Annotated in this window: 73 protein-coding genes, 49 pseudogenes and 1 riboswitch (1 of these 123 running past the window's edge); of the genes and pseudogenes, 49 read left to right on the top strand and 73 right to left on the bottom strand. The window is 66.3% G+C overall.

What is annotated here, in order from left to right; genetic code table 11:
* Positions 1-151: 151 nt before the first annotated feature.
* The 3 genes from FQ389_RS01685 to FQ389_RS01675 are packed head-to-tail and all read right to left on the bottom strand — an operon-like array spanning position 152 to position 3,386.
* Complete coding sequence (locus tag FQ389_RS01685; RefSeq protein WP_144205912.1) at positions 152-886, bottom strand: class I SAM-dependent methyltransferase; 735 nt, start codon at positions 884-886, stop codon at positions 152-154.
* Positions 883-2,022: a homoserine O-acetyltransferase MetX gene (metX, locus tag FQ389_RS01680; RefSeq protein ID WP_144205881.1), complete on the bottom strand. Its 1,140-nt coding sequence runs from the start codon at positions 2,020-2,022 to the stop codon at positions 883-885. The genes FQ389_RS01685 and metX overlap by 4 nt, the downstream gene beginning before the upstream one ends.
* Positions 2,023-2,039: 17 nt before the next feature.
* Positions 2,040-3,386, bottom strand: coding sequence for a bifunctional o-acetylhomoserine/o-acetylserine sulfhydrylase (locus FQ389_RS01675; protein ID WP_144205880.1), 1,347 nt, complete (start codon positions 3,384-3,386; stop codon positions 2,040-2,042).
* 38 nt (positions 3,387-3,424) lie between these two features.
* A riboswitch (SAM riboswitch) is annotated at positions 3,425-3,546 on the bottom strand.
* Between the two features lie 103 nt (positions 3,547-3,649).
* Between FQ389_RS01675 and FQ389_RS01670 the strand changes: the two genes are divergently transcribed.
* The gene (locus FQ389_RS01670; RefSeq protein WP_144205879.1) at positions 3,650-5,887 is read left to right on the top strand and encodes an NADP-dependent isocitrate dehydrogenase; all 2,238 of its coding nucleotides are present in this window, start codon (positions 3,650-3,652) and stop codon (positions 5,885-5,887) included.
* Here FQ389_RS01670 and FQ389_RS01665 read toward each other — a convergent pair.
* Complete coding sequence (locus FQ389_RS01665; RefSeq protein WP_186296231.1) at positions 5,884-6,681, bottom strand: alpha/beta fold hydrolase; 798 nt, start codon at positions 6,679-6,681, stop codon at positions 5,884-5,886. The genes FQ389_RS01670 and FQ389_RS01665 overlap by 4 nt on opposite strands.
* A gap of 129 nt (positions 6,682-6,810) precedes the next feature.
* Here FQ389_RS01665 and trpS point away from each other — a divergent pair, with 129 nt between their 5' ends.
* Both trpS and yhjD read left to right on the top strand, forming a co-directional pair.
* Positions 6,811-7,830, top strand: coding sequence for a tryptophan--tRNA ligase (gene trpS / locus FQ389_RS01660; RefSeq protein ID WP_144205877.1), 1,020 nt, complete (start codon positions 6,811-6,813; stop codon positions 7,828-7,830).
* A gap of 29 nt (positions 7,831-7,859) precedes the next feature.
* On the top strand, positions 7,860-8,921 hold the full coding sequence (gene yhjD, locus FQ389_RS01655) for an inner membrane protein YhjD (protein WP_144205876.1): 1,062 nt from the start codon (positions 7,860-7,862) through the stop codon (positions 8,919-8,921).
* On the opposite strand, the pseudogene FQ389_RS18695 reads toward yhjD, so the two are convergent.
* The 6 genes and pseudogenes from FQ389_RS18695 to FQ389_RS01630 form a co-directional block, all read right to left on the bottom strand.
* Positions 8,887-9,600, bottom strand: a pseudogene (locus FQ389_RS18695) (N-acetylglucosamine-6-phosphate deacetylase); the annotation flags it as partial. The gene yhjD and the pseudogene FQ389_RS18695 overlap by 35 nt on opposite strands.
* Positions 9,601-9,823: 223 nt before the next feature.
* On the bottom strand, positions 9,824-10,270 hold the full coding sequence (locus FQ389_RS18690) for an MFS transporter (protein WP_260860387.1): 447 nt from the start codon (positions 10,268-10,270) through the stop codon (positions 9,824-9,826).
* A complete protein-coding gene (locus FQ389_RS18685) occupies positions 10,267-10,785 on the bottom strand; it encodes a sugar porter family MFS transporter (RefSeq protein ID WP_260860385.1) in 519 nt (172 codons plus the stop codon). The genes FQ389_RS18690 and FQ389_RS18685 overlap by 4 nt, the downstream gene beginning before the upstream one ends.
* 84 nt (positions 10,786-10,869) lie before the next feature.
* Entirely contained in the window at positions 10,870-11,025 is a 156-nt protein-coding gene (locus FQ389_RS18680) for a hypothetical protein (protein WP_260860383.1), read from the bottom strand.
* A 532-nt stretch (positions 11,026-11,557) separates the two neighbouring features.
* Positions 11,558-12,517 (bottom strand): MMPL family transporter, encoded by a 960-nt coding sequence (locus tag FQ389_RS01635; protein ID WP_144205874.1) that lies wholly within the window; start codon positions 12,515-12,517, stop codon positions 11,558-11,560.
* A 356-nt stretch (positions 12,518-12,873) separates the two neighbouring features.
* On the bottom strand, positions 12,874-14,106 hold the full coding sequence (locus FQ389_RS01630) for a D-alanyl-D-alanine carboxypeptidase family protein (protein WP_144205873.1): 1,233 nt from the start codon (positions 14,104-14,106) through the stop codon (positions 12,874-12,876).
* 168 nt (positions 14,107-14,274) lie between these two features.
* Between FQ389_RS01630 and FQ389_RS01625 the strand changes: the two genes are divergently transcribed.
* The gene (locus FQ389_RS01625) at positions 14,275-14,574 is read left to right on the top strand and encodes a hypothetical protein (protein WP_144205872.1); all 300 of its coding nucleotides are present in this window, start codon (positions 14,275-14,277) and stop codon (positions 14,572-14,574) included.
* Between the two features lie 15 nt (positions 14,575-14,589).
* Here the strand turns inward: FQ389_RS01625 and FQ389_RS01620 are convergent.
* Positions 14,590-15,771 (bottom strand): annotated as a pseudogene (locus tag FQ389_RS01620) (aminotransferase class III-fold pyridoxal phosphate-dependent enzyme).
* 202 nt (positions 15,772-15,973) lie between these two features.
* On the opposite strand from FQ389_RS01620, the pseudogene FQ389_RS01615 reads away from it, so the two are divergent.
* A pseudogene (locus FQ389_RS01615) lies at positions 15,974-16,792 on the top strand (sigma factor-like helix-turn-helix DNA-binding protein).
* A gap of 33 nt (positions 16,793-16,825) precedes the next feature.
* On the opposite strand, the pseudogene FQ389_RS01610 reads toward FQ389_RS01615, so the two are convergent.
* Positions 16,826-17,424 (bottom strand): annotated as a pseudogene (locus FQ389_RS01610) (carboxymuconolactone decarboxylase family protein); the annotation flags it as partial.
* Positions 17,425-17,554: 130 nt separating this feature from the next.
* Between FQ389_RS01610 and FQ389_RS18675 the strand changes: the two are divergent.
* Positions 17,555-17,932 (top strand): hypothetical protein, encoded by a 378-nt coding sequence (locus FQ389_RS18675; protein WP_260860381.1) that lies wholly within the window; start codon positions 17,555-17,557, stop codon positions 17,930-17,932.
* Here the strand turns inward: FQ389_RS18675 and FQ389_RS18670 are convergent.
* From FQ389_RS18670 to sdhC, 6 genes and pseudogenes are all read right to left on the bottom strand, one after another.
* Positions 17,920-18,507 (bottom strand): 2Fe-2S iron-sulfur cluster-binding protein, encoded by a 588-nt coding sequence (locus tag FQ389_RS18670; protein ID WP_260860379.1) that lies wholly within the window; start codon positions 18,505-18,507, stop codon positions 17,920-17,922. The two genes, FQ389_RS18675 and FQ389_RS18670, sit on opposite strands and share 13 nt — an antisense overlap.
* 190 nt (positions 18,508-18,697) lie before the next feature.
* Positions 18,698-19,065, bottom strand: a pseudogene (locus FQ389_RS18665) (hypothetical protein).
* 77 nt (positions 19,066-19,142) lie between these two features.
* Positions 19,143-19,628, bottom strand: coding sequence for an FAD-binding protein (locus FQ389_RS18660; RefSeq protein WP_260860377.1), 486 nt, complete (start codon positions 19,626-19,628; stop codon positions 19,143-19,145).
* Between the two features lie 7 nt (positions 19,629-19,635).
* Positions 19,636-19,821, bottom strand: a complete 186-nt coding sequence (locus FQ389_RS18655; protein ID WP_260860375.1) for an FAD-binding protein — start codon at positions 19,819-19,821, stop codon at positions 19,636-19,638.
* 3 nt (positions 19,822-19,824) lie between these two features.
* Positions 19,825-20,251 (bottom strand): annotated as a pseudogene (locus FQ389_RS01590) (succinate dehydrogenase).
* A complete protein-coding gene (gene sdhC / locus FQ389_RS01585; RefSeq protein ID WP_260860373.1) occupies positions 20,248-20,586 on the bottom strand; it encodes a succinate dehydrogenase, cytochrome b556 subunit in 339 nt (112 codons plus the stop codon). The pseudogene FQ389_RS01590 and the gene sdhC overlap by 4 nt, the downstream one beginning before the upstream one ends.
* A 264-nt stretch (positions 20,587-20,850) precedes the next feature.
* On the opposite strand from sdhC, the gene FQ389_RS01580 reads away from it, so the two are divergent.
* From FQ389_RS01580 to FQ389_RS01570, 3 genes are read left to right on the top strand one after another with little or no spacing between them, the layout of a single operon-like run.
* Positions 20,851-21,252, top strand: a complete 402-nt coding sequence (locus FQ389_RS01580) for a cytidine deaminase (protein ID WP_144205871.1) — start codon at positions 20,851-20,853, stop codon at positions 21,250-21,252.
* Positions 21,249-22,547 (top strand): thymidine phosphorylase, encoded by a 1,299-nt coding sequence (locus FQ389_RS01575; protein ID WP_144205870.1) that lies wholly within the window; start codon positions 21,249-21,251, stop codon positions 22,545-22,547. Before FQ389_RS01580 ends, FQ389_RS01575 begins: the two co-directional genes overlap by 4 nt.
* Positions 22,544-23,632: an adenosine deaminase gene (locus FQ389_RS01570; protein WP_144205869.1), complete on the top strand. Its 1,089-nt coding sequence runs from the start codon at positions 22,544-22,546 to the stop codon at positions 23,630-23,632. The genes FQ389_RS01575 and FQ389_RS01570 overlap by 4 nt, the downstream gene beginning before the upstream one ends.
* A gap of 915 nt (positions 23,633-24,547) precedes the next feature.
* Here the strand turns inward: FQ389_RS01570 and FQ389_RS18650 are convergent.
* Positions 24,548-25,096: a 13E12 repeat family protein gene (locus FQ389_RS18650; RefSeq protein ID WP_260860371.1), complete on the bottom strand. Its 549-nt coding sequence runs from the start codon at positions 25,094-25,096 to the stop codon at positions 24,548-24,550.
* Positions 25,097-25,223: 127 nt separating this feature from the next.
* Positions 25,224-25,579 (bottom strand): annotated as a pseudogene (locus FQ389_RS18645) (DUF222 domain-containing protein); the annotation flags it as partial.
* 221 nt (positions 25,580-25,800) lie between these two features.
* Here FQ389_RS18645 and FQ389_RS21055 point away from each other — a divergent pair.
* Together FQ389_RS21055 and FQ389_RS01555 are read left to right on the top strand one after the other, a co-directional pair.
* Positions 25,801-26,774: pseudogene (locus FQ389_RS21055) on the top strand (cupin).
* A 47-nt stretch (positions 26,775-26,821) separates the two neighbouring features.
* Positions 26,822-27,829, top strand: coding sequence for a VWA domain-containing protein (locus tag FQ389_RS01555; RefSeq protein ID WP_144205868.1), 1,008 nt, complete (start codon positions 26,822-26,824; stop codon positions 27,827-27,829).
* A gap of 16 nt (positions 27,830-27,845) precedes the next feature.
* Here FQ389_RS01555 and FQ389_RS01550 read toward each other — a convergent pair whose 3' ends face one another.
* The 3 genes and pseudogenes from FQ389_RS01550 to FQ389_RS01540 form a co-directional block, all read right to left on the bottom strand.
* Positions 27,846-28,829 carry a VWA domain-containing protein gene (locus FQ389_RS01550; RefSeq protein WP_144205867.1) on the bottom strand — a complete coding sequence of 328 codons (984 nt, stop codon included), beginning with the start codon at positions 28,827-28,829 and terminating at the stop codon, positions 27,846-27,848.
* Between the two features lie 41 nt (positions 28,830-28,870).
* Positions 28,871-30,187 carry a protein export chaperone SatS gene (gene satS, locus FQ389_RS01545; protein WP_144205866.1) on the bottom strand — a complete coding sequence of 439 codons (1,317 nt, stop codon included), beginning with the start codon at positions 30,185-30,187 and terminating at the stop codon, positions 28,871-28,873.
* A 49-nt stretch (positions 30,188-30,236) separates the two neighbouring features.
* Positions 30,237-31,111, bottom strand: a pseudogene (locus FQ389_RS01540) (alkaline phosphatase family protein).
* Between the two features lie 92 nt (positions 31,112-31,203).
* On the opposite strand from FQ389_RS01540, the pseudogene upp reads away from it, so the two are divergent.
* Positions 31,204-31,825: pseudogene (gene upp, locus FQ389_RS01535) on the top strand (uracil phosphoribosyltransferase); the annotation flags it as partial.
* A gap of 4 nt (positions 31,826-31,829) precedes the next feature.
* On the opposite strand, the pseudogene FQ389_RS01530 reads toward upp, so the two are convergent.
* Together FQ389_RS01530 and FQ389_RS01525 are read right to left on the bottom strand one after the other, a co-directional pair.
* Positions 31,830-33,317: pseudogene (locus tag FQ389_RS01530) on the bottom strand (phospho-sugar mutase); the annotation flags it as partial.
* A gap of 18 nt (positions 33,318-33,335) precedes the next feature.
* Entirely contained in the window at positions 33,336-34,118 is a 783-nt protein-coding gene (locus FQ389_RS01525) for a purine-nucleoside phosphorylase (protein ID WP_144205865.1), read from the bottom strand.
* 67 nt (positions 34,119-34,185) lie between these two features.
* Here FQ389_RS01525 and FQ389_RS01520 point away from each other — a divergent pair, with 67 nt between their 5' ends.
* From FQ389_RS01520 to FQ389_RS01510, 3 genes and pseudogenes are all read left to right on the top strand, one after another.
* Entirely contained in the window at positions 34,186-34,848 is a 663-nt protein-coding gene (locus FQ389_RS01520) for a cutinase family protein (protein WP_260860365.1), read from the top strand.
* 48 nt (positions 34,849-34,896) lie between these two features.
* Positions 34,897-36,070 (top strand): annotated as a pseudogene (locus FQ389_RS01515) (amidohydrolase).
* Positions 36,067-37,256, top strand: a pseudogene (locus FQ389_RS01510) (amidohydrolase). Before FQ389_RS01515 ends, FQ389_RS01510 begins: the two co-directional pseudogenes overlap by 4 nt.
* On the opposite strand, the gene FQ389_RS01505 reads toward FQ389_RS01510, so the two are convergent.
* Entirely contained in the window at positions 37,253-37,732 is a 480-nt protein-coding gene (locus tag FQ389_RS01505) for a gamma-glutamylcyclotransferase (protein WP_144205863.1), read from the bottom strand. The pseudogene FQ389_RS01510 and the gene FQ389_RS01505 overlap by 4 nt on opposite strands.
* A 138-nt stretch (positions 37,733-37,870) precedes the next feature.
* Between FQ389_RS01505 and FQ389_RS18630 the strand changes: the two are divergent.
* The 3 genes and pseudogenes from FQ389_RS18630 to FQ389_RS01490 all read left to right on the top strand — a co-directional run.
* A pseudogene (locus tag FQ389_RS18630) lies at positions 37,871-38,039 on the top strand (NAD(P)H-quinone dehydrogenase); the annotation flags it as partial.
* 80 nt (positions 38,040-38,119) lie between these two features.
* The gene (locus tag FQ389_RS01495; protein WP_260860363.1) at positions 38,120-39,844 is read left to right on the top strand and encodes a glycerol-3-phosphate dehydrogenase/oxidase; all 1,725 of its coding nucleotides are present in this window, start codon (positions 38,120-38,122) and stop codon (positions 39,842-39,844) included.
* 73 nt (positions 39,845-39,917) lie between these two features.
* Positions 39,918-40,697: pseudogene (locus FQ389_RS01490) on the top strand (pseudouridine synthase).
* A 274-nt stretch (positions 40,698-40,971) separates the two neighbouring features.
* Here the strand turns inward: FQ389_RS01490 and FQ389_RS01485 are convergent.
* Positions 40,972-41,343 carry a DUF732 domain-containing protein gene (locus FQ389_RS01485; RefSeq protein WP_260860361.1) on the bottom strand — a complete coding sequence of 124 codons (372 nt, stop codon included), beginning with the start codon at positions 41,341-41,343 and terminating at the stop codon, positions 40,972-40,974.
* Between the two features lie 142 nt (positions 41,344-41,485).
* Between FQ389_RS01485 and FQ389_RS01480 the strand changes: the two genes are divergently transcribed.
* Positions 41,486-42,403 (top strand): alpha/beta hydrolase family esterase, encoded by a 918-nt coding sequence (locus FQ389_RS01480; protein WP_144205862.1) that lies wholly within the window; start codon positions 41,486-41,488, stop codon positions 42,401-42,403.
* A 5-nt stretch (positions 42,404-42,408) separates the two neighbouring features.
* Here FQ389_RS01480 and FQ389_RS01475 read toward each other — a convergent pair.
* From FQ389_RS01475 to FQ389_RS01465, 5 genes and pseudogenes are all read right to left on the bottom strand, one after another.
* A pseudogene (locus tag FQ389_RS01475) lies at positions 42,409-42,791 on the bottom strand (DNA-formamidopyrimidine glycosylase family protein).
* Between the two features lie 163 nt (positions 42,792-42,954).
* Positions 42,955-43,197: a hypothetical protein gene (locus FQ389_RS18625; RefSeq protein ID WP_260860359.1), complete on the bottom strand. Its 243-nt coding sequence runs from the start codon at positions 43,195-43,197 to the stop codon at positions 42,955-42,957.
* Positions 43,182-44,654, bottom strand: coding sequence for a helicase-related protein (locus FQ389_RS18620; RefSeq protein WP_260860357.1), 1,473 nt, complete (start codon positions 44,652-44,654; stop codon positions 43,182-43,184). Before FQ389_RS18620 ends, FQ389_RS18625 begins: the two co-directional genes overlap by 16 nt.
* A gap of 460 nt (positions 44,655-45,114) precedes the next feature.
* Positions 45,115-45,468 carry a DEAD/DEAH box helicase gene (locus FQ389_RS18615; RefSeq protein WP_260860355.1) on the bottom strand — a complete coding sequence of 118 codons (354 nt, stop codon included), beginning with the start codon at positions 45,466-45,468 and terminating at the stop codon, positions 45,115-45,117.
* Between the two features lie 223 nt (positions 45,469-45,691).
* Positions 45,692-46,363 (bottom strand): TetR/AcrR family transcriptional regulator, encoded by a 672-nt coding sequence (locus FQ389_RS01465; RefSeq protein ID WP_144205861.1) that lies wholly within the window; start codon positions 46,361-46,363, stop codon positions 45,692-45,694.
* 174 nt (positions 46,364-46,537) lie between these two features.
* Here FQ389_RS01465 and FQ389_RS01460 point away from each other — a divergent pair.
* From FQ389_RS01460 to FQ389_RS01445, 4 genes and pseudogenes are all read left to right on the top strand, one after another.
* Positions 46,538-46,922 (top strand): annotated as a pseudogene (locus FQ389_RS01460) (hypothetical protein).
* Positions 46,923-46,953: 31 nt separating this feature from the next.
* A pseudogene (usfY, locus tag FQ389_RS01455) lies at positions 46,954-47,267 on the top strand (protein UsfY).
* Positions 47,268-47,490: 223 nt separating this feature from the next.
* Complete coding sequence (locus tag FQ389_RS01450; RefSeq protein ID WP_144205860.1) at positions 47,491-47,928, top strand: ATP-binding protein; 438 nt, start codon at positions 47,491-47,493, stop codon at positions 47,926-47,928.
* Positions 47,925-48,713 (top strand): SigB/SigF/SigG family RNA polymerase sigma factor, encoded by a 789-nt coding sequence (locus FQ389_RS01445; RefSeq protein WP_144205859.1) that lies wholly within the window; start codon positions 47,925-47,927, stop codon positions 48,711-48,713. The genes FQ389_RS01450 and FQ389_RS01445 overlap by 4 nt, the downstream gene beginning before the upstream one ends.
* 382 nt (positions 48,714-49,095) lie before the next feature.
* Here FQ389_RS01445 and FQ389_RS01435 read toward each other — a convergent pair whose 3' ends face one another.
* From FQ389_RS01435 to FQ389_RS01415, 6 genes and pseudogenes are all read right to left on the bottom strand, one after another.
* Entirely contained in the window at positions 49,096-50,889 is a 1,794-nt protein-coding gene (locus tag FQ389_RS01435; protein WP_144205858.1) for an acetyl/propionyl/methylcrotonyl-CoA carboxylase subunit alpha, read from the bottom strand.
* 134 nt (positions 50,890-51,023) lie between these two features.
* Complete coding sequence (locus tag FQ389_RS01430) at positions 51,024-51,446, bottom strand: SufE family protein (protein WP_144205857.1); 423 nt, start codon at positions 51,444-51,446, stop codon at positions 51,024-51,026.
* Positions 51,446-52,336: a sulfurtransferase gene (locus tag FQ389_RS18605; protein WP_260860403.1), complete on the bottom strand. Its 891-nt coding sequence runs from the start codon at positions 52,334-52,336 to the stop codon at positions 51,446-51,448. Before FQ389_RS18605 ends, FQ389_RS01430 begins: the two co-directional genes overlap by 1 nt.
* Before the next feature lie 138 nt (positions 52,337-52,474).
* Positions 52,475-52,996 (bottom strand): annotated as a pseudogene (locus tag FQ389_RS18600) (Maf family protein); the annotation flags it as partial.
* A complete protein-coding gene (locus FQ389_RS01420) occupies positions 52,993-53,259 on the bottom strand; it encodes an acyl-CoA carboxylase subunit epsilon (protein ID WP_144205855.1) in 267 nt (88 codons plus the stop codon). The pseudogene FQ389_RS18600 and the gene FQ389_RS01420, both read right to left, overlap by 4 nt.
* Positions 53,256-54,899, bottom strand: coding sequence for an acyl-CoA carboxylase subunit beta (locus FQ389_RS01415; protein WP_144205854.1), 1,644 nt, complete (start codon positions 54,897-54,899; stop codon positions 53,256-53,258). The genes FQ389_RS01420 and FQ389_RS01415 overlap by 4 nt, the downstream gene beginning before the upstream one ends.
* Before the next feature lie 35 nt (positions 54,900-54,934).
* Here FQ389_RS01415 and FQ389_RS21885 point away from each other — a divergent pair.
* The 4 genes and pseudogenes from FQ389_RS21885 (at position 54,935) to FQ389_RS01400 (ending at position 57,786) form a co-directional block, all read left to right on the top strand.
* Positions 54,935-55,721 (top strand): annotated as a pseudogene (locus FQ389_RS21885) (FAD-binding protein).
* Positions 55,622-56,281, top strand: a pseudogene (locus FQ389_RS18585) (FAD-binding protein); the annotation flags it as partial. The pseudogenes FQ389_RS21885 and FQ389_RS18585, both read left to right, overlap by 100 nt.
* A gap of 150 nt (positions 56,282-56,431) precedes the next feature.
* Complete coding sequence (locus FQ389_RS01405) at positions 56,432-57,259, top strand: biotin--[acetyl-CoA-carboxylase] ligase (protein WP_144205908.1); 828 nt, start codon at positions 56,432-56,434, stop codon at positions 57,257-57,259.
* Between the two features lie 8 nt (positions 57,260-57,267).
* Positions 57,268-57,786: a PH domain-containing protein gene (locus FQ389_RS01400; protein ID WP_144205853.1), complete on the top strand. Its 519-nt coding sequence runs from the start codon at positions 57,268-57,270 to the stop codon at positions 57,784-57,786.
* Here FQ389_RS01400 and FQ389_RS01395 read toward each other — a convergent pair.
* Positions 57,741-58,362: pseudogene (locus FQ389_RS01395) on the bottom strand (GtrA family protein). The gene FQ389_RS01400 and the pseudogene FQ389_RS01395 sit on opposite strands and share 46 nt — an antisense overlap.
* A gap of 102 nt (positions 58,363-58,464) precedes the next feature.
* Here FQ389_RS01395 and FQ389_RS01390 point away from each other — a divergent pair.
* From FQ389_RS01390 to FQ389_RS01370, 5 genes and pseudogenes are all read left to right on the top strand, one after another.
* Positions 58,465-59,715 (top strand): 5-(carboxyamino)imidazole ribonucleotide synthase, encoded by a 1,251-nt coding sequence (locus FQ389_RS01390; RefSeq protein ID WP_144205852.1) that lies wholly within the window; start codon positions 58,465-58,467, stop codon positions 59,713-59,715.
* A 9-nt stretch (positions 59,716-59,724) separates the two neighbouring features.
* Entirely contained in the window at positions 59,725-60,240 is a 516-nt protein-coding gene (gene purE, locus FQ389_RS01385; protein WP_144205851.1) for a 5-(carboxyamino)imidazole ribonucleotide mutase, read from the top strand.
* Between the two features lie 13 nt (positions 60,241-60,253).
* A complete protein-coding gene (locus tag FQ389_RS01380) occupies positions 60,254-61,423 on the top strand; it encodes an acyl-CoA dehydrogenase (RefSeq protein WP_144205907.1) in 1,170 nt (389 codons plus the stop codon).
* Positions 61,424-61,567: 144 nt separating this feature from the next.
* Positions 61,568-62,749 (top strand): annotated as a pseudogene (locus tag FQ389_RS01375) (PP2C family protein-serine/threonine phosphatase).
* Between the two features lie 63 nt (positions 62,750-62,812).
* Positions 62,813-64,240 (top strand): annotated as a pseudogene (locus tag FQ389_RS01370) (sensor histidine kinase); the annotation flags it as partial.
* Between the two features lie 12 nt (positions 64,241-64,252).
* On the opposite strand, the gene FQ389_RS01365 reads toward FQ389_RS01370, so the two are convergent.
* Positions 64,253-66,505, bottom strand: a complete 2,253-nt coding sequence (locus FQ389_RS01365) for a SulP family inorganic anion transporter (RefSeq protein ID WP_186296229.1) — start codon at positions 66,503-66,505, stop codon at positions 64,253-64,255.
* A 286-nt stretch (positions 66,506-66,791) separates the two neighbouring features.
* Positions 66,792-66,941, bottom strand: a pseudogene (locus tag FQ389_RS18580) (CoA transferase); the annotation flags it as partial.
* Between the two features lie 146 nt (positions 66,942-67,087).
* On the opposite strand from FQ389_RS18580, the gene FQ389_RS01355 reads away from it, so the two are divergent.
* The 3 genes and pseudogenes from FQ389_RS01355 to FQ389_RS01340 all read left to right on the top strand — a co-directional run bounded on the left by FQ389_RS01355 (position 67,088) and on the right by FQ389_RS01340 (position 68,941).
* Entirely contained in the window at positions 67,088-67,381 is a 294-nt protein-coding gene (locus FQ389_RS01355) for a hypothetical protein (protein WP_144205849.1), read from the top strand.
* A gap of 21 nt (positions 67,382-67,402) precedes the next feature.
* Positions 67,403-67,933, top strand: coding sequence for a GGDEF domain-containing protein (locus FQ389_RS01350; RefSeq protein ID WP_144205848.1), 531 nt, complete (start codon positions 67,403-67,405; stop codon positions 67,931-67,933).
* 240 nt (positions 67,934-68,173) lie between these two features.
* Positions 68,174-68,941, top strand: a pseudogene (locus tag FQ389_RS01340) (SDR family oxidoreductase).
* Here FQ389_RS01340 and FQ389_RS01335 read toward each other — a convergent pair.
* On the bottom strand, positions 68,935-69,906 hold the full coding sequence (locus FQ389_RS01335; RefSeq protein ID WP_144205905.1) for an aldo/keto reductase: 972 nt from the start codon (positions 69,904-69,906) through the stop codon (positions 68,935-68,937). The pseudogene FQ389_RS01340 and the gene FQ389_RS01335 overlap by 7 nt on opposite strands.
* 171 nt (positions 69,907-70,077) lie before the next feature.
* A pseudogene (locus FQ389_RS01330) lies at positions 70,078-70,663 on the bottom strand (thiamine pyrophosphate-binding protein); the annotation flags it as partial.
* A 694-nt stretch (positions 70,664-71,357) separates the two neighbouring features.
* On the opposite strand from FQ389_RS01330, the gene mbp1 reads away from it, so the two are divergent.
* Positions 71,358-71,594, top strand: coding sequence for a microaggregate-binding protein 1 (gene mbp1, locus FQ389_RS01325; protein ID WP_144205847.1), 237 nt, complete (start codon positions 71,358-71,360; stop codon positions 71,592-71,594).
* Positions 71,595-71,974: 380 nt separating this feature from the next.
* Entirely contained in the window at positions 71,975-72,064 is a 90-nt protein-coding gene (locus tag FQ389_RS18575; protein ID WP_260860353.1) for a DUF3349 domain-containing protein, read from the top strand.
* Positions 72,065-72,587: 523 nt separating this feature from the next.
* On the opposite strand, the pseudogene FQ389_RS01315 reads toward FQ389_RS18575, so the two are convergent.
* Positions 72,588-72,871 (bottom strand): annotated as a pseudogene (locus FQ389_RS01315) (acyl-CoA dehydrogenase); the annotation flags it as partial.
* Between the two features lie 428 nt (positions 72,872-73,299).
* Between FQ389_RS01315 and FQ389_RS01310 the strand changes: the two are divergent.
* Positions 73,300-73,865: pseudogene (locus tag FQ389_RS01310) on the top strand (hypothetical protein).
* A 1-nt stretch (position 73,866) separates the two neighbouring features.
* Here the strand turns inward: FQ389_RS01310 and FQ389_RS01305 are convergent.
* Positions 73,867-74,124: pseudogene (locus tag FQ389_RS01305) on the bottom strand (DUF7218 family protein).
* 140 nt (positions 74,125-74,264) lie between these two features.
* On the opposite strand from FQ389_RS01305, the pseudogene FQ389_RS01300 reads away from it, so the two are divergent.
* The 3 pseudogenes from FQ389_RS01300 to FQ389_RS01290 all read left to right on the top strand — a co-directional run.
* A pseudogene (locus FQ389_RS01300) lies at positions 74,265-74,764 on the top strand (chemotaxis protein CheB); the annotation flags it as partial.
* Between the two features lie 10 nt (positions 74,765-74,774).
* Positions 74,775-74,885 (top strand): annotated as a pseudogene (locus FQ389_RS18570) (sulfate transporter); the annotation flags it as partial.
* Between the two features lie 105 nt (positions 74,886-74,990).
* Positions 74,991-76,705: pseudogene (locus FQ389_RS01290) on the top strand (CheR family methyltransferase).
* Here FQ389_RS01290 and FQ389_RS01285 read toward each other — a convergent pair.
* Positions 76,702-77,293 (bottom strand): annotated as a pseudogene (locus tag FQ389_RS01285) (chemotaxis protein CheB). The pseudogenes FQ389_RS01290 and FQ389_RS01285 sit on opposite strands and share 4 nt — an antisense overlap.
* A 118-nt stretch (positions 77,294-77,411) precedes the next feature.
* Here FQ389_RS01285 and FQ389_RS18565 point away from each other — a divergent pair.
* On the top strand, positions 77,412-77,534 hold the full coding sequence (locus FQ389_RS18565; protein WP_260860352.1) for a hypothetical protein: 123 nt from the start codon (positions 77,412-77,414) through the stop codon (positions 77,532-77,534).
* Between the two features lie 324 nt (positions 77,535-77,858).
* Positions 77,859-78,839 (top strand): glycosyltransferase, encoded by a 981-nt coding sequence (locus tag FQ389_RS01275; RefSeq protein WP_260860350.1) that lies wholly within the window; start codon positions 77,859-77,861, stop codon positions 78,837-78,839.
* A 385-nt stretch (positions 78,840-79,224) separates the two neighbouring features.
* Here the strand turns inward: FQ389_RS01275 and FQ389_RS01270 are convergent.
* A pseudogene (locus tag FQ389_RS01270) lies at positions 79,225-79,358 on the bottom strand (heme-binding protein); the annotation flags it as partial.
* A 329-nt stretch (positions 79,359-79,687) separates the two neighbouring features.
* On the opposite strand from FQ389_RS01270, the gene FQ389_RS01265 reads away from it, so the two are divergent.
* The gene (locus tag FQ389_RS01265; protein WP_144205845.1) at positions 79,688-80,122 is read left to right on the top strand and encodes an SRPBCC family protein; all 435 of its coding nucleotides are present in this window, start codon (positions 79,688-79,690) and stop codon (positions 80,120-80,122) included.
* Between the two features lie 50 nt (positions 80,123-80,172).
* Here the strand turns inward: FQ389_RS01265 and FQ389_RS01260 are convergent, their stop codons facing one another.
* The gene (locus FQ389_RS01260; protein ID WP_144205844.1) at positions 80,173-80,514 is read right to left on the bottom strand and encodes a hypothetical protein; all 342 of its coding nucleotides are present in this window, start codon (positions 80,512-80,514) and stop codon (positions 80,173-80,175) included.
* Positions 80,515-80,861: 347 nt separating this feature from the next.
* On the bottom strand, positions 80,862-82,208 hold the full coding sequence (locus FQ389_RS01250) for a flavin monoamine oxidase family protein (protein ID WP_144205843.1): 1,347 nt from the start codon (positions 82,206-82,208) through the stop codon (positions 80,862-80,864).
* Between the two features lie 185 nt (positions 82,209-82,393).
* On the opposite strand from FQ389_RS01250, the pseudogene FQ389_RS01245 reads away from it, so the two are divergent.
* Positions 82,394-82,743, top strand: a pseudogene (locus FQ389_RS01245) (hypothetical protein); the annotation flags it as partial.
* Positions 82,744-82,758: 15 nt separating this feature from the next.
* Positions 82,759-83,514 (top strand): annotated as a pseudogene (locus tag FQ389_RS21880) (NtaA/DmoA family FMN-dependent monooxygenase); the annotation flags it as partial.
* Between the two features lie 5 nt (positions 83,515-83,519).
* Here the strand turns inward: FQ389_RS21880 and FQ389_RS18550 are convergent.
* A pseudogene (locus FQ389_RS18550) lies at positions 83,520-83,627 on the bottom strand (hypothetical protein); the annotation flags it as partial.
* A 70-nt stretch (positions 83,628-83,697) separates the two neighbouring features.
* On the opposite strand from FQ389_RS18550, the pseudogene FQ389_RS01235 reads away from it, so the two are divergent.
* Positions 83,698-84,021: pseudogene (locus tag FQ389_RS01235) on the top strand (AAA family ATPase); the annotation flags it as partial.
* A 54-nt stretch (positions 84,022-84,075) separates the two neighbouring features.
* Positions 84,076-84,319: pseudogene (locus tag FQ389_RS18545) on the top strand (hypothetical protein); the annotation flags it as partial.
* Positions 84,320-84,329: 10 nt separating this feature from the next.
* Here FQ389_RS18545 and nuoN read toward each other — a convergent pair.
* The 22 genes and pseudogenes from nuoN to FQ389_RS01130 all read right to left on the bottom strand — a co-directional run bounded on the left by nuoN (position 84,330) and on the right by FQ389_RS01130 (position 104,952).
* On the bottom strand, positions 84,330-85,925 hold the full coding sequence (nuoN, locus tag FQ389_RS01225; RefSeq protein WP_144205842.1) for an NADH-quinone oxidoreductase subunit NuoN: 1,596 nt from the start codon (positions 85,923-85,925) through the stop codon (positions 84,330-84,332).
* The gene (locus FQ389_RS01220; RefSeq protein ID WP_144205841.1) at positions 85,925-87,505 is read right to left on the bottom strand and encodes an NADH-quinone oxidoreductase subunit M; all 1,581 of its coding nucleotides are present in this window, start codon (positions 87,503-87,505) and stop codon (positions 85,925-85,927) included. The genes nuoN and FQ389_RS01220 overlap by 1 nt, the downstream gene beginning before the upstream one ends.
* The gene (nuoL, locus tag FQ389_RS01215) at positions 87,499-89,394 is read right to left on the bottom strand and encodes an NADH-quinone oxidoreductase subunit L (RefSeq protein WP_144205840.1); all 1,896 of its coding nucleotides are present in this window, start codon (positions 89,392-89,394) and stop codon (positions 87,499-87,501) included. The genes FQ389_RS01220 and nuoL overlap by 7 nt, the downstream gene beginning before the upstream one ends.
* A 10-nt stretch (positions 89,395-89,404) precedes the next feature.
* Positions 89,405-89,704, bottom strand: a complete 300-nt coding sequence (gene nuoK, locus FQ389_RS01210; protein WP_144205839.1) for an NADH-quinone oxidoreductase subunit NuoK — start codon at positions 89,702-89,704, stop codon at positions 89,405-89,407.
* The gene (locus FQ389_RS01205) at positions 89,701-90,471 is read right to left on the bottom strand and encodes an NADH-quinone oxidoreductase subunit J (protein ID WP_260860399.1); all 771 of its coding nucleotides are present in this window, start codon (positions 90,469-90,471) and stop codon (positions 89,701-89,703) included. The genes nuoK and FQ389_RS01205 overlap by 4 nt, the downstream gene beginning before the upstream one ends.
* A 20-nt stretch (positions 90,472-90,491) precedes the next feature.
* Positions 90,492-91,100 carry an NADH-quinone oxidoreductase subunit NuoI gene (gene nuoI / locus FQ389_RS18540; protein ID WP_407662721.1) on the bottom strand — a complete coding sequence of 203 codons (609 nt, stop codon included), beginning with the start codon at positions 91,098-91,100 and terminating at the stop codon, positions 90,492-90,494.
* A pseudogene (gene nuoH, locus FQ389_RS01200) lies at positions 91,098-92,300 on the bottom strand (NADH-quinone oxidoreductase subunit NuoH); the annotation flags it as partial. The pseudogene nuoH and the gene nuoI, both read right to left, overlap by 3 nt.
* A gap of 8 nt (positions 92,301-92,308) precedes the next feature.
* Complete coding sequence (locus FQ389_RS01195; RefSeq protein ID WP_144205836.1) at positions 92,309-94,729, bottom strand: NADH-quinone oxidoreductase subunit G; 2,421 nt, start codon at positions 94,727-94,729, stop codon at positions 92,309-92,311.
* A 7-nt stretch (positions 94,730-94,736) separates the two neighbouring features.
* On the bottom strand, positions 94,737-96,080 hold the full coding sequence (gene nuoF / locus FQ389_RS01190) for an NADH-quinone oxidoreductase subunit NuoF (RefSeq protein ID WP_144205835.1): 1,344 nt from the start codon (positions 96,078-96,080) through the stop codon (positions 94,737-94,739).
* On the bottom strand, positions 96,080-96,874 hold the full coding sequence (nuoE, locus tag FQ389_RS01185; RefSeq protein WP_144205834.1) for an NADH-quinone oxidoreductase subunit NuoE: 795 nt from the start codon (positions 96,872-96,874) through the stop codon (positions 96,080-96,082). Before nuoE ends, nuoF begins: the two co-directional genes overlap by 1 nt.
* Entirely contained in the window at positions 96,871-98,196 is a 1,326-nt protein-coding gene (gene nuoD / locus FQ389_RS01180; RefSeq protein ID WP_144205833.1) for an NADH dehydrogenase (quinone) subunit D, read from the bottom strand. The genes nuoE and nuoD overlap by 4 nt, the downstream gene beginning before the upstream one ends.
* On the bottom strand, positions 98,196-98,924 hold the full coding sequence (locus tag FQ389_RS01175) for an NADH-quinone oxidoreductase subunit C (protein WP_144205832.1): 729 nt from the start codon (positions 98,922-98,924) through the stop codon (positions 98,196-98,198). The genes nuoD and FQ389_RS01175 overlap by 1 nt, the downstream gene beginning before the upstream one ends.
* The gene (locus FQ389_RS01170) at positions 98,921-99,475 is read right to left on the bottom strand and encodes a NuoB/complex I 20 kDa subunit family protein (protein WP_144205831.1); all 555 of its coding nucleotides are present in this window, start codon (positions 99,473-99,475) and stop codon (positions 98,921-98,923) included. The genes FQ389_RS01175 and FQ389_RS01170 overlap by 4 nt, the downstream gene beginning before the upstream one ends.
* 7 nt (positions 99,476-99,482) lie before the next feature.
* On the bottom strand, positions 99,483-99,860 hold the full coding sequence (locus tag FQ389_RS01165) for an NADH-quinone oxidoreductase subunit A (protein WP_144205830.1): 378 nt from the start codon (positions 99,858-99,860) through the stop codon (positions 99,483-99,485).
* A 230-nt stretch (positions 99,861-100,090) separates the two neighbouring features.
* A complete protein-coding gene (locus FQ389_RS01160; RefSeq protein WP_144205829.1) occupies positions 100,091-100,492 on the bottom strand; it encodes an Rv3143 family two-component system response regulator in 402 nt (133 codons plus the stop codon).
* A gap of 82 nt (positions 100,493-100,574) precedes the next feature.
* Positions 100,575-100,978 (bottom strand): annotated as a pseudogene (locus FQ389_RS01155) (nuclear transport factor 2 family protein).
* A gap of 9 nt (positions 100,979-100,987) precedes the next feature.
* Positions 100,988-101,203, bottom strand: a pseudogene (locus FQ389_RS18535) (DUF6285 domain-containing protein); the annotation flags it as partial.
* A gap of 43 nt (positions 101,204-101,246) precedes the next feature.
* Positions 101,247-102,198, bottom strand: a pseudogene (locus FQ389_RS01150) (phosphotransferase family protein); the annotation flags it as partial.
* 78 nt (positions 102,199-102,276) lie between these two features.
* A pseudogene (locus FQ389_RS01145) lies at positions 102,277-102,613 on the bottom strand (acyl-CoA dehydrogenase family protein); the annotation flags it as partial.
* Positions 102,614-102,676: 63 nt separating this feature from the next.
* Positions 102,677-103,306 (bottom strand): annotated as a pseudogene (locus tag FQ389_RS01140) (TetR/AcrR family transcriptional regulator).
* Positions 103,306-104,173, bottom strand: a pseudogene (locus FQ389_RS01135) (hydroxymethylglutaryl-CoA lyase). The pseudogenes FQ389_RS01140 and FQ389_RS01135 overlap by 1 nt, the downstream one beginning before the upstream one ends.
* A pseudogene (locus tag FQ389_RS01130) lies at positions 104,170-104,952 on the bottom strand (CaiB/BaiF CoA transferase family protein). The pseudogenes FQ389_RS01135 and FQ389_RS01130 overlap by 4 nt, the downstream one beginning before the upstream one ends.
* On the opposite strand from FQ389_RS01130, the pseudogene FQ389_RS01125 reads away from it, so the two are divergent.
* Positions 104,947-105,602 (top strand): annotated as a pseudogene (locus tag FQ389_RS01125) (aldo/keto reductase); the annotation flags it as partial. The pseudogenes FQ389_RS01130 and FQ389_RS01125 sit on opposite strands and share 6 nt — an antisense overlap.
* 44 nt (positions 105,603-105,646) lie before the next feature.
* On the opposite strand, the gene FQ389_RS01120 reads toward FQ389_RS01125, so the two are convergent.
* Positions 105,647-106,755 carry the 3' portion of an acyl-CoA dehydrogenase family protein gene (locus tag FQ389_RS01120; RefSeq protein WP_144205828.1) on the bottom strand. The gene runs 100 nt beyond the window's last position, so 1,109 of the gene's 1,209 nt are visible here — the last part of the coding sequence; its start codon lies off the right edge, out of view; the stop codon is at positions 105,647-105,649.

The raw sequence follows: 106,755 nt of genomic DNA, 5'->3' as shown, positions 1-106,755 counted from the left end.
CACCACCGCATGCTCAGCCCCCAAGGCTGGACCACCCAACGCCACACCAACGGCACCACCGCATAGATCCCCGACCCCACCTCGACCGAGGCCAACCCCGCACCAACACCACCCTGAACAACAACTCCACCCACGAGGACAGGAGTAGTCGTCAGGCGGCCAGCGTCGCCCGGATGCACACGGTGACGTACGGCATCGCCAACCCCGTCGAGTTCGCCAGCGCCGGATGGGTGGCCAGCAGCTGGCGCACCTGATCCAGCGTCTGGGTGCGGACCTCCGTCGGCGAGGTGATGCAGTAGCTTCGAGAGGCCACCAAGTCGATCAACGCTTGCGGGGTAAGGTAATTCGTCCACTCGACCTGATGGCGTTCCGGCTCGGCGAACGGCGTCGACAACTTCAGATCGAACCGGCGCCCATCGCCGTCGCTGCCGATTATGTGCCCGAGCTCTCGCACCCAACCGAGCCGCTCGTCGCGGGTGTTCCACACCAGACCCAGCCGACCACCGGGCCGCAACACGCGGGCGACCTCGGGAATCGCCCGCTCCGGATCCACCCAGTGCCAGGCCTGGGCGACCAGAACCGCGTCAACGCTGTTGTCCTCCAACGGAATCTCTTCCGCGGTCCCCAACAGCGCGTGGGTCTCCGTGAGCGAGGCGCTCAGCACTTCGAGCATTTCCGGGATCGGGTCCACCGCCACGACGTCGAGACCGCGCTCCACCAGCCGGGTGGTCAGCTTGCCGGTACCCGCGCCCAAGTCGAGCACCTGACGCGCCCCGCGAGGCAACAACCAGTCGATGGCTTCGGGCGGATAGGACGGACGTCCACGCTCGTAGGCTGCGGCCGCCGAACCGAACGACAGGGAGCGGTCGTGCCGAGAGCGGGTCACCTCCGACACGCGTCTTCGTTCGCGGCCAGATCCAGTGTCTCGCGGATCAATTCACCCACCGCCTCGGTCTCCACCAGAAAACCGTCGTGTCCGCAGATGGAATCGACCACGTGCAGCCCGGCGCAGCCCGGCAGTAGGTCGGCCAGCTCCTGCTGCAGGCGCAGCGGGTACAGCCGGTCGGACGTGATGCCGCCGACCACGGCCGCGACTGGGCACCCACCCAGCGCGTTTTCCAGCCCGCCGCGGTCACGCCCGACGTCGTGGCTGTTCAACGTCTCGGTCAGGGTCACGTAACTGCCGGCGTCGAAACGGGCCAGGATCTTGTCACCCTGATGTTCCAGGTAACTCTGCACGGCGTAGCGGCCGCCGTCCGACGGATCTTCGCCGCTTTGGCCGTGATTGGCGAACCGGGTGTCCAGTTCGATCTCGCCGCGGTAGGTCAGGTGAGCGAACCGGCGAGCGATCGCCAGGCCGGCATCCGGGGATCGCCCGGTGCCGTGATAGTCGCCGCCCTGCCAGTTCGGGTCGGCCTTGATCGCCGCGATCTGAGTGGTCTGGGTGCCGATCTGGTCGGCGGTGGCGCGCGCGCCGACGGCCAGCAGCAGGCCGGCCCGAACCCGGTCCGAGTGGCCGACCATCCATTCCAAAGCCCGTGCGCCGCCCATGGATCCGCCGACGACGGCCGCGACCTGGGTGATTCCCAACGCCTCCAGCGCGGCGATATCCGCCTCGACCTGATCGCGCACTGTGATCAGCGGAAACCGCGAACCCCACGGCTTCCCGTCTCGGGCAAGGGAACTCGGCCCGGTGGAGCCGCGGCAACCGCCCAGCACATTGGTCGCCACCGCACACCACCGGTCGGTGTCGATAGGCGCGCCCGGCCCCGCGATGCCATCCCACCAGCCGGGCGTGGGATGCCCCAGCCCGGCCGGACCGGTGATGTGGGAATCGCCGGTGAGAGCGTGCAATACCACCACGACGTTGTCGCGGTTCGGTGACAGCTCGCCCCAGCGCTGCACCGCGATGCAGACATCGTCGATGACCGCGCCGCTCTCGGTGGTCAGCGAACCGATGTCGACCAGACCGACCTCGCCTTCGGCGGGCAGCGTTTGGGTCGGGACGTCGGAAATCGTCATTACTGCCTCTCGGGTCCTCAGAACGCCGCCACGGCCTGCGGGTCGGAACTCTTTGGGACCGCCGCGAATCCGAGCTCCAGGTCGGCCAGGATGTCGTCGATGCCCTCGATGCCGACGGCCAGCCGTACCAGCCCCGGCGTGACGCCGGTGCTCAGCTGCTCGGCGGGGCTCAGCTGGGCGTGGGTGGTTGACGCCGGGTGAATCACCAGCGAGCGCACATCACCGATGTTGGCGACGTGACTGTGCAATTGTAGCGCGTTCACGAACGCCCGCCCGGCCTCGAGACCGCCGGCCAGCTCGAACGCCAGCACGGCGCCGGTTCCCTTGGGCGCCAGCTTCTTTGCCCGCTCATGCCACGGTGAGCTGGGCAGGCCCGCGTAGTTCACCGACAGCACACCGTCGTGGCCCTCCAGGAATTCTGCGACCCGCTGCGCGTTGGCGACGTGCCGCTCGACGCGCAGGCTCAGCGTATCCAGACCCTGAGCCACCAGGAACGCGTTGAACGGTGAAGCCGCCGACCCGAGGTCGCGCAGCAACTGGACGCGTGCCTTGAGCGCGTACGCCGGCGGTCCCAGCTCGGCGAACACCACGCCGTGATAGCTGGGGTCGGGTGTGGTGAACCCGGGGAAGCGGCTCTGGGTCCAGTCGAACCGGCCACCGTCGACGATGACACCGGCGATCGCCGAACCGTGCCCGCCCAGATATTTCGTCGCCGAGTGCACCACTATGTCGGCGCCCTGGGCCAACGGCTGGATCAGGTACGGCGTGGCGATCGTGTTGTCGACGATCAGCGGGACGCCGTTGGCGTGGGCGACCCCGGCGACTTCGGGGGTGTCCAAGATGTCGATCTGTGGGTTGGAGATCGTCTCGGCGAAGAACGCCTTGGTGTTGGGCCGCACGGCCGCCTGCCACGAATCCAGATCGTCGGGATCGTCGACGAATCTGACCTCTATGCCGAGCTTGGCCAGCGAGTAGTGGAACAAGTTGTACGTGCCGCCGTACAGCCGCGGGCTGGACACGATGTTATCCCCGGCACTGGCGAGGTTCAATACGGCGAACGTCTCAGCGGCCTGCCCGGAGCTCAAAAACAGCGCGGCGACGCCATCCTCGAGAGCGGCGATGCGTTGCTCGACGACATCGGTGGTCGGGTTACCGATCCGGGTGTAGATGTTGCCCGGCACTTCGAGCCCGAACAGGGCGGCGGCGTGGGCGGTGTCGTCGAACACGTACGACGTGGTCTGGTAGATCGGCAGGGCCCGCGCCTTGGTGACCGGATCGGGCTGCTGGCCCGCGTGTACCTGCTTGGTCTCGAACGACCAGTGCGCAGTCGGATCCGTCGAGGAATTGGTGTTGTCGGAGCTCACCCTACGTTTCCCTGTCTACTCAGGGGCCCGTCATGGCGGACCCGCGCTTGCCGGATAGCCGGTGCCGTGGCTACTCAACCTGGTCATCACCCGGGGCACCCCACCGCGGTTGGAGGGTTGCCGGCCAGCAAGCCGGGGCTTGATGCTGGCGCTCATGACCAATACGGAGACTATCTTACTGGGCCGGCACCGTGCCAACTCCTGCTTGATAACGTGGCACCGAGACCGCTGAGACCCCCAAGAACAACCTCGGGAGAGGGACCGTGAGCGCCAAGAAGCCAACCGTCATCTACACGCTGACCGACGAGGCGCCACTGCTGGCGACCTATGCTTTTTTGCCGGTCGTGCGGGCCTTCGCCGAACCGGCAGGCATCGAGATCAAGACCAGTGACATCTCGGTGGCGGCGCGAATCCTTGCGGAGTTTCCCGAGAACCTGACCGAGGAGCAGCGCGTCCCAGACAATCTCGCCGAGCTGGGGCGGCTGACCAAACTGGCCGGTACCAACATCATCAAGCTGCCGAACATCAGTGCCTCGGTACCGCAGCTTGTCGCGGCCATCAAGGAACTGCAGGACAAGGGCTACAACGTTCCGGACTTCCCGGACAGCCCGAAAACCAAGCAGGACAAGGAGATCCGCGAGAGCTACGCCAAATGTCTTGGTAGCGCGGTCAACCCGGTGCTGCGCCAGGGCAACTCGGACCGGCGCGCACCCAAGGCGGTCAAGGAGTACGCGCGCAAGCACCCGCACAGCATGGCGGAGTGGTCGCAGGCGTCGCGCACCCACGTCGCCACCATGAAGCACGGTGACTTCTACCACGGCGAGAAGTCGATGACGCTGGACCGCGGGCGCAACGTGAAGATGGAACTGCAGACCAAAGACGGCAAGGTCATCACGCTCAAGCCGGTGGTGTCGCTCCGCGAGGGCGACATCATCGACAGCATGTACATGAGCAAGAAGGCGCTGTGCGAATTCTACGAGGCGCAGATGCAGGATGCTTACGAGACCGGCGTGATGTTCTCGCTGCACGTCAAGGCCACGATGATGAAGGTGTCCCACCCCATCGTGTTCGGGCACGCGGTCAAGGTGTTCTACAAGGAAGCCTTCGCCAAGCACCAGGCGCTCTTCGACGAGCTCGGCGTCAACGTCGACAACGGCCTAGTCGACCTCTACAACAAGATCGAGTCGCTGCCGGCGTCGCTGCATGACGAGATCATCCGCGACCTGCACGCCTGCCACGAACACCGGCCCGAGTTGGCCATGGTCGATTCGGCCAAGGGAATCAGCAACTTTCACTCGCCCAGCGACGTGATCGTGGACGCGTCGATGCCGGCGATGATCCGCGCCGGCGGCAAGATGTACGGCGCCGACGGCCGGCAGAAGGACACCAAGGCCGTCAACCCCGAGTCGACCTTCTCGCGGATCTACCAAGAGATCATCAACTTCTGCAAGACGAATGGGCAGTTCGATCCCACCACGATGGGCACCGTCCCCAACGTGGGTCTGATGGCCCAGCAGGCCGAGGAATACGGCTCACACGACAAGACGTTCGAGATCCCCGAGGACGGCGTCGCCAACATCGTCGACCTCGACACCGGCGACGTGCTGCTCACCCAGAACGTGGAAACCGGTGACATCTGGCGCATGCCGATCGTGCGGGACGAAGCCATCCGTGACTGGGTCAAGCTCGCCGTGACCCGGGCCCGCAACTCCGGCATGACAGTGGTGTTCTGGCTGGACACCGAACGGCCGCACGAGGTGGAGCTGCGCAAGAAGGTCAAGGAGTACCTGAAGGAGCACGACACCGAGGGCCTGCACATCCAGATCATGCCGCAGGTGTGGGCCATGCGGTACACCATCGAGCGGGCGATACGCGGACAGGACACCATCGCCGCGACCGGAAACATCCTGCGCGACTACCTTACCGACCTGTTCCCGATCCTGGAGCTGGGCACCAGCGCCAAGATGCTGTCCATCGTGTCGTTGATGGCCGGCGGCGGTATGTACGAAACCGGGGCGGGCGGCTCGGCGCCCAAGCACGTCCACCAGCTCGTCGAGGATAACCACCTGCGCTGGGATTCGTTGGGTGAATTCCTGGCCCTGGGAGCATGTTTCGACGACGTCGGGATCAAGACCGACAACCCGCGTGCCAAGCTGCTGGGCAAGACGCTGGACGCCGCGATCGGCAAATTGTTGGACAACGACAAGAGCCCGTCCCGCAAGACCGGCGAACTCGACAACCGGGGCAGCCAGTTTTACCTGGCGCTGTACTGGGCCCAGGAACTCGCCGCCCAGGACGAGGACCAGGAACTGCGCGACCGCTTCGCCGGGCTGGCCAAGTCGCTGGGCGAGAACGAGGCCACCATCGTCGCCGAACTGGTCGCGGTGCAGGGCAAGCCGGCCGATATCGGCGGCTACTACTACCCGGACCCGGAGAAGACGACCGCCGTTATGCGGCCGAGCAAGACTTTTAACGAGGCGCTGGCGAAGGCGGGCGCCTAGCTTGCCGGAGGGTCGGCGATGTGGTCCGGCCGGACGCAGTCGTCGATGAACGTGGCGATCACCTCGGTCACCCGTTCGGGAGCTTCGAACATCGGTACGTGCCCGACGCCGTCGAGCCGGGTGATCTTTGTCTCGGGAGGCAGCGAGTCGGTGAAATGCCGGCTGAACCGGCTCGGCGGGACGACCCGATCCTTCTCGCACAGCACCAGCTGCACGGGCACCGCGGTCTCGGCCAGCTCCACCAGCCCGGGCTGCAACAGCGACTTGGCCAGCAACTGGAAGTAGGCCGGGCAGTGCGCGGCGTCGTCGACGATGCCCGACACCTGGCGCTCGCTGACGCTCTCCGGTGAGCCGCTCAGCGGCAGGGTGGCCAGCTTGCGGCTGAACGGCAACTGCAGCACGCGCTGGCCCAACAGACGGGCCAGCAACAGCAACGGCATGCCGGCGACGAATTTAGCGATGACCTCGCATTTGACGGGGCTCCAGCGTGTCCAGCCGCCCGCCGCCGCGATGCCCGTGGCGCTGCGGGCCCGGCCGCGGCGCTCGAGCTCGAATGCGACCCAGCCGCCCAGCGAATTGCCCACAATGTGAGCGGTGTCCCAGCCGAGCTCGTCGAGCTGCCGTTCGACGTGGTCGGCGAGCACCAACGAGCTCAGAAACCAGGTGCCGGACTTCGGCCCGCCGTTGTGGCCGGCCATCGTCGGGGCGAACACCTCGTAGCGGCCCGTCCTGGCCAGTTGCTGGGCTACCTCGTCCCACACGGTCTGGGACATCAGGAACGGATGCAGCAACAGAACCGGCTCTCCGGAACCCAGATGGATCGGCGGGCGAGTGCTCATGTAGCCGACATTAAAGGCGGTACCGCCGGTACCGCAAGCAAGGGCGTGCCGGGCGAAAACCCGGTGTGAAAAGATCGACACATCATGAGCACTACTGCCGGACCCAGCCGGATCTTCTCCGGCGTGCAACCCACATCCGACTCGCTTCACCTCGGCAACGCGCTGGGCGCGATCACCCAGTGGGTCGCACTGCAGCAGGATTACGACGCGTTCTTCTGCGTGGTGGACCTGCACGCCATCACCATCCCGCAGAATCCCGAAGCATTGCGCCGGCGGACGCTGGTGACCGCAGCCCAGTACCTGGCGCTGGGCATCGATCCCGTCCGCAGCACCGTCTTCGTGCAGAGCCACGTCCCGGCACACACCCAGCTGGCGTGGGTGCTGGGCTGCTTCACCGGGTTCGGCCAGGCGTCGCGGATGACGCAGTTCAAGGACAAGTCGCTGCGGCAGGGCAGCGACTCGTCCACCGTCGGCCTGTTCACCTACCCGGTGCTGCAGGCCGCCGACGTGCTGGCCTACGACACCGATCTGGTGCCGGTGGGCGAGGACCAGCGCCAGCACCTCGAATTGGCCCGCGACATCGCCGAGCGGTTCAACTCCCGCTTCCCGGACACGTTCGCCGTCCCCGACATGCTGATCCCCAAGGCCACCGCCAAGGTCTACGACCTGCAGGACCCGGGCTCCAAGATGAGCAAATCGGCGGCCACCGACGCCGGGCTGATCAACCTGCTCGACGATCCGGCCAAGTCCGCCAAGAAGATTCGCTCGGCCGTCACCGACAGCGAGCGCGAGATCCGGTTCGACACCGAGGCCAAGCCCGGGGTGTCGAACCTGCTGACTATTCAATCGGCGGTGACCGGCACCGACATCGACAAGCTCGTCGACGGCTACACCGGGCGCGGATACGGCGACCTGAAGAAGGACACCGCCGAGGCGGTGGTCGAGTTCGTCGCCCCGATCAAAGCGCGAGTCGACGAATTGACAGCCGACATCGCCAAATTGGAGGCCGTGCTGGCGGTCGGCGCCGAGCGCGCCGAGGAGGTGGCCGGAAAAACGGTCCAGCGGGTTTACGATCGGCTGGGGTTCCTGCCGCAACGGAGGTAAGGCCCGTTTCTCACCTGGGAGCCGCCGCCATGAACGCACCCGCCAAGCCGGGATTCTTCGACCGGTTGCGGGCCCGGTACGGCTGGCTCGATCACGTGATAAGCGCCTACACCCACTTCGATGCGCGCAACGGCGGGTTACTGGCGGCCGGTCTCACCTACTACACGATCTTCGCGCTATTTCCTTTGCTGATGGTCAGTTTCGCCGTCGTCGGTTTCGTGCTGGCTAGCGACCCGCCGCTGATCGAGGCGATCAAGACCCACATCCGGGATGCGGTCGACGCCGCGCTCGAGCAACAGTTGGTGGACTTGATGAACTCGGCGATCAACGCGCGGGCATCGGTCGGCATCATCGGTCTGATCACCGCGGCCTGGGCCGGTCTCGGCTGGATGTCACACATGCGCGGCGCCGTAACCTCGATGTGGTGGGACGAGCGGTACGAATCGGCGGGCTTCGTGCGCGACAAGATCTCCGATCTGATCGCGATGGTCGGAACGTTCGCGGTCATCGTCGTCACGCTGGCACTCACCGCGCTCGGGCACGCCACGCCGATGCATGCTGCACTGAAATGGCTTGGTGTACACAACTTCTCGTTGTTCGGCGAGATCTTTCGGGGCGTGTCGATACTGATGTCGCTGCTGGTGTCGTGGCTGTTGTTCACCTGGCTCATCGGCAGGCTGCCGCGGCACAGGGTCGACCTAGCCGACGCGGCGCGGGCGGGCCTGCTGGCGGCGGTTGCCTTCGAGTTGTTCAAGCAGGTGGGGTCGATCTATCTGCGCGTCGTGGTGCGCAGCCCGGCGGGGGCGACCTTCGGCCCCGTACTGGGCCTGATGGTGTTCGACTACATCACCGGCTATCTGGTGCTTTTTGCCACCGCGTGGGCGGCTACCTTCTCCGGGGATCCACGCCGCAAGCACACCCCACCACCGGAGCCGGCGATCATCGCCCCGCGGGTGCTGCTCGACGAGGGGATCACCACCCGTCAGACGCTGGCCGCGATGGCGATGGGAGCCGTTGGCGCGTTGGTCTTTTCCCGGTTGACCCGCGCCGGCCGCGTTAACGCCAGTCGCCGCGCACAATCACCGCGCTGACCCGCAGCTCGCGGTCCAGCACCACCAGATCGGCATCGTGGCCATCACGCAGCGCGCCGACCCGGTCAAGGCCGAGGGCCCCGCGCCGGTGTCGACGAGGTCATCCGGACCACGGCGGCCAGCGTGGCGTCGGGGTCCGGGCCAGTCTGGGCCACCGGGCGGAAGAGCTGATCCATCGTGGCGGTGCTGCCGGCGATCGTGGAGGTCGAACTCATCCGGCAACGCCCGATTCCATCTCGATCGGCACCGAGCTGAGCCAATACGTGCCGTCGGCACAGCCGGCTGCGGCGATGGCGTCGGTGATCAGCGCGATCCGGTCCTGCCCGGCGGTCCGGACGACGGTGCGCACCATCGCCGGATGCAGGTGCGCGCCGTCGGCGATCACCTCGACCGTGACGTCGGGGTGCTCGAGCAGCACGAGCACCGGCCCCGGGTCGCGGTGGTGCAACGAGGGCATAGCGTTGAACAGATGCGTGCCGACCGTGGCACCGAACTAGATCGCCTGCTGGGTCTGCTCGTAGTTCGCGGCGGTATGTCCCACGGCGACAACGACACCCGCGTCCACCAGCCGCCGGATGGCCTCGGCGCTGCCGCGCCGTTCCGGAGCCAGCGTGACCATCCGGATCGTGCCCGCACCGGCGGCCAGGACGTTGTCGAGCTCACCGGCGGTCGGCGATCTCTATCCAGCCGGGCCGGCAGATCCTGCCGTGCAGGGCCACGGCGTCGGCGTGGATCAGGGGCATGGGTCCTCCCAACGTCCACCGTTTTCCCAAAAGTGCCTGATGTCCTCGAGTTGACGTCCCTTGGTCTCCGGAGCGTACCGGTTACACGAAGCCGAACGCGACCGCGGCCAGCGCCGAACACCGCGAAATTTCCTGCGCCGCCTAGTGAATGCAGCATGGTCAAAAGACCGCCGCAACAATCGCGTTGGCAATCAGGTTGGCGGTCAACATGGTGCTCGACCCGATGGACCGCAGCCGGGTGGGGAAGCTCTCGCTGGCGTAAACCCAGCCCAGCGAACCGCAACCCAATGTGTAGCCGACGATGAACAGCAGGATGCCCGCGAACCCGAGCACCGCGCCGGCGGCGCCCGGGCGAACACGACCGTCAACACGACGTCCGCGACGATCATCATCGCGATGCCGCACAACAGGATTTGGCCGCCGGCCCACTCGGTCGACCAGGGTGAGCGCCGTGCCTACCGCCGCCAGTCCGGCGACTTGCAGCAGCGCCGGCAGGCCCAGCAGCGCGAAATTGCCGGTGAATCCCATGGCTTCGAAGATGCGAGGGCTATAATAGATTATCGCGTTGATGCCGGTAATCTGCAGCAGGAAGCCGAGCGTGATCACGAACAGGGTAGCCCGCAAGTACGGCGCGCCGCCGCATCTCGGAGATGGCGCCTTTGACACCGGGGGAGCCTTCGCGCAATGCGCCGCCGATCTCGGCGAGCTCCGCATTCGGCGTTCGCGGCGGGTTCCACCCGCAACAACGTGCGGCGGGCGTCCTCGACACGCCCCTTCATCAGGTACCACCGCGCGGTGTCGGGGAGCCGAATCGTCAACGGCACCAACAGTATTGTCGGCGCCGCCGCCAGCCCTAGCATCCACCTCCAGCTGTGCGTATCGGCCAGCAGGTAACCGGTGAGGTACCCGACGATCAGCCCGGTGACGATCGTCAGCTGATACGTCGTCAGCAGCGCGCCGCGCACCGCCGCCGGGGCCGATTCCGCCACGTAGACCGGGACGACGACCACCATCACGCCGGTGGTCAGATCCAGCAGCAGCCGCGCCGTCAGCAGCATCGGCAGGGCGACCGAAAACGCGCCGAGCAACGCGAAGGCCGCGTACTCGACCAGGATCAGCACCAGTGGACCGCTGCCGGCCGATCGCGTTGGCCAGCACCCCGGCGCCGAGCGCGCCGGCGATCTGCCCGATCACGACCATCGTCGTCAGCAGCTCTTGTTGGCTGGTCGTGAGCCCAAATCCTCGGTCACGAACAGCTGCACGCCGGCGATGATGGACAGGTCGTACCTATAGATGAGGCCGACGCTGGCGCCGGTGAGCGCGACGCGAGACGAACCGCTGCGCCGGCCTGCTTCAGTCATTTCGGGGAGTTTAGTGTCGCGGCACCGCCGTTTATCCCCGATCGGTGGACACGTAATTTAACCCGCGGTATCCGATCGGCGGATGTTATGAGTTGTTGACCATCCCTAGATTCGTTTGCTGTGCCTAACACACGCTACCGCGGCACGGACACGCGTGTTCGGGCGGCTGCTTTCGCAAGGCGCCTGCTACACCGCCGGGATCCAAGTGAGCAACGGCATCATCATACTGCCGTTGATCTGCGCACACCAGGGTCTGACCTGGGTGGCCGTGCTGCTCTACCCGGCCTTCAGCCTCGGCGATATTGTCGGAAAATTCGGCGTCTCCGCTGATGCTGTAGCGAGTGGGCCGGATGCGGCACCGGCTGCTGGCCGTGACCGTGGCCGGGGTGGCCGTGCTGATCTTCACCGGCGCGGTGATTCCCTGGCGCGGCGCCGCAGCATCTGGCTGGCCGGCGGGGGCGCACGCGTTGTGGCTACCAGAACCAGCGTCCGAGCAGCGCGGCGATCGACGGGGTCATGAACGAGCGCACGATTACGGACATGAATCTGCGCAGTTCGTAAGTCGTCTTGTAGGTCGGTAGGGCCAGCAGCCCGACGGACGCCACCGCGCACGTTGCGGCAAGCACCGGGCTGGCCAGCGGACGATCGCGGTTCCCACCCGGCGCCACCGCCGCGTGTTCAGCCGTCGCTTGGGGTCCAACAGTTTGAAGAAGCCGGCGACGGTCAGCACCGCCGGCCCGAGCGTGAGCGCGGCGAGGACCGCAATCAGCATGGCGATGGCACATGGGGCGCCGAGTATCTTGAAATAAGGAAGGCGGGCAAGGCTCAGGCAATACATGGCGCCGGTGATGGTCAAGCCCGAACCAAGGACACATGGGCGGTCCCGTGAAACATGGTTTAGAAGGCGGTTTCCCGGTCTTCGCCCGGCGTGGCGCGCCTCGTGGTAGCGGCCGAGCATGAAGATCGCGTAATCCGTGCTGGCGGCGATGGCCACCAGGGTCACCAGGTTTGTCGCAAAGGTGGAAAGACCGAAGGCGTCCTGGTAGGCGAGAAAGGCGACGCCGCCGCGGATCGCTCTCAGCTCGATCCCGACGAGGCCGAGGACGAGAACCGTGGTCACCACGGATCGATAGATCGCCAACAGCATCGCCGCGATCACCAAGGTGGTGATCAGGGTGACCTTGGTGACGCTCTCGTTGCCGGGCTCGGTTTGGTCGAAGATGAGCGCGTACGGGCCCGTGATGTATGCCTTGACCCCGTGCGGGGCCGGGGTGCTGTTCACGATGTGCCGGACGACGTGAACCGAGTTGTACGCCTGGGTTTCGTTGTTGCCGACGAGGAACACCACGACGTAGGCGGCCCTGTCATCCGCGCTTTGCGATCCGCCCGCCGTCAGCGGATCATTCCAGAAGTCCTGGATGTGCGCGACGTGCGCACGGTCGGCCGAAAGCCTGCGCATCATCTCGCTGTAGAATCGGTGGGCGTCCGTCACCGGGCTTGTCGGCTTCCAGCACGATCGTCACCGAGCTGTTGGACTCAAACTCATACCTGCCCCACGTGCATGATGGCCTGCACCGACGCCGCGTCTTTTGGACTCAGCGATACCGAATGTGCTTTGGCCGACCGCTTCTAGCTGCGGGATGGTGAGATTCACGACGGCGGTCAATGCGACCCACAACAGAACGATCGGCACCGCAAAGCGGATGATCATGCGCGGCAAAATGGCGGACGGCGCGGCGGGACGTCGGCTGGTTCGCTCATCCTGCGTTCACCGAAGTTTTGTTCGTTGCGATGGCGAATTGGACGGTACCGCCAATGCGCTGCAGCATCGTGGATTTCGGTGAATTGTTATGTAGTGCGACGGTTCATCGACCGCGCAACCATGATCAGCGCGAACACGATGATGGCGCCGATGATGGCGACGCCTGCCCGCACCGGCAGCGCATCGGCCGCCGGTAGCAGGCTGGCGGCTTGGGCGCCGTTGGCGCGACCGTCGGCGGCGTTGTCCTGCTTGGGAATCAGCGACGGATCGGGGTCGATCAGCACGCCCACCTGAGTGCCCTGCGGGGTGGCGAAGCCGTAGTCCAGCAGGTGCGCCGCCTGCTCCCACGGGGCGATCGGCTGGCGGGTGCCGTGCAGCAGCACCGCCACCAGCCGGCGACCGTCGTGATTGGCTGTCCCGACAAAGGTCTGGCCGGCGTCGTCGGTGTACCCGGTCTTTCCGCCGAGCGCACCGGGGTACTTGTAGAGCAGCTGGTTGTCGTTCTCCAGCTCGTAGCCCGGGTGGTCGCCGTGGCCGGGGAAGTCGAAGGTCCGGGTCGCGACAATGTCCGCGAAAGTCCGGTTCTGCCAGGCGTATCGGTAGAACAGGCCGATGTCGTAGGCCGAGGTGCTCATGCCGGGCCCGTCCAGTCCCGACGGCGTGGCCACCCGGGTGTCGCGCCCGCCGAGCTTGGCGGCCAGCACGTTGATCTTCTCCAGCGCCTGCTGCATCCCGCCCAGCTGCATGGCCAGCGCATGCGCCGCGTCGTTGCCGGAGTGCATCAGCAGTCCGTGCAGCAGCTGGTTGACCGTGTAGACACCGCCGTCGTCGACGCCGACCTTGGTGCCCTCGGCGGCGGCGTCGTCGGCCGTGCCGGTCACCGATTTGTTCAGCGGCAACGCGTTCAGCGCCGCCATCGCGACCAGCACCTTGATAATGCTGGCGGGGCGGTGCCGGCCGTGCGGGTCCTTGGCCGCGATCACGGCTCCGCTGTCCAGGTCGGCTACCAGCCACGCGTCCGCGGAGACGTCGGTGGGCAGCGGCGGGGTGTCCGGCGCTGCGACGATGCCACAGCTGGACAGCGCGTCACCGCCGACTGGCTTGGGCGGTACCGCCAACGGGGTCGGCGGGTCACCGGCCTGGGGTACCTCCGAGGAGTCCACCGCGGGCGGCGTGTTCACCCGGTACGGGCAACTGGGTGCCCCGGCGCTGGGTCCGGGGTTGGGCTCCGCGAGCGCGGCCGGCGCACCCGACGCCGCCGGGGTGATGGCCACAAAAACGGCCACTGCCAGGCATGATGCAGAACGTGAGAGGCTCATCAACTGTGCAGACTAGGCGATCGGGCGCCGGATCCGCGGGAGCCGCGCTGTGACTGCTTAGACAGATGTTACAACTGCGGCCGACCGGCGGTGGTCGCGCCGACGCACTACGCTGGTAGGATCAACAGCCGTCGACGTTGAAAAGGGTGTGCCATTTCAAACGAGCGATTGTGGTCGAAGTGGCGGCGCAACCGCAGTGGCATCGACGGGGCGGGCAACGCGCCGCGGTCGCTGGAGCAGTTGTTCAAGCAGGTGGAGAAATCGACTCAAGTGCGGCGCACCGGGCTCGACCAGGTTCTGGCCGCGCTGCAAATGCACCGCGACGCCACCCCCGATCCCGAGGTGCGTTCCGCCGTTGCCTGGCTGTGCAACTCGCTGTCGCGGTTCGTGAACAACCCCAGCGCGGCGCACGCCCGCCAGCTGGTGATGGCCACCGGCACCGCTAGAGCCGCGTGTACACCTCTCTGAGCACCCCGTGTAGGATCAATTCGATCGTGTCGAACTCGGCCCTGACCGTTGATCAGCGGCAGTTCCAGCTGGATGACGGTGTCCCCGCGATCGTCGGTGCGGCAATACAATCCGGCCTCGAAGAGCCCCTTGGACACCCGGCCCAACAACACGCGGCGTTCCTCGTCGTTGAACGTTTGCTTGGTCGCCTTGTCCTTGACCAGCTCTACGCCTGTAGAAGTAACTCTCGCCGCGAACGTCGCCGACGATCGGCAGGTCGTAGAGCTTCTCCAGGGTGGTCCGAAACGCCGGTGCGTTGGTCGTGACGTGATCGTTGAGGCCCTCGTGCTCGAAGATGTCGAGGTTGGCCAGCCCGACCGCGGCCGAAACAGGATGGCCGCCAAAGGTATACCCGTGCGGGAACATCGTCGCACCGTCGTTGAACGGCTCGAACAATCTGTCCGTGGCGATCATCGCGCCGATCGGCGAGTAGCACGACGTCATGCCCTTGGCGCAGGTGATCATGTCGGGGACGTAGCCCACGTCGTCACAGGCGAACATCGAGCCGATCCGGCCGAACGCGCAGATGACCTCGTCGGAGACCAACAGCACGTCGTACTCGTCGCAGATCTCACGAACTCGCTCGAAATAGCCTGGAGGAGCGGTGGTGCTGCCGCCGGCGTTCTGCACCGGTTCCAGGAACACCGCCGCCACGGTCGAGGGCCTCTCGAACTCGATCACCTCGGCGATGCGGTCGGCGGCCCACTTGCCGAACGCTTTGGCGTCGCTGTCGAACGGCTCCGGTGCAGGGTAGAAGTTCGTGTTGGGCACCCGGAAGCCGCTGGAGGTCACCGGCTCGAACAGCTCCTTGAAGCGCGGCAGGCCGGTGATCGCCAGCGCGCCTGGGGGTGGTGCCGTGGTAGGCGATCGCACGCGAAATCACCTCGTGTTTCCCGGTTTTCCGGTCAACTTGAAGTACTGCTTGGCGACGTTCCAGGCGGTCTCGACGGCCCCGGTGCTGCCGGTGGTGAAGAAGACCCGATTCAGGTCGCCGGGGGCGTAGTGCGCCAACCGCTCGGCAAGCTCGATCGCGGTCGGGGTGGCGTAGCCTCGCAGCGGGAAGTGCGCCAGCGTGCTCACCTGCCGCGCCGCGGCCTCGGCCAGTTCGGTGCGGCCGTGGCCGACCCGGACCGTGAACAACCCGGACAGCCCGTCCAGGTAGCTCTTGCCGCGGTCGTCGTAGATCGTGACGCCCTCGCCGCGGGTGATGATCTGCGGCGTGAATTGTGGGCCGTGCCGGGGTGAAGTGCAGCCAGAGGTTGTCAGTCATCGTGTCCCTCAGCGTAATCCCGCCGACGATTCCGTCTGCACTATCCCTGTCCCGGTCGGGATCCGCGCCGACTGCGCATAGGCTCGGGACATGACCTCGACTCAGGTCAGCGAATTCGAAGCGCTTCGCCCGCATCTGATGGCGGTCGCTACCGGCTGATGGGCACGGTGTTCGACGCCGAGGACATCGTCCAGGAAGCCTAGCTGCGCTGGGACAAGCAGCGCGGGGCGATCGCCGACCCGCGGTCCTGGCTGACCACGGTGGTCCGTGGTCACCGATCTCGACGGCGCCGATCCGCTCAACGCGGTGGTGGCCGACGAGGACGCCCGGTTCGCCGCGATGGTGGTGCTGGAGTGGCTCTCGCCGGATCAGCGGTCGCGTTCGTGTTGCACGACGGGTTCTCGCTGCCGTTCTCCGAAGTTGCCGAGGTGCTGGGTTCCACCGAGGCGGCCGCACGGCAGTTGGCCTCGCGGGCGCGCAAGGCGGTCTCGGCCGACCCGCCGCCGCAACCCGACCCGTCACACAACGAGGTCGTGGGCCGGCTGTTGGCCGCCATGTCCAAAGGCGACCTGGATACCGTGGTGTCGTTGCTGCATCCCGACGTGATGTTCACCGGCGACTCGAACGGCGAACGCCGACGGCGGTCCAGGTCATCCACGGCGCCGACAAGGTGGTCCGCTTCATGCGCGGCCTGGCGCAACGCTACGGCCCGGCGATGTACATGGCGTACGAGTTGGGGTCGTCAACGGCGAACTCGGCATCTACACTGCGGGTTGCCCCGCCAGCGAGGGATACCGGGAGATGCTGTCACGAATCACCGCGGTCACCGTGCGCGACGGAAAGGTCTGCGCGCTTTGGGATATCGCCAACCCCGACAAGTTCAGCGGCTCACCGCTGCGAAAAGCCTGATCAACCGGGGGAGCATCGCCTGACCCCGCCGGGCTAGCCGGTCGCCCACGGAACGTAGCAGCTGTCACCGGAACTGAAGCCCTGCTCCGTGATGCCGAGCGCGGAGTTCATCCGGGGCCCGCATGTTTTCCAGCCCGATCTGATACGTCAGCTCGACCACCCCCGGCGTCGCCGAACCGGGCCCGCAGATCGGCGACCTGTTCGTCGGTGACGGTGTGCGGGTCGGTGGTCATCGCGTCGGCGTAGGTGATGACGGCGCGTTCGTCGTCGGTGAACGCCGGGGAGGTGGCGTAAGTCGTCGATCTCCTTGAGCCGCTGAATGTCCAGGCCGTCCAGGCGCTGCGCATGGCGCCGAAGTCGACGCACCACGAACAGCCGATCGCCCGGGCGGTCCAGAACACCGCGAGCTCCCGCACGCTGGCGGGCAGCGTCCGCGACGCCCGCTCGACCATCGTCTCGTGCACGGCACCGGCGACCAACAGCTTGCGATGATGCGCGGTCACGGCGAACGGTTCGGTAACCTGGCCGAAGCGGTGCTTGGCATATCGGTACATGGCCCGGGTCATCAGGCCGGCGCGTTGTGGCGGTAGGGGCTCGATGCGAGTTTTCTGTGTCATATCGGTCAGGCGACACAGCCCCGCCGAATGTGACCAAGAATCTCCAAGGATCCCCGAGGCGTCCCGCTCAGGGTGTGCCCATGACGTATTGCTTCTTCGACGAGCCACCCCGACTGGAAGACATCGAACCGGGAAGCACACCGAGGTGCTCATGGCCGGATCGCGCCTGGACCAGGGGTGGATGCGTGCCGCGGTCGACGCCGTTTTCACCGCGCACCCCGATCTGGGCACGGTGTGCGAATCGCGGCTGAACGTCTGGACAACCCGCCCCGGCGGTGGTTGGTCGTGGGGAGTGGAGCCACCCGGCGGCAGCGTGGAGGACGTGTTGGCGCGCCAGCTCGCCAGCTTCGACATGCACACCGGCCGGTTGTTCGCGGGTCCCTGCTGCCCGGCGACCCTGACCGGGTGGTGCTCACCGCCAGTCGGCTGTGCATCGACAAACAGGCCTGGTTGCTGGTGGTCGGTGACGTACTCCTCGAATACAACGCCGGCACGCTCAGCGCGAGAACATCAGCGCGCTTGACCTCTTGGATCGCCTTGGTCACATGTATGCCGCGCGGGCAGGACTCCGTGCAGTTGAACGTGGTGCGGCAGCGCCAGACGCCGTCGACCTCGTTGAGGATTCGAGGCGCTGATCGGCGGCCTCGTCGCGGTTGTCGAAGATGAACCGGTGTGCGTTGACGATCGCGGCCGGGCCGAAGTAGGTGCCCTCACTCCAGAACACCGGGCAGCTGGTGGGTTGTAGCAGGCGCACACGATGCACTTGGTGGTGTAGTAGCGGGCCCGGTTGGTCGGGCTCTGGATGCGTTCCCGGGTCGGCGGGTTGCCGCTGGTGATCAGGTACGGCTTGATCGCGCGGTAGGCGTCGAAGAACGGCTCCATGTCGACCAGGTCCTTCTCCACGGGCAGCCCGCGGATCGGTTCGACCGTGATGGTGAGCGCCTTGCCCGGTTTTTGGGCAGCAGATCGCGCATCAGCACCTTGCACGCCAGCCGGTTCACGCCATTGATCCGCATCGCGAGAGCTGCACACGCCGTGGGCGCACGACCGCCGGAAGGTCAGCGTGCCGTCCAGGTAGCCCTTGATGTAGATCAGCAAGTTCAGCAGCCGGTCGCAGGGCAGGCAGGGAACCCGAAAGCTCTGCCAGCCAGCGGTTTCGGCGAACGCATCGGGATGTCCGGATTGAACCGGGCGATCTTCAAGGTCACCATCACGGCGCCTTCCGGGACCGGCGGCAGGGGTGGCTCCCCGGGCAGGGCCTCTGGTGCGTCCGGTGCTTCTACCGACATCAGTACTTCCGCTCCTTGGGTTCGTAGCGCGTCTGCACGACGGGTTTGAAGTCCAGCGCGATGTCGCTCAACAACTCACTGCCCTGCTTGTAAGCCATCATGTGACGCATGTAGTTGACGTCGTCGCGGTTTGGGTAGTCCTCGCGGGCGTGGCCACCACGGTATTACTTGCGGTTCAGCGCACCGACCACGGTCACTTCGGCCAACTCCAGCAGGAAGCCCAGCTCGATGGCCTCCAGCAGGTCGTTGTTGAAACGTTTCCCCTTGTCACGGTGATTCGGAAGTAGCGCTCCTTGATCGCGTGGATGTCGGTGAGCGCCTGCTTGAGCGTCTCCTCGGTCCGGAACACCGCGGCGTTGTTGTCCATCGTCTGCTGCAGGGCGCCGCGGATGTCGGCGACGCGTTCGTTGCCGTGCTCGCTGAGGATGTCGGACATCCAGCCGATCACCATCGCCTCCGGATCGGCGGCATGTCGACGAAGTCGTGGCCTTGGGCGTAACTGGCGGCGGAGATGCCGGCGCGACGGCCAAAGACGTTGATTTCCAGCAGCGAATTGGTGCCCAGCCGGTTGGCGCCGTGCACCGACACCCAGGCGCACTCGCCGGCGGTGTACAAGCCGGGAACAGCAGAGGTGTTGTCCCGCAACACTTGTCCGGTGACGGTGGTGGGGATGCCCCTATCACGTAGTGGCACGTCGGGTAGACCGGCACCAGCTCCTTGACCGAGTCGACGCCCAGATAGGTGCGGGCGAACTCGGGTGATGTCGGGCAGCTTGGACTCCAGCACGTCTTTGCCCAGGTGGCGCACGTCGATGTACACGTAGTCCTTGTGCGGTCCGGCGCCGCGGCCCTCCAAAACTTCCAAAACCATTGAACAGGATACGATGTCGCGAGGTGCCAGGTCGACGACCGTGGGGGCGTAACGCTCCATGAAACGCTCACCCTCGCCGTTGAGCAGCCGACCGCCCGCACATGCCGCCTTGGGCGGCGCAGGCGTGGCTGCGGGTGGGGTACAGCTTGGTCAGCACCGCGGTGCGGGCCCGCGGCCCGGCCTCGACGGCGGCGCGCATGCCGGCGCCGCCCGCCCCGACGATCACCACGTCGTATCGGTGTTGCTGGATCATGGGTTAGCCTCCGATATTCGGGTCGTAGGTCACCAGCACGTATGTGCCCAGCACCAGCGTGAAGCCCATCGACAACAGCAGCAGGCTGTTCAGTCAGAACCGGGTGCTATCTTTGTGGCTGTAGTCGTCGATGATGGTGCGCAGGCCGTTACCGCCGTGCAATTGCGCCAGCCACTTGAGCCACATAGTTGAAGTCGATCCGGTACACTCTGTTGTCCCACATCAGCATGATGAACAGGTGCCCGAGCGCCAGGAGCACCAGCGCGGTTCCGGAGAACCGCATGAACAGCCACGCGAACTTCTCGAAGTTGGGGATGCCGGCGCAGCGGCGCGGGAAGCGGGGATTGTCCAGGCTGGGCGGGCGGTCGTGGCTGCGTTGCAGCACCGGCGCCACCTCGCCGCGCCCGAGCTGAAGGTCGGGGCTGCTCATCGGAAGTGCTCCATCATGTGAATGCCGATGATCACCGCCGCCGGCACCATGACCAAGAGGTAGATGACGGCGATGATCCACAGCATGGTTTTCTGATGACGCGGTCCCTCGGACCAGAAGGCGATCAGGATGATGCGGATCCCGTTGAGTGCGTGGACAAGCACCGTGGCGACCAACCCGAACTCCATCAGGTCGACGATCGGGGTCTTGTAGGTCTGGATCACCTCGTTGTAGGCCTGCGGGCTGACCCGGACCAGGGCGGTGTCCAAGACGTGTACGAACAGGAAGAAAAAGATCGTCGCGCCGGAGATGCGATGCAGTACCCACAACCACATGCCCGGATCTCCCCGATAGAGGGTCCGAGGTGGCCGCCGTTTACGTACTGACTCCGTTGACGGTGTCGGTGTTGCGGAATCTGCGACTGTCGCCTGTGTGCTGAAACCACTCCTTAAATCGTCTGCGAAAGTAAGGCGGGAAACTGAGCTTAGCCGGGTAATGATGCGTCCGGTACCGGATGACACCGCCGCCGACCGGCCATTTCGGATCACCGATAGGGTTGGTTATCTCGACACGAGCCCATCGATGATTGGAGTTGCAGGATGCCCGATGTTGACTGGAATATGTTGCGGTACAAAGCAATACAGGCAGCGTCGGGCGCCTATGCGCCGTATTCGCAATTCCCTGTTGGGGCAGCCGCTTTGGTCGACGACGGCCGAGTGGTTACCGGCTGCAATGTGGAAAATGTCTCATATGGCCTGGGTCTCTGTGCCGAATGCGGCGTGGTGTCTGCCCTGCATACGACGGGTGGCGGCCGGTTGACCGCGTTGGTGTGTGTTGATTCACGCGGTGCGCTTTTGATGCCGTGCGGGCGGTGTCGGCAGCTGCTGTTGGAGCACGGTGGCCGCGACTTGCAGATCGCGTACCCGTCCGGACCGCGCCGCCTCGTCGATCTGCTGCCGGACCCGTTCGACGGTGACGACTTGGTCCGAGGGCGTTGTTGAGCGACATCGCTTTCGACGCGCCGACGGTCATCCGCACCAAGCGCGACGGCGGCCGGTTGTCCGATGTCGCGATCGATTGGGTCGTCGACGCCTTCACCCATGGCCGCGTCGCCGACGAGCAGATGGCGGCGCTGTTGATGGCGATCTTCTGGCGCGGCCTGGATCGGGGCGAGCTTGCGCGCTGGACGGTGGCGATGCTGGCATCGGGCGAGCGGCTGGATTTCGCGGGGTTGCGCTCGGGCGGCAAGCCCCTGACGACCGTGGACAAGCACTCCACCGGCGGCGTCGGCGACAAGACCACGCTGGTGCTGGTGCCCGTCGTCGCGGCCTGTGGCGCCGCAGTGCCCAAGGTCTCCGGCCGCGGGCTGGGCCACACCGGCGGCACCCTGGATAAGCTGGAAGCCATCGCGGGTTTCACCGCGAAAATCTCCATTAACCAAGTGCGTCAACAACTTTGCGATCTCGGGGCGGCGATATTCGCCGCCGGTGAGTTAGCACCGGCCGACAAGAAGATCTACGCGCTGCGCGACATCACCGCCACCGTCGACTCGTTGCCGCTGATCGCCAGCTCGGTGATGAGCAAGAAACTGGCCGAGGGGGTCGGCGCGCTGGTCCTCGACGTCAAGGTCGGTTCGGGTGCGTTGCTGCCGGAGCCGCAGTGCCGCGAACTCGCGCGGACCATGGTGGAGCTGGGTGCGGCTCACGGTGTGCCCACACGGGCGGTGCTGACGGACATGGAAAGCCCGCTGGGCGCCGCGGTCGGCAACGCGCTCGAGGTCGCCGAGGCGCTGGAGGTGCTGGCCGGCGGGGGCCCGCCCGACGTGGTGGAGCTGACGGTGCGGCTGGCCGCCGACATGCTCGGGCTGGCCGGGGTCGACGGCCGCGATCCCGCCGAGGTGCTGCGTGATGGCACCGCGATGGACGTGTTCCGGCGGCTGGTTGCCGCGCAGGGCGGGGATTTGTCGGTACCGTTTCCAATCGGTTCGCATTCGGAGACGGTGACCGCCGCGCGGAGCGGCACAATGGAGTCTATAGACGCTATGGCAGTGGGACTGACGGCTTGGCGACTCGGCGCGGGTAGATCCCGTCCGGGTGGGCGTGTGCAGCCCGGCGCCGGTGTGCGGATCCATCGCCGGCCGGGCGAGCTGGTGGCGGCCGGTGAGCCGCTGTTCACCCTCTACACTGACACCCCCGAGCGTTTCCCCGCCGCGATGGCCGAGCTGGACGGCGGCTTCAGCGTCGGCGACACCGTACCGGCGGGACGGCCGCTCATCCTCGGTCGGATCGACGCATGACCGCCCCGCTGGAGTTACGGCAGATCGAGAAGGCGCCCAAGGCACTGCTGCACGATCACCTCGACGGCGGGCTGCGACCGTCGACCGTGCTCGATATCGCCGGCCAGATCGGTTACGACGAGCTGCCCGCCACCGACGCCGACGATCTTGCCACCTGGTTTCGTACCCGGTCGCACAGCGGCTCGCTGGAGCGGTACTTGGAGCCGTTCTCGCACACCGTGGCCGTCATGCAGACGCCCGAGGCGTTGTATCGCGTGGCCTACGAGTGCGTGAAAGATCTGGCCGCCGACTCCGTGGTTTATGCCGAGATCCGGTTCGCCCCGGAGCTGCACATCAATCGCGGGTTGTCCTTTGACGAGGTCGTCGACGCGGTGCTGGAAGGCTTTGCCGCCGGCGAGAAGGCGGCCGCGGCGGCCGGTCGCCCGATCGTCGTGCGGCTGCTGGTCACCGCGATGCGCCACGCCGCGCTGTCCCGGGAGATCGCCGAGTTAGCCATCCGGTTCCGGGGCCGGGGCGTGGTCGGGTTCGACATCGCCGGGGCCGAGGCGGGCAATCCGCCCACACGGCATCTCGACGCGTTCGAGTGCATGCGAGATCACAACGCGAGCTTCACCATTCACGCTGGGGAGGCATTCGGGCTGCCCTCCATACACGAAGCGATCGCGTTCTGCGGTGCCGACCGGCTCGGGCACGGGGTGCGCATCGTCGACGACATCGAGATGGTCGAGGGGCACGGCGTGCGGCTGGGCAGGCTGGCATCGATCTTGCGGGACAATCGAATTCCGCTGGAATTATGCCCGAGCTCGAACGTGCAGACCGGCGCGGTCAAGAGCATCGCCGATCATCCCTTTGACCTGCTGGCCCGGGCCCGGTTCCGGGTCACCGTCAACACCGACAATCGGCTGATGAGCGACACCACGATGAGCCTCGAAATGCACCGTCTGGTAGAGGCTTTCGGCTACGGCTGGGCCGATCTCGAGCGGTTCACTATCAACGCGATGAAGTCGGCGTTCATCCCCTTCGACGAGCGGCTGGCGCTCATCGACGAGGTGATTAAGCCGCGCTACGCGGTGCTGATCGGCTAGAACGGCGGCGGTTCGCGGTCACATATGGCTCATACCTCCCAGGCCGCCCATCGCTGGTGTGTCGATGTGCGGCGGGGGTGCGATCGGCGGCGGAGCGATCGGGTCGATCGGTGGCGGAGGCGGCGGTGCGGGCGGCGCGAAAGGCCCTCCCGTACAGACGGGATCGGCGGGCATGCTCATGCTGATGCACTCGGATCTGCCGGGCTGGTGGGAGCTCCGGGCAGAGCGGGCGCTGCGCCGGCGGGCGCGGGTGCGGGGTTGGGTGCAAAGGGGCCGCCCTGACAAATGGCGTCGGCGGGCATCATGATGCATTTGGGATCGTTTGGACCAGTGGGCGTGTCATTCGCATTCGCGGGAACCGCCGTGCCGACCGATACTACCGCAATAAGCGTCACGGCCAGAACAAGTTTCGCGGTGATGACCCGGACTTGCGCGGCAGGATATCCGTCCATCGGTACCCCAAGGTCGCTGTCTACATACTTTGACACGGTTCGTTCACTTTGCGGAAGAGCCAATTTTTCCAAGCGAAATTAGACAGATGTCAGTACGGCGCATGGTTCCGAGCCTTTGCTGTCGTTAAAACGGCGGCGGTTCGTCGGGTGGTGCCGCGGCGAGTAATGCAGCCCAGCGGTTTTGGCGCGCTTCGCGCCGGTTTCGGTTGTCCCGGCGTTCGTTCGCGATGTTCGCCGCACGGCTCTGGGCGCGGGTACGGGTCCGCGTCGGCATGCGGCCGGTTAGGCCGGCGCATCGCCGGTCCGGTGTTGCGTCGACGGGCGTCGCGACGTCGCCGGTTGGCACGCACAGGGCGAGGAAGAGCAACGCGCTGCCGGGATTGGTTACGTACGTCCGCCCACCGGGCAACGTCCAGATGACGGTGCCGTAGGGTAATTGCCGGTCCTGCCAGCCCCAAATGTCTTAAGCAGGTGGTGGTTTCGACACAAACATTTTAGGTTCGACGGATAGGTTGCGCCGCCGTCGCGTTGCGGGACGGTTGTAGTCGATGTCGCAATCGGTGGCAGGCCGTAACCCGGAGCCCGGCAGTTGAGGTCGCGCGCGGACGAAGTCGCTCAGCGCCCGCAATGGCACGTAGCCCGATTCCGCAGCTGGCGGCACCGTCATCGGTTGCAGCTTCGCCGTTTTGGCCAATTCCCGAACGACCTCGGCGGGTACAATGCCGTCGCCGTACAGAAAACCGGAGTCGGCACCGAATTCGTCGACGGTGGCGCGGTCGGCGACCACATGAATGACAACGGAGTCGGGCCGCTTCGGCGCGGAACCGGCTGGGCAGTCGACCTTGCCGCAACCGCACGCCAGCCGGTCCTGCCCGGCGGCCAGTGCGCCCAACGCGTCGGTGCGCAGCTGTCCGATGGTTCGCGGATCGTTGTCGCACACCGTCTTGGCGAGCTCGTTTAGCCGTCCGTCGAGCACTCGCCCCGTCGTCGCGAACACCGAGCCGTTGATCAACGCCGTGCCTGGCCTCCATCGGGATGACCTCGAAGAAGCGGTCCGCCGCGTGGTCCTGCGATCGGCGCACGGCGTCGCGGTCGACCTTGGCGACTACGCGATCTATCTCGGGGGCGAGCTTCCAACTCGTCATCGACGGCCAGCGCGGCGCCTTGATCGCCAATTGGGTGTCCACGGCGGCAAGTGCGTCGGGATCGACGTGCGAAAGACGAGGGTGCGAAACAACCGGAAGTCGATGTCACCGGCCCGGAAAGCCCCGGCCACGGCCAGAAGCCGCTCATGCATGGCCCGGGCGTAACGCAGGTTGCTGTGGCCCATCGCCACACTGGTGCCGAGCGCGGCGGCGACTTCGGCCGCCACCGCATCGCTGGTGTCCGCCGCCCACTGGGCGCACTCGCCGTGCTCGGTCGTCCGCAGCCGGAAACAGGTCACCGATGGCGAGCAGGCGAGCCACCGCGGCCTGGGCCTCCGCGCGCGCCGCATCGCCGATCTGAGTGAGCAGCGTCGAAGTATCGAATATGTGTTCGAGTATAGTGACGACCGTCGACGAGAAGGCGCTCGCCGACTGATCACCCTGCATGGCACCGCCGCAGTTTCCTCGGGAGCCACGATCCGGCGCGCCCAGTCGGCAAGGCCTTCGGCGTTGGCCAGGCCGGGTGAGCTGCGGCGGCGGCCAATGTGGGTGCGGGAGGGGGGTCGCCGCGATGACCGACGTGTCCGAGTTCGGGTTCGAGGGCCGTTTCGCCGATTGGGCCGACGACGCCCGCTACTTCGAGTACTCGAAGGCCGCCAACCCGATCGGCTCCGGACATGTCCCGCCCATGCCGATCACCCAGTTCGGGCCCGACGTCTACCTGGATCAGCCGACCGGGGTGGTGCCGCTGGATCTCTCCGCCGACCTGGGCGTCGAGGGCGGGGCCGCGACCAGCCCGGCCCTGCTCGCCAACTTCGTCCGCATCCGGGCCGGTGAACAGATCGACACCAGCCCGAACGCCACCTCGCAGCTGTACTACGTGCTGTTCGGCCATGGCTTCGCCGCGATCAACGGCCAGCTGGTCAAGTGGGAGAAGGGCGACTTCCTCACCCCTGCCCGCCGGGGCTCGCTGGGTGTTCTACGCCGACTCCGAGGCGGCCATGTACTGGGTGCACGACGATCCGCTGCTACGCTACCTGGGCTCCGAGGCGCGTGAGCCGAGGTTCCGGGCGACCAAGTTTCACCGTGTCGACGCCGTCGCCAAGCTGGACGAGATCGCCACGCAACCGGGCGCTAACGACAAGAGCCGGGTGAGCGTGCTGCTGGCCAACGAGAACCAAGAGCAGACGCTGACCATCACCTACGGTGCTGTGGGCGATGTTCGGGGTGCTGTCGCCCAACCAGGAGCAGCGGCCGCACCGGCACCAGTCCGTCGCGCTCGACCTCATCCTGGATGCGCCGCCGAGCGGCTGCTACACCCTGCTGGGCACCCGTCTCGACGAGCTCGGCAACATCGCTGACCCGATCCGGGTGGACTGGCAGGCCGGCGGGGCGTTCACCACGCCGCCGGGTATGTGGCACGCCCACTACAACGAGACCGACTACCCGGCGCACCTGATCCCGGTTCAGGACGCGGGCCTGCAGACTCACCTGCGCAGTCTAGACATCAAATTCACCCAGAGCCGCGACCTCGTCGGCGGCTGAGCCGGGCGCTGTGCGTCCTGCCCGGCTGACGAATACTGTGGCGTGACATGAGGTTGCCCCTGCTGGGTCCGGTGTCTCTCACGGGCTTTCAGAACGGCTGGTTCTTCCTCTTCCTGTTGGCCGTGCTGCTGCTGGCGGCGCTGTACGTCGTGCAGCAGTACGGCCGGCGCCGCCGCGTCCTGCGGTTCGCCAATATGGAAATGCTCGAGCGGGTCGCACCCGCCCGGCTGAGCCGGTGGCGGCACGTGCCGACGATCCTGCTCGTCGTGTCCCTGGTGCTGCTCACGACGGCGATGGCCGGGCCGACGACCGACGTTCGGATTCCGCTGAACCGGGCCGTGGTGATGCTGGTGATCGACGTCTCGGAGTCGATGGCCGCCACCGATGTCCCACCCAACCGGCTGGCCGCCGCGAAGGAAGCCGGTAAGCAGTTCGCCGACGAGTTGACGCCGGCCATCAACCTCGGGCTGGTGGCCTTCGCGGCCAACGCCACGCTGTTGGTCTCGCCGACGACGAACCGCGGTGCGGTCAAGGTCGCGATCGACGGCCTGCAACCGGCTCCGAAAACCGCTACCGGAGAAGGCCTTTTCACCGCGCTGCAGGCCATTGCCACGGTGGGGGCGGTTATGGGTGGCGGCGAGGGTCCGCCGCCCGCCCGCATCGTGCTGGAGTCCGACGGCGCCGAGAACGTCCCCCTGGACCCCAACGCGCCGCAGGGCGCGTTTACCGCGGCCCGTGCCGCCAAGGGCGCCGGCGTGCAGATTTCGACGATCTCGTTCGGCACCCCCGACGGCACGGTGGAATACCAGGGCGCAACGATTCCCGTCCCCGTCGAAGATCAGACGCTGCAGGAGATCTGCAAGATCACCGACGGCCAGGCGTTCCACGCCGACAGCCTGCAGTCGCTCAAGGAAGTCTACTCGACGCTGCAACGCCAGATCGGCTACGAGACCGTGAAGGGCGACGCCAGCCTGGCGTGGGTGCTGCTCGGGACGGTCGTGCTGGCTGGCGCGGTGCTGGCCGGGCTGGTCCTGAACCGTCGGCTGCCGGCCTGAGCAATCACGCCCGGCCTCACGTGGGCAGGCGCCGGTTGATCAGCAGGGCCAGCGCCGTCGCGGCCAGTGCGGTGAGGAAGCCCAGCCGCAGCCAGCCCGCTCCGCCGGGCCCGGGCACCGTGCGGTACCCGATCTCGTTCTGGATGTCGGCGTAGTCCTTTTCGAGCTCGTCGAGGTTGGATGCCGTGTAGGCCTGCCCGCCGGCCAGCTGGGCGACCTTCTTCATCTGATCCGTCGACACGGGCACCTTGACCTGCACCCCGTCCAGGCTGATGGTGCCAGTGGGCGTGCCGAACGAGATCGTCGAGATCGGCACCCCCTGATCCTTGGCCAGCCGCGCCGAAGTGTACACGCCGTCGTGTGGGTCGCTGGGATCGTTCGGCCGGTTCTCGCCGCCGTCGGACAGCAACACGATGCGGGCCGGGAGCGGGGTGTCGCTGCCGTCCTGGTTGGTCGCCTCGATGGCGTGCAGCGCGGTGAAGATGGCCTCTCCGGTCGCCGTGCCGTCGCCGGCCTGCAGTTTCTGCAGGGCGTCGATGGTGGCCTGATGTTGCGGCGTCGGCGGCACTAGCAGGTAGGGGGTTCCGGCGAACCCGACCAGCCCGAGGTTGATGCCCGGCGTCAGCTGCGCGGCGAACTTACTGGCCGCCTGCTCGGCGGCCTTGAGCCGGCTGGGCTCGACGTCGGTGGCTTGCATCGAATGCGACATGTCGATCACCAGCATGACGACGGCGCGGTTGCGCGGGATGCGCATGTCGTGCGTCGGGGTGGCCAGCGAGATGGTAAGCAGCACCAGGCTCAGCACCGAGACGGCTATCGGCAGGTGCCGCCAAATCGATTGCGGGACCTCGGCTTCAGTGAAGCGACGCAGACGATGGCGGCGCCGCGACTGGACCAAGATGTAAACGCCCAGCAGTGCCAGCGGGATCAGACTGAACAGCAACAGGGCCGGACGTTGAAAGCCGTAGAGCGGCAGCGGTCCGATCATGGGAAGCGACACCCGCAAGTAAAGATGAGTCCCACGGGCCCGTCAAACGCACGCTATTCGCGCCGCAGCCTGGACTCGACGAACTTCTCCAGGTTTTCCCATTCGCGCACCGCCGCTGAATACGGCGCGGCGGGCTCGTCCACCGAACCCGGTTCCAGCACGTGGGCCACCAGCTTGCCCAGCGGCTTGTCGGGCTCGAGCGCCTTGTCGACCGTGCTCTCCTCGGAGTAGTCGCCGATGTCGCGAAGCAGCTCGACGGCGAGGTCGAGCTGGTCGCGATCCACCGCGTCGGGACCGTCGGCGATGTCCTCGGCCAGCCCGCTGAGCACGTAGATGTTCTCGTCGGTGACCTCCACGGCCAGAGATCCGTCGGTCGCGGCGGTGCGGATGTCGTCGTAGGTGCTCAGATCCGACAGGTCGTGGTCGTGCTCGTCGGCCAGGTAACGCGCCAGGGCCCGCTCGGAGGTGAACACGCTGATCCGCCCGTTGCGGCCCAGGAAGATCGGTCGGTCGTCAAGGTAGCAGCGCAGCGTGTAGAACGTGCCGGAACTCGTCATGATCCGGACGGGATCGATGCCTACCTCCACCCAGAAGTCCTCGTCGCCGCCCAGCACGACGATGTCGCCGGGCGCACGCTCCTCGGCCTCCTCGTCTTCGGAGTCTACCGTCTCGTCCTCGGTTTTGGTGTCGTTGGTCTCGCCGTCGGAGGTTTCGGCTTCGGTCTCGTCCGACTCGCCGGTTTCTTCCTGGGCTTCTTCTTGAGGCTCTTCCCGCTCTTCTTCCAACTCGGCCGCGGCCTTTTCCGACGTCGCCGTGTCGACCTCGGGAATGCTGACGATCTCCTCGACGGCGGTGAGCACGTCATCCCAACTGCGCGCGATGATCTCGCCGATGGCGTGCCAGCGCTTCTCGCCCGCCTTGCCGCTGAAGTTGTCGATTCCGCCGGACACCGTGCCCAGGATGGGGTTGCCGTTGAAGAACTTCGACACCGCCGCCAGCTCACACACCGATCCGATCGACGACACGATCGCCAGCGCCGCGGCCAGCGTGTTCACCGACTCCTCGGTCGGCTTCTCGGCCACCAGCTCCTCGATCGCGACCAGGTCGAACTGGCGGTTCTCGGCCGGTTTGAAGCTGTGCGCGTGCGCCGTCGTTAGCTTCTCCCACGCCGGGTGGTCGATCAGATCGTTGTCGGTGTCGGTGCGCACGAATGCCACGAGATCGGCAACGGACTCGAAGACGAACCAGTCCTCGTCCTTGCCCAGGAACGCCTCCCATTCGTCGCCCGAGTCGCGCCAGCGCGGTGCCCACACTGTGTACCGGTCACCCTCGGACAGGCTCAGGTGGATCGGGACGAGGTCAGCAGCCATGCGGGACAGAATAGCGACGACCGGTGGGCCCGCCCGGCCCGGTGGCGGCTTATCCCGCCCAGATACTGGCGATCGCGGGAGCGTTTGCCGCGTTACCCGTCTTCGGCAGCCCGTACATCTGCTCGATGGTGGACAGCAGGTTGTAGTGGCTCATCGGTTCGTTGTAGTTGCCCGGCTGCACGTGCGCGCCATAGATGATCGTCGGGATCTGGTTGCGGCTGCTGTTGTTGTCTTCGTCCCAGGTCGCGATCAGCAGGCTGTTGTTGGCCACCGCCCAGTTGGCGTATCCGGACAACTGCCGGTTCAGCCAGGGCATCGCCCTGCGATATGGACCCGTCGTGCATGTTGTTGTCGTTGTTGGGGATGACGAACGTCACCGTCAGCAGGGCGGCGTAATTGCCCCGCGGGAAAGCGGAGAACGGCACCGAATTGGCCGGTGGCACATTGGTGAAGTTGGCCCACGGCACGTGCTTGCGGGCGTACTTGCCCGCGCTGCAAAGGGTGAGCCGACCGCCGGCGAGTCCTCGGCGTAGCAGACGAATGTGTAACCGGCGCTTAGTAATTCGGAACCCAGGTTGGGTGCGTTGCCGGTGTTGATCGGGCAGGAGTCCTTGATCATCCCGAACGTGTTGCCGGCGAAGAGGACCAGATAGTTCGGCTCGCTGAGATGCGTTTCTGCGTACGACTGGATCATGTTGGCGCCGTGACTGGCAAGGGCATTGATGAACGGGTTCTGGGGGGCTGCCGATGATGTGTCCCACGGAACGGTTCTCATCCACCACGATGACGATGTGCGCGGGCCGCGGCAGCGCCTGCCGCGGCAGTCACCCGCGGAGCCAGCGGCGTGGCAGCCAGCCACGTCAACACCACCGCGGCGACCAACCTTGCGGGACTTGGAATCTCGCGAAACACCCAGGAAAGCATACGAGCGCTCGTACGAGAGTAGGCGCAGGCACGCGTGCGTGTCAGCGGCACTTTAGCCAACTGACGTCGGATTGTTATATACCCTTTGACGAATGGACCTCCGTGTGATCGATCATTCGTTGGCCGTCGCCCGGCTGACGGTGTTGCGCGACAAACGCACGAATGGCGCCGGCTTTCGGGCCCGCATTGCGTGAGCTGACGCTGATGCTGGTCTACGAGGCTACCCGGGACGCCGCCACGGTGCCGGTCCGGATCCGCACGCCGCTGGCCCAGACGGTCGGCACCTGACTGGTGAACCCGCCGCTGCTGGTGCCGGTGTTGCGTGCTGGGCTCGGCATGATCGATGAGGCCCATGGCGCGATCCCGGAGGCTCAGGTCGGCTTCGTCGGTGTGGCCTGCGACGAGCAAACCCATGAGCCGTTCCTGTACATGGAATCGCTGCCCGACAAGCTCAACCGACGGCCGGTGATGGTACTCGACCCGATGCTGGCCACCGGCGGGTCTATGCGGTACACGATCGAACTGCTGCAGCGCGGCGGCGCGACGAACATCAGCGTGCTCTGCGTGGTGGCCGCGTCGGAAGGCCTTGCGGCGGTTGAGGAAATCGCTCCGGATGCGCGAGTGTTCACCGCCGCGGTGGACAAGGGGATCAACAAGTCGGCGTTCATCGTGCCCGGTCTCGGCGACGCCGGCTATCGCCAGTTCGGGCCGCGCACCTTCACCAGCGTTCTACCGCAACAGCCAATTCGGCGCGCAGCGCAGCGGCATAAGTCCGTGAAGACATCAGGTCGCCGAAAGGTGAAAGGCGAATCTCCATGTAGCACTTCACCTTCGGCTCGGTACCGGAAGGGCGCACCACCATCCTGATCGACGTGTCCCCGTCGCCGCCGGCGAAGATCAGCGCGTCGCCGATATCGGTGACGGTCGCGCGGAACCCGGCCAATTCACCCGGCGGAGCGGCCCGCAGCCGCTGCATGAGCGCCGCGGCCTCCGCGCTGTCGGCGACCCGGCGTGACACCGCACCCACCTCGTGTACGCCGTAGCGGCGGGCCAGATCGTCGAGCACGTCGGTCAGCGAGCGGCCCGCCGCCTGCAACTCCGCGACCAGATCGCACACCAGCACCGCGGCGCTGATGCCGTCCTTGTCCCGCACCGCGACCGGGTCGACGCAGTGGCCAATCGCCTCTTCGTAGGCATAGACCAGGCGCCCGCCCGGCACTCCGGCATCGGCCCGCGCCAGCCATTTGAACCCGGTGAGCGTCTCGACGTGAGTGGCGCCGTAGTGGGCGGCGATCGCGGCCAGCATCCGGGAGGACACCACGGTACTGGCGACAACGGCGGTGCCCGGCTGCCGCTCTCGGGATAGGATATAATCGCCTAACAGCCAACCGGTTTCGTCGCCGGAGAGCATCCGCCACCCGGAATCGGTGGGGATGCCCACCGCGCAGCGGTCGGCGTCGGGGTCCAGCGCGATCGCGACGTCCGCGTCGATGTCGACCGCCAGGGCCAGCAGCGCGTCGGTAGCGCCGGGCTCCTCGGGGTTGGGGAACGCCACGGTGGGGAAGTCGGGGTCGGGTGCGAACTGGGCGCCGACGGTGTGCACCTGTCCGAACCCGGCCCGGTGCAGTGTCTCGACCGCGACAGCACCGCCGACCCCGTGCAGCGCCGTGAGCGCCACCTGTACCGAGCCGGTGCTCCGCCGTACCGCCGCCGCACGCCGCACGTAACGCTCGACGATGTAGGTGTCGTTGGGGGCCAAGGCTTTTCGTGGGATCCGGTCGACGAAAGGCGCTGTCGACATCGCGGTTTCGATCTCGGTGTCGACGGGCGGGATGATCTGGATGCCGCCGTCGAAGTAGACCTTGTAGCCGTTGTCGGTGGCCGGATTGTGGGAGGCGGTGATCTGGATGCCGGCGGCGGCGCCGGTGTGGCGCACCGCGAACGCGACCACCGGCGTGGGAACCGAACCCGGTAGCTGAAGCACCTTAAAACCTTGGGCAGCAAGGATTTCCGCGGTTACTGTTGCGAAGTGCGCCGAGCCGTGCCGGGCGTCACGCCCGACGATCACCAGCGACCCGGCCAATCCGCGCGCGGTGAGCACCCGCGCCACCGCCCACGTCGCCCGCGACACTACGGCGACGTTCATGGCGTCCGGGCCCTCGCGAACCGGACCACGGAGTCCGGCGGTGCCGAACTTGAGCGGTTGCGTCACCAGGCCATTCTGCTAGATCCGCTCGATGATCGAGGCCAGCAGCGCCCCGATCCGGGCCGCCGAGGCCGCCCCGGCCGCCATCACGTCGGCATGGCTCAGCGGAGCACCGCTGATGCCGGCGGCCAGGTTGGTCACCAGCGAGATGCCCAGCACCTCGGCACCCGCCGCGCGGGCCGCGATTGTCTCGTGCACCGTCGACATGCCGACCAGGTCCGCACCCAGGGTCTGCAGCATCCGGATCTCGGCTGGTGTCTCGTAATGTGGGCCGGGCAGGCCGGCATACACACCCTCGGTCAGCTCGGGGTCGGCGTCGCGGGCCAGCCGGCGCAGCCGGGACGCGTAGGCGTCGGTCAGATCGACGAACTGAGCACCGACCAGGGGCGACCACGCGGTCAGGTTCAGGTGATCGCTGATCAGCACGGGCTGCCCTACCCGCATGTCGGTGCGCAGGCCGCCGGCCGCGTTCGTGAGTACGACGATCCCCGCCCCCGCCGCGCAGGCCGTCCGCACCGGGTGCACGATATGACTCAGGTCGTGTCCCTCGTAGGCATGGATCCGGCCGGCCAGCACCAGCACCCGGTGTGCGCCGATGCGCACCGACAACAGCTCGCCGGGATGACCAGCCGCGCGGGGCGCGGCGAAGCCGGGCAGCCCGGCTTGCGGCAGCGTCGCGGTGGCCGTGCCCAGCTCGGCAAGCGCCAGCGACCAGCCCGACCCGAGAACGATTGCGACGTCGTGCTCCTCGACGCCGGTGCGCTCGCGAATGACCTGTGCGGCTTGGCGTGCCAGCTGCATATCCCCGGGTGCAACGTCCGTCACACTCAGCGAGCTTAGCTTCGCTATGTATGCCAGGATTTTCCACATGCGTTTTGGCAGACGGTCGATTGTTGGCCTGGTACTTGCAATCGCGGTCTCGGTGGTCGCGGTCATCGGTGGTTCCGCAACGCCGGCGCGAGCGGATTGCCCCAACGTCCAACTCATCTTCGTCCGCGGAACCAACGAGCCGCCGGGCCTCGGCGCCGTCGGTGATGCGCTCTTCGCTGCGCTGCAACCCTCGCTGGGCCAGCGCGCCGTCGACAACTATGCGGTGAACTACCCGGCCAGCTACAACTTCCTGCAGACCGCAGACGGCGCCAACGACGCCCGCGATCACATCGCGGCGATGGCCGACCAGTGTCCGGCCACCCATTTGGTCCTCGGCGGCTTCTCGCAGGGCGCCGCCGCGGTGTCGATGTTGGCCGGAGTGCCGCCGCTGGGCAACACCGTCGGTGAGTTCGGGTTGGCCGCCGGCACCGGATCCCGACCTGGCCAACAAGGTCCGGGCGGTCGCCATGTTCGGCAATCCCGGCAACCGGTCGACACCCCGCTGTCGACGACCAAACAATTCGCCGGCCGCGCCATCGGTCTGTGCAGCCCGGGTGATCCGGTCTGCGTCGTCGGCGGCCGCGACCGGGACGCCCACCACAACTACTCGACAGCGCCGTACCCCGACGAGGCGGCAAGCTTCATCGCCGGACGGGTGTAGCCCGGCGTACCCGTCCGTGCCGGGTTCGGTCGGTGAGATAATCCGAGGATGCCAACCCACTCCGCATTGGACAGCGTCGAAGACGCGGTGCGGCGGCTTGGCGCCGATCTTGTCGAGTTGTCGCACGCAATCCATGCCGAACCCGAGCTCGCGTTCGCCGAGCGCCGCAGCTGCGCCAAGACGCAGGCGCTGGTGGCCGAGCGCGGCTTCCACGTCGCCAAGGCCCCCAGCCGGGCTGGACACCGCGTTCCGCGCCGATTTCGGCAGCGGTCCGCTGGTCGTGGGCGTCTGCGCGGAGTACGACGCCCTGCCCGGCATCGGACACGCCTGTGCCACAACATCATCGCGGCCTCCGCGGTCGGAACCGCGCTGGCGCTGGCCGAGGTCGCCGATGAGCTGGGCCTGACCGTCGCCCTGATCGGCACCCAGCCGAGGAAGCCGGCGGCGGCAAGGCGCTGCTGCTGGAGGCCGAAATGTTCGACGCCACCGCCGTGATGCTGCATCCCGGCCCCATCGACATCGCTGCCGCCCGGTCCCTGGCCCTGACCGAGGTGACCGTCGACTATCGTGGCAAGGAATCGCACGCAGCCGTCGCGCCGTTTCTGGGCGTCAACGCCGCCGACGCGGTCACCGTCGCGCAGGTCGCGATCGGCCTGCTGCGTCAGCAACTGGCGCCCGGTCAGCTGGTCCACGGTATTGTCACCAACGGAGGCCAGGCCGTAAACGTCATCCCCGGCAGCGCGACGCTGCAGTACGCGATGCGCGCACCCGAAATCGACTAGCTGCGCGAGCTGGAGGACAGGGCGTACGCCTGCTTCGCCGCGGGTGCGCTGGCCGCCGGCTGCGAATACGAAATCGACACGCCCGCACCGGCTTACGTGGAAATCAGACCCGACGCGTGGCTGGCCGAGACCTGCCGCGAGGAGATGCGCCGCCTCGGGGGGGAACCAATTGCGACCGAGTACGAGAAGGCGCTGCCGATAGGCAGCACCGACATGGGCAAACACACGTCCTGCCGGGCATCCACCCGTTAATCGGGGGCGACGCCGGCGGTGCCACCGTGCACCAGCGCGCCTTCGCCGCGGCCGCCGCTGGGCCGAGCGCCGACCGTACGGTAGTCGACGGCGCCATTATGCTGGCGCGCACGGTCTTCCACCTCGCCCAGGACGGCACCGAACGCGACCGGGTGCTGTCGGCGGCGCAACGTCGGACCTGCCGATGAGCCTGGTCGACACCGCCGAGTCGTGGGTGGCAGCCTACTACGACGACCTGATCGAGTGGCGTCGCCACATCCACCGATATCCGGAGCTGGGCGCCAGGAGTACGCCACCACGCAGTTCGCCGCCGAGCGGTTGGCCGACGCCGGGCTCAACCCCAAGGTGCTGCCCAACGGCACCGACCTGACCTGCGACTTCGGCCCGGAGGATCGGCCCAGGATCGCGCTGCGGGCCGACATGGATGCGCTGCCGATGACCGAACGGACCGGCGCGCCCTACGCCTCCACGATGGTCGGCGTCGCACACGCCTGCGGGCACGACGCGCACACCTCCATCCTGTTGGGCACCGCGCTGGCTGGCGTCGGTGCCCGAACTCCCGGTCGGGGTGCGGCTGATCTTCCAGAAGGCCGAGGAGCTGGCCCGGCGACGCGATCGCCGCCGGAGCGTTGATCGGGGTGTCGCGGATTTTCGCCTTGCACTGCGATCCGCGGCTGGAGGTCGGCAAGGTCGCGGTGCGGCAGGGCCCGATCACCTCGGCCGCCGACCACCTCGGCCGCCGACCACATCCGCATCGCGCTGTACTCGCCGGGCGGGCACACGTCGCGGCCGCACCTGACTGCGGACCTGGTGTACGGGCTCGGCACGCTGATCACCGGCGTGCCCGGGTGCTGTCGCGGCGGCTCGACCGCGCAACGGCACCGTCCTGGTGTGGGGTGCGGTCAACGCCGGGCAAGCCGCCAACGCGATCCCGCGGAGCGGCGAAGCTGTCCGGCACCATGCGCACCGCCAGCCGGCACACCTGGCTCGAGCTCGAGGAAATCATCCGGCAGGCCGTCGACGCGCTGCTGGCGCCGCTGGGCATCGAACACACCATGGAATACCGGGCGCGGCGTGCCCCCGGTGGTCAACGAGGAGATCTCGACCCGCATCCTCACCCACGCGATCGAGGCCGTTAGCCCGGACGCACTGGCCGACACCCGCCAGTCCGGCGGCGGCGAGGCCTTCTCCTGGTATCTCGAGGAGATACCGGGCGCGATGGCGCGACTGGGGGTCTGGTCGGGGGAGGGCCCACAGCTGGACCTGTACCAGCCGACGTTCGATCTCGACGAGCGGGCGCTGGGGATCGGGCTGCGGGTGATGGTCAACATCGTCGAGCAGTCCGCGCTGTTCGCCGAGCCTCAAAGAGCCTAGGCGGTGGTCCCCGGACCGATGTTGCTGGACGGTCGGGTCCGCAGGTCGTGCACGTATTCGGCTGGTGCGCCCGCGATTTCGGCGGCCTCGGCCATCACGCCTAGATAGCGCGCCGACGGCAGTCCGCCCTCCCAGGCGTCGAGCACGTAGAGCCAGGCCAGCACCGGGTCGGTGGTGGTGTCCGAGGACAGCCGCTCCACCCGGCACCTGATCTTCTTGTGGATGCCGAACTCGGAGCCCTCCCAGCGGTCCAGGCTCATCTCGTCGGCCGGCGTCATGTCATAGAGCACGATGAACACCTTGGAGTCGGGGTCTTCGACGACGGTGGCCAGCGCCCCTTCCCAGCCGATGTCCTCGCCCCCGAAGGTCAGCCGCCACCCGTGCAACCAGCCCGTTCCGGCCATCGGGGAGTGGGGTGCGCGCTGCTGCATCTGCTCGGGATGCATGTTCGATCCGTAGGCGGCGTAGAGCGGCACGCAGAAAGCTTAGACGCCGGACGGCCACACGGTATTCACCCGCACGTCTCCGATGCCCCCTTAGATTAGGTTGGAAACGTGCCGACCCGCATCGTGATCCTCGGGTGGCGGCCCAGCCGGTTATGAAGCCGCGCTGGTGCCACTGGCGTCGTCATCGGCGGCGGGGTGGTGGCGCCGATCGCCATGGCGGTGCAGAACCGCATCACGGTCAACGAGCTGGCGCAGACGCTGGACGGTCTACCCATCGCTGTCCGGTTCGATCACCGATGCCGCGCGCCGGCTGATGGCGCACGACGATCTGGACTGAGGACAGGCCGTCCGCCGCTCGACGAACTAGCCTTGGTGTTGCCCCGCCTACTGACGAGTAACCGACAGGAGCCTGTTCCCGTGAGTGACCCGTTGTCCACGTTGGGACCGCAGCAACGCGCGGCCGCCTGGCAGCGGCTCGGATCTGAACAGTTCGACGTTGTCGTGATCGGCGGTGGTGTGGTCGGCTCCGGTTGCGCGTTGGACACCGCCACCCGCGGGCTCAAGGTCGCGCAGGTGGAGGCGCGCGATCTGGCCTCGGGCACCTCCAGCCGGTCCTCGAAGATGTTCCACGGCGGGCTGCGCTACCTCGAGCAGCTGGAGTTCGGGCTGGTGCGTGAGGCGCTGTACGAGCGCGAACTCTCGCTGACCACGCTGGCGCCGCATCTAGTCAAGCCGCTGCCGTTCCTGTTCCCGCTCACGCACCGGTGGTGGGAGCGCCCCTACACCGCGGCCGGCATCTTCCTCTACGACAGCCTGGGCGGCGCGAAATCGGTTCCCGCGCAGAAACATTTGACCCGGGCCGGCGCGCTGCGGCTGTGCCCGGGCCTAAAGCGCAGCTCGTTGATCGGGGGAATCCGCTACTACGACACCGTCGTCGACGACGCCCGGCACACGATGACCGTCGCGCGTACCGCGGCGCACTACGGCGCGGTGGTGCGTTGCTCGACCCAGGTGGTCGCGCTGCTGCGCGAGGGCGAGCGGGTGATCGGGGTTCGCATCCGCGACTCCGAAGACGGCTCGGTCACCGAAGTCCGCGGTCACGTCGTGGTCAACGCGACCGGGGTGTGGACCGACGAGATCCAGGCATTGTCCAAGCAGCGCGGGCGGTTTCAGGTCCGCGCCTCCAAGGGCGTGCACGTGGTGGTGCCGCGGGATCGGATCGTCAGCGACGTCGCGATCATCCTGCGCACCGAGAAATCGGTGATGTTCGTGATCCCGTGGGGTGGGCACTGGATCATCGGCACCACCGATACGGACTGGAATCTCGACCTGGCCCACCCGGCAGCCACCAAGGCCGACATCGACTACATCCTGTCCACTGTGAACACGGTGCTGGCGACCCCGCTGACGCACGCCGACATCGACGGCGTGTATGCGGGGCTGCGGCCGCTGCTGGCCGGAGAGAGCGAGGAGACCTCGAAGCTGTCCCGGGAGCATGCCGTCGCGGTGCCCGCGCCCGGCCTGGTCGCCATCGCGGGCGGCAAATACACCACCTACCGGGTAATGGCCGCCGACGCGATCGACACCGCCGCGCAGTTCGTGCCGGCCCGCGTCGCGCCGTCGATCACCGAGAAGGTGAGCCTGCTGGGCGCCGAGGGTTACTTCGCCCTGATCAATCAGGTCGAGCACGTCGGCGAAATGGTGGGCCTGCACCCGTATCGGGTGCGCCATCTGCTGGACCGTTACGGCTCGCTGATGGACGACGTGCTAGCGCTGGCCGCCGATCATCCCGAGCTGCTCACGCCGATCACCGACGCGCCCGGCTACCTGAAGGCGGAAGCCCTTTACGCCGTCACGGCCGAGGGGGCACTGCATCTCGAGGACATTCTGGCCCGCCGGATGCGCATCTCGATCGAGTACTCACACCGCGGCGTCGACTGCGCCCGCGAGGTGGCCGACATCGTCGCGCCGGTGCTGGGCTGGAGCGCCGCGGACGTTCAGCGTGAGGTCGCCAACTACACCGCGCGGGTGGAGGCCGAGATCCTGTCCCAGGCGCAGCCCGACGATGTGTCGGCCGACGAATTGCGGGCCAGCGCACCCGAGGCGCGGGCCGAGATCCTCGAGCCGGTTCCGCTCAATTGAGTCTGTGGTGAGGCCCGCGCCGCTGCCTCTGCGCGACGGGTTGGGGCCCGCGCGGGTACGGCTGCGCGGCGGGATGGTGCTCGCCGAGCTCCGCCCGGCTCGGTGAGCAAGCCCGCGCCCGTGTGCTGGCCGGGGAGGTCGTCAACGCCGACGGCACGGTGATCGACGAAAATCCCGAGCTGCCAGCCGGTTCCAGCGTATACTTGTACCGAGACTTGCTCGACGAGGTGCCCGTTCCCGGTGCTGTACCGCGACGACGACATCGTGGTCGTGGACAAGCCGCCCTTCCTGGCGACCATGCCGCGGGGCAGCCATGTGGCCAGGACCGCGCTGGTGCGACTGCGTAAGGATCTCGTGCTACCCGAGTTCAGCCCCGCCCACCGTCTGGACCGGCTCACCGCGGGCGTGCTGCTGTTCACCGCCCGCCGCGAGGTGCGTGGCGCCTACCAGACGCTGTTCGCCCGCGGCCTGGTGCGCAAGACCTACCTGGCGCGGGCCGCCGTCGATCCGAATGTGGTGCTGCGCGGGTGATCCGCAACCGCATCGTCAAACGCCGCGGCCAGCTGCAGGCCGTCATCGAACCGGGTGCACCCAACGCGGAGACGCTGGTGGAGCTGATGCCACCCGACGGTCGTTACCGGTTGACGCCACGCACCGGCCGCACCCACCAGTTGCGCCTGCACATGGCGTCCCTCGGGCTGCCGACCTTCGGTGATCCGTTGTGCCCCAACGTGATCGACGTCCCCGCCGGCGACTTCAGCACGCCGTTGCGGTTGCTGGCGCAACGCATCGAGTTCGACGATCCGCGACCGGGTCGCGGCACGAATTCGTCAGTGCGCGAGACCAGCCGTAGTCGTTATGGCAGCTGCCGAGTCTCGGCGTCCAGGATGCCCTGCATGATGCGATTAGCGACGAGGTGTTGGCGAGCTGGAGCGGTGCCCCGCAGCTACACGAGAACTGATCGAATAGTGGGTCGGCGCCAGCCGGCGCGGCGAGCCCAACCGTGGCAGCGAAAAGCACGATGCCACTAGCAGGTATCTTTGTGTCATTTGCAAGCATCCAATTATTAACCCGGTGTTCAACTTTACACACCGGTGAAGACGGAACGATCACGACTTGCCGACGGCTTAAGCTTGCGGCTTCAGATCCTGTGGGGGCGGCATGTACTTGGGGCAGTAGGACCGGATCGCCGCGCCGACGAAGAAGCCGGCGTCGTAGTCAAGCAGGCTGCTGCTGTTCATCACGTCGATGACCACCTCGTTCGGCGACATGCCCTGTTGGAGGTACTCGCACACCTTTTTAGCTGCACTGATCGCGGCGGGGACCGACTCGTGCGTGATGCCGTCGGATATCAACAGCTGAACGAATTTGTCGTCGGTGGCATCTGCGTGCGCAGCAGGGGCCAACCCCGCTCCAAGCACACCAAGCGATGCGGCTACCGCCATGACAATTCGAGTGCCCGACGGCATGTAGGGGGTGCCGGACTTGCCAATTTTCACGCGTCCAATCATCTCGCATCCCGCGATTGTTGCTAATGCAAACGAATCTGAAGAACGGGTGAACACGCTTGTTTTCAAGCCGACTTTGGGTATGGACGGCTTATTCCGCCCGAACCGCAAGCGCTGTCGGTACTTTGACCCCATGCCGTACCGAACATGGTTGTCGCTTGCTTTACTGGCGGTCTGTCTTGTGGGCTGCGACGTGCAGCATGTATCGGCGGCTGCACCTCGCGATTTCTCGGGCACGTTCCGTTCCGGTGGCATCGATCGGACTTTCCTGGTGCATGTGCCACCTGGCGATCCGATCGGGGTGGGTCTCAGCCTGCACGGGGGCGGCGGTACCGGGAAGGGGCAGCGCGGGCTGACCGACTTCGACACAGCCGCCGACAACCACAACCTGCTGGTGGTCTACCCGGACGGGTATGACAAGAGCTGGGCGGACGGGCGCGGGGCGTCCCCCGCGGATCGCCGGCGCATCGACGATGTCGGGTTTCTGGCCGGCCTGGCCGAAAAGCTGCGCAACGACTACAACATCGCGCCCGGACACGTCTACGTGACGGGAATGTCCAACGGCGGCTTTATGTCCAACCGGTTGGGTTGTGATCGGGCTGATGTTTTCGCGGCGATCGCGCCGGTGGCGGGCACGCTGGGGGTGGGCGTGGCATGCAATCCGTCGCAGCCGGTTTCGGTGTGGGAGGCGCACGGGACCACCGACCCGCTGGTGCACTTCAACGGCGGGGACGTCCGGGGGCGCGGCGGGCTGAGTCACTCGATCTCGGTCAAGGCGATGGCGGACAAATGGCGTTCGATCGACGGCTGCCAGGGCGACCCGGTCGAGTCGGTGTTGCCCAGCATCGGGGACGGCACCGTCGTGCACCGCTTCGATTCGACCGCGTGCGCGGCGGGCACCGAGGTGGTGGTGTATCAGATCGACAAGGGCGGGCACACCTGGCCGGGCGGGAGGCATTACCTGCCGCGACAGGTCATCGGACCGACCACCCGCGCGCTGGACGCCTCGGAATCGATTGCACAGTTTTTCCTGGCGCACGCCCGCGGCTAGCGGTGTCAGCGCTGATACGACGGGCACCAGAGGCGATCCGCTCGCCGGCGTCGTCGACGCGGATCGGGGTGCCGCAGCGTCGGCACGCCTGTCCGGCGCGGCCGTGCACCCACAGCTGCCGACCCGCCCGGGTGTCGCCGGTGGTGCAGCGGTTCCAGCGAAAGCGGTTGGCCCACAGCATGTCCCGGGTCCGCGAGACCAGGCGACGGGTATCGGCGCCCGGATGAAGAGGTGCTTGCCGTGGCTGAGCACCTCGTCGACCACGCCGCCGGTGAGATCGAGGGTGGCGAACTGTGGCACCCGGATGTCGCAGCGGGGTCAAGGTCTGCCCGGACAAGTGTTCCCGCAGCACCGCCGCGGTGTGCCAGACCGTGTCACCCTCGGGCATAATGCTCCGGCATCGTCATCGCAGCCGCATGCCGCGTGGGGTGCGGGCGAAACCGGCCTCGGACAGCGCCTCGACGATGGGCTCGGCCCGCCGCCGGCCGGGTGCAGGGCCGACACCCCGTTGATCCGTTTGACTAGGATCGATTCGACCCGTCGGCGGGTGACTAGGTCCAAGCAGCTCGGCCAACAGCGAGCTGTCCAGCGACAGGGCCGCGGCGCGCCGCTCGGCCAGCGGCGAATCGCCCCTCGTACATGAACGCGTCTACGTAGCCGAAGAGCAGCGACGCGGCGAACGGGGACGGTTTGGCCGTCTCCGCCTCCAGTACCCGCACCCGGCGGTTGGCGATACCGGTCATCAAATTGACCAGCGCGGGGACGTCGTAGGCTTCCTTCAGGCATTCCCGCATTCCCGGACCGTCTCCAGCACGATTGGGAAGTCGGGGTACTTGCCGCCACGTCCAGCAATTGGGCGGCGCGCTGGCGCTGGTGCCACAGCGGCGAGCGGCGGCCGGGGTTGGCGGCGGGGTAGCAGCAGCGCGCGGGCCGCGCATTCCCGGAACCGGGAAGCGAACAACGCCGAGCCGCCCACTTCGGCGGTGACGATCGGGTCGATCTCGTCGGCGTCGAAGACGAAAAGCTCGGCGCCAAGTGGGGCGCCGTCTTGGCTGGACAGCCCGGTATCGGTAAGATGCATCACGATCCCGTCGTCGGACGCGGTCGGCTTCTCGTCGATGCCGTAGCGTTCGGCCAGTCGCCGGCCCACCGCCAGCGCCAGCGGTCCATGCACGCGCAGCCCGTAAGGGGAGTGCAGGATCACCCGCCAGTCACCCAGCTCGTCGCGGAATCGCTCCACCACCAAGATGGTGTCGGTGGGCACCGTTCCGGTGGCGTTGCGCTGGTCGTCCAGCAGCACACACAGATTGTCCGTCGCATAGTCGTTGAATCCCAGCTCGGCGCAACGCTTTTCGAATTCCTCACGGCCCAGGCCGGCCAGTTCGCCGGTGAACGCACCCAGCGCCGCGCCCAACTCGGCCGGCCGGCCGACGTCGTCACCGCGCCAGAATGGCAGCCGGGCCAGCAGTCCCGGGGCGGGGATCACCAGCACCCGGTCGTGGGTGATCTCGGTGATCCGCCAGCTGGTGGCTCCCGACAAGATGACGTCGCCGGGCCGTGACTCGTAAACCATCTCCGCGTCGAGTTCACCTACCCGCGAAGGCTTTTCGGCCTCGCTGGCCAGGTAGACGGTGAACATGCCACGGTCGGGGATGGCGCCACCGGAGGTGAGCGCCAGCCGCTGCGCACCGGGCCGCCCTGTCAGGGTGCCGGCATCGCGGTCATACACCAGCCGTGGTCGCAGCTCGGCGAACTCGGTGGACGGATACTTGCCGGACAGCAGGTCGAGGTGGCCTCGAAGACGCTGCGCGGCAGCGTCACGAACGGGGCGCTGCCGTGCACCGTCTCGAACCACCCGGTCGGCGTCAAGGGGCTCCAGCGCGGCCGCCGCGACGGTGTGCTGCGCCAGGATGTCGAGCGGATTGCCCGGCACCCGCATCGTCTCGATCTGACCGGTCAGCATGCGTTGCACGCTGACCGCGCAACTGATCAGGTCGGTGCGGTGCTTCGGGAACAGCACGCCCCGTGACACCTCGCCGACCTGGTGGCCGGCCCGGCCGATGCGTTGCAGACCGCTGGCCACCGACGGCGACGCCTCCACCTGGATCACCAGGTCGACGGCACCCATGTCGATGCCCAACTCCAGGCTCGACGTCGCCACCACCGCCTTGAATAGCCCGTGCTTGAGGTCTTCCTCGACCAGGGCGCGCTGCTCCTTGCTGACTGACCCGTGGTGAGCGCGGGCCAGCACCGTATCGGCGCCGTAAGTCTGGCCACTGCCCCTTGATGTGGGCGGGCACCCCACCGGGCACCTGGCGTTTGGCTTGGGTGGCAAGTTCTACCCCGCTGCGCTCAACGTGAATTTCGTTGAGCCGCGCGGTAAGCCTCTCGGCCAGACGTCGGGAGTTGGCGAACACGATGGTCGAGCTGTGCGCTTCGATCAGATCGACAAGCCGGGATTCGACGTCGGGCCAGATCGTGTTGTCGGTCAGGTTGGCCATGTCCGGCACGGGCACCTGCACGTTCAGTTCAAAGCGCTTGGCCGACGGCGGCGCCACGATGGTCGTCCGGGTGGTCGGACCCCCGCAGGACAGGAACCGCGCCAGCTTCTCGGGCGGGCGCACCGTCGCGGACAATCCGATGCGCTGCGCGGGGGCCCGCCCCACAGGCGTCCAGCCGCTCCAGCGACACCGCTACGTGGGCGGCCGCGCTTACCGGTGGCGATGGCGTGGATCTCGTCGACGATCACGGTCTGGACCCCGGCCATCGTCTCGCGCGGCCGAGGTCAGCATCAGAAACAGCGACTCGGGAGTCGTGATCAGCACATCGGGGGGCGAGTTGACAAGCTGGCGGCGCTGCTGCGGTGGGGTGTCACCGGAGCGCACGCCGACGCTGATGCCGGGTGGCGGCAGGCCGTGGCGTTCGGCGATTCGGGTCAAAACCGCCAGCGGGGTGCGTAGGTTGCGCTCGACATCGACCGCCAGCACCTTGAACGGCGACACGTACAACACACGCGTGCCGGCCGGGCGTTCGCCGGCCGCGGCGAGGCTGTCCAGCGCCCACAAAACGCCGCGAGGGTCTTGCCGGATCTGGTCGGCGCGATGACCAGCGTGTTGTTGCCGTCGGCGATCGCCTGCCAGGCCGCGGCCTGCGCGGTGGTGGGGGAAGGTGCTGGCCGAACCACTCGCGCATGATCGCGTTGAACCTCTCGTGTGCCTCGGTGCCCACCTAGCCATCGTGCCAATCGGCACCGACAAAGTCCTGTGCCAACTGTCACCGGCAGCAGCGCTACTGCGGTTGATGACGGGTGGTCGCCATCGCGTGCGCAAGTTCCGGCGGAATCTCGGGCACCCGGGTGATCGCGTCGAGCAGCGTGTGCGCGCAGGCGTCGGCCAGGCGTTCGGCGCTGATCGTGGGGTCCATGATGCGCTGGCGGCACAGTTCGAAGGTGAACGCGATCCAGCCGTTGAGGATGACGCGCAGGTGCCGCTCGACGTCCGGCGCGATCTTGGCCCCGGGCACCTTCGCGACGACCTCGTGGATGCGGGTCATGATGAGTTCCAACTGGCGGTTCTTCGCGTCGTCCTCGACGCCCAGCAGGTCGGGATCGTAGCGGCCCATTCCCACGTATGCCGCCCAGGCCGCCTCCGGGTTCTGTTCGTGGTAGGCCATGTAGACCAGCACGCCCAACCGCGCCTCTTCGAACATGGTCAGTCCGGCGACGGGCTGTTTATTGGTGGCCTCACACAGCCGGTCGGCCTCGTCCTTGACGACCGCGGCGAAGAACGACCGCTTGTCGGGAAAGTAGTGGTACATCAGGGCGCGGGAGACGCCGGCTCGCTCGGCGATCTCGTCGATGCGGACCTCGTCGTAGGGCCGCTTCCCAAAGACTTCCGCACCTAGAGCGAGCAGTTCGGCGCGTCGATCCTCGGGGGACAACCGCCTCCTAGCCGTTGGCATGCGTCAGATAGTACCCAGCGACGATGTGAGTAATTCAGACTTCGATTATCTCGACTCCGCCCCGCCGCGGGCCGCGCACGCTGTTTTACCGTGCTCGGCCGAGGGAATTCAGGTAACTAATCGGTCGTCGCGGACGAAACACCAGACAGAGGTCGGTACGCGGAAGGTTCTCAGATGCTAAATGCCGATGAGCGGTCACGCGGTGACCGCCTGGGCCAGGAAGACAACGAGGTGCGCGCCGCAATCCGCTTCACCGTCCTGGCGGCGGCCTCGTGAGTGGGATTCATCGTGCTGGCCGCGCTGTGGGTCAGCACCTGTCCGGGCAACCGGTGTGGACACCGTGGCGTGCGGTGCGCCGCAGCGCACTCTGCTCGCGTTCGGCGGGCCGGCGATCCTGTTGCTGGCCGGGTTGTGGGCGTTCCTGCGGACCTACCAGGTCTGGTGTAGTGAGGGGTCGTGGTGGGGCTGGCACGGCGCCGGTTGGTTCCTGCTGACCCTGATGATCGTCGCGGTTTCGATGGGAGTTCCGGCCATTGCCGGTCTGGCGCTCGCCCTGTAACAATTGAGAGGCGCGACCGTAGGGAGCAGCCATGGGAGATACCTATCACGACCCCGTCGACCATTTTGCGAACGACGCGGCCTCTCGCCGGTGAATCATTGATCGATATGCTGCACTGGCCCGGCTACCTGATGGTGGGTGGCCACCGTGATCGGAGTCTGCGGCAGCCTGGCGGCCTTCGGTAGCGGACATCAGCATGAGGGCATGACCGTCGGCGTCTCCGCGGTCCTGGTGATGGTCGCCGGCCTGGTGTGGCTGGCCGTCGAGCATCGGCGGGTTCGCCGGATCTTCAACGAGTGGTACCTCGAACATCCCGATGTGATCAGGCAACGACCCGCAAGCTGAGCCCCGAGGCCCGTGACAAGTCGTAGGTTATGGGCCCGATCCAGTGGTTATATAAGTCTAGACCATGATGAGTGCCTGTGGTGTGTCCGGGATACGCGCTCACGCCATCGCCGGGACAAACAGGTCGGGGTGGCCGGTCCACGGCGAACCGGATGGGCCGTAGCGTCCTTTTGATGTGCTCAAAGCGAGGAGTAGTGTGAGTCAGACTTTGCCGGGAGATCCTATGATCGATGGCGATTCGCGCGCTGAAAAGCGTCAGCGCGGCCACAGAGCCGTTGAATTGCACGTTGCTGCACGGCTTGAGAATCTGGCGATGCTGCGCACACTGGTGGGCGCGATCGGCACCTATGAGGATTTGGATTTTGATGCCGTCGCCGATCTTCGGCTCGCGGTCGACGAGGTGTGCACCCGGTTGATCCGGTCGGCCACTCCCGATGCGACGCTCGTCGTGGTGGTCGACCCGCGGGAAAACGAGTTGGTGGTCGAGGCGTCCGCGGCGTGCGACACCCATGATGTGGTGGCGCCCGGCAGCTTCAGTTGGCATGTGTTGACCTCGTTGGCCGACGACGTCCAGACATTCCATGATGGTCGCGACCCCAATGAGACCGGCAGCGTTTTCAGCATCACGCTGACGGCGCGACGGGCGGCTGCTGGCAGGTGACAGCGCAAGCCGACGGCGGTTCGGGTTCGCGCCCAAACGAATACGCCGACGTTCCAGACATGTTCCATGAGCTGGCCACGATTTCTCCGGATTCGGCGGAATTGCAGCCTCAACGGGACAAGATCGTCGAGCGGTGCTTGCCGCTGGCCGATCACATCGCACGTCGATTCGAGGGCCGCGGCGAGCCCCGCGACGACCTGGCACAGGTCGCCCGCGTCGGGCTGGTCAACGCCGTGGTGCGGTTCGACGTCGAGACGGGCTCGGACTTCGTGTCGTTCGCGGTGCCGACGATCATGGGCGAGATTCGCCGGCACTTCCGCGACAACAGCTGGTCGGTCAAGGTGCCGCAGCGGCTCAAGGAGCTGCATCTGCGGCTGAGCACCGCGACCGCCGAGCTGTCTCAGCGCCTCAGCCGCGCACCCACCGCCACCGAACTCGCCGCGGAACTCGAGATGGACCGCGCCGAGGTGGTCGAACGTCTGGTGGCCGGCAGCTCCCACAATACGCTGTCCATCGACAGCGGCGAGGGCGGCGACGATGACGACGCCCGCGCCATCGCGGACACGCTGGGCGACGTCGACTCCAGCATCAAGCGGATCGAGGACCGGGAGGCGCTGCGCCCGTTGCTGGAAAGTTTGCCGGAGCGCGAACGGACGGTGTTGGTGCTCAGGTTCTTCGAGTCGATGACCCAGACCCAAATCGCCGAGCGGGTGGGCATCTCGCAGATGCACGTGTCCCGGCTGCTGGCGAAGTCGCTAACGCGGCTGCGTGACCAACTGGAGTGACAGCCTGGCGTCCACCCACCCGCTGTGCTCGGGCAGCGGTTCGTCGAGCGCGGCTGTCACCGGCAGGGTGCCGTCGGGGTTGCAGACACGCAACAGCCGCTCGACTGCCGCTCTGGGCGCCATCGCCCAATCCAGCTGCGCGCCAGAGCACGCCACATTGGCAGAGCTGCCATGATTGAGCCACAGACATTGCTTCACTCCCTCAGCCGAGGATGGGTGCGTTGACGGTGCCAGCGATGTGCTTGACGCGGGAGGGAATTCACCTTCCGCACGGCACTGGCGTCGTCCGGGAGGCTGTGAACTCAACCAGCCCAGAACCCTACCCTCGGTGTGTCCGATGCGACACCGTTCTTAGCTGACCCAGGATCGCCGGGGGCGGCAGCTACTTGATTTCGGCGAGCACCGTGCCCTGCGTGATGGCTGCGCCGGCCTCGACGGCCAGACCGGTGATGGTGCCCTCCTTGTGCGCGGTGACCGGGTTCTCCATCTTCATCGCCTCGAGGACCACGACCAGGTCACCGACGGCGACCTGCTGTCCTTCCTCGACCGCGACCTTGACCACAGTGCCCTGCATCGGCGCGGTGACGGCGTCGCCGGAGGCTGCGGCGCCGGTGTGCCCGCTGCGCTTGCGTGGTTTCGGCTTCTTGCGGACGACGCCGGCCGGGTCGGTGGCGCCATTGGACAGCGCCAGGTCGCCGGGCAGCGACACCTCGAGCCGGCGGCCGTTGACCTCGACGACGACGCTCTGCCGCGGCCTGACCTCGCTTTCGTCGAGGCCTACGCCGCCGGTGAAGGGCTCGACCGTGTTGTCCCACTCGGTCTCGATCCAGCGGGTGTGCACCGCGAAGCTGTTGCCGTCACCGACGAACGCGGGGTCGGACACCACGGCGCGGTGGAACGGGATGACGGTGGCCAGGCCCTCGATATGGAACTCGTCGAGCGCCCGGCGAGACCGCGCCAGCGCCTCCTCTCGGGTGGCGCCGTGCACGATCAGCTTGGACAGCATCGAGTCGAACTGGCCGCCGATCACCGAGCCGGCCTGGACACCGGAGTCGAGCCGGACACCGGGGCCGGTGGGGATGTCGTAGCGGTTGATCGGGCCGGGGGACGGCAGAAAGCCGCGGCCGGCGTCCTCGCCGTTGATCCGGAATTCGATGGCGTGCCCGCGCGGCGTCGGGTCCTCGGTGAAGTCCAGCTTTTCGCCGTTGGCGATCTTGAACTGCTGCAGCACCAGGTCGGTGCCCGCGGTTTCCTCGGTGACCGGGTGCTCGACCTGCAGGCGGGTGTTCACCTCCAGGAACGAGATCAGCCCGTCCTGGCCGACCAGGTACTCCACCGTACCGGCGCCGTAGTAATGCGCCTCTTTGCAGATCCGTTTGGCGGACTCGTGGATCTCCTTGCGCTGGGCGTCGGTGAGGAACGGCGCCGGGGCCTCCTCGACTAGTTTCTGGAAGCGGCGCTGCAGCGAGCAGTCCCGGGTGCCGGCGACCACCACGTTGCCGTGCTGGTCGGCGAGCACCTGGGCCTCCACGTGGCGGGGCTTGTCCAGGTAGCGTTCCACAAAGCACTCGCCGCGGCCGAACGCCGCCACCGCCTCGCGGGTGGCCGACTCGAACAGTTCGGGGATCTCCTCGATGCTCCGGGCCATCTTGCTGCCGCGGCCGCCGCCGCCGAAAACAGCCTTGATCGCGATCGGCACGCCGTACTCCTTGGCGAACGCGACCACCTCGTCGGCGTCCTTGACCGGGTCCGGGGTGCCCGGCACCAGCGGGGCCTGGGCGCGGGCGGCGATGTGACGCGCGGTGACCTTGTCTCCGAGGTCGCGGATCGACTGCGGGCTGGGGCCGATCCAGATCAGGCCGGCATCGATCACGGCCTGGGCGAAGTCGGCGTTCTCCGACAGGAAGCCGTAGCCGGGGTGGATGGCGTTGGCGCCGGACTTGGCCGCGGCGTCGAGGATCTTGCCGAAGTCCAGGTAGGACTCAGCGGAGGTCTTGCCACCCAGCGCGAAAGCCTCGTCGGCCAGCCGCACGTGCGGCGACTCAGCGTCGGGCTCGGCGTACACCGCCACGCTGGACAGGCCCGCGTCGCGGGTCGTGCGGATCACCCGGACAGCGATTTCGCCGCGGTTGGCGACAAGCACCTTGGAGATCCTTGAGCTGGCATGACTGGCCACTGCGCCTCCTGCTTGAGCCTACCTCGCAGAGATTCTTCATGCGTGGGTCTCTAAAGAGAATTTCTTACAACGATTTTCGGGGAAGTCTAAGCGCCGCGTCGCCGGGCCGATGAGGCGGTGCCGGGTTTGGGGCATTACTCCGTGGTAGCTCGCAGGCGCCGTTTGATGCGCGCCAGCATCGCCGACATGCCGCGCAGCCGCAGCGGGCTGATCAAGGCGGCCAGGCCCAACTCGGTGTAGAAATCCGCGGGCACGGCCAGGATGTCGGCGGCGGGTTGTTCGTCGAGCCCGGCGGCCAGGATCGACGCTAATCCGCGGGTGGTTGGCGCCTCGGCGGGGGCGCTGAAGTACAGCCGCACCCGGTTCGGGTCGGCTGCGTCGACGTGCAGGAACAGCGGCGACTGGCATTCCGGGACCGGCTCCATCGCGACCTCGGCCAGGTCGTCGGGCAGCGCCGGCAGCTCGTCGGCGAACTCCAGCAGGAGCTTCAGCTTGTCCTGGCCCTGAACTTCGGCGAAGTCGGACACCACCTCGGCCAGCGGCGCGGGCAGGCTCATCAGACCGGGACGGCTCCCGGGCTCTCGCCCGCAACGATGGGCACCCGCACAGTGTTGCCCCACTCGCTCCAGGAGCCGTCGTAGTTGCGAACGCCGGGTTTGCCCAGCAGGTAGGTCAGGACGAACCAGGTGTGGCTGGATCGTTCACCGATGCGGCAGTACACCACCGGGTTGTCGTCGGGCACCAGGAAGCCGTAGAGCTCCTCGAGCTCCTCGCGGCTGCGGAATCGGCCGCTGTCGTCGACCGCCTTGCCCCACGGGATGGACTGGGCGGTCGGGATGTGCCCGGCGCGCAGCGCGCCCTCTTCCGGATAGTCGGGCATGTGCGTGCGCTTACCCGCGTACTCGTCGGGGGAGCGGACGTCGATCAGCGGCTCGTGGCCCAAGATGCCCAGCACGTCTTCCTTGAACGCGCGGATGGGCGCGTCGTTGCGCACGACGACAGGGTAGCCGGTCGAGGTTTTGGTCGGCACCTCCAGGCTGGTGTCGCGCCGCTCGGACAGCCAGAGGTCGCGCCCGCCGTTGAGCAGCCGCACGTCGGGGTGGTCGAACAACTTGAACACCCACAGCGCGTAGGCCGCCCACCAATTGCTCTTGTCGCCGTAGATGACCACGGTGTCGTCTCGGGAAATGCCTTTGCGGTCCATCAGTTCCGCGAATTGCTCACCGGTGATGTAGTCGCGGACCCGCGGGTCGTTGAGGTCGGTGTGCCAGTCGATCTTGACGGCGCCGGGGATGTGCCCGACGTCGTAGAGCAGGACGTCTTCGTCGGATTCGACGATGGCCAGACCGGGAGACCCCATGTGGCCGGATAACCAGTCGGCGGTGACCAACCGTTCGGGGTGGGCGTACTGCGTCAGGGTCGGGCTGGGATCGGGGATAAGCGGCACAGCCCAAAGCCTACCGTCCGGCCCGGCTCTGATGGTCCGGACGGTTGTTCGCCCATAACGCCGCGACCGACAGGCGACGCGATGCAGCAGTTCGCGGGTCACGGGCAAGCCGATGCCGATCACGCCGGCCGGATCGCCGTCGACGAACCACCCGCCCAGGCCGTCGAGGGTGAAACCGCCGGCAACCCGCAATGAGTCGTCGTCGGCCAGGTAGGCCTCCAGATCTTCGGGTGACGGTGTTACGAAATGCACTGTGGTTATTGCGGTTTGCGCTTCAGTGTTAATAATCACGTTGTCCTGCAGTCGAATCACGCAATGACCCGTGTACAGCTGGCCCGAGCGCCCGGCCATCGACTGCCACAGTTGGCGCGCCGCGGCGGATTTCAGCTTGCTGCACAGTTCGCCGTCGAGGTAGAGCATCGAATCACAGCCGATTACAACACAATCCGCGGCGATGTCACGGTCCAGTTCGCCTGCGACCTGTTCGGCCTTGGCCTGCGCCAGCGCGCACACCACCTCGCCGGAACCCGCGTGCGAAGGAAGGCCGGCGATGAGGCGCTCTTCGTCGATGCCGGAGACGACGATCAGTGGCTCGACTCCGGCCTGGCGCAACACTTTACGACGTCCGGTGGAGGCCGGCCCGAGGACCAGGCGGGTCATCGCCGCATGTGTACGCGTTCTTGCAGGGTGATTCGCTGGTAGTTGCTGATCGCGTAGCGCAACCTGTCGACCGGAAGCCCCCACCGGGTGCTCTCGGTCGGCGGCTGCGCGGGCGTGCCTCCGACGCTGCCCAGCACCGTCATCAGCGCGACCACCTCTTCGTCGGTGGGGTTACCCCGCAGGATCTTGATGTGCGGCTGATGTGGCTGGCCGGCCGTCGCGGTCTCGTCGCTCACCGGTGTTGAACCGTTCGTCTCACTCACAGTGGGATGTTTCCGTGCTTCTTCGGGGGCAGGTGGGAGATTTTGCGTTCCATCAGGCGCAGCGCCGTGGCGATGTAGCCGCGCGTGTGCGACGGCGGGATGACCGAGTCGACGTAACCGCGTTCGGCGGCGACGTACGGATTGACCAGCGTGTCCTCGTACTCTTGCTGCAACTGCAGCCGCAGCGCGTCGACGTCCTGGCCTTCGGCGGCGGCCTTCTTGAGCTGTTGGCGGTAGACGAAGCCGACAGCGCCAGAGGCCCCCATCACCGCGATCTGCGCGGTCGGCCAGGCCAGGTTGACGTCGCAGCCCATGTCCTTGGAACCCATCACGCAGTAGGCGCCGCCGTAGGCCTTACGGGTGATGACGGTGACCTTGGGGACGGTGGCCTCGCCGTAGGCGTACAGCAGCTTGGCGCCGCGCCGGATGATGCCGTTGTATTCCTGGCCGGTGCCCGGCAGGAAGCCCGGGACGTCCACCAGCATGATGATCGGGATGTTGAAGCAGTCGCAGGTCCGCACGAACCGGGCGGCCTTCTCCGAGGCGTTGATGTCCAGGCATCCCGCGAACTGGGTGGGCTGGTTGGCCACGATGCCCACCGGCCGGCCGTCGATGCGCCCGAACCCGACGACGATGTTCTGCGCGTAGCCGCCCTGGACCTCCAGGAACTCGTCGTCGAGGATTCGGGTGATCACCTCGTGCATATCGTAGGGCTGGTTCGGCGAGTCCGGGATCAGCGTGTCCAGCTCGAGGTCCTCCTCGGTGAGGTTGTCCTCGATCGGGCCCTCCGGAATCGGAACCGCGTAGGGCGGGTCGGTGAAGTTGTTGGGTGGCAGGTAGCCCAGCAGGTTGCGGACCCAGTCGAACGCGTCCTGCTCGCCGGAAGCGACGTAGTGCAGCGTGCCCGACTTGGCCATGTGGGTGTGGGCGCCACCCAGTTCCTCCATGGTCACGTCCTCGCCGGTGACCGTCTTGATGACGTCGGGCCCGGTGATGAACATCTGGCTGGTCTGGTCGACCATGACGACAAAGTCGGTCAGGGCGGGCGAGTAGACGTGCCCGCCGGCAGCGGCGCCCATGATCAGCGAGATCTGCGGGATGACGCCGGAGGCCAGGATGTTGTTGCGGAAGATCCGGCTGTACAGGCCGAGCGAGACCACACCCTCCTGGATGCGCGCACCGGCGCCGTCGTTGATGCCTATCAGCGGCCGGCCCGTCTTGGTAGCCAGTTCCTGGACCTTGACGATCTTCTCGCCGTAGACCTCGCCGAGGCTGCCACCGAAGACCGTGGCGTCCTGGCTGAAGATGCATACATCGCGACCGTCGATGGTGCCGTAGCCGGTGATCACGCCGTCACCGAGGGGGCGGTTCTTTTCCAGCCCGAAGTTGGTGCTGCGGTGCCTGGCCAGCGCGTCGAGCTCGACGAACGAGTCCTCGTCGAGCAGCGCAAGGATGCGCTCCCGGGCGGTCAGCTTGCCCTTGGCGTGCACCTTCTCGACGGCTGTCTCACCGACCGGGTGCAGGGACTCTTCGCGACGCCGGTGCAGCTCGGCCAGTTTGCCCGTCGTCGTGTGGATGTCTATGGTGTGCTCGGCGGCCGGCTCCGCTGAATGACCCGTGTGGTCGGTAACGCTTGTCATGGATCCCGAGCTTAGCGGCGGGCTATTCTCTGCTGATGGACTGGGCGACCGAATGCGACGTGTTGGTGGTGGGATCGGGTGGCGGCGGGGTCACCGGCGCCTACACTGCCGCGCGCGAGGGTCTCGACGTGCTGCTGGTCGAATCGACCGGGAAATTCGGCGGAACCACCGCCTACTTCGGCGGAGGTGGGGTGTGGTTTCCGTGCAACCCGGTGTTGTTGCGCGCCGGCTCCTGTGACGACACTATCGAGGACGCGCTGACCTATTACCACGCCGTGGTCGGCGACCGCACCCCGCGCGACCTGCAGGAGACGTACGTCCGCGGCGGCGCGCCGCTGATCGAGCATCTCGAGCAGGACGCAGCTGAAATTCGTGCCGCTGGTCCTGGCCGGACTACTTCGGCAAGGCGCCCAAGGCGCGCCTGGACGGCCGGCGCCACATTGCGGCAAAGCCGCTGGCGGTGGCGGCCGCGCCCTGATCGCGCGTTTCCTCAAGGCCATTGGCCAGTACCCGAACGCGTCGCTGCGGCGTGACACCGCGCTGGTCGAGCTGGTGGTGTTGGACGGCCCCGAGCGGCGGGTCACCGGCGCGATCGTCGAAACCGACGGGGTCCGCCGGGCCATCCGCACCCGCCTGGGCGTGCTGCTGGCCGCCGTCGGCTTCGAAGCCAACGAGAGGACCTGCGCCGCCGCTACGGGGTGCCGGGCTACGCGCGCGGCACGATGGGCGGCCCGGGCAGTCGCGGCCTGGCGCTGCAGGCCGGCATCGCCGTCGGCGCCGACACCGACCTGCTGGATCAGGCGTGGTGGTCACCCGGCATGACCCATCCCGACGACCGCTCGGCGTTCGCGCTGTGGTTTACCGGTGACATCTTCGTCAACCAGGACGGCAACCGGTTCGTCAACGAGTCGCAGGCCTACGACCGGGCGGGCCGTGAGATCATCCGGCAACTGCAGGCTGGTTCGATCACGTTGCCGTACTGAATGATCTACGACGACAAAGAGGGTGAGGTGCCGCCGGTCAAGGCGTCCAACGTCGTCATCGTCGAAACCGGGAGATACGTGGCGGCCGGCCTGCGGCACTCCGCGGACACGCTGGCGGAATTGGCCGCCAAGATCGGTGTCGGAGCCCAGCAGCTGTCGGCGACGGTGGCCCGGTTCAACGAGTTCGCCGCGGCCGGCGTCGACGAGGATTTCGGCAGGGGCGACGAGGCCTTCGACCGCGCGTTCTCCGGCGGGGCGTCGCCGCTGGTCCCCATCGACACCCGCCGTATCACGCCGCCGCGTTCGGCATCTCCGATCTGGGCACCAAGGGCGGGCTTCGGACCGGCACCGCGGCCGCGGGTCCTGGACAAATCCGGGCACCCCATCGCTGGCCTGTACGCGGCGGGCAACACCATGGCAGCGCCCAGCGGGACCGCCTACCCGGGCGGCGGCAACCCGATCGGGACCAGCATGCTGTTCAGCCATTTGGCCATGCTGGACATGTGCGACCGCCGCCCGTTACGTCGCCGGGGTTCTAGGCTGGGCCCGGTGACCGACCGAGATCAATTCCGCACCCCGTTGAACGCCGCCGCCCTGCGCGCCGAGTTGATCGGGACCGGATTGGGTTGGCGGCGGCTCGATGTCGTTGAGCAGACCGGTTCCACCAACGCCGATTTGCTGGCTCGCGCGGCTGCCGGAACCGACGTCGCCGGTTCGGTGTTGATCGCCGAGCATCAGACGGCGGGCCGCGGACGGCACGGCCGCGGCTGGTCGTCCTCGCCGCGGGCGCAGATCACCATGTCGGTCGCGGTCAGCGTCGTCGACGTCCCGGTCACCGGCTGGGGCTGGCTGCCGCTAGCCACCGGCGTGGCGGTGGTCGATGCGGTGAGCCCGCTGCTGCAGGGCACCGGGGTCCGGTTGGGCCTCAAATGGCCCAACGATGTGCTTGCCGGCGCGGGCGAACCCGCCGGCAAGCTGGCCGGAATCCTGGCTGAGGTCGCCCGGCCGGTGGTGGTAATTGGTTTGGGGCTCAACGTAACTCAGTCACCCGATGAGGTCGACGGGCCGGGGGCGACGTCGCTGTTCGACCTCGGCGTCCCCGCTCCCGACCGCGATCGGCTGGTGGGCGCGGTGCTGCGCGAGCTCGGCGGCCGGATCGTGGCGTGGCAAGCCGCGCGCGGGGCCGACTGGCAGTTGGCGGCCGACTACCGCGCGCGCAGTCTGACCCTCGGCACCCAGGTGCGCGCCGCACTGCCCGGTGGCAAGGAGGTCGTCGGGACCGCCAGCGCGATCGACGACCAAGGACGACTGTGCCTGGAGAGCAAAGGCGAAACTGTCGTCGTTTCCGCTGGTGACGTCGTGCAACTACGGGGCTAATGTCTCCCATGAGCTATCCCGACAATGCCCTGGCCGCCGGCGAACAGGTCGTCATCCATCGCCATCCGCACTGGAAGCGGCTGACCTGGCCGGTTGTGATCTTCGTCCTGGCGACCGGGCTGGCGGCGTTCGGGTCCGGCTACGTCAACTCGACGCATTGGGAACAGACCGCCAAGAATATCGTCCACGGGGTGATCTGGGGGATCTGGTTGCTGACCATCGGGTGGCTGGCGCTATGGCCGTTCCTGAGTTGGCTCACGACTCATTTCGTCGTCACCAATCGCCGCGTGATGTATCGGCACGGATTGCTGAGCCGCTGCGGGTCGGATATCCCGTTGGCGTGGATTAATAGCGTGGAATTCCGGGACAAGATTTGGGAGCGGATGTTTCGCACCGGGACGCTGATTATCGAGTCGGCGTCACAAGATCCGTTGGAGTTTTCTAACATTCCGCGGCTGCGCGAGGTGCACGCGCTGCTGTATCACGAAGTCTTCGACACCCTGGGCTCCGAGGAATCGCCCAGCTGAGCCGGCCGGCTCAGGTCCATGCGGCGGCCGGCTCAGCTGGGCGATTCCGCCCGCGGTGAGCGCGGACTCGAGCGCCTTGTCGGGGTTGCGGGCGAACTGGTCGGGAAACACCCAGCGGCGAAATGCCCAGAAGCGGAACGCCATCTGTAGCAGATTGCCGATGATGTAGGCGGAAATGAAGTCGGCGATGTTCTCCACGGTCAGCGACACCGTCGGCTCGCGCAGCTGCAGGATGTAGCTGGAGATCCACAGCGGCACCATGCTCAGCAGCAACCCGACGCCACTGAACGCAAAGAACAGCAGCGCCTCGTGGTGACGTTCGCGACCGCCGCGGTCCCGGAAGCTCCACTCCCGGTTCAGCACGTAGGAGGCGATGACCGCGACGATGCCCGCGATGACCTTGGCGGTCACCGGCTTGGTTTCCAGGATCGTCAGCTTGAGGGTGTAGAAAATGGCTGAGTCGATGACGAACGTGGTGCCCCCGACGATCGCGAATTTGATGAATTCGTGGTGGCGCTGCGCATAGGGCTGGAACGCCTGGGGTAAGTGCGCGATTGTGGCATCGGCGAAGGACACAACTCGTGAGTGTACGGACGGATGCGAAAACGACGCAAAATGGTACTTAAACATTTTTGCGTTGCAGCCGTTCAACACGCCACGGTGGGTAGTCGTGACACCATGACGCGCGTGCCAAGTTCCCCCTTGCCGGAGGCCGCCCCCGTCGTAGCGATGATCGGCGGCGGTCAACTCGCCCGGATGACCCACCAGGCCGCGATCGCGCTGGGACAGCGGCTGCGCGTGTTGGCCACGTCCGCCGATGAGCCCGCCGCGCAGGTCAGCCCCGATGTGGTGATCGGTCTGCACACCAACCTCGACGACCTGCGCCGGGTCGCCGAGGGCGTCGACGTGCTGACGTTCGATCACGAGCACGTCCCGACGGAGCTGCTGGAGAAGCTGGTCGCCGACGGCATCAACGTGGCCCCGCCGCCGCAGGTGCTGGTCCACGTTCAGGACAAGCTCGTCATGCGCCGCCGGCTGGAGGCGCTCGGCGCCGCCGTGCCGCGCTATGTGGGCCTCGACTCGCTGTCGCAGCTCGCCGAGGTCGATGCCTTCGCGGGGCGCCTCGGCGCGGCCGGCGACACCCCGCTGGTGGTCAAGGCCGCCCGCGGCGGCTACGACGGCCGCGGTGTGAGGCTGGCCCGCGATCTGGCCGATGCCCGCGAGACCACCCGCGATTACCTGGCCGATGGGGTGCCGGTGCTGCTCGAGGAAAAGGTGGAGCTGAGGCGCGAACTGGCGGCGCTGGTGGCGCGGTCGCCGTTCGGCCAGGGTGCCGCTTGGCCGGTGGTCGAAACGGTGCAGGACGACGGCATCTGCGTGGAGGTGGTCGCGCCCGCCCCGGACTTGACCGAGTACGCGGCCGCGCGAGCCCAGCAACTGGCACTGTGGCTGGCCGCCGAACTCGGCGTGGTCGGGGTCCTCGCGGTCGAGCTGTTCGAGACGACCGACGGTGCCCTGCTGGTCAACGAGCTGGCGATGCGGCCGCACAACTCCGGGCACTGGACCATGGACGGGTCGCGGACCAGCCAATTCGAGCAGCACCTGCGGGCCGTCCTGGATTATCCGCTGGGCGAGACCGACGCAATCACGCCGGTGACGGTGATGGTCAACGTGCTCGGCGCCGCGCAGCGGCCGCGGATGACCCTCGACGAGCGGCTGCACCACCTGTACGCGCGGATGCCCGACGCCCGAGTGCATCTCTACGGCAAGGCCGAGCGCCCCGGCCGCAAGATCGGGCACATCAATTACCTGGGCGCCGACGCCGCGGAGCTACCGCAGCTGCGTGAACGCGGCGAGCTGGCAGCACACTGGTTGGCACATGGGCAGTGGACGGACGGATGGGACCCACATGAGGAGCGGCGTCGATGAGAGACGCCAATGAGTGAAACGCCCCGCGTCGGGGTGATCATGGGCAGCGACAGCGACTGGTCGGTGATGCAGGACGCCGCCGAGGCGCTCGCGGAGTTCGAAATTCCGGCCGAGGTCCGGGTCGTCTCGGCGCACCGCACTCCGGGCGTGATGTTCGACTACGCGCGGGGCGCGGCCGACCGCGGCATCGAGGTGATCATCGCGGGCGCCGGGGGCGCCGCGCACCTGCCCGGCATGGTGGCGTCGGCGACGCCGCTGCCGGTGATCGGAGTGCCGGTGCCGCTGGCGCGGCTGGACGGGCTGGACTCGTTGCTGTCTATCGTGCAGATGCCGGCCGGCGTGCCGGTCGCAACGGTGTCGATCGGCGGTGCGCGCAACGCCGGCCTGCTGGCGGTGCGGATCCTTGGGTCCTCCGACCCTGCGCTGCGGGCCCAGGTGGCCGCCTTCCAGGACGAGCTGGCCGAGAGTGTGCGGGCCAAGGATGCGACCCTGCAGAAGCTTCGGGGTAAAGTTACCAGCGAGTAGCAAGGAGGCCTTGATGGCTGGATGGGCCGGACATCCCGATTTTGATCTGTTCCAACTGCCCGAAGAGCACCAGGAATTGCGGGCCGCGATCCGGGCGCTGGCGGAGAAGGAAATCGCCCCGCACGCCGCGGATGTGGACGAGAATGCCCGCTTCCCGCAGGAGGCGCTGGACGCGCTGACCGCGTCGGGCTTCAACGCCATGCACGTGCCCGAGGAGTACGGCGGCCAGGGCGCCGACTCGGTGGCCGCCTGCATTGTCATCGAGGAGGTCGCCCGGGTCGACACCTCGGCGTCGTTGATCCCCGCGGTGAACAAGCTCGGCACCATGGGCCTGATCCTGCGCGGCTCCGAGGAGCTCAAGAAGCAGGTGCTGCCGTCGATCGCGGCCGGCAGCGCGATGGCTTCCTACGCCCTGAGCGAGCGCGGGGCCGGCAGCGACGCGGCCTCGATGCGCGCCCGGGCCAAGGCCGACGGCGACCACTGGATCCTCAACGGCGCCAAGTGCTGGATCACCAACGGCGGCAAGTCGACCTGGTACACGGTGATGGCGGTGACCGATCCCGACAAGGGCGCCAACGGCATCTCGTCGTTCATGGTGCACAAGGACGACGAGGGTTTCACCGTGGGCCCGAAGGAGAAGAAGCTCGGTATCAAGGGCTCACCGACCACGGAGCTGTACTTCGAGAACTGCCGCATCCCCGGCGACCGGATCATCGGCGAACCCGGCACCGGCTTCAAGACGGCGCTGGCCACCCTCGATCACACCCGTCCCACGATCGGCGCCCAGGCCGTCGGCATCGCGCAGGGCTCCGTGGACGCCGCCATCGCCTACACCAAGGACCGCAAGCAGTTCGGCCGTCCGATCAGCGACAACCAGGGCGTGCAGTTCATGCTGGCCGATATGGCGATGAAGGTGGAGGCTGCCCGGCTGATGGTGTACAGCGCCGCCGCACGGGCCGAACGCGGCGAATCCAATCTGGGCTTCATCTCGGCGGCGGCGAAGTGCTTTGCCTCCGACGTCGCGATGGAGGTCACCACCGACGCCGTGCAGCTGTTCGGTGGCGCCGGCTACACCGTCGATTTCCCCGTCGAGCGGATGATGCGTGACGCCAAGATCACCCAGATCTACGAGGGCACCAACCAGATCCAGCGCGTGGTTATGTCGCGGGCGTTGCTGCGCTAAACTCTCGCCGGGGCCAGTTAACCGGAAATTCAGCTGCTAATAGGATCGGTCGCTACAACCGAGCTCACGTACGCTGGCCGTTCGGGGATGTAGCGGCCGCATGCGCGAGATGAGCAAGGGCACGACTGCGGCAAGGGGTACGGAATGCTGAGCCTGGTCAGCCCGCCCGCAACTTGGCAGACCTTGTCGCTGCTTGCTGGTCGAAGACGATCGGGTCGACGCGGTGCTGGTCGAGGATCTGATCGCCGATTCGGTTGACGACATCCGGGTGACCCGGGCGCAGTCGATGGCGCACGCGGAGCGCGAACTCGCCGCGGCCCGGCCCGACTGCGTGTTGCTGGATCTGAACCTGCCCGATGCCAACGGTATCGATGCGCTCAACCGCATCGCCGAACGCGACGCGACCGTGCCGATCGTGGTGTTGACCGGTCTGCACGACGAGAACTTCGGCGCATCGGCGGTTGCAGCCGGGGCGCAGGATTACCTGGTCAAGAGGCGGGTCGAAGCCGACATGCTGCGCCGTGCGTTACTTTACGCGATCGAGCGTAAACGGGTCGAGCTGATCGCGGCCGATCTGCACGTGACTCAAGCTTCGGGCCCGCGAGAACGCGCTGCTGGAGCGGGGTCTGCTGCCGTCAGCGTTACTGCTGAACAACCCGGGCGTCGAGATCGTTGCCCGCTACCGGCCGAGTCGCGAGAACGCGTTGCTGTGCGGCGACTTCTACGATGTCGTGCAGACACCGGATCGGGTCGTCCACGTCTTGATCGGGGATGTCGCCGGACACGGACCGCACGGGGCCGCCCTGGTCGCCGCATTGCGAATCGCTTGGCGTGCACTGACCTTCGCGGGCGTCCGCAGCGGGGAACTGATGCGTCAGCTCGACCGGGTGCTGCATGCCGAACACAGCGGCAGCGGCATCTTCGCGACGGTCCTGTGGCTGGAGATCGCGCCGGACAGCCCCCGGTTGACCTCGATTCGGGCCGGTCACTCGGGTATGTTGCGGCACGGTGCCCAGACCGTGGATGGGTGGAGCCGCCGGCCGGACCGGCACTGGGGCTGCGCGCCGACGACTGGCCGCTGCACGAGCTGGAACTGCCGGTGGAGCAGGGGCTGCTGCTCACCGACTGCCTTTTCGAGGGGTATTCCGGAACCGGCAACGAGCGACTTGGGGAGGATGGCTTGCTGGCACTCGCGCGTAACTACCCTGGTCTTCCCGGGCCGGCTTTCGTCGACGTGCTGATCGACGGTGCATAGGAGCTCGCCCAGCCGCGCGTGGTCTCACCGACGACATCGCGGTGGTGCGGGTGGAGCGGACGGCGCCGTGAGCACCGGCTCACAGTTGCGCGCAGCTCACGGTTCGGGGCTGGTTGTTCCTGGTGCTGCTCAGCATGGGCGTGCTGGTGCTCGTCGGCGCGCTGGCGGGTGCGGCGTTGCTGAACCGCAGCGACGATGTGGCCCGCAGCCTGAGCGAGGAGATCCAGCCGGCGCGGGTGGCCGCGTTCCAACTGCAGGCCGCGCTGCGTGATCAGGAGACCGGTGTGCGCGGTTAGGTGATCTCCGCCGACCGGCAGTTCCTCACGCCGTACTACGACGGGCAGCACGCCGAACATGCGGCGGCCGAAGAGCTCCGACGGCTGGTCGGCGGGCGCATCGAACTGCTCAACGACTTGGACGCCATCGAGCGGGCCGCCATCGAATTGCGGGTCAGCTCCGCCGAGCCGTCGATCACCAAAGTGACCCCCAATTCACCGGGCATCGCCAACAGCACAGTCGCGGACCGTGGCAAAGCCGAATTCGACAAATTGCGAGCGCTTTTCGATGCACAGAACACCGGTCTCGCCGCGGCGTCCGCGCAGGCTGTCAACGAACTAAACACTGTCACCGCGTGGCGCGACTGGGTGTTGGGCGCGGTGGTGCTGGTGTCTTTCGGTCTCGCGATCACGCTGGGGGTGCTGACCCGGGCGGCGATCACCCGGCCGCTGGCGGCCTTGGTCGCGTCCTGCCGGCGGATCACCGAGGACAATTTCACCGAGACCATCGCACAAACCCAAGGGCCCAAGGACATTCGCGACATCGCCGTCGACGTCGCGAACATGCGGCAGCGCATTGTGTCCGCGCTCGACATCTCGCGGGCCGCCGAAGCGCGGCTGGACGAGCAGACGGTCGAATTGAAGCGCTCCAACGCCGAACTCGAACAGTTCGCCTATGTGGCCTCACACGACCTGCAGGAGCCGCTGCGCAAGGTCGCCTCCTTCTGTCAGTTACTCGATAAGCGCTACGGCGACCAGCTCGACGAGAGGGGCATCGAATACATCAACTACGCGGTCGACGGCGCCAAACGCATGCAGGTGCTGATCAGCGACCTGCTGAGCTTTTCCCGGGTCGGCCGGATGGGAAGCAAGCAAACCGAGGTCGAGCTGGATGCGGCGGTGGCGAACCTGGAAGCCGCCATCGAGGAATCCAACACCGAGATCGTGCGGCCTGGCCGGCCTCTGCCCCAGGTCGTTGGGGATCCCACGTTGCTGACCATGTTGTGGCAGAACCTAATCGGCAACGCGATCAAGTTCCGGCACGTCGAACGGCCGCCGCGCATCGTGATTGACTGCGAACTGCGCCCCGATACCAACCAGTGGCTGCTGACCGTGTCGGATAACGGCATCGGCATCGCCGAGGAGTTCACCGAAAAGGTCTTCGTGATCTTCCAGCGCCTGCATGGCTGGGAGGTGTATCCGGGTACCGGCGTCGGCCTGGCGCTGGTGAAGAAGATCGTCGAGTACCACGACGGCACTGTCCGCATCGATACGGCCTACACCGATGTCCGAGGCCGGCTAGGTCTCCGAGTGCGCCACCGACCGCACCGACTCCTCGGCGCACAGGATGCCGTGCGGAGTCACTTCGTACACCCGGGTGGTCGGAATGTCGAAGAAGATGCCGACCACCTGAAGCCTGCCGGATTCGATCGCGTCCACCAAGATCGGGTGGCGGGTAAGCCTTTTCAGCTGAATCGCGACGTTCACCACGCTGAGCCGGTCGACCTCCGAGTAGCCGACGGCCTCCGCGCTGCGGCGGGCCGGATGGTGGTCGTGGTAGGCGGCCAGGCTTTCGCTGCCGTATTCGAGCCACTGGCCCATCGGTGTGGTTGCCCGGTCGATGTTGTCGTCGATGAGCACCTTCATCGCGGCGCACTCCGAGTGCCCGCAGATGACTACCGAACGCACCCCCAGTTGTCCGACGGCGAATTCGAGTGCGGCATCGATGGATCGGTCGCGACTGTCGTTGGGCACCAGGTTGCCGAAGTTGCGGATGGTGTAGAGGTCGCCTGGGCCGCTTGCGGTGATGACGTTCGGCAGGATGCGTGAGTCTGCACAGGTCAGAAACAGCGCGTAGGGGTCGTGCGAGCCATTGAGGTCGGAAATGTGTTGCTGCAGAACGGCTGCACCGTTGCGGTGATACTCGTCGACGCGGTCCAGAATGGATGCTTCGGCGGGATCATCATGACGGCCACGCACGGACCGCCACGGCGCCAACGCAATCGAACTCGGGCGAAAGTGGCGCTGCGGTGGGCGGGCGTGCGCTTCGTGCAGCTTCGCGGCCGACGTTTCGACGATGGCCACAACGCCGCCCCGTGCCTCATGGGACCGCTTCCAGTCGGTGATCGCCTCGGAGACAGAGTCGTCGATGTAGTCTGCGTTCAGGTTTAATGTCACCTGCGATCCCTCGGGGACCGAAGCGAGAGCCTTGGTCAGGCGGGGCAGCAGCAAGAAGCTGAGTGTGCCGTCGATATTGATCCGCCACTGCGTGGACTGCTCGTCTCCGATCGGCTGAACCACGACGGGCGCACGCACGACCCGGACCAGCAGCATGATGATCGCGACGGCCAGTCCGATGGCCACTCCCTCCAGCAGGTTGAGGAATACCACCGAGACGATGGTGATGGCGTAGATCGCGAAGTTTCCTGTCCGCCAGGCAAGTTCGATGTGAGCGAGTTTGACCAGCTGGGCGCCTATCACGATCAGAAGTCCGGCCAGGGCGGCCTTTGGGATGAGTTCCACTAGGTTGGTGAACAGCGAGGCGAACAGCAGGATCCAGACGCCGTGCAGGATCGCCGACATCCGGGTGCGGGCGCCGGCGGCCATGTTGGCCGAACTGCGCACTATGACGCCGGTGACCGGCAGCCCGCCTAGCAGTCCGGACATTACGTTCGCCGCGCCCTGGCCGATGATCTCCCGGTCGAAGTTCGTCCGCTGACCGTCGTGCAGCTTGTCCACCCCGACCGCGCACAACAGCGATTCGACGCCGGCGATCAGTGCGATCGTGAGCACGCCCACGATGATGTCGCCGGCCTCCTCGAGCCACGGGTCGCCTTTGGGTGTCGTGCCGGTGAGGTGCGGCAGGTTGATGGCGTCAAAGAAGTTGCCCGACAGCGAGGTTCGATCAGTGTCCAGGCCCGTCGCCATCGCGAACGCGGTGGCCGCGACGATCGCCACCAGCGGGGCGGGGACAGCCCGTACCTTCGCCGGCAGCCGATTCCACACCAACAAGATGACGATCACCGTCGCTCCGGTTATCACCTCGTGCAGTTCGTGATTGAGGATGCCGTTGGGCAGCGCGATGAGGTTCTGCCACGCCGAACTGTGTGACGATCCGCCCATCAGGACGTGAATCTGCTGCAGCATGATCGTGATTCCGATGCCCGCCAGCATCGCGTGCACGACCACCGGGGCGATGGCCAGCGCGGCGCGAGCCATCCGGCTCAGGCCGAACCCGATCTGTAGTGCCCCCGCGGCGGCGGTCATCACGCACAGCATCGGAAAGCCAAGTTCGTCGATCAGCCCGGCGACCACAACGGTCAGACCCGCAGCGGGGCCGCTGACCTGAAACGCGGACCCGCCGAGTGCGCCGGCCACGATGCCGCCGACCACCCCCGCGATCAAGCCGGCGAGAAGTGGGGCGCCCGAGGCGATCGCGATACCGAGTGAAAGCGGCAGCGCGACAAGGAAGACGACAAGTGAGGCAGGCAGGTCGTGACGCAGATTCTGCAGAAACGACGGCCCCTTTGCCGTTCTTTTGCTAGTGGTGATGGGCGCATTCATAAATTGACTCCTTCGGCTGAAGACCCCTTTATGACCGGTAGACGGCCGCGTGTCAACGCGAGGTCAGGGGCTTTCACAACCGCGACGCCGCAAATCAGCAAACGGCGAGACATTGCGCCGCCTGCGGCAAGTTCGTTGTGGGGAAGCATTCCCCGGTTGTCGAACGGTCTCGACGAACGACTACGCATTCATCGACAACTCAAAGAAAATCACGTGCCGGCATACTGACAACCGTATCTGTCATCGGTGACTCAGAAGGTCGCCAACAGGGACATCACGGCTCAATGAGATAGATGTTGTTGTGCTCGCCTGTGGCCGGTGGGGGATCGGCAGCCGCCGCGTCGAAGCTGGAATAACGCGCCGGTGTACGGATCACCGTGATTTCATTGTCGCCGCTGCCGACCGTGAGAGCGAGCTCGTTTTGCCTGGCCCTTCGCGCGACCCGATTGGCGCTCGCTGGCCCGCTTGGTGGGCATCCTGGCCGCGTTTTCGGTCGTGGTGGCGCTGTCCAGGCTGACCTTTCTCAACATCGGCCTGCACGGCGACCACGCCGAATGAAGCCTGTCGATCGTGGTGGGAACGCTGGTCGTCGGGGCGATCTCGTTCTACTTGAGCCAGCGTGAACAACAGCTGCTCATCGACAAGGAGCTGGTCAGCAAGCTGCGCGCGGACGCCGAGATGCGGTATTGGATTCTGGCCGACAACGCCGTGGACGTCATCGTGCACCTGCACGGCCGCGACGCCGCCTGGGTTTCGCCATCGGTCGCCGCCGCGCTGGGTGGCCCGCCGCAGCGCCGGCTGAACTCCGGCTTCAGCGAGCGCATCCATTCCGAGGACCGCGACACGGTCGAGGCGGCGCTGTAGCGCGTCGCGCAGGGCGAGGCGGTGATCCAGCGATTCCGGATCCTTTCCGTCGACGCGGGGTACCGCTGGGTCGACGGGCAGGCGAAACCCTACGTCGACGCCGACGGCAAAACCGATGGAGTGATCGCGGCGCTGCGCGTCGCCGATGATCAGGTCGAAGCCGAGCGGCGGCTGGAACGAATGGCCCGGTTCGCCACCTTGACCGGCCTGGCCAACCGGGCCGAGACCATAAGGCGTCTCGAGGCCGCTCTGCAGGAACCGCGACCCTCCGGAACCTATGTCGGCATCCTGTTCTGCGACGTCGACCACTTCAAAGACATCAACGACACCGGGGGACATGGCGTCGGCGACGTCGTACTGGCCACACTCGCCTCCTGGATCCGCGAATGCGTCCGACGGGACGACACCGTTGGGCGGACCGGGGGCGAAGAAATCCTGGTCCTGCTGCCCGGTGTCCGCGGGAATGACGAGGTCGCCCGCATCGCCGAGAAGATACGCGGTCGCGCCGCCGAACCCATCGACGTCGGGGGCACGCGATCCACGCAACCCTGAGCGTCGGCGCGACCATCGCGCTGCCCGGCGAGCCGGTCTCCTCGGTCACCGCGCGTGCCGACGAAGCGATTTACCAACAGAAATTGGGTGGCCGGGATGCCGTGACCCGATTCTCGGTCGAGCGGTCCTTGCGGCGGGCAAGTCGGGCGTGAACTGCCCGGCAGTGACATGCCGAACCCGTGCTGGATACGCTGTGCCGCAGCGGGCTCGTTACAAGAGAGGGCAAATATGTCAAGGACAGTGGTTGTCGGTGCATCGAGTGTCTCGGGCGTTGCATCGGTATGGGACTCGGCCAGCGCGGGGAAAGCGTAGCGCTTCTCGCCCGGAACCTCGAGCGTCTCGAAAGCGCCGCCAAGGAGGCGGGGCCGGATGCGGTTGCCGTTGCCTGCGACATCACCGACGCGGCGTCGCTGCGATCGTCCATAGACCGGGGCCGACGAAGCGCTGGACGGCATCGACAACGTGGTCTACACGCCCGCCATAAGCCCGCTGGTGCGCATGGTCGACACCGATGCCGACACCTGGGCGCCGGAATCTTTCGACACCAATGTCATCGGCGCGTCTCTGGTGACGGCTGCCGCGTTGCCGCACCTGACGGCGTCGACGGGCAAGGTGATCTATCTGTCCAGCGACGCCGGTTCGTACTAACTATCCTGGCTCGGCCTCCGCGCCTACGGTGTGAGCAAGGCCACTTTGAAACGACTCGTCGGGGCGTGGCGAGCCGAACACCTCGACATCGGCTTTACCAACCTGATCGTCGGGGAGTGCCCGGACGGTGAGGGTGATGGGGCGACGGGGATGAACGCCGGCTGGTATACGGATCTGACGATGCAGGCCTACCCGCTCTGGGTGCAGCGTGGCTGCATGCCGGGCAAGTTGATGCCAGTCGAAGACCTGATCGAGGTGGTGCACATGATCCTGCGCACCAATGCGTCCACCCCGATGTGCATCATGGTGGTCGCCCGGGGAGGACCCGCCAGCGCCGCCGTTCTCGCCCCGGCTCAGTGACCGGCGAGCTTCTCTCGCGCCAGGTCGGTCACGAAGCGGACCGGTGACACCGGCCGGAACGCCAGCGCCGTCTCGGTCAGCGCGTCCCGAGACTTTGTCGGCAACTCGATGTCAGCGGCCGCGACGTTGAATTCGAGCTGCTCGACGCTGGACGCGCCGGGGATGGCGACCACGCCCGGATAACTGATCAGCCAGGCCAGCGCCACCTGTGCGGGCTGGGCGTCGACTTCGTTGGCGACGTCGCGCAGCAGCTGCAGCAGCGCCTCGAGGCGGCGCAGGTTTTCGGTGCCGAACAGTGAGTTGATCGCGCGGATACCGCCGGGACGGTTGTCAACGCCGTACTTGCCGCCGAGCAGCCCCTGTTCCAGGGGGCTGTAGGCGATCACGATTCGGTTCTCCCGCTCGGCGAACGGCACCAGGTTCTTCAGCGCCTTGGGGAAAGCCAGCGAGAAGTGCACCTGGTTGCTGATGACCGGCCGGCCCAGCGCGGCGTCGGCCTTCTGCCACCGTGCCAGCGAATAGTTCGAGACGCCGGCGGCGCCGATGTCGCCGTTGTCGAGCAGGTCGCGCATGCCCGGCATGATCACCGAATCGGGCACCAGCGGATTGGGCTGGTGGATCTGGTAGAGCGGAATGCGGTCGAGCTGCAGTCGCTGCGCGCTGGCCCGCTCGCGCTGCTTGATCACCGCGGGAAACGGTGCGAACGGGAAGATCTTGCTGGCAACCACGACCTCGCTGCGCCGATCGCTGAGCGCCTCGCCGAGGATCCGTTCGCTTTTGCCCAGCCCGTAGACCTCGGCAGTGTCGAACAACGTGACGCCCAGCGCCAGGGCCCGCTGCACGATCTGCCGGGCGGGGCCAGCGGCGTAGTCCTCCCCGTAACCCCACTCGCGCGAGCCGAACTGCCAGGTGCCCAACCCGATCCGGCTGACCCGTCCCACTCCGTCGACGTCGACATATTTCATGTGTCCACCGTACTGGGGTGGACGCGGTCGGATGGTCAGTCCGGAATCTTGTTTAGGATGTAGTTGACGATGCTGACGGGGCGCGCTGGCATCGGTGGTGCCGAGGCTAACCACGTGGAGGTCTATGACCACGTTGGCCTTGGTCGCCGCCGCCCGCACAAACCTCACCTTCAGGCCCTTGGGCGCGCCAGATCCATCGTGGTGATTGCCATTGCTGGCGTCGGCCAGTGGGCTCAGTGGGCGGCTGATCGCGGCATCGTCGGGGAAATCGCCGGGTACTCGATGCCCTGGTTGGACGGAACCATTTTGAAGGCGTGGGTGGGCGATGAGTACGGCAGTTCCTGGACATCGGCGGGAGATCAGCGCGGTCGGAGCTCGCTGCGTCATCGCTATCCGGATGGCGCGATCCAGAACATTGGGCAGTTGCTCTGGGACAGTGACCAATTGGATGTAATCGCTGGCGACGTCCTTGAACAGGCTCATCAGGTCGACCTCCTGCTGATAGGAGCCGCCCATGGTGCTGCGGTTGGTCTGTCCGACGATCGCCATTACCGGGACGTGGTCGAGTATGGCGTCGTAGAGTCCGTTGAGCAGATGGATTGCACCCGGGCCCGACGTGCCCACACATACCCCAACCCGACTCGTGAACTTGGCGTAACCGACCTCCTCGAACGCGCTCATCTCTTCGTGGCGCGACTGAATGAATTCGCGACTGAATGAATTTCGGTTGGTTGTCTGTCCGTCCCCACGCGGCGAGACACTCGTCATCCTCTCTCGAACTGTCGGGATGAACCCCGAACGCCGCCAGCGGGGGCTCCGCAGGTTTGACTCCGCGGACGGCGGAAGCGGGAAGCCGCTGTGCCGGCAATAGCCGAGTAGCCCCGCCGTAGCGGCAAGCGGCACACACACAAGCGTGTCAGCGTCCACACTTCCCACGCGTCACGAAGTACCCCCAAAGGTGCCCATTAAGCGTGTTGGAAACCTGTGAGTGGGCGTTAGAGAACCGGCTTGGACTCGGAGGGTCAACCAACCAGTCCCGCCCGGTGCGGTCGAAGGGCGTTTGCTCGGTAGGTCAACGGGTACGCCGCCCGCAACGCCGTGCATCTGGTCGGTGCCCTGCGCGGCGGAGGTTATCCGCCACACGGTGAGAAGGCGTCACGATGATCGGTAACGCGAAAATGCCGAGAAGGCAGAGGGAGGTAGGCAGACCGTCCGCCGACGACGAATTCGACAGCGGACAAACGGGGCGCCGAGGCGCGCAGCCGGGACGGCTGAAGAACAACGCAATAGCGTTGTGGCAGAAGTTATCTCGTGATAGAGGCCGAAACCCGAACGTATCAAGCACAGGTGTTTGACTCGCCGGGTCGGGGGAAGCCCCTGAAGAGCGATCGATTTGGTCGTTCCGGCAGTGCGAGAGGCCGACGTAACAGCAGCGAAAGAAAGGTAGCTCCATGGGAGACGACAAGAGCGGCCCGCAGGAAGCCGTGAAGGGCGCCGTCGAGGGCGTCAAAGGCAAGGTCAAAGAGGTCGGCGGAACGATCGCCGGTCGTGACGACCTCGTCGAGGAGGGCCAGGTGCAGCAGGACAAGGCCGACGCCCAGCGCGACGCGGGCAAGAAGGAAGCCGAAGCCGAATCGGCGCACGCCGGCGCAAGAGCCGCCGAAGAGCGGCAACGGGCGAACCAGTAGTCCGATCGGCCCGAAAGCAGGCCCGGCCCCGCGGGGCCGGGCCTGCTTGGTCTCCACAGCGCCGAAACTCGTCGCGACCTCCCGGATGTCCCGGGCCGATGTTTCCCCGATGTTTCAACAGCCCACGCGCGGTTATTTCCTGGCGGTGCCCACGTGGCTGTCAGGCCGCGACGGGTCCTGTGGAGGGCGCGATGAAGGTGAGCAGGTGTGTATCGGGTGTCGTGGTTTTCCTGCGCCTCCGGTATCCGGCCGCCGCACCCGCGGTCGGATACGCACCGGTGCTGGCATTGTTGCCGCGGCGCGGGCGTCGGAGGACGAAGTCACGGCGATCGCACGCCGACTCTGCACGACGAGCCGGCGCATCGTGAACCGGGTTGAGTGTGGGCGTCGAAATCACCCGGGTCACCGACGAGATGCCGCTGCCCGACGACATCGACCGGGTTCGGCGCCGACTGGCCTTGCTCGACTGAACCGACGGTTGCGGTGTCCTCAAGCACGTCGGAGCTCGACCACCAAGGGCCGATGATCCGAAATCGGCATCACATCTGCCTCGGTGACGGCGGCGCACAACTGGTGGCCGGCAATCGGCGAGACGGTCGGGATCGACCCGTCGCCCACGGTGCGCCCATGCAGAATGTTGTGCGCCCATGCAGAATGTTGTGCGCCCATGCAGAATGTTGAAGGTCGCTAAACGTCTGGGCTGTCCGGCATCCTCTGTCGCTACCGGGCCCCGGGTACCTCTTCGCGCGCCGCCACCGACCGGCGGTCATCGGTGTCGAACACCTCAACGATGACGTCGGCGTCCTGGTAGCGGCCCAACGACGTCAGTCCTGGCGTTCGCGCGATGATGGCGTTGGCCTGGTCTCCGGTAATTGGGTAGTCGGCCACCGGGTGAAGCCAATGTGCGGCAAGCACATTCGCGCCCGGAGCCAACCGGGTTAATTCGCGGTCCAACGTCTTCGCCAGGGTGTCGGGTTGCAGGTAATAGGCGACGAGCGTGACAGCGCCGTTGATCTCGGTGGCGTTCAGCACCGCCTCCGGGGCTTCGGGGGCCCACACTCCCCATAATTGGCCCAGCTCGGGCGGGCTTGCCACCCAGTTCGTGCAGTATCGACGGCGTCGACGTGGGCTTCAGCGATGCGGGCCGCCGCGATGTCTTTCTCGGCCAGTTCCTTCTGCCGCTGCCAACGCTCCAGCGTGCGTCCCGACGCGGGCAGCGGCAGTTCGAGTCGCCCCGAGTCGAGCCAGTGCTGTATTAGGCCGGCTGTCGCGCGCAGTCACCCGTCGCCGATCTGCCCAAGTCCGCGAGGTACTGCGCAAAGCCGCGCGTGGCCCGTCCCTGGGTTCGCGCCGACGTGATGACCGACAAGTAGGTGTCACGGTGGATGGAGTAGCCCGCGGCCTCGAACCGCTTGACGAGGTCGACGTCCTCACCCGACGGCAGTGCCCGAAAGCCGCCGCCCGCCAGTAGGTGCGGGCAGTGAAACCCATGTTCGCGCCGTGGATGTGATCGTGCTCGTGCCGTCCCGGCGACCGGACTCATAGGCCCGCAGATACCGGCGGGTGACGTCGGGGAAGTAGTCCTGCCAGTTGCAGATGCGGACCACCCCAAGCATCAGTCAACTGCCCAATCGTCTGCCCGTTAAAGAGATGAGAACGATCGTTCCGGTTGCCGACCCCGCCGGCCGGGTATGTCTGACCCACCATGGCACCCACCGAGGCGTCGACGCAGCCGCCCGAATGTGGCGCGTCGCTGCGGGAGGCGCTCCGGGAAGCCGCATCGGCTCTCAAACAGGGCGCCCTCGTTTCACGTTGGCCGGCAGCCATGCGTTATGGGCGCCTACGGTGCGCCCGAACCCAGCCATGACGTCGATCTCGTGGTTGCCGAGTCCGACGTTGCTGCCCCCAGCGAGACGTTGCGGAGCACTGGGTTCGATATTGAGAGTCCGCCGGAGGATTGGTTGTTCAAGGCACGCTGCGCGACGCGGTCGTGGACATATTGCACCGGCTCAACGGCGTACGGGGTGGATGCAACAACGTTGCGGCGTGCCGAGCAGCGCGATGTGCTGGCGATTGCGATGCCGGTGCTCCCGCCCACCATGGTGCTCGTCCAGAACTGTGCTCCCGCAACGAACATAACTTCGATTTCGCGAAGCCGCCGCCCGCCGTCCGGGCGATTCGCGATGGGACCATATCAGGTCACAGACCGCCGACAACGACTACGCGATGGCGTTCTTGGTCCTTGCCGAATGGCTCGGTTTCACAGCGTGATTCAGTGGTTGCGCAATTTTGCGACCAGCTTGTCCTTGGTGAGTCCCGAATACCCAGACATGCCAAGCTCTTTGGCACGCTTCTTCAATTCGGGCACCGTCCAGTCGCTGTACGAACCCGACTTGCCGCCATCAAGGGAAACCGACTATTTGCCCCGCCTGGCCGCCGCATTCGAGATCCGCGCGGCCTTCTCCTTCGAATCGCCCTGCTTACGCAGATCCTGGTACAGCTTTTCATTCTTGATCGATGAGTTCGGCATGAGTGCTCCTCTTCGCGTGCTGAGTAACTGCTGACGTCGGGTGGCCCGGCACGGGCTCTGATAAACGCCCGGGGTTACCCGCTCGTGTTGCGGGTAGTCAACAGCGGTGACACAGGCGACCGGCATCAACCTGGGCGGCGTCCCAGGGGCCCACCGAGAACGGGCATCGGCTCGCGATCAACGCGTTGTTTCGTTCAGTGGCGGTGGCATTCGGACCGCGGGCGGTCGGGGTACTCCTCTCGGGTGTGCTCGACGACGGCGTATCGGGGCTGGCCGCGATTCGGTCGCGCGGCGGGACCACAATCGGTCAGTCGCTCGTCGACGCGCTCTTTCCTTCCCTGCCGGCGAACGCGAAACACGCCCGGGGTGCTGGACCTGCAGGCGGCCGCGGGCGACGTCGGCGAAATGCTCAGGGAGTTGGCGCGGCGTGACATCAAGGAGCCGATCTTGGACCCTGATCCCACCATGGAGCTGGAGAACCGAATAGCGATGACGGAGCGGTTCGCCATGGACTTCGACACCCAGGACCCTGGGTCCTCCGTCGGGGTACATCTGTCCGGACTGCAGTGGTGCTCTAATCACACTGCAGTGGCGCTCTAATCACGCTGGGAGAGGCAAATTTCCGGCTGGAATCGGGTAGCGGCACCGAAATGTTGTCGGGCCTGTCCCTCGTCTCCGCCCTGTGTCGCGCGTGGGGTAGCACTCCGACGTCGTCCGGCAAGACAGTCTGGGCGGTGGTTGGTCAGGAGAACCCGCTCTAATCTGCCGAGTAATGTGCAAGTCCTCCTCCGTTGATCCGGCCGATCGTCGACGGGATTTTGATGAACGACACCACCGACGAGTCCTTTGAGTAGTTGTTGCTCTATATGCGAGATTCTTGTGGTTTCGACTTCACCGGCTACAAACGCACGTCGTTTATGCGTCGGGTCCGTCATTGAATGTAGCACGCGGAATGCACTTCGTATGAGGAATACCTCGACATGTTGCAGGCCAGCTCTGATGGATTCGCGGCGCTGTTCAACACCATCCTGATCAACGTAACCGCGTTCTTCCGGGACCCGGAAGCCTGGGATTTCGTGAGGGACTAGGTCATCCTGCGGATGCTGGCCGAGCGGGGGCCCAACGACTCGATCCGGGTATGGAGTGCCGGCTGTGCTTCCGGTCCAGGAAGCGTACACGCTGGCCATGTTGCTGGCCGAGGCCCTAGGTCCCGAGGCATTCCGCCAGCGGGTCAAAATCTATGCGACCGACATCGACGGGGAAGCGTTGACCGAAGCGCGCCGCGTCCTACGATGCCAAAGCCGTCGAATCGGTACCGCTGGACCTACTGGCGCGCTATTTCGAAAATGCCAACGGCCGCTACATCTTTCACAAAAGTCTTCGCCATGCGGTCATTTTCGGCCGCAACGATCTCGTCAAAGATGCACCGATATCGCGCGTCGACCTGTTGGTGTGCCGGAACACCCTGATGTACATGAATGCGGAGACCCAGCGAAACGTGCTGGAGCGTCTGCATTTTGCACTCGCACCGCACGGCACGCTGTTTCTTGGGCACGCCGAGATGTTGCTGAGTCACAGCGACCGGTTCACCCCGCTGAACTTTAAGAACCGGATCTTCCGCAAGGCGCTCGGCACCCATGCCGGTGTCGATCGATACGATCCGGCAGCGGCCTTTTATGACCGCAGCGAGGATTCGTCGGGGCTGAGCACGGTGCGAGAGTTAGCTTTTCACTCCAGCCCGGTGGCGCAGATCGTGGTCACCGGCGAAGACACCGTCGCGATGATCAACCAGCAGGCGGGGAACATCTTCGGACTCTCAGCTCGTGATATTGGCCGGTTGCTCTGGGATCTGGAGGTTTCCTATCGCCCGGTCGAGCTGCGCGCTTATATCGAGCAGGCAAAGGTGGAGCGTCGGGCGGCGCGAATCCCGGATGTCCAATGGCAACGGCCCGGCATCAAAACAGTGTGGTTCGAGATCCACGTCAACCCTCTCGTCGACACCGACAATGGACTGCTGGGGGTATCGGTCGTCTTCATTCTACGTAAGCGCCACCCGCGCCTTACTCGACAAGGTCGTCCAGACCAATCGTCAGCTCGAAGCGGCCTACGAGGAATTGTAGTCCACCAACGAGGAACTCGAAACCACCAACGAGGAACTGCAGTCGACCAATGACGAATTGCACACCATCAACCACACGTTGCGGGAGCGCAGCCTGGAACTCGACGGCCCGATAGGCTTCCCTGGACGCGCTGACCAGCTCGATTCGGTTGGGAATGGTCGTGGTCGATCGGGAGATGAAAGTCGTGGTGTGGAACCGCAGCTGCGAGGAGCTCTGGGGACTGCGGGCCGACGAGACGGTCGGGGCCAGTTTGACGTCGCTGGACATCGGGCTGCCGCTGGAAGCAGTGCGGCCGCTAATCGGTAACGCGTTCGTGGATCCGGACAGCGCCGGTGAAACGGTAGTGGACGCGGTCAAATAGGCGGGGTCGTCCCGCTCGGATACGGGTCAGCTGCACGTCATTTCGCGCCACCGAGGGCGCTGTCGGCGGGGCCCTGCTGCTGATGGAGGTGTTGGGCTAGCTAGCCACCGTCTGCGCCGTCGCTCCAAGCCCCGCGGCCAGGTCTTGTCGTCTGCACCGGAGTTCGTCCACGCGCCGCCGGGCGGCCTCGGCGCGGCCGGTCGCGCTGTCGATCGATCGATTCGGGGACGTTTGGCACCGACCGTCGCGGTGTGAGTCAGCCGCTTCGCTGATCTCCATCGGCTCCTCCCCTGCCGGCGAGCGGTCCATTCGTGGCACCGCAAAGAGGCCATCGGCGCCCACGGTCCCCTCCGACAAGCTGGGTAGCGGTGCACCCTGGGCAATGCTGGCCAAAACGCCGCCGATGTCATGCACCTGCAGGATCAGATCCGCACCGGCCTTGGCGGCCGCAATCGGCATTGACGGGTAGCCGGCGGTAGCCGAGCTTTGCGCGATCACGACCCCGTCGGCCCGCTTCATCGCTTACTCCTTCTGCCCCGTCCCGGCCGGCCCCCGACAACACCACAGCCAGCGCCCGGGGCCCATACGAGTTGGCCACCGATGCCAACAGCACGTCGAAGCGGTACTCGGTAAGCGACCCCATCCTGTGCAGGTGGCAGGAACGGTCCGGCGTCAATTCCAGATGCATGTCCGGCGGGCACACGAGCACCGTGCCCGGTTCTACGATCTCGCCGTCGCGCGCTCAGCGCACCTGATGTGGCGTCGATCGGTGTAAAATTATAAACAACACCTGGATTTTCCGCCCAGTGCTGTTGCACCACGACGGCCGCACTGAAGTCCTCCGGCAGATCGCCCAGGACCGCCTCCAAATCGCCTGCCGACGCCAGCAGGACCACCAGTTCAACGCCCGGGTGGTGCGGCTCGGTTGACATGCGTTCAGTGCCCTCCAACGCTCCTGGTAGCGGTCGAAGATCGCCGGCTGTAGCCAAGATGCGAAGCATTGCGACAACAAGCGAAATGGCACGCGCGTCTCGAGTTTGGGTCCCTGACAGGGCGGGTATTGTCGGAGGTCGCGGGCGCTGGCTTGCGTGGGTAGCTCGACGGGAGTGCGGACCGGCTACGGAAGGACTTGGTCGTGAAGATCGCGCTCGTTACCGGCGACGACGTCGGCGGTAACGAGTCAGCGCAGCTGTTTCGCGCTCGCCGCGCGACGGAACGACGTGACCTGCTATTTCAGGCAGCGACCCCTGCGCTTGACACGAGGAGCGGGCTACTACGTCAGCGCGGCCCGCGTCGGTCCGGCTGCGGCCCGATCTGCTGCGGACACCTTGCCCTTCGTCGGTGACTGGGCGGCGGCCCTTCAACGTCGGTGGGGCGGCCGACCGGCTCGACATCGTGCATGCTTACGGCTGGGTGGCCTGGCGGCCCAGCTGGCCGCCCGGCGGCAAGGCCGGCCGACCGTCCAGACTTTCGAAAGCCTGGTCGCGCTGTCGAAATCAACTGAGGATCGGGCGGACTACTCGGCGCACGAGCGCATCGAGCCGCTGTTGGCGCGCCACGCCGACTGGGTCACCGTCGAAAGCACGGCCGAACTCGAGGCGCTGACCCGATTGCTGCATAGTCGAGCGCGGGTGTCGGTGCTCAGCGGCGGCGTCGACGATGAGCGATACACCCCGGTGGGCCGGGCTGCCCACCGCAACGGCCCGCTTCAGTTGCTGTGCGTCGCGCCAAACCCGCTGTGGACCAACGGCTTCGACATCGCCTTCGCAGCGTTGCCGCGGGTCGGATCGTCGGAGCTGATCGCGGAAACCGAGCCCGACAACCGTCGCAATAGTCAGGCGCGGGCCACACTCGAGCGACTCGCCGGCGGATTGGGTGTGGCCGAGCGGGTCCGGTTCCTCCGCGCCTTCGATCACGAGTTGCCGTCGCTGATTCGGACCGCCGACATTCTGGTCTGCACGCTGCGACGGCCTCCCAGGGCCGCGCCGGTCTTGCAGGCCATGGCCAGCGGAGTGGCGGTCGTGGATCCACCCGTCGGCGCACTGGCCGATCTCGTGGTCACCGAAGTTACCGCCCTGGTGCTGTCCGCGGACGACCCCAAGGAGTTGACGTGGCACAGAGAACGCTTGCAGTGGAGCGCTTTCGGTGCAGCGGCAGGGGGCGGCCAGCCGAAACCGGGCATTGTCGCGGTATACCTGGGACCGGATTGCGCTGGACTCGCTGGCGATTTATGAGAAACTCAGCTTGGAACGCTTAGCGGGTAAGGCGATGGAAGAGGTCACACCGTGACCGGTGCGCGAGCCCGGCTGGTGAATCACGGGTATTGGTCGGGGATCGGCCGTCAAGCACCGGCGCTGCACCGCGCCCGCGATGACATCCGACGACGTGCTGATGCAGGGTCGGGTCAACTGCGAAATCCCGGGAGCCGACGACGTACTGGTGATCCAGCCGCGCGCGGGCTCGTTGACGATGACAGCGAATCCCTTTGCCGAGCTGGACCATCCGGTGCTGGCCGCCCGTGGCATGCCCTGCATGCTGCAAGTGAACTCGGCGCGTTTCGATGTCGTGAGCATCGGTGCGGACGTGTTGCGCAAGGCCGCTGCCGGTCAGCATGCTAGCCCCGGCCATGAACTCGTGGTAAGCCGATTTCAGATTCCCCGGCAGCGCAGACACAATGCACTGACGCTCGGTCTCGCCGATCGGTGCAAGGATGCCGCGTAGTACTCCTGCGGGTGCGCGGTGAAGTAGCCGCGATGCCCAAAACCTAAGGTAGCGAAGGCGCGCACCGCGGCGACCCGGAGTTTGGTGGCAGCTAACGACCTGGATCGGGGTGCGGTTCGTGCGGCGACCGCCTCATCAGGACGTCATAGCGTGTCGTTATCGAACCGTTACTAGCTGAGGCAGGTATTAGCAAACTCTCTTTGATGCTCATTGCTGCCCTCTTGACCGGCAACTTCTGCGATTAAGACATTCAGCGCAAAGATGCTGGGGGTTGCCGAGGCATGCGTCCGGCCGTGCCGAGGCCGCCGCAGTCTAGCATGTGCATGAGCCGATGCAGTTACTCCACATATTAGGAGCTCTCATGGTCGAAATTCACTTAGAACGGACGATCGTAGCGCCGGTGGAGCAGGTTTTCGACTGGTTGGCCGACCCGGCCAACCTCGCCGCCGCTCCGCTGGTGACCAAGGCGAAATGGGCAAAGGGCACCACGGGTCCGGGCCGGGGCGCGATCCGGGAGGTGATCGGGGCCGGCACCTGGTTCCGCGAGGAGCTCACGGAATACGAGCGTCCGCACAAGTACAGCTACCTGATTGTGCGCTCGATCCCACCGTTCAATCACCAGGGCGGCACACTGACGTTCACCGCCGCGGGCGACGGTACGCGCGTCGACTGGGTGACCAATTACACCCACCCCGTGGCGGCCGGGGGTAAGCCGCTGGAGATGGTGACCCGCCGGCTGTTGCGCCCGAGTTTCCTGGCGATTCTCAACGCGTGCGCGAATGCGCTGGAGAAGTAGCAACGAGATTTGCTGTGGCGCAGTGTCTTTGACTCAGGTTGGCCCTCGACTCAGCGGTGTGGAACGACGGAGTCGGCGAGCAGTGCGCCGGTGGTAACGGCGATGACGATCAGCACCAGCGCAGCGCCGGCCACACCCACATCACCACGCTTGCGCGTGGCCGCGAAGACGATGCCGCCGACGGCGACGACCCCGGCCAGCCCCACGCCACTGCGCAAGCCTAATCCAGCCCCGATGTGTCGCAGCTGTTGGGCGCACATGAATCGGTGGCCATTGCGAAAAAGAATGGAGTAGGACACGGACAGCGTCGCGGCCAGCACGAACAGGATGACCGTGGCGATGGTGTCGGCCGTCGAGCGCAGCTTGGCCTCGGGCTGTTGCGAAGCGGTCATACGGCAACTCTATGCTCGCGTCGTTTCCCGGCACCGCCGCATGTCGGCCCCCCCGGGTGGGGTACTCCGGAGAAATGGACGTTGCCAAGGACATCAGGGACTTCCTGATGACTCGTCGGGCGAGGATCACTTCCCGAGCAGGGTCCGGGCCGTCACGTACGCGGCCGACGACGACTACACCGCCCGCCCGCGTTCGCCGGCGTTGAATGCCACCACGATCGGTCCGGCGTTGCCCGACAGGGTGAACCATTGCGCCCCATTGCTCGATGCTCGAATACCCGCACGAGGTCAACCGCCAGCTGCGCCTGCTGGCCGAATCCGTCACCCTGCGCGCGGAGCCGATCAACTCATAGCAACGCGCTAACCTCGGCGGCGGCTCGCTGGCCCGACCTGACGGCACCGTCGAAGAAGCCGGTCCATTCGTCCGCCGTTTCGGTGCCGGCCCAGTGGATCGGGCCGACCGGCCTGCGCAGCCAACGTCCGAACCGTGTCCACGACCTCGGCGGCACCGCCGCAGTCGGCCCGCCGGGCGCGAAATCCTCAGTGCCCCAACGATGATCCGTGTAGTCGAGAGGTTTGAGGGCCTCGTCGCCGAATAGCGACGCGAAGCAGCGCAACGCGTCGCGGCGCCGTTGGTCACTGGGCAACGAGTCGAATGCGCGCGCATCGACGAAGCCCATCAGGATGCCGGGCCCGTCGCCGTTCGGGCTGACGTCGAAGGTGATGAACACCGGCCCCCGGTCCGAGAGCGTCTGCCCGGAGAATCCGTCGGCCCGCCAGAACGGCGTCGAATAGGCCGCGAATGCCTTGCTGAGCTGTCCCTGGGGCCAACGATCGAACAGTTCGTTATACTTGGCAGGCAGCGGGGGATTGAACTCGATGGACGCCCGATGAGCCGGCGGGATCGCGACGATGACAAACCCAGCCTCGGCCGCGCCGCGGTCGGAGGTGACGGTGACCTCCGAGCCGTGCCGCTCGATGCGACGCACCGGCGCGTTCAGCACGACGCGTGCGCCCAACTCATCCGCGACTGCCTGGGCGATATGCTGCGTGCCGTCCGGGAAATGGTCCTGCTGGGCGCCGTCCTCGACATCCAGCAGCCGGTCCAGTCCGCCGGCGGCCCGGACGTAGCGCACGGCGTGCAGCATCGACACGTCGTCGAGTTCGCATCCCCAGGTCACCCGGGCCATGATCGCCATCAAATCGCGGGACGAGGCGGAGGCCCGTACCGAGCGCAGCCACTCACCGAACGACACGTCGTCCAGCTCGTGCGCACGTCGAGCCTGCCATGGGGCGTCGACCGGTATGGTGCGGGCGATTCTCTCGAATTGCCAACGCAGGCGGCCGATGTCGAGCAGTCCGGTCAGCGAAAGCTTGGGAATGGTGCCGTGAAACGGGCGCGTCCAACCGCGCCAGTGGATGATGTTCTTGCCGTCATGGTGGGTGGGTGTAGTCGGGGTCGAGAGCTCGGCCGCCAGCGCCAGCACGGCATCCTGGGTGGGGCCGACGAACGCGCCACCCATGTCCACGGGCAATCCGGCCACGCTACCGGTGAATGAGCGGCCACCGACTCGGTCCCGGCCCTCAAAGACCACTACATCGTGACCCTGACGGGTCAGCTCTCGCGCCGCACTCAGGCCGGCAAAGCCCCCGCCGACCACCACAACATCGACAGTCCACGACGGCTTCGTCACACCCCTAGTCAACCGCATGTGAGGTGCCAGCGGTAGCGTAGTCCTCGTCGGTGGTTCACGTCACGGCGACGGCAACCCTGTACCAGGGGCCGGCACCGCGGCAAATCTGCGCCACGTGACCATCGCCGAGCCGGCCGGCGACTGCCGGTACCACAACTCAGCTACGCACCGTGGCCCTGGGCAGCATGATTGACACCACGATCGAGTGGTACGACTTTTATCTCTACGCCACCGCCGCTATCTCTACGCCACCGCCGCTATCTCTACGCCACCGCCGCTATCTCTACGCCACCGCCGCGTCGCTGGTGTTCAAACCGCTGTTTCCCCGAACGTTTCGCCGACGGCCGGGACGCTCGCGTCGTTTGCCACCTATGCGGCGGGTTTTGGGGCTCGCCCGTTCGGGGCGGTGGTCTCCGGCCACTTCGGGGACCGGCTGGGCTGCAAGACCGTTCTGGTCGTCGCCCTACTCATAATGGGTTTGGTCGCCACCGCGATCGGCCTGCTGCCCAGCTATGCGCAGGCGGGCCTGTTGGCGTCTTTTATCTGACCCGCAAAGCCACCGGCCGCGGGCGGCTTCGACGCACTGTTCCTCGCCGACGTGCTGGGAGTCTACGACGTGTACGGCGCCTCGCGTGACGCGGCGGTCCGCGACGCCGCCCAGATCCCGGTCAATGACATGACCGCGGCGGTGTCGGCGATGGCTGCCGTCACCGAAACCCTGGGCTTCAGCATCACCCTGTCGCTGACCTACGAGCAGCCGTACGCGCTGGCCCGCCGGTTGTCGACGCTGGATCATCTGACCGGACGGGCGGGTGGCGTGGAATATCGTGACGTCCTATCTGGACAGTGCCACACGCAATCTCGGCCTGGACGCTCGGATCCCGTACGATCAACGCTCGACATCGCCGACGAGTACCTCGAGGTTTGCTACAAGCTCTGGGAAGCGTCGTGGGAGTCCGATGCGGTGGTGCGCGATCCCGGGTGCGCGGGGTGTTCACCGACCCCGCCAAGGTGCACGACATCGAACACAAAGGCCGCTATTTCTCCGTACCGGGGCCGTTTCTGTGCGAGCCGTCGCCGCAACGCACCCCGGTACTGTTCCAGGCCGGGGCGTCGCCGCGGGGTGTCAAATTCGCTGCCGCCAACGCCGAGGCCGCGTGCATCTCCGGCCCAACCCCGCAGATCGTGCGCGGTCCCGTCCGGGTATTGCGCAAAGCTGCCGCCGCGCCGGACCGAGACCCCCCGCTCCATCAAGGTGTTCACCATGGTGACCCCGGGGGTCGACGAGACGCGTGAGCAAGCGTTGGTGAGCCGTACCGCCGGTTCGGCCTCACCGATCGTCCGGATGCCCCACGACCGGTCGCGGCTGCCCAGCCAGGTGCCCAGATCCACCGTGATCTCTTCACCGTCGATCACGATGTGGCTCCCACGGTGATGTCGCAATGGCTGTCCACCGTCCTCCCCGAAGGCGCTGCGCCGGAGGTGACCATCGAAAGCGCAGGTCACGGTGCACGACGACGTGTTGCACTACGTGGTGTCGCTGGCCACCGCGACCCGACGCCGTCCGCAGGTCGCGGTGGGCGCCAGCCCGTGCGCCGAACTCGACCTGGTTCGGCTTGCCCGTGCGCTGCTGTTGGGGCGCGACTACGTGATCCTCGAAGATGTGGAGGCTCTAGTGGTGCCGGCCATCGCGCACCGCATCACCCTGCGGCCGGTGATGTGGGTCCGCAAAATTCAGGGCGCCGACGTTGTCGAAGAACTGTTGCGCCGGGTGCCGGTACCCCGCACCAACATGGAGACTCCGACGAGCTGACAATGAACGATCACCAGGTTGACTTTCGCTGGCGTGCATCACCTTTGACGAGGTCCCCCATCCGGGTTAGTGGCGTTGTCGGGGTTGTGTGCGGCCGCGTATCTGGTCTGTCGCCACGCGGCCTGACACCGGGCCCGATCGTGCTGGCCAGCTGGTCGACAGTTGTTGGCGCCGTGGGGTTTACCTGCGTGGGTGTGGTCGCGATGTTGTTCCCGCTGCATCTGCTCTGGGTGCCGCTGGCGGCCCCATTGTGGTGCTGGCGATCTTCGTGCTGGCTGTCCGGCCGTTTCTCGGCTGACAGTGACCGGTCACTGCAACAACTGGGCGGCGCGGTCGGCGAGGGCCAGCAGCGGCTGCGGGAAGACGCCCAACACCACGGTGATCGCGGCGCACAACGCGATCGCGATCTTGCTCAGGATCCCCGAGGCGACCACGTGGGGGGTGTCGCCGGTCGGTTCGGTGAAGAACATCAGCACGATCACCCGAACGTAGAAGTAGGCGGCAACCCCGCTGGCGATCACACCGATGATCACCAGCGGTACGGCACCGCCTTGGGCGGCGGCCTTGAACACCGTCAGCTTGCTGATGAATCCACTGGTCAGCGGGATACCGGCGAACGCGAGCAGAAACATCGAAAGCATCACGCCCACAATGGGAGAACGTTGCCCGAGCCCCGCCCAGTGCGAGAGTCTAGCGTCTTCGACGCCGTCGGAGTTGCGTACCAGGCCGACGATGGCGAACGCTCCGACGGTGCTGAAGCTGTAGGCGACCAGGTAGAACAGGGTCGCCGCCAGGCCGGCCTGGTTGTCGGCGATTACACCGGTGAGGATGAAACCGACGTGGGCGACCGACGAGTAGGCGAGCATGCGCTTGACGTCGACCTGGTTCACCGCGGTGACGGTGCCGACCGCCATGGTTAGGATCGAGATCACCCACAGCACGGGCCGCCACTGTTCGTTCAGGGGCGGCAACGCGACGTAGACCACGCGTAGTAGCGCGCCGAACCCCGCGACCTTGGTGGCGGCCGCCATGAAGCCGGTGATCGGCGTGGGTGCTCCCTGATATACGTCCGGAATCCAGGAGTGGAACGGCACCGCACCGACTTTGAACAAGAGGCCGACCGATAACAGTGCCACGCCGACCAACGCCATGGAGCTACCGCCATGAGCCGCAAGAGCATCGCGGATACCACTGAGCAGCAGCGTGCCCTTCGTGCCGTAGAGCAGCGCCACGCCATAGAGGAAGAACGCCGACGAGAAGGCGCCCAGCAGAAAGTACTTCATCGCCGCTTCCTGCGACAGCAGCCGGCGGTGCCGGGCCAGCCCGCACATCAGGTACAGCGGCAGCGACAGCACTTCCAGCGCGACGAACATCGTCAAAAGGTCATTGGCCGCGGGGAACACCATCATGCCGCCGACTGACAACATCAACAGCGGGAAAAGCTCCGTCTGGGCGGCCCCGGCCCGCTCAGCCTCACGCTCGGCGTCGCTGCCGGGAACCGCGGACGCCTGCGGGGTAAACGAATCCAGCCCCGAGGCGGGGCCCGATACGCCCGTCGCGACCGCGACCTTGCTGGCGGTCTGGGCGATGTTGCTGCTTTTGGCGATGAGGATGACCGCCATCACCGCCACCAGCACCACGGTGCCTTGCAGATACAGCGTCGGCCGGTCGATCGCCACCGCGCCCAGTACCGCGCTGTGACCGGACGCCGGCAGCGATCGGCTGACGACGATGTCGGCGGCCAGCGCCGCGATCAGACCACCGAGGGCCAGCGTCACCTGGGCGACGTACCGAGAAACCCTGGGCAGGAAGGCTTCAGCAAGCACGCCGAGAACGGCGACGCCGAAGACGATGAGCATCGGGCACAGCAGGAAGTACTGGACGCTGGGGGTGGGCAGGGTCATCATCGCGGCCCTTCGGGTGTCGCTGGGGTCGCCCCCAACACCGGGCGGGGCACGCTCGGCGTGGGATCATGCTGGCCGATGGTGATCATGGTGTGGTCCACGGCAGGGTTGATGATGTCGAGCACAGGTTTGGGATAGATGCCGAGAATGAACAGCAGTGCCAGCAGCGGGGCGACGACGATTAGCTCGCGTGGTCGCAGGTCGGTGATCCGGTCGTTGCCATCGGCGACCGGGCCGGTCATCACGCGCTGGTAGAGCCACAGCATGTAGATCGCCGCCAGCACCAGCGCGGTGGCGCCGAACGCACCGGCTAGCCAGTACCGGTTGAAAGTGCCCAGCAGAACCAGGAATTCACTGATGAACGGCGCCAAGCCGGGCAGCGACAGCGTCGCCATCGCCGAGACCAGGAAGGTGCCGGCCAGCACTGGCGTGACCTTCTGCACGCCGCCGTAGTCCGCGATCAACTGGCTGCCGCGCCGTGTCACCAGGAATCCCGCTATCAGGAACACCGCTGCCGTGGACAGGCCGTGGTTGAGCATGTACAGCGTGGAGCCGCTCTGCCCCTGGCTCGTCATCACGAAGATGCCCGCGATGATGAACCCGAAGTGGGAGATCGAGGTGTAGGCGATCAAGCGCATCATGTCGGTCTGACCGATCGCGACGATCGCGCCGTAAATCACCCCTATGATCGCCAGCGTCACGATCAGCGGCCGGAAATATGTTGACGCGTCGGGGAACAGCTGCAGGCAGTAGCGCAACATGCCGAAGGTGCCGACCTTGTCCATCACCGCGGTGATCAACACCGCGGTGGCGGGGGTGGCCTCGACGCATGCGTCGGGCAGCCAGCGGTGGAACGGCCATAACGGGGCTTTGACGGCGAACGCGAACATGCAGCACAGGAACAGCGCCTTGAACACCGCCGGGTCCACGCCGGCAAACCGGCCCGAGGAGATGCCCGTCACGATTTCCCGGAAGTCGAAGGTGCCCAAACCGTGTTGTGCGGTCACCACATACAGCCCTATCACCGCGGCCAGCATGATCAGGCCGCCGAACAGATTGTACAGCAGGAACTTCACCGCAGCCCGCGACCGTCCCGCGCCCTTGCCGAAGCCGCCGATCAGGAAGTACATCGGGATCAGCATGGCCTCGAAGAACACGTAGAATAGCAGCACATCGAGCGCGATCACCGAGATCAACACCATTGACTCGATGGCGAGTGTCAGGGCGACGTAGGCGTGCACACCGCGGGTGCGCTCTCCGCCGTCGTTCCAGCCCGCCACCAGCAGCAGCGGAATCAGAATGACGGTCAGCAGCACCAGCACCACCGCGATGCCGTCCACACCGAGGTTGTAGTCAGCGCCGAAAGACGGTATCCAGGGATGCTTTTCGAGGAACTGGTACGGCGCGCCCCCGGTCTTGAACCCGAGTGCGACGACGATCGCCACCGTCAGCGTCGCCAAGCTGACCACCAGGCCGGTCCATTTCGCCAGCTGCCGCAGTCCCGGCGGCATCAGGATGATCAGCACCGAACCGGCCAGCGGGACCAGCCACAGCACGCTTAACCAGGGGAGGTTCACCACAGTTGCACCGCCAGGATCGCCGCGACCAACAGCGTAGCCCCCGCCAGCATCGACAGCGCGTAGGAGCGGGCGAACCCGGTCTGCAAGCCGCGCAATCGATTCGAGGTTCGGCTGACCAGTGCGGCCAGGGCGTTGACCGAGCCGTCCACGCCCGCGTTGTCGACCTCGACCAGCGCGTCGGTCAACTGCGCGCCAGGACGCATGAACACCTCCTCGTTGAAGGCATCGCCGTAGAGGTCTCGTCGTGCGGCAATGGTGAGTGCCGACACCTGGACCGGGGCGACTCTGGGGATGTCGGACCTGCCGTACTTCTGATACGCCACCAGGATTCCGACCGCGACGACCGCTAGCGCCAGCGTGGTGCTGATCCAGTCGGGCAGCGTGTGCGTGCTTTCCTCGTGCGCCCCGACGACCGGCTCCAGCCAATGCGGCAGGGTGCCGCCGATGGCGAACAGGCCGCCGGAGAACATTGAGCCGAAGGCGAGCAGGATCATCGTTCCGCTCATCAGCGCCGGAGCCTCGTGCGGATGACTGCCCGGCGCCCAACGCTTTTCGCCGAAGAAGGTCATCAGCATCACCCGCGTCATGTAAAACGCGGTGACCCCGGCGCCCAGCAGCGCTGCGCCGCCCAGGGTGTAGCCGCGTGCACCACCGTCGGCCAGCGCCACCTCGATGATGGCGTCCTTGGAGTAGAAGCCGGCGAACGGCGGCACGCCGATGATCGCCAGGTAACCCAACCCGAAGGTGATGAAGGTGATCGGCAGGGCCGCGCGCAGGCCGCCGTAGCGGCGCATGTCCTGCTCCTCGTGCATCGCGTGAATGATCGAGCCCGACCCTAGGAACAGCCCGGCCTTGAAGAAGCCGTGGGTGAGCAGGTGCATGATCGCAAAGGCGTAGCCCGCCGGGCCGAGACCGGCGGCCAGCACCATGTAGCCGATCTGGCTCATCGTCGACGCCGCCAGCGCGCGTTTAATGTCGTCCTTGGCACAGCCGATGAACGCTCCGAACAGCAGCGTGACAAAACCGACCAGCACGACGCCCAGTTGCGCGCCGGGTGCCAGGTTGTACAGCGGGTTGGACCGTACGATCAGGTACACCCCGGCGGTCACCATGGTGGCGGCGTGGATCAACGCGGACACCGGGGTGGGGCCTTCCATTGCGTCACCCAACCAGGCCTGTAGCGGGACCTGTACCGACTTGGCGCAGGCGCCGAGCAGCAGGAGCAGGCCCATCACCGTCAGCACGCCCGTCTTTCCGGGACCCGCGGCGGCCGCTCCGGCGAAAACACCGGCGTACGAGAGCGTTCCGAATGTGCTGAACATCAGGAACATGCCCACGACCAGGCCGGCGTCGCCGACCCGGTTCATCACGAACGCCTTCTTGGCGGCGGTGGCCGCCGACGGCTTGTGGTACCAGAAACTGATCAACAGATACGACGCCAGACCGACGCCTTCCCAGCCGACGTAGAGCACCAGGTAGTTGTCGGCGACAACCAGCAGCAGCATCGAGGCCAGGAACAGGTTGAGGTATCCGAAAAACTTTCTGCGGTCCGGGTCTTCGGCCATGTAGGCGACCGAGTAGATGTGGATCAGCGATCCCACACCGGAGATCAGCAACACGAAGCACACCGACAGCTGGTCGATCTGCAGCCCGGGGTCGACCTGAAACTCGTTGACCGGGATCCAGGTGAACAGCGTCTGGTGGATGGCTCGGTGCTCACTGTCGCGACTCAGCAAGTCCGACAACATAGTTGCACCGACTCCGAACGAGCCCAGCACGGCGAGGACGCCCAGCCAATGTCCCCACGCATCGGTGCGTCTACCGCCGAACAGCAGGATTGCGGCACCCGCCAGCGGTAATGCGACCAACATGCAGGTGTAGTGATTCATCGTGGCGTTCTCAGCCTTTGAGGAGGTTGGCGTCGTCGACCGACGCGGATTTGCGGGCACGGAAAATCGTCATGATGATGGCCAGGCCGATGACGACCTCGCACGCGGCCACCACCATCGTGAAGAACGCGATCATCTGCCCGTCCAGGTGGCCGTGCAGCCGCGCAAACGTGACGAACGCCAGGTTGACGGCGTTGAGCATCAGCTCGACGCACATGAACATCACGATGGAGTTGCGGCGCAACAGCACACCGGAGGCCCCGATGGTGAACAGCAGTGCCGAAAGGTAAAGGTAGTTGGCCGGATTCATGACGCACCGCCTTTGATGGCTTGCGGGGTCGTTGTGCCGCCCGCGGTGCGGGCGCGTAGCAGGCTCGACACCGACTCCTCCGAGTACGAACCGTCCGGCAGCAACGCGGCTACGTCCACCGCGTTGCGGCGTGCGTACACACCGGGGTTGGGGAACGGGGTGGGGCGCCCACCGGAGCGGAACCGCTCCTCGGAGAGCTCGCGCTGCGTCTTGCGGCGTTCGAATCGTTCGCGATGAGCCAGCACCATGGCCCCGATCGCCGCGGTGATCAACAGCGCGCTGGTCAACTCGAACGCCCACAGGTAGCGCGAAAAGATCAGAGCCGCCAGCCCTTCGACGTTGCCATTGGAGTTGGCGGTGGTCAGCCCGACGAAGCCGCCGGTGGCAACGTTTCCGATCGCCGCGATCAGCAGGACGCCGAACGCGACTCCGGTGATCACAGCGGCCACCCGCTGGCCGCGCAGCGTTTCCTTCAGTGATTCCGCGGAGTCCACGCCAATCAGCATCAGCACGAACAGGAACAGCATCATCACCGCGCCGGTGTAGACCACGACTTGGACCACACCCAGAAACAGTGCGTCCTGGATCATGTAGAACACGGCGAGGATGATCATGGTCATCGCCAGGAACATCGCCGAGTACACGGCGTTGACGCTCATCACCACCCCGATCGCGCCGATCACGGCCAGCGCACCCAGCAGCCAGAACGCCACCGCCTCACCGGTCGAGGTGCGAACGATGGTGTCGCTCGCCCATGTGGTCGCCAGCAGATGGCCAGTCACAGCGGTCACTTTGGCTCTCCTGCAGGATCTTTGGCGTGGCTCTGCGACTTTAAGCCATGCGCGGTGACGTTGCCGAGGTAGTAGTCTTTGTCGGTGGCGCCCCCGGTTCGCGGGTGTGGCGGCGCGAGCATGTCTTGCAGCAGCGGCGCCAGCAAGCGGTCCTTCTCGTAGATCAGGTCGGCGCGGTTGTCGTCGGCCATCTCATAGTCATTGGTCATCGTCAGGGCGCGGGTCGGACAGGCCTCGATGCACAGGCCGCAGCCGATGCATCGCAGATAGTTGATCTGATAAACCCGGCCGTACCGTTCTCCCGGCGAAAACCTCGCCTCTTCAGTGTTGTCTGCGCCTTCGACGTAGATGGCGTCGGCCGGACAGGCCCAGGCGCACAGTTCGCAGCCGATGCATTTCTCTAGGCCGTCAGGGTAACGGTTGAGCTGATGGCGTCCGTGGTAACGCGGCGCGACCGGGCCGGGCTTCTCCGGATACTCCTCGGTCACAGTCTTTTTGAACATCGCCGCGAATGTCACGCCGAACCCGGCCATGGCGTCGAGGAATTTAGCCATGTGCGGTCTCCTGCTCGCACCGACCGACGACGTCAAGACCTTGCCCGGCAGTGGCGGTGTCGGGAACGCGGGCGGCGGCAGTGCGTCGCGGTGCTTGTGCAGCTCGCGCTTGAGGGCGCGGTCGCCCGGGGCTTTGAAAGGCTTACTGAGCAACGAGATCAGGATAACGGCGACGACGACGCTGCAGACCACCAGCAGCGGAGTCCAGTGCGCGTACCCTTGGTTGCGCAGCGAGCGGATGATGCCGGCGATCATCACCCAGACCAGCGAGACCGGGATCAGCAACTTCCAGCCCAAGCCCATGAACTGGTCGTAGCGCAGCCGCGGCAGCGAGGCTCGCAACCACATGTAGATGAACAGGAACGTCCACATCTTGGCAGTGAACCAGATCAGCGGCCACCAACCGGTATTGGCACCATCCCACAGGTTGAGCGGCCAGGGCGCATGCCAGCCGCCGAAGAACAAGACGGTGGCCAGCGAGGATACTGTCATCATGTTGACGTATTCGGCGAGCATGAACATCGCGAACTTCAGCGATGAGTACTCGGTGTGGAATCCGGCGACCAGCTCGCCTTCGGCCTCGGGCAGATCGAAAGGGGCGCGGTTGGTTTCGCCGACCATCGAAATGAGGTAGATGATGAACGACGGCACCAGCAGGAACACGTACCAGACGCTGCCCTCCTGCGCCTTTACGATGCCGGACGTCGACATGGTGCCGGCGAACAAAAAGACCGCCGCGAACGACAAGCCCATCGCAACCTCATACGAGATCACCTGGGCGGTGGAACGCACCCCGCCCAGCAGCGGGTAGGTCGATCCCGAGGCCCAGCCGCCCAGCACGATGCCGTACACCCCGATCGCGGAAAGCCCCAGAATGAACAGCACCGCGACCGGCAGGTCGGTCAGCTGCAGCGGGGTGCGGTGACCGAACAAAGACACCTCGGGACCGAACGGGATGAACGCGAACGCGGTTAACGCCGGGATGACCGAAAAGACCGGCGCGGCAAAGTAAACGAACTTTTCGACGCCGCCCGGGGTGATGCTCTCCTTCAGGGCGAGCTTGATGCCGTCGGCCAGGCTCTGCAGCACCCCCCACGGCCCCGCCCGGTTGGGCCCGGGCCGCTGCTGCATCCAACCGAGGATCTTGCGCTCGAGCAGGATCGCCACCAGCACGTTGAGCACCAGGAGCACGAAGATGGCGAGCGATTTCCCGAGCACCAGCCACCAACTGTCGTGGCCGAAACCGGTCAAGGTGGAAGTCATTGGCCCACTCCGATCCGCACGATGCTGCCGACGGTGATGCTCAGGTCCCGCTGGACCGCCGAACCGGGGGAGTTCAGCGGCAACCACACCACCCGGTCGGGCATGTCAGTGATGTTTAGCGGCAAGCTGATTGATCCGCGCGGTGTGCTGACCGTGACCGTGTTGCCCTCGGTGGCACCGATCTCGGCGGCGGTGCCTGCCGACAATCGAGCCACGGGTTTGCGCGCCGTCCCCGCAAGATGCGGCTCGCCGTCTTGCAGCCGGCCGCTGTCCAGCATCAACCGCCAACCGGTCAGCACGGCTTCTCCCCGGCCTGGCTGCGGCGGCTGGGGTGCCTGCACCGATGGGCTGGTTCCGCGTTTGCCGTCCCAGTTGCCGAGCGCGGCGATTTCGTCCCGGGGCGTCGTTACGGTGGTCATGCCCAGATATACGCCCATCTCGTCGGCCAGCGTGTCGAGGATTTGATGGTCAGACTGAGCGGCTTGCCGGGTGACGCCGCGCAGCGCCACGTCGAAGGGGCGGAAGCGCCCTTCCCAGTTGACGAATGCGCCCGCCTTCTGCGTCGTCGGTGCGACCGGGAAGACCACGTTGGCGCGTTCGGTGACCTTACTGTGCCGCAGCTCCAGGCTGACGATGAAGGGGGCGGCGTCCAGCGCGGCCAGCACCGCGTCGGGATCGGCGAAGTCGCCGGGTTCGATACCACCGACCAGCAGAGCGCCCAGACTTCCGTCGGTGGCGCCGGTCAGGATCGCGTCGGCGTCACGCCCTGGCGCGGACGGCAATTCGTCGACGTTCCACGCCGCGGCCACCTGTGCGCGGGCGGTCTCGTCGGCGACGAGGCGACCGCCGGGCAGCAGCCCGGGCAGGGCGCCGGCCTCCAGCGCGCCGCGTTCGCCGGCACGCCGCGGCACCCAGGCCAGCCGGGCCCCGGTGGCATCGGCCAGCCGAGCCGCCGCGGACAGGCCACCGGGCACCGTGGCCAGCCGTTCGCCGACCATGATGACCGCCCCTGCCGTCGACAACAGGTCGCCGACTTCGCCGGTGGCCAGCCCGTCCAACGTCGACGGCTCAGCGCCCGGAACGGTTTGCAGCAACCGGCCCGACATCTTCTTCAGCGCGCGCGTGGCGAAGGGTGCGACCGCATAGATCGGCACGCCACGCTTGCGGGCGGCCTTGCGCAGCCGCAGGAACACGATCGGTGCCTCGTCCTCGGGTTCGAATCCGACCAGCAGCACCACCGGCGCCGATTCCAGGTCGGAATAGGTGACCGTGAGCAGTCGGCCCGCGATATGTGCCGACAAAAAGTCGGTCTCTTCGACCGAGCACGGCCGGGCGCGGAAGTCGATGTCGTTGGTGTCCAGTGCGATCCGCGCGAACTTGGCGTAGGCGTAGGCGTCTTCCCAGGTTGTCCGACCGCCGACGAGTACGCCGGTGCGCCCGCGGGCCGCCTCGAGTCCGCGGGTGGCCGCCACGATCGCGTGTGCCCACGACGCCGGCTGCAGAGCGCCGTCGGAGTCCCGCACCAGCGGGGTGGTGAGCACGTCGAGTTGGGTGGCGTACTGGAAGGCCCAGCGGCCCTTGTCGCAGTTCCACTCCTCGTTGACCTCGGGGTCATCTCCGGCCAAGCGGCGCAACACTTTTCCGCGGCGATGATCGGTGCGTTCGGCGCAGCCGCCGGCGCAGTGTTCGCACACGCTGGGGCTGGAGACGAGGTCGAACGGGCGGGCCCGGAACCGGTAGGCGGTGCCGGTTAGCGCGCCGACGGGGCAGATCTGCACGGTGTTGCCCGAGAAGTAGGAGTCAAACGGCTCATTCGCGTAGATGCCGACCTGCTGTAGGGCGCCGCGTTCCTGCATGTCGATGAACGGGTCGCCGGCGATCTGCTCGGAGAACCGCGTGCAGCGCGCGCACAGGATGCAGCGTTCGCGGTCCAGCAGCACCTGCGAGGAGATGTTGATCGGCTTGGCGAACGTGCGCTTGACGTCTTCGAAACGAGAATCGGCGCGGCCGTTGGACATCGCTTGGTTCTGCAGCGGGCATTCGCCGCCCTTGTCGCACATCGGGCAGTCCAGCGGATGGTTGATCAGCAGCAGTTCCATCACGCTGTGCTGAGCCTTGTCCGCGGCTTCGGAGGTCAGTTGGGTGCATAACACCATGTCATCGGTGCAGACGGTGGTGCACGAAGCCAGCGGTTTGCGCTGGCCCTCGACCTCGACCAGGCATTGGCGGCAGGCCCCGACCGGGTCGAGCAGCGGGTGATCGCAGAACCGCGGAATCTGGATGCCCATCAACTCGGCCGCGCGAATCACCAACGTTCCCTTGGGAACGCTGACTTCGACACCGTCGATGGTCAGTTTGACCGTGTCCGGCGGGGTCGCCTCGTCACCACCGGTCTGGGTCTTGGCCGCTGAGGTCATGAGCGCTTCAGGCCTTTCCGTTCGCGGTGAGCATGGAATCTCGTGGGTCGAACGGGCAGCCGCCGCCTTCGATGTGGGCGATGTACTCGTCGCGGAAATACTTGATCGATGACATCACCGGGCTGGCGGCGCCATCGCCCAATGCGCAGAACGCCTTTCCGAGTATCGAGTCGGAGATGCCCAGCAGCTTGTCGAGATCCTCGTGGGTTCCGCGCCCGGTTTCCAGCCGCGTGTAGATCTGATCCAGCCAAAAGGTGCCCTCGCGGCAGGGCGTGCATTTACCGCAGGACTCGTGCTTGTAGAAGTAGATCCACCGCCGCACCGCACGCACCACACAGGTGGTCTCGTCGAAAATCTCCAGTGCCTTGGTGCCCAGCATTGAACCGGCGGCGCCCACGCCCTCGTAATCCAGTGGTACGTCCAGATGTTCGTCGGTCAGCAGCGGTGTGGACGAGCCGCCGGGGGTCCAGAACTTCAGGCGATGACCCGCGCGGACACCCCCGGCGTAGGCCAGCAACTCGCGCAACGTGATTCCCAGCGGCGCCTCGTACTGGCCGGGGCGGGTGACGTGCCCGGACAGCGAATACAGCGTGAAGCCGGGCGATTTTTCGCTGCCCATGGACCGGAACCATTCGACACCGTTGAGGATGATCGACGGGACGCTGGCGATGGTCTCGACGTTGTTGATCACCGTGGGGCTGCCGTAAAGACCGGCCACCGCGGGAAACGGTGGCCGCAACCGGGGTTGACCGCGCCTGCCCTCGAGGGAGTCCAGCAACGCCGTCTCCTCACCGCAGATGTACGCCCCGGCGCCGGCGTGCACCACCAACTCGAGGTCGAAACCGGACCCGTTGATGTCGCGGCCCAGGTAGCCGGTGGCGTAGGCCTCGGCGACCGCGTTCTGCAGGCGGCGCAGCACCGGCACGACTTCGCCGCGCACGTAGATGAAGGCGTGGCTGGCCCGGATGGCGTATGCGGCGATGATGATGCCTTCGACGAGCACATGCGGGGTCGCCAACATCAGCGGAATGTCTTTGCACGTACCGGGTTCCGACTCGTCGGCGTTGACCACCAAGTAGTGAGGTTTGGCCGCCGCGCCGGTCTCACCCTGCGGGATGAACGACCACTTGGTGCCGGTCGAGAAGCCTGCGCCGCCGCGGCCGCGCAGGCCGGAGTCCTTGACGGTGCCGATCACGTCGTCGGGCGGCATCGACAGGGCCTTTTTCATGGCCTGGTAGCCGTCGTGACGCAGATAGGTATATAACGTCCACGACTCGGGGTCGTCCCAGTACCGGCTGATCACCGGGGTCAGCGGTGTCGCCTGGTCGCCTGGCGCGGTGGGGGCGGCCATCAGTCTCCTTCCCCGGGCGTCGTCGGTGTGGCCTGCGGCGCTTCCATGCCGTGCTCCTTGGCCACCTGCAATCCGGCGAGCGTGGCCGGGCCGGCGCCTCCCAGCCCCTGGTCGGGCCGTTCGTCGGGCATACCGGCGAGAATGCGTGAGGTTTCCCGGAAGACACACAGTGCCGCACCGCGCGTGGGTGTTGCGGGCTTGCCGGCCCGCAACGAGTCGACGAGATCCCGCGCCGACTCGGGTGTTTGGTTGTCGAAGAACTCCCAGTTCACCATCACCACGGGCGCGAAATCACAGGCGGCGTTGCACTCGATGTGCTGCAGGGTGACCGATCCGTCTTCGGTGGTCTCGTCGTTGCCGATGCCGAGATGCTCTTTGAGGCTGTCGAAAATCGCGTCACCGCCCATGACCGCGCACAGCGTGTTGGTGCAGACGCCGACCAGGTAATCGCCGGTGGGTCCGCGCCGGTACATGGTGTAGAAGCTGGCCACCGCCGACACCTCGGCGCCGGTCAGGCCGAGTCGCCGGCCGCAGAATTCCAGGCCCGCCGGCGTCAGGTAGGAGTCCTGCGCCTGGACCAGGTGCAGCAGCGGCAACAGGGCGGAGCGCTTGTTGGGGTAGCGGCCGATGATTTCCTTGGCGTCGAGCTCCAGCCGGGCTTGCACCTCCGGCGAATACGACTGCGGCGCACCCTCAACCACGAATTGGTTGGGTTCTTCCGGTGGCGGGCCCAGCCGCAGGAAGACCCGTTCGCCGCCGCTCGTCTTAGTCGAGTGACCAGTGGGTCCCGTCATCGGTCCACCCCGCCCATGACCGGGTCGATGCTGGCGACCGCGGTGATCAGGTCGGCCACCAAGCCGCCCTCGCACATAGCGGCGACCGACTGCAAGTTGGTGAAGGACGGATCCCGATAGTGGACGCGGTAGGGGCGGGTGCCGCCGTCACTGACCATGTGCACACCGAGCTCGCCGCGTGGCGATTCCACCGCGCTGTAAACCTGGCCGGCCGGGACGCGAATGCCCTCGGTGACCAGCTTGAAGTGGTGAATCAATGCTTCCATCGAACCGCCCATGATCCTGGCGATGTGCTCCGGCGAGTTACCCATGCCGTCGGGGCCTACCTTCAAGTCGGCGGGCCAGGCGATCTTGCGGTCGGACACCATAGTCGGCCCCGGCTTCAGCTTGTCCAGGCACTGCTCGACGATCTTGACCGACTCCCACATCTCCTTGACGCGAATCATGTAGCGCCCGTAGGCATCACACGTGTCGGCGGTGATCACGTCGAACTCGTAGTCCTGGTACCCGCAGTAAGGCTCGCTCCTACGCAGGTCGTGCGGCAGCCCGGTGGCACGCAGGATCGGCCCGGTGATGCCCAACGCGATGCAGCCAGTCAGGTCGAGGTATCCCACGTCCTCGGTGCGTGCCTTCCAGATGGCGTTCTCGTTGAGCAGATCGCCCATTTCCTTCAGCACCTGCTTGAGATCCTTGAGCGCCGCGGCTATCTCGGTCGCGGCGTTGGGGGGCAGGTCCTGCGCCACACCGCCGGGGCGGATGTAGGCGCTGTTCATCCGTAGCCCGCTGATCTTCTCGAACAGGGTCAGCACGATCTCGCGGCCGCGGAACCCGACGAACATCGGGGTCATGGCGCCCAATTCCATACCGCCGGTGGCCAAGGCGACCAGATGCGACGAAATCCGGTTGAGCTCCATCATCATGACCCGGATGACGTTGACCCGTTCGGAAATCTCATCGGTGATGCCGAGCAGCTTCTCCACACCCATGCAGTAGGCGGTCTCGTTGAAAAACGGTGACAGGTAATCCATCCGGGTCACGAAGGTGACGCCCTGCGCCCAGTACCGGTATTCGAGGTTCTTCTCGATTCCGGTGTGCAGATAGCCGATTCCGCAGCGGACCTCGGTGACGGTCTCGCCTTCGATCTCTAGGATCAGTCGCAGCACCCCGTGGGTGGAGGGATGCTGCGGTCCCATGTTGACGACGATGCGTTCACCGGGATCCGCTGCGCGGGCGGCCTCGACGACCTGGCCCCAGTCTTGTCCGCCGGCGACCACGACAGTTTCGGCGCCACTATCGGGCGTCGAATCGGTGATTGTGCTCATCAATTGTACGCTCTCCGCTCGTCGGGCGGGGGTATCTCTGCACCCTTGTATTCGACGGGAATACCGCCCAGGGGGTAGTCCTTGCGCTGCGGATGTCCGTGCCAGTCGTCCGGCATCTCGATGCGGGTCAACGACGGGTGCCCGTCGAAGATGATGCCGAAGAAGTCGTAGGTCTCGCGCTCGTGCCAGTCGTTGGTCGGGTAAATCCCATACAGCGATGGGATGTGCGGATCCTCGTCTGGCGCAGACACTTCCAACCGGATGCGGCGGTTGTGGGTGATCGACTGCAGCGGGTAGACGGCGTGCAACTCGCGACCCGTCTCGTGCGGGTAGTGCACGCCGCTGACCCCGAGGCACATCTCGAAGCGCAGTTCGAATTGGTCGCGAAGAAGCTGCGCCACCTTCGGCAGCGCCGAGCGGTGGACGTGCAGGGTGAGTTCCCCGCGGTCGACGACGACTTTCTCGATGGCGTTTTCGAATTCGACGCTGTCGGCCTTGAGTGCCTCGGTCAGCCGGTCGACCACCTCGTCGAAATAACCGCCGTACGGCCGCGGGCTGCTGCCGGGGAGCGTGACCACGCGCACCAATCGTCCGTATCCGGAGGTGTCACCGGCCCCCGAGACACCGAACATGCCACGGCGCACGTTGATCACTTCCTCGTCGCGCGCCGGTACCGCGCCGCCCACCTCGCTGGCGGCCACCTTCTGGTCCTTTTCCGGTGAGCTCATCGCAGCAGTCCGCGCATCTGGAGCGTGGATCGCGCGTTCAGCGCCGCCTGCTCGGCCTCGGCGACGGCGGCCTCGCGGTTTACGCCCAGCGGCATGTACTGAATCTTCTCGTGCAGCTTGAGAATTGCGTACAAGAGCATCTCCGGACGGGGCGGGCAGCCGGGCAGGTAGATGTCCACCGGGACGACGTGGTCGACGCCCTGAACGATCGCATAGTTGTTGAACATTCCGCCGGACGACGCGCACACGCCCATCGCCAGAACCCATTTCGGTTCCGCCATCTGGTCGTAGATCTGGCGCAGCACGGGGGCCATCTTCTGGCTGACCCGTCCTGCCACGATCATCAGATCAGCCTGCCGCGGCGTGGCCGAGAACCGCTCCATCCCGAACCGCGCGATGTCGAATCGTGGCCCGGCGGTTGCCATCATCTCGATGGCGCAGCAGGCCAGTCCGAACGTGGCCGGCCACAGCGAGTTCTTCCGTACGTACCCGGCTATCTTCTCAACATTCCCGAGCAAGATGCCGGCGGGTAGCTGCTCTTCCAGGCCCACGTATACCTCAATCCCACGTCAGGCCGCCGCGGCGCCACACATAAGCGTAGGCCACGAAGACCGCGAGCATGAACACCACCATCTCCACTAGGGCAAACACCCCCAGGGCGTCAAAGCTGACGGCCCAGGGGTAAAGGAACACGATTTCGATGTCGAAGACGATAAAAAGCATTGCGGTTAGGTAGTATTTCACCGGGAACCGCTGCCCGGGCGTGGCATGCGGACCACTCACCGGCGTCTCGGTTGGCTCGATCCCGCACTCGTAGGCGGACAGCTTCGATTTGTTGTACCGCGACGGGCCGGCGATGCTCCCGATTCCGACCGAGCCCACGGCAAAGGCGGTGGCGATCCCGCCTAGCACCAGGATGGGTATGTAGACGTTCAACTTGCTCCAAGATCCGTTGTTTGGGCCGCCTCAAAACGACCAGGCTGCGACCGGGCTTCCGTGACGAACCGGACCGTTGCCCGTCACAGTGATCTTCAACATAGCGCGAGCCAGCAACTCCATGTGGCCGGGGTGGCGCTAAACCGCGGTTCTCGGTGTGAGATCGGGCACGTTTTTGGTGTGCGCCGAATGCGGCCGCTAGGGCGCCGGGAACGAGCAGGTCGTCGGGTTTAGACGGCGGGTGCGCGAAGTAAGTGGAGCACGGTACGACCCAGCACGATCGGGTCGATGGGGTGCGGCACCGAGGCCTCGGCCCGCGACCATTTCGCCAGCCACGCGTCGTCGGGTCGCCCGGTGAGCACCACGATCGGGGGGCAGGTCTCGAGTTCGTCCTTGAGCTGTTTGGCGATGCCCACGCCGCCGGCCGGCGTGGCTTCCCCGTCCAGGATGGCGAGGTCGATGCCGCTCTTGTCCATGGTGCGGATCACCATCGGCCCGGTAGCCACCTCGACGTAGTTCAGCTCCGGCAGGTCCGGGTGCAGTTGTTTGCCGAGGGCGCGCTTCACCTCTTCGCGGGTGTCGGGGTTGTCGCTGTAGACCAGGATCCGCAGGGCGATGGTGGCGTCGGACACGGTGCAGATGCTACTGGTGTTCGACCGCCTTCATCTGGAAGACCGCAGGATCTCGTGTTGCCACGGTGCCCGTCATCGTCCGTCAGTCGATCAGCGGCGCGATCTGGGCGGGGTCGAAGTACTCGTCGATTCGCTCGATCAGACCGTCGGCGCCCACCCTGATCACAATGCACACGCGCATCGAGATTGTTTGGCCACCATGGCCCGTGGCGTGCAGAAGGTGTTGTTGGACAAAGCCGCTGATCGTTCCGTCGTCGAAGAATCGGCGGTCCAGGATATCTGTAGTCGCGGGTGGTGGTAGCCGTGATGAACCAGTCGATGACCCTCAGCGCGCGGGCCTTTGTTGTTGTCCCGGGTAGCGCCCATCCGCCACACCGCGATGTCTTCGCTCCACAGCTGGTCGACCGCGACCTTGTCGCCACGTACGATCGAGGCGAACAGCCGGTCGGCCGTCTCGGCGACGACCGCGGCGGTGGCAGCGGTCATGGTGGCCTCCTATTCGCTGTCGTATCCGGGATGGGCAACCGTCAGACGGTTGCGTACCAGGGTCCGCAGGCCGGCCTGCACGTCGCTGGCCCGCTCATCGAGTTCACCGGCCCGGATCGTGGCGGCGAGCTGCTCCTCGTCGGCGAACCCCAGTCCGGCCAGCGCGGCCCGCGAGGCGACCTCGCTGTCGTCGAGCAGTTCGCGGTCGACAATGCGCAGCGCGTTGGGCCGCTCCGCCCGGCGCCGCCGGGCGGAGCGCATCGTCACCGGACGCTTCGAGCAGGTTGAGCAAATCCCATTCCGTCTCGCACACCCGCCGGCCGATCGTGGCGAGTTCGACCGAGCGGGATTGGCCGCTCAGATGCCGCTCCGACTGGAGGCGGCAGATCACGCCTCAGCGCAGCGTGGCCAGCACCAGCCACCAGTGAAACACGACCCGGTCCCGGTAGCGTCGCTGGCGTGCTCGTATTCGCGCAGGAAGTCCTCGATCGGGCCCAGGCCCCCGGCGCCCAGGCTGGCCCCGGGGCGCCGAACCGCCAGGTGCGGATGCAGAACCAGGCCAGGTCTTCGTAGGCCTCGCCGAGGTTCACCAGCTCCCAGTTGAGTACCGCGGCCAGGTCGAACCCGTCGACGATCAGATTCCCATCCGGTAGTCCCCGTGCACCAACACCTTGGCCGATGGTGCCGGCCGATGGGCGGCCAGCCAGCGAGACGCCCACTCGTAAGGTGTCCGTGGTGTCATTCATGGCGTCGAGCTGCTCCCGCCACTCGACCAATTGGTCCTCGTGCGTTAGGCCCGTAATATCTGTGTCGGCCCGGTGAATGGCGGCCAGCGCCTGTGCGCATTGCCGGAGCAATTCGGTGCGGCGAGCCTGCCCGTCGGTGGTGTCGAGCTGGCACTGGATGCGCCGGACGATGGTCTCGCCCTTGATCTCGTCGCAGACCAGAAACGGATTGCCCAGCGCCGCAACCGAATCGTAGGCGAGCAGGATGTGGGGGACCGGTGCCCCGGCCGCGGCGGCGGACTGCGACCGCGCTTCGAGCTCCATGCCCGCGTGCACGTCGTCGGGTGGCCCGGTGCGCAGGATCAGCGCGCCGGTGACGGCCTCGAACGCCCACGTGCTGCGACTCGCGCCCCCGCTCAGCGCCCGCAGCTGCTCGATGATGGTGGTGGTGGCGCCCAGGACCGGCACCAGCGCCGCGGTCAGCCTCGCCGCCAGGTCGTCGCCACCGGTCACTGCTTGCCCAAACTTGAACAGCTGTTGTGCCACTCGACGGATCTGGATTTCCTCGGCGCCCTAGGTGATCCGGTAGCGACGGTGGTGACGGTAGATGTGCTCGAACTGCTCGTGAAGGCTGTACCCGAGGCCGCCGTAGACTTGCATCGCCCGGTCGGCGGCGTCGCAGACCGGGCGGTTGGCACGATAGTTCGCTATGGACACCTTGTCCGACACCTCCATGTAGTGGTCGCGATCTAAGGGCCAGGGCGGATAGTATACCAGCAGGCGCACCATCTGGGCTTCGGTCTGCAGTCCGGCCAACGGCCACTGCACGGTCTGGTTGATTCGACAGCGGCTTGCCGAAAACCGTACGGCTGGACGCATACTCTGCGGCCCGGTCAATGGAGTACTGCGCCAACACGCACGGAAGATGTTCTGGAAGAGTGCAATCCACTGCTATCTTCTCGCGATCTCGAAGTTATGCGCCATAGAGCGTCTTCTTCCACACCGTCGACAACGTGGCGATGGCGTCTTCATCGCTGATCTGGATTCCGAGACCGGACTACCCGACGAAGACGGTGGTGAAGTTCTCGAACAGCAGCGCGATGGCCGCCGCGGTGTGTTCCGGGTTGAGCTCGGCGCCGTAGCCCTGCTGCTGGGCGCGCCGCACGGAGGCGGTGACGATGTCCATATCGAACCGCCGAAACTCGTTCTGCACGGCCGCGAACCGCTGCTGGGTGGTGGCCAGTTGGGCGATGGCGATCATGATGCCGATGTTCTGCTTGAAGATGTTCCAGTAGCCGGTGACCACCGAGCGGAAGAAGGCGTCGTCTTGCGGCGAGTCCGGCAGCGGCACGCTCAACCCCGACGGCGCCACGACGTCGTGCAGGAAGGACTCCGCCAGCGCGGCGAGCAGATCTTCCTTGTCGGCGAAGTACCGGTAGAATACCGCCGGTGACTTTCCCGCCGCCGAGGTGATATCGGCCACCGTGGTGCCGTGAAAACCACTCTCGGCAAACAGCTTTCGCGCCGCTTGCTCGATGGACTGGCGGGTTTGCCGACCCTTGGAGGTCAGCGCCCGCGACGGGTCGGGCGCGGCCGTACCCATCAGGTCCTGATCCGGTCGCCAACGCGCAGCAGCGCGCTCGGTAGATCGTGGCCGACGGCCGATTTCGCGACCTCGGAGGCCGCGATCGCGGCCTGCAGGTCGATGTCGACGTCGATGCCGCTGTCGCTGAGCAGATACACTAGATCCTTGGTGGCGAGGTTGCCGGTGGCGCCCGGCGCGAACGGACAACCGCGCAGACCGCCGACGGAGGCGTCCAGCCGGGGTGACCCCGGCGGTGATCGCCGCGTACGCGCTGGCCAGTCCGGTGCCGCGGGTGGTGTGAAAGTGCGCGCCCAGGGGCAGGTCGCCGATCACCGGAAGCACCGGGGTGATCAGCGAACTCACCCGGCCCGGGGTGGTGGTGCCGAGGTTGTCGGCGATCTCGGGGACCCGCTGCGGCGGGGTGGGGGCCTTCGAATGGCGAGGTCCCACGCGGTGGCCACGATGACCTCGACGTTGACCGGAAGGCCCAGGCTGTTGTGCGCGATGGCGACGATCTCGTCGATCTGCGCGGTGGCCTCCGCGCTGGTGCGCCCGACGTTGGACTTGCTGAACGTGTCGTCCGCGGCCACCACGTATTCTATCGAGCGTAGGCCCGCTGCGATGGCGCGCCGGGCGCCGTTGGGACTGGCGACCATCGCGGAGAATTCGATGTCGGGGTAGTCGTGCAGGTGCGCGGCGAGTTCGGCGGCATCGGCTATCGACGGCACCTTCGTGGGAGACACGAAAGCGGTGGCCTCCACCTCCCGCACGCCGGTCGCGGCGATGGCGGCGAGCAGTTCCAGCTTGGCCGCCAACGGAATCGGCTTTTTCGATCTGCAGTCAGTCACGCAATCCGACCTCGCGGATGGCGACGTGCTGTGTCATAGCACCCCTTCCGCGCGCCACTGGTCGAGCTGCGCGGTGGACTTGCCGAGCAGGCCGCAGTACACGTCGTCGTTGTGCTGTCCGGGGCGGGCCGGCCCGGCGTGGCGGACGGTGCCCGACGTCTTCGACAACACCGGAACCACCCCGGGACCAAGGACATTGTGTCCGAGGCGTTCGTCGTAGTGCTCGACCAGCATGTTGCGCGCCCGCAGCTGCGGGTCGTTGACGACCTCCGCGACGGTGTTGATGGGGCAGGCGGTCACGCCGGCGGCGCTGAGAGTTTCGACGATGTCGGCTGGTTGTCGCTCGGCGGCCCAGGCGCTGATGATCTTGTCGAGCTCGTCTTGGTTGCGCCCGCGCGCGGCTTGCGTGGCGAACCGGTCGTCGCCGGCCAGCTCTGGGCGGCCCATCGCCGCGGATAGCCGGGCGCACACGGTGTCTTGGTTGGCGGCCGATCACCACCCAGGATCCGTCGGCGCTGCGGTGATGTTGGACGGTGCGATGCCGTCCAGCCGGGTGCCCGACGGCCCGCGTACCACACCGCCGACGACGTAGTCGGGAATCGTGGATTCCTGGATGGCCAAACATGCTTCGGTCAGCGCGACGTCGACGACCTGGCCCCGCCCGGTCACGCTGCGGCGGTACAGCGCGGCCATCGCGCCCTGCGCGCCGAACAGGCCGGCCAGGGTGTCGCCCAACGAAAGGGCCAGCCGCGGCGGCGGTCCGCCGGGAAAACCGTTAAGGTGCCGGTCGCCCGCATTGGCTTTGGCGCCATGCAATTGCCTGGTCCGGGTGTGATGGGCCCGCCGCGCGATCATGACGAGGCGATCGCGGTGCTGCGCCGCGTTATCGAACGGGGCGTCGACCACATCGACACCGCGCAGTTCTACGGTCCCGACGTCGCCAACCAACTGATTCGCGAGGCGCTGCACCCCTACCCGCAGAACCCGGCGCTGGTGAGCAAGGTCGGCGTCCGGCGCGATGAGGCCGGTGGATGGCTGCCCGTTAGTGAGCCGGCCGATCTGCGCTGCGATATCGAGACGAATCTGGCGACGCTCGGGGTCGACCAGTTGGCCGCCGTCAACCTGCACCTGTTCGAGAGCGAGGGGCCCGACGAGCTGTTCGACGAGCAGCTCTCGACCATGATCGTCGCCCGCGACGAGGGATTGATCGGCGGCATCGGGTTGAGCAGCATCAACCGCGAACACCTTTTGCATGCGTTGGAGCGCACCGAATCGTCTGTGTTCAAAACGCTTTCAACCTCTTGGAGCGGGGGTCGGCCGCGGTGCTCGAAGAGTGCACCCGCCGCAAGATCGCGTTCGTCCCGTTCTTCCCGCTGGGAGCGGCGTTCGTGCAGCCGAACCCGGTCCTGAATCACGAGGTGGTGCAGCGTGCCGCCCAGCGACTCGGGCACACGCCGGCTCGCGTCGATCGAGCTCGACGACGACACGTTGCGGCAGCTGAACGACCTCGCTATTTGAGCTCGACGGACGACAGGCCGAGCAAGCGGCGGGCGACCACGAGCTGCTGGATCTGCTGGGTGCCTTCGAAGATGTCCATGATCTTCGAATCGCGCGCCCACTTTTCGAACAGCGTTTGCTCCGAATAGCCTGTGGTGCCGGCTAATTCGACGGCCTTGAGTGTGATGTCGGTGCCCATACGGCCGGCCTTGGCCTTGGCCATCGATGCTTCTTTGGAATTGGGGATCTTGTTGTCGGCCTGCCAGGCCGCGCGCAGGGTCAGCTGGTAGCTGGCCTCCCAGTCGGCCTCCATGCGCAAAAACTCCGCCGCCGGAGCGCTCTGAGCGTGGGCGGGCTTGTCGTAGCAGATCTCCAGCCCGGCCTCGGTTAGAATCTTGCGTAACTCTTCCAGTGCGGCCCGGGCGATCCCGATGGCCATGCCCGCCACGACCGGACGGGTGTTGTCGAACGTCTCCATAACATCGGAAAATCCTTTGCCCGACTCGATTTCGGGATTGCCCAGCAGGTTTTCCTTGGGTATCCGCACATTGTCGAAGCGGATCACCGCGGTGTCGGAGCCCTTGATGCCGAGCTTTTTCTCCAGCCGCTCGACGGTGACGCCGGGATGTTCGCGCGGCACGATGAACGACTTGATCGCGGGACGGCCCAGCGATTTGTCCAGCGTCGCCCACACCACGATGTGGGTGGCCCGTGAACCCGCTGTCACGAAGATCTTTTCGCCGTTGACGACGTACTCGTCGCCGTCCAGCTTGGCCGTGGTGGACACGGCGGCCGAATCGGAGCCGAAGCTCGGTTCGGTGATGGCCATCGCGGCCCACACCCGGCCCAGCCGCTTGAGCTGCTCGTCGGTGGCCACGCCGTTGATCGCCGCGTTGCCCAGGCCCTGATAGGGCATCGACAGCATCATCGCGGCGTCACCCCAGCTGGCCTCCATGGTCTGCAGCACCGCCGCCATGTTGGAGCCGTTGCGGTTTTCTTCCTTGCTCTCGCTGCTGCGGAACGCTTCGGCCCCGGCCAGCCCCACCGCGTTGGACGCGGCGGCCCCTTCGAACAGACTGGCCAGCGTGTCCAGCTCCACCGGGTAGGCGTGCTCGTGCTCGT

This window comes from Mycobacterium tilburgii (assembly GCF_902168065.1).
Classification (GTDB): domain Bacteria; phylum Actinomycetota; class Actinomycetes; order Mycobacteriales; family Mycobacteriaceae; genus Mycobacterium; species Mycobacterium tilburgii.
Note: the sequence above shows the minus strand (reverse complement) of the source record. Positions and strands in the feature narration are given on the sequence as shown.

What these genes read in the sequence shown, in the direction of transcription:
- metX (WP_144205881.1), bottom strand. Translation starts at nt 2,022, where the DNA reads ATGACGATTTCCGACGTCCCGACCCAAACGCTGCCCGCCGAAGGCGAG.
- trpS (WP_144205877.1), top strand. Translation starts at nt 6,811, where the DNA reads ATGAGCACTACTGCCGGACCCAGCCGGATCTTCTCCGGCGTGCAACCC.
- yhjD (WP_144205876.1), top strand. Translation starts at nt 7,860, where the DNA reads ATGAACGCACCCGCCAAGCCGGGATTCTTCGACCGGTTGCGGGCCCGG.
- FQ389_RS18680 (WP_260860383.1), bottom strand. Translation starts at nt 11,025, where the DNA reads ATGACTGAAGCAGGCCGGCGCAGCGGTTCGTCTCGCGTCGCGCTCACC.
- FQ389_RS01630 (WP_144205873.1), bottom strand. Translation starts at nt 14,106, where the DNA reads ATGAGCCTCTCACGTTCTGCATCATGCCTGGCAGTGGCCGTTTTTGTG.
- FQ389_RS18660 (WP_260860377.1), bottom strand. Translation starts at nt 19,628, where the DNA reads ATGGAGCGTTACGCCCCCACGGTCGTCGACCTGGCACCTCGCGACATC.
- FQ389_RS18655 (WP_260860375.1), bottom strand. Translation starts at nt 19,821, where the DNA reads ATGATCCAGCAACACCGATACGACGTGGTGATCGTCGGGGCGGGCGGC.
- sdhC (WP_260860373.1), bottom strand. Translation starts at nt 20,586, where the DNA reads ATGTGGTTGTGGGTACTGCATCGCATCTCCGGCGCGACGATCTTTTTC.
- FQ389_RS01580 (WP_144205871.1), top strand. Translation starts at nt 20,851, where the DNA reads ATGCCCGATGTTGACTGGAATATGTTGCGGTACAAAGCAATACAGGCA.
- FQ389_RS01570 (WP_144205869.1), top strand. Translation starts at nt 22,544, where the DNA reads ATGACCGCCCCGCTGGAGTTACGGCAGATCGAGAAGGCGCCCAAGGCA.
- FQ389_RS01555 (WP_144205868.1), top strand. Translation starts at nt 26,822, where the DNA reads ATGAGGTTGCCCCTGCTGGGTCCGGTGTCTCTCACGGGCTTTCAGAAC.
- satS (WP_144205866.1), bottom strand. Translation starts at nt 30,187, where the DNA reads ATGGCTGCTGACCTCGTCCCGATCCACCTGAGCCTGTCCGAGGGTGAC.
- FQ389_RS01525 (WP_144205865.1), bottom strand. Translation starts at nt 34,118, where the DNA reads ATGCAGCTGGCACGCCAAGCCGCACAGGTCATTCGCGAGCGCACCGGC.
- FQ389_RS01520 (WP_260860365.1), top strand. Translation starts at nt 34,186, where the DNA reads ATGCGTTTTGGCAGACGGTCGATTGTTGGCCTGGTACTTGCAATCGCG.
- FQ389_RS01480 (WP_144205862.1), top strand. Translation starts at nt 41,486, where the DNA reads ATGCCGTACCGAACATGGTTGTCGCTTGCTTTACTGGCGGTCTGTCTT.
- FQ389_RS18625 (WP_260860359.1), bottom strand. Translation starts at nt 43,197, where the DNA reads ATGCGGGAATGCCTGAAGGAAGCCTACGACGTCCCCGCGCTGGTCAAT.
- FQ389_RS01465 (WP_144205861.1), bottom strand. Translation starts at nt 46,363, where the DNA reads ATGCCAACGGCTAGGAGGCGGTTGTCCCCCGAGGATCGACGCGCCGAA.
- FQ389_RS01450 (WP_144205860.1), top strand. Translation starts at nt 47,491, where the DNA reads ATGATCGATGGCGATTCGCGCGCTGAAAAGCGTCAGCGCGGCCACAGA.
- FQ389_RS01430 (WP_144205857.1), bottom strand. Translation starts at nt 51,446, where the DNA reads ATGAGCCTGCCCGCGCCGCTGGCCGAGGTGGTGTCCGACTTCGCCGAA.
- FQ389_RS01415 (WP_144205854.1), bottom strand. Translation starts at nt 54,899, where the DNA reads ATGACAAGCGTTACCGACCACACGGGTCATTCAGCGGAGCCGGCCGCC.
- FQ389_RS01400 (WP_144205853.1), top strand. Translation starts at nt 57,268, where the DNA reads ATGAGCTATCCCGACAATGCCCTGGCCGCCGGCGAACAGGTCGTCATC.
- FQ389_RS01390 (WP_144205852.1), top strand. Translation starts at nt 58,465, where the DNA reads ATGACGCGCGTGCCAAGTTCCCCCTTGCCGGAGGCCGCCCCCGTCGTA.
- purE (WP_144205851.1), top strand. Translation starts at nt 59,725, where the DNA reads ATGAGTGAAACGCCCCGCGTCGGGGTGATCATGGGCAGCGACAGCGAC.
- FQ389_RS01380 (WP_144205907.1), top strand. Translation starts at nt 60,254, where the DNA reads ATGGCTGGATGGGCCGGACATCCCGATTTTGATCTGTTCCAACTGCCC.
- FQ389_RS01335 (WP_144205905.1), bottom strand. Translation starts at nt 69,906, where the DNA reads ATGAAATATGTCGACGTCGACGGAGTGGGACGGGTCAGCCGGATCGGG.
- mbp1 (WP_144205847.1), top strand. Translation starts at nt 71,358, where the DNA reads ATGGGAGACGACAAGAGCGGCCCGCAGGAAGCCGTGAAGGGCGCCGTC.
- FQ389_RS01265 (WP_144205845.1), top strand. Translation starts at nt 79,688, where the DNA reads ATGGTCGAAATTCACTTAGAACGGACGATCGTAGCGCCGGTGGAGCAG.
- FQ389_RS01260 (WP_144205844.1), bottom strand. Translation starts at nt 80,514, where the DNA reads ATGACCGCTTCGCAACAGCCCGAGGCCAAGCTGCGCTCGACGGCCGAC.
- nuoN (WP_144205842.1), bottom strand. Translation starts at nt 85,925, where the DNA reads ATGACCCTGCCCACCCCCAGCGTCCAGTACTTCCTGCTGTGCCCGATG.
- nuoL (WP_144205840.1), bottom strand. Translation starts at nt 89,394, where the DNA reads ATGAATCACTACACCTGCATGTTGGTCGCATTACCGCTGGCGGGTGCC.
- nuoK (WP_144205839.1), bottom strand. Translation starts at nt 89,704, where the DNA reads ATGAATCCGGCCAACTACCTTTACCTTTCGGCACTGCTGTTCACCATC.
- FQ389_RS01195 (WP_144205836.1), bottom strand. Translation starts at nt 94,729, where the DNA reads ATGACCTCAGCGGCCAAGACCCAGACCGGTGGTGACGAGGCGACCCCG.
- nuoF (WP_144205835.1), bottom strand. Translation starts at nt 96,080, where the DNA reads ATGGCCGCCCCCACCGCGCCAGGCGACCAGGCGACACCGCTGACCCCG.
- nuoE (WP_144205834.1), bottom strand. Translation starts at nt 96,874, where the DNA reads ATGACGGGACCCACTGGTCACTCGACTAAGACGAGCGGCGGCGAACGG.
- nuoD (WP_144205833.1), bottom strand. Translation starts at nt 98,196, where the DNA reads ATGAGCACAATCACCGATTCGACGCCCGATAGTGGCGCCGAAACTGTC.
- FQ389_RS01175 (WP_144205832.1), bottom strand. Translation starts at nt 98,924, where the DNA reads ATGAGCTCACCGGAAAAGGACCAGAAGGTGGCCGCCAGCGAGGTGGGC.